Annotated in this window: 113 protein-coding genes and 1 tRNA gene (2 of these 114 cut by a window edge); 79 read left to right on the top strand and 35 right to left on the bottom strand. The window is 64.0% G+C overall.

Annotation, left to right across the window (positions count from 1 at the left end; all coding sequences use genetic code 11):
* Positions 1-339 carry the 3' end of a LysR substrate-binding domain-containing protein gene (locus DW352_RS15445; RefSeq protein WP_115692171.1) on the top strand. It extends 576 nt beyond the left edge of the window, so the window shows 339 of its 915 coding nt (coding positions 577-915); its start codon lies off the left edge, out of view; the stop codon is at positions 337-339.
* Positions 340-343: 4 nt separating this feature from the next.
* Here the strand turns inward: DW352_RS15445 and DW352_RS15440 are convergent, their stop codons facing one another.
* From DW352_RS15440 to DW352_RS15430, 3 genes are read right to left on the bottom strand one after another with little or no spacing between them, the layout of a single operon-like run.
* On the bottom strand, positions 344-1,114 hold the full coding sequence (locus DW352_RS15440; RefSeq protein WP_115692170.1) for an ABC transporter permease: 771 nt from the start codon (positions 1,112-1,114) through the stop codon (positions 344-346).
* Positions 1,111-1,890, bottom strand: a complete 780-nt coding sequence (locus DW352_RS15435) for an ABC transporter ATP-binding protein (RefSeq protein ID WP_115692169.1) — start codon at positions 1,888-1,890, stop codon at positions 1,111-1,113. The genes DW352_RS15440 and DW352_RS15435 overlap by 4 nt, the downstream gene beginning before the upstream one ends.
* A 10-nt stretch (positions 1,891-1,900) precedes the next feature.
* Positions 1,901-2,926: an ABC transporter substrate-binding protein gene (locus tag DW352_RS15430; protein ID WP_115694432.1), complete on the bottom strand. Its 1,026-nt coding sequence runs from the start codon at positions 2,924-2,926 to the stop codon at positions 1,901-1,903.
* A 467-nt stretch (positions 2,927-3,393) separates the two neighbouring features.
* Here DW352_RS15430 and DW352_RS15425 point away from each other — a divergent pair, with 467 nt between their 5' ends.
* From DW352_RS15425 to DW352_RS15320, 22 genes are all read left to right on the top strand, one after another.
* Positions 3,394-4,449, top strand: a complete 1,056-nt coding sequence (locus DW352_RS15425; RefSeq protein ID WP_115692168.1) for an aromatic ring-hydroxylating dioxygenase subunit alpha — start codon at positions 3,394-3,396, stop codon at positions 4,447-4,449.
* Positions 4,450-4,495: 46 nt separating this feature from the next.
* Positions 4,496-7,594, top strand: coding sequence for a bifunctional proline dehydrogenase/L-glutamate gamma-semialdehyde dehydrogenase PutA (putA, locus tag DW352_RS15420; protein WP_115692167.1), 3,099 nt, complete (start codon positions 4,496-4,498; stop codon positions 7,592-7,594).
* Positions 7,595-7,681: 87 nt separating this feature from the next.
* Positions 7,682-8,026 carry a hypothetical protein gene (locus DW352_RS15415; protein WP_115692166.1) on the top strand — a complete coding sequence of 115 codons (345 nt, stop codon included), beginning with the start codon at positions 7,682-7,684 and terminating at the stop codon, positions 8,024-8,026.
* Positions 8,027-8,128: 102 nt separating this feature from the next.
* Positions 8,129-8,512, top strand: a complete 384-nt coding sequence (hisE, locus tag DW352_RS15410; RefSeq protein ID WP_115692165.1) for a phosphoribosyl-ATP diphosphatase — start codon at positions 8,129-8,131, stop codon at positions 8,510-8,512.
* Positions 8,513-8,566: 54 nt separating this feature from the next.
* Positions 8,567-9,148 (top strand): YqaA family protein, encoded by a 582-nt coding sequence (locus DW352_RS15405; protein ID WP_115694431.1) that lies wholly within the window; start codon positions 8,567-8,569, stop codon positions 9,146-9,148.
* A 109-nt stretch (positions 9,149-9,257) separates the two neighbouring features.
* The gene (locus DW352_RS15400) at positions 9,258-9,788 is read left to right on the top strand and encodes a hypothetical protein (RefSeq protein ID WP_162826990.1); all 531 of its coding nucleotides are present in this window, start codon (positions 9,258-9,260) and stop codon (positions 9,786-9,788) included.
* A gap of 129 nt (positions 9,789-9,917) precedes the next feature.
* Complete coding sequence (locus DW352_RS15395; RefSeq protein WP_115692163.1) at positions 9,918-11,285, top strand: NAD(P)H-dependent oxidoreductase; 1,368 nt, start codon at positions 9,918-9,920, stop codon at positions 11,283-11,285.
* Positions 11,286-11,295: 10 nt separating this feature from the next.
* Positions 11,296-11,808, top strand: coding sequence for a DUF1697 domain-containing protein (locus tag DW352_RS15390; protein ID WP_115692162.1), 513 nt, complete (start codon positions 11,296-11,298; stop codon positions 11,806-11,808).
* A 126-nt stretch (positions 11,809-11,934) separates the two neighbouring features.
* Positions 11,935-12,021, top strand: a tRNA-Leu gene (locus tag DW352_RS15385).
* Positions 12,022-12,333: 312 nt separating this feature from the next.
* Positions 12,334-13,296, top strand: a complete 963-nt coding sequence (locus tag DW352_RS15380; RefSeq protein ID WP_115692161.1) for a LysR family transcriptional regulator — start codon at positions 12,334-12,336, stop codon at positions 13,294-13,296.
* A gap of 90 nt (positions 13,297-13,386) precedes the next feature.
* Positions 13,387-14,556, top strand: coding sequence for an acyl-CoA dehydrogenase family protein (locus tag DW352_RS15375; protein ID WP_115692160.1), 1,170 nt, complete (start codon positions 13,387-13,389; stop codon positions 14,554-14,556).
* Between the two features lie 5 nt (positions 14,557-14,561).
* A complete protein-coding gene (locus DW352_RS15370) occupies positions 14,562-15,872 on the top strand; it encodes an amidase (protein WP_115692159.1) in 1,311 nt (436 codons plus the stop codon).
* Positions 15,869-17,059, top strand: a complete 1,191-nt coding sequence (locus tag DW352_RS15365; RefSeq protein WP_115692158.1) for a CaiB/BaiF CoA transferase family protein — start codon at positions 15,869-15,871, stop codon at positions 17,057-17,059. The genes DW352_RS15370 and DW352_RS15365 overlap by 4 nt, the downstream gene beginning before the upstream one ends.
* A gap of 74 nt (positions 17,060-17,133) precedes the next feature.
* Positions 17,134-18,132 carry an ABC transporter substrate-binding protein gene (locus DW352_RS15360; protein ID WP_210209841.1) on the top strand — a complete coding sequence of 333 codons (999 nt, stop codon included), beginning with the start codon at positions 17,134-17,136 and terminating at the stop codon, positions 18,130-18,132.
* A gap of 52 nt (positions 18,133-18,184) precedes the next feature.
* Positions 18,185-19,069: an ABC transporter permease gene (locus tag DW352_RS15355; protein ID WP_115692157.1), complete on the top strand. Its 885-nt coding sequence runs from the start codon at positions 18,185-18,187 to the stop codon at positions 19,067-19,069.
* 7 nt (positions 19,070-19,076) lie between these two features.
* Positions 19,077-19,838: an ABC transporter ATP-binding protein gene (locus DW352_RS15350; protein WP_115692156.1), complete on the top strand. Its 762-nt coding sequence runs from the start codon at positions 19,077-19,079 to the stop codon at positions 19,836-19,838.
* Between the two features lie 12 nt (positions 19,839-19,850).
* Positions 19,851-20,735 (top strand): polysaccharide deacetylase family protein, encoded by an 885-nt coding sequence (locus tag DW352_RS15345; RefSeq protein WP_115692155.1) that lies wholly within the window; start codon positions 19,851-19,853, stop codon positions 20,733-20,735.
* 1 nt (position 20,736) lies between these two features.
* Positions 20,737-21,504 (top strand): short-chain dehydrogenase/reductase, encoded by a 768-nt coding sequence (locus DW352_RS15340; RefSeq protein ID WP_115692154.1) that lies wholly within the window; start codon positions 20,737-20,739, stop codon positions 21,502-21,504.
* Entirely contained in the window at positions 21,501-22,031 is a 531-nt protein-coding gene (locus DW352_RS15335) for a MaoC family dehydratase (RefSeq protein ID WP_210209840.1), read from the top strand. The genes DW352_RS15340 and DW352_RS15335 overlap by 4 nt, the downstream gene beginning before the upstream one ends.
* A 110-nt stretch (positions 22,032-22,141) precedes the next feature.
* Positions 22,142-22,885, top strand: a complete 744-nt coding sequence (locus DW352_RS15330; protein WP_115692153.1) for a maleate cis-trans isomerase family protein — start codon at positions 22,142-22,144, stop codon at positions 22,883-22,885.
* Positions 22,886-22,892: 7 nt separating this feature from the next.
* Complete coding sequence (locus DW352_RS15325) at positions 22,893-24,086, top strand: FAD-dependent oxidoreductase (protein WP_115692152.1); 1,194 nt, start codon at positions 22,893-22,895, stop codon at positions 24,084-24,086.
* Positions 24,087-24,194: 108 nt separating this feature from the next.
* Positions 24,195-25,166 (top strand): Bug family tripartite tricarboxylate transporter substrate binding protein, encoded by a 972-nt coding sequence (locus DW352_RS15320; protein WP_115692151.1) that lies wholly within the window; start codon positions 24,195-24,197, stop codon positions 25,164-25,166.
* A gap of 380 nt (positions 25,167-25,546) precedes the next feature.
* On the opposite strand, the gene DW352_RS26845 is transcribed toward DW352_RS15320, so the two are convergent.
* Entirely contained in the window at positions 25,547-25,918 is a 372-nt protein-coding gene (locus DW352_RS26845; RefSeq protein ID WP_162826989.1) for a hypothetical protein, read from the bottom strand.
* Positions 25,919-26,091: 173 nt separating this feature from the next.
* Between DW352_RS26845 and DW352_RS15310 the strand changes: the two genes are divergently transcribed.
* Entirely contained in the window at positions 26,092-26,856 is a 765-nt protein-coding gene (locus tag DW352_RS15310; protein ID WP_115692149.1) for a glycosyltransferase family 2 protein, read from the top strand.
* A 187-nt stretch (positions 26,857-27,043) separates the two neighbouring features.
* Here the strand turns inward: DW352_RS15310 and DW352_RS15305 are convergent, their stop codons facing one another.
* Positions 27,044-27,736 (bottom strand): FkbM family methyltransferase, encoded by a 693-nt coding sequence (locus tag DW352_RS15305; protein ID WP_115692148.1) that lies wholly within the window; start codon positions 27,734-27,736, stop codon positions 27,044-27,046.
* A 458-nt stretch (positions 27,737-28,194) separates the two neighbouring features.
* Here DW352_RS15305 and DW352_RS15295 point away from each other — a divergent pair, with 458 nt between their 5' ends.
* The 3 genes from DW352_RS15295 to DW352_RS15285 are packed head-to-tail and all read left to right on the top strand — an operon-like array spanning position 28,195 to position 30,082.
* Positions 28,195-29,001: a shikimate dehydrogenase family protein gene (locus tag DW352_RS15295; RefSeq protein ID WP_115692146.1), complete on the top strand. Its 807-nt coding sequence runs from the start codon at positions 28,195-28,197 to the stop codon at positions 28,999-29,001.
* On the top strand, positions 28,998-29,330 hold the full coding sequence (gene fdxA, locus DW352_RS15290) for a ferredoxin FdxA (RefSeq protein ID WP_115692145.1): 333 nt from the start codon (positions 28,998-29,000) through the stop codon (positions 29,328-29,330). The genes DW352_RS15295 and fdxA overlap by 4 nt, the downstream gene beginning before the upstream one ends.
* Positions 29,327-30,082, top strand: coding sequence for a 2-keto-4-pentenoate hydratase (locus DW352_RS15285; RefSeq protein WP_162826988.1), 756 nt, complete (start codon positions 29,327-29,329; stop codon positions 30,080-30,082). Before fdxA ends, DW352_RS15285 begins: the two co-directional genes overlap by 4 nt.
* A 125-nt stretch (positions 30,083-30,207) precedes the next feature.
* Here the strand turns inward: DW352_RS15285 and DW352_RS15280 are convergent, their stop codons facing one another.
* The 6 genes from DW352_RS15280 to DW352_RS15255 are packed head-to-tail and all read right to left on the bottom strand — an operon-like array spanning position 30,208 to position 36,858.
* Positions 30,208-30,969 (bottom strand): enoyl-CoA hydratase/isomerase family protein, encoded by a 762-nt coding sequence (locus DW352_RS15280; protein ID WP_115692143.1) that lies wholly within the window; start codon positions 30,967-30,969, stop codon positions 30,208-30,210.
* Positions 30,966-31,871, bottom strand: a complete 906-nt coding sequence (locus tag DW352_RS15275; protein ID WP_115692142.1) for an NAD(P)-dependent oxidoreductase — start codon at positions 31,869-31,871, stop codon at positions 30,966-30,968. Before DW352_RS15275 ends, DW352_RS15280 begins: the two co-directional genes overlap by 4 nt.
* Positions 31,872-31,875: 4 nt before the next feature.
* Positions 31,876-33,345: an oxidoreductase gene (locus DW352_RS15270; protein ID WP_115692141.1), complete on the bottom strand. Its 1,470-nt coding sequence runs from the start codon at positions 33,343-33,345 to the stop codon at positions 31,876-31,878.
* Between the two features lie 41 nt (positions 33,346-33,386).
* Positions 33,387-34,070, bottom strand: coding sequence for a TetR/AcrR family transcriptional regulator (locus tag DW352_RS15265; protein ID WP_115692140.1), 684 nt, complete (start codon positions 34,068-34,070; stop codon positions 33,387-33,389).
* Positions 34,070-35,689, bottom strand: coding sequence for an acyl CoA:acetate/3-ketoacid CoA transferase (locus tag DW352_RS15260; protein ID WP_115692139.1), 1,620 nt, complete (start codon positions 35,687-35,689; stop codon positions 34,070-34,072). The genes DW352_RS15265 and DW352_RS15260 overlap by 1 nt, the downstream gene beginning before the upstream one ends.
* 2 nt (positions 35,690-35,691) lie before the next feature.
* A complete protein-coding gene (locus tag DW352_RS15255) occupies positions 35,692-36,858 on the bottom strand; it encodes a dihydrodipicolinate synthase family protein (RefSeq protein ID WP_115692138.1) in 1,167 nt (388 codons plus the stop codon).
* Between the two features lie 99 nt (positions 36,859-36,957).
* Between DW352_RS15255 and DW352_RS15250 the strand changes: the two genes are divergently transcribed.
* Positions 36,958-37,731 (top strand): ferredoxin--NADP reductase, encoded by a 774-nt coding sequence (locus DW352_RS15250; protein ID WP_115692137.1) that lies wholly within the window; start codon positions 36,958-36,960, stop codon positions 37,729-37,731.
* Positions 37,732-37,897: 166 nt separating this feature from the next.
* Here the strand turns inward: DW352_RS15250 and DW352_RS15245 are convergent, their stop codons facing one another.
* From DW352_RS15245 to DW352_RS15230, 4 genes are all read right to left on the bottom strand, one after another.
* Positions 37,898-38,674 carry an ABC transporter ATP-binding protein gene (locus DW352_RS15245; protein ID WP_115692136.1) on the bottom strand — a complete coding sequence of 259 codons (777 nt, stop codon included), beginning with the start codon at positions 38,672-38,674 and terminating at the stop codon, positions 37,898-37,900.
* Between the two features lie 65 nt (positions 38,675-38,739).
* On the bottom strand, positions 38,740-39,765 hold the full coding sequence (locus tag DW352_RS15240; protein ID WP_115692135.1) for an ABC transporter substrate-binding protein: 1,026 nt from the start codon (positions 39,763-39,765) through the stop codon (positions 38,740-38,742).
* A gap of 79 nt (positions 39,766-39,844) precedes the next feature.
* A complete protein-coding gene (locus tag DW352_RS15235; protein WP_162826987.1) occupies positions 39,845-40,666 on the bottom strand; it encodes an ABC transporter permease in 822 nt (273 codons plus the stop codon).
* Between the two features lie 67 nt (positions 40,667-40,733).
* Positions 40,734-41,876 (bottom strand): mandelate racemase/muconate lactonizing enzyme family protein, encoded by a 1,143-nt coding sequence (locus DW352_RS15230; protein WP_115692133.1) that lies wholly within the window; start codon positions 41,874-41,876, stop codon positions 40,734-40,736.
* Positions 41,877-42,048: 172 nt separating this feature from the next.
* On the opposite strand from DW352_RS15230, the gene DW352_RS15225 reads away from it, so the two are divergent.
* A complete protein-coding gene (locus DW352_RS15225) occupies positions 42,049-43,506 on the top strand; it encodes an enolase-like domain-containing protein (RefSeq protein ID WP_210209839.1) in 1,458 nt (485 codons plus the stop codon).
* On the opposite strand, the gene DW352_RS15220 is transcribed toward DW352_RS15225, so the two are convergent.
* The 5 genes from DW352_RS15220 to DW352_RS15200 all read right to left on the bottom strand — a co-directional run bounded on the left by DW352_RS15220 (position 43,488) and on the right by DW352_RS15200 (position 48,821).
* Positions 43,488-44,495, bottom strand: a complete 1,008-nt coding sequence (locus tag DW352_RS15220; RefSeq protein ID WP_115692132.1) for a cobalamin-independent methionine synthase II family protein — start codon at positions 44,493-44,495, stop codon at positions 43,488-43,490. The two genes, DW352_RS15225 and DW352_RS15220, sit on opposite strands and share 19 nt — an antisense overlap.
* Before the next feature lie 32 nt (positions 44,496-44,527).
* Positions 44,528-45,691 (bottom strand): cobalamin-independent methionine synthase II family protein, encoded by a 1,164-nt coding sequence (locus DW352_RS15215; RefSeq protein WP_162826986.1) that lies wholly within the window; start codon positions 45,689-45,691, stop codon positions 44,528-44,530.
* A 258-nt stretch (positions 45,692-45,949) separates the two neighbouring features.
* Entirely contained in the window at positions 45,950-47,281 is a 1,332-nt protein-coding gene (gene fliI, locus DW352_RS15210; protein ID WP_115692130.1) for a flagellar protein export ATPase FliI, read from the bottom strand.
* A 25-nt stretch (positions 47,282-47,306) separates the two neighbouring features.
* Positions 47,307-48,038: a flagellar basal-body rod protein FlgF gene (gene flgF, locus DW352_RS15205; protein ID WP_115692129.1), complete on the bottom strand. Its 732-nt coding sequence runs from the start codon at positions 48,036-48,038 to the stop codon at positions 47,307-47,309.
* Positions 48,039-48,041: 3 nt separating this feature from the next.
* Positions 48,042-48,821 carry a DUF1217 domain-containing protein gene (locus tag DW352_RS15200; RefSeq protein WP_115692128.1) on the bottom strand — a complete coding sequence of 260 codons (780 nt, stop codon included), beginning with the start codon at positions 48,819-48,821 and terminating at the stop codon, positions 48,042-48,044.
* Positions 48,822-48,976: 155 nt separating this feature from the next.
* Between DW352_RS15200 and motA the strand changes: the two genes are divergently transcribed.
* From motA to DW352_RS15020, 36 genes are all read left to right on the top strand, one after another.
* Positions 48,977-49,882 (top strand): flagellar motor stator protein MotA, encoded by a 906-nt coding sequence (gene motA / locus DW352_RS15195; RefSeq protein ID WP_115692127.1) that lies wholly within the window; start codon positions 48,977-48,979, stop codon positions 49,880-49,882.
* Positions 49,882-50,814 carry a flagellar motor switch protein FliM gene (locus DW352_RS15190; RefSeq protein ID WP_115692126.1) on the top strand — a complete coding sequence of 311 codons (933 nt, stop codon included), beginning with the start codon at positions 49,882-49,884 and terminating at the stop codon, positions 50,812-50,814. The genes motA and DW352_RS15190 overlap by 1 nt, the downstream gene beginning before the upstream one ends.
* A gap of 13 nt (positions 50,815-50,827) precedes the next feature.
* Positions 50,828-51,151 carry a hypothetical protein gene (locus DW352_RS15185; RefSeq protein WP_210209838.1) on the top strand — a complete coding sequence of 108 codons (324 nt, stop codon included), beginning with the start codon at positions 50,828-50,830 and terminating at the stop codon, positions 51,149-51,151.
* Positions 51,152-51,232: 81 nt separating this feature from the next.
* Positions 51,233-51,631: a flagellar motor switch protein FliN gene (fliN, locus tag DW352_RS15180; protein WP_115694427.1), complete on the top strand. Its 399-nt coding sequence runs from the start codon at positions 51,233-51,235 to the stop codon at positions 51,629-51,631.
* A gap of 12 nt (positions 51,632-51,643) precedes the next feature.
* Complete coding sequence (locus tag DW352_RS15175; protein WP_115692125.1) at positions 51,644-52,678, top strand: flagellar motor switch protein FliG; 1,035 nt, start codon at positions 51,644-51,646, stop codon at positions 52,676-52,678.
* Between the two features lie 12 nt (positions 52,679-52,690).
* Entirely contained in the window at positions 52,691-53,770 is a 1,080-nt protein-coding gene (gene flhB, locus DW352_RS15170) for a flagellar biosynthesis protein FlhB (RefSeq protein ID WP_115692124.1), read from the top strand.
* A gap of 69 nt (positions 53,771-53,839) precedes the next feature.
* Positions 53,840-54,220 (top strand): flagellar basal body rod protein FlgB, encoded by a 381-nt coding sequence (flgB, locus tag DW352_RS15165; protein ID WP_115692123.1) that lies wholly within the window; start codon positions 53,840-53,842, stop codon positions 54,218-54,220.
* Between the two features lie 11 nt (positions 54,221-54,231).
* Positions 54,232-54,651, top strand: coding sequence for a flagellar basal body rod protein FlgC (gene flgC, locus DW352_RS15160; RefSeq protein WP_115692122.1), 420 nt, complete (start codon positions 54,232-54,234; stop codon positions 54,649-54,651).
* Complete coding sequence (gene fliE / locus DW352_RS15155; RefSeq protein ID WP_115692121.1) at positions 54,651-54,971, top strand: flagellar hook-basal body complex protein FliE; 321 nt, start codon at positions 54,651-54,653, stop codon at positions 54,969-54,971. The genes flgC and fliE overlap by 1 nt, the downstream gene beginning before the upstream one ends.
* Positions 54,972-54,979: 8 nt before the next feature.
* Positions 54,980-55,768 (top strand): flagellar basal-body rod protein FlgG, encoded by a 789-nt coding sequence (gene flgG / locus DW352_RS15150; protein WP_115692120.1) that lies wholly within the window; start codon positions 54,980-54,982, stop codon positions 55,766-55,768.
* A 23-nt stretch (positions 55,769-55,791) separates the two neighbouring features.
* A complete protein-coding gene (gene flgA, locus DW352_RS15145; RefSeq protein ID WP_115692119.1) occupies positions 55,792-56,268 on the top strand; it encodes a flagellar basal body P-ring formation chaperone FlgA in 477 nt (158 codons plus the stop codon).
* Positions 56,268-57,365 (top strand): flagellar basal body P-ring protein FlgI, encoded by a 1,098-nt coding sequence (gene flgI, locus DW352_RS15140; protein ID WP_115694426.1) that lies wholly within the window; start codon positions 56,268-56,270, stop codon positions 57,363-57,365. Before flgA ends, flgI begins: the two co-directional genes overlap by 1 nt.
* A 70-nt stretch (positions 57,366-57,435) precedes the next feature.
* Entirely contained in the window at positions 57,436-58,080 is a 645-nt protein-coding gene (locus tag DW352_RS15135; RefSeq protein WP_115692118.1) for a MotE family protein, read from the top strand.
* Entirely contained in the window at positions 58,077-58,772 is a 696-nt protein-coding gene (gene flgH / locus DW352_RS15130; RefSeq protein WP_115692117.1) for a flagellar basal body L-ring protein FlgH, read from the top strand. The genes DW352_RS15135 and flgH overlap by 4 nt, the downstream gene beginning before the upstream one ends.
* Positions 58,773-58,838: 66 nt before the next feature.
* On the top strand, positions 58,839-59,282 hold the full coding sequence (locus DW352_RS15125; protein ID WP_162827235.1) for a flagellar basal body-associated FliL family protein: 444 nt from the start codon (positions 58,839-58,841) through the stop codon (positions 59,280-59,282).
* Positions 59,279-60,013: a flagellar type III secretion system pore protein FliP gene (gene fliP, locus DW352_RS15120; protein ID WP_425374611.1), complete on the top strand. Its 735-nt coding sequence runs from the start codon at positions 59,279-59,281 to the stop codon at positions 60,011-60,013. Before DW352_RS15125 ends, fliP begins: the two co-directional genes overlap by 4 nt.
* 228 nt (positions 60,014-60,241) lie before the next feature.
* Entirely contained in the window at positions 60,242-61,483 is a 1,242-nt protein-coding gene (locus DW352_RS15115; RefSeq protein WP_115692115.1) for a flagellin N-terminal helical domain-containing protein, read from the top strand.
* Between the two features lie 137 nt (positions 61,484-61,620).
* The gene (gene fliF / locus DW352_RS15110) at positions 61,621-63,258 is read left to right on the top strand and encodes a flagellar basal-body MS-ring/collar protein FliF (RefSeq protein ID WP_115692114.1); all 1,638 of its coding nucleotides are present in this window, start codon (positions 61,621-61,623) and stop codon (positions 63,256-63,258) included.
* Positions 63,255-63,890, top strand: a complete 636-nt coding sequence (locus tag DW352_RS15105; protein WP_115692113.1) for a hypothetical protein — start codon at positions 63,255-63,257, stop codon at positions 63,888-63,890. The genes fliF and DW352_RS15105 overlap by 4 nt, the downstream gene beginning before the upstream one ends.
* Before the next feature lies 1 nt (position 63,891).
* Positions 63,892-65,163: a MotB family protein gene (locus DW352_RS15100; protein WP_115692112.1), complete on the top strand. Its 1,272-nt coding sequence runs from the start codon at positions 63,892-63,894 to the stop codon at positions 65,161-65,163.
* Positions 65,160-66,344, top strand: coding sequence for a chemotaxis protein (locus DW352_RS15095; RefSeq protein WP_115692111.1), 1,185 nt, complete (start codon positions 65,160-65,162; stop codon positions 66,342-66,344). The genes DW352_RS15100 and DW352_RS15095 overlap by 4 nt, the downstream gene beginning before the upstream one ends.
* The gene (gene fliK / locus DW352_RS15090) at positions 66,341-67,528 is read left to right on the top strand and encodes a flagellar hook-length control protein FliK (protein ID WP_115692110.1); all 1,188 of its coding nucleotides are present in this window, start codon (positions 66,341-66,343) and stop codon (positions 67,526-67,528) included. Before DW352_RS15095 ends, fliK begins: the two co-directional genes overlap by 4 nt.
* Before the next feature lie 43 nt (positions 67,529-67,571).
* A complete protein-coding gene (locus DW352_RS15085; RefSeq protein WP_115692109.1) occupies positions 67,572-68,057 on the top strand; it encodes a transglycosylase SLT domain-containing protein in 486 nt (161 codons plus the stop codon).
* A 68-nt stretch (positions 68,058-68,125) separates the two neighbouring features.
* Entirely contained in the window at positions 68,126-69,364 is a 1,239-nt protein-coding gene (locus tag DW352_RS15080) for a flagellar hook protein FlgE (protein ID WP_115692108.1), read from the top strand.
* 29 nt (positions 69,365-69,393) lie between these two features.
* Positions 69,394-70,866, top strand: coding sequence for a flagellar hook-associated protein FlgK (flgK, locus tag DW352_RS15075; RefSeq protein WP_115692107.1), 1,473 nt, complete (start codon positions 69,394-69,396; stop codon positions 70,864-70,866).
* A 5-nt stretch (positions 70,867-70,871) separates the two neighbouring features.
* Entirely contained in the window at positions 70,872-71,915 is a 1,044-nt protein-coding gene (locus DW352_RS15070; protein WP_115692106.1) for a flagellar hook-associated family protein, read from the top strand.
* 39 nt (positions 71,916-71,954) lie between these two features.
* Entirely contained in the window at positions 71,955-72,299 is a 345-nt protein-coding gene (gene flaF, locus DW352_RS15065; RefSeq protein WP_115692105.1) for a flagellar biosynthesis regulator FlaF, read from the top strand.
* An 8-nt stretch (positions 72,300-72,307) separates the two neighbouring features.
* Positions 72,308-72,718: a flagellar biosynthesis repressor FlbT gene (flbT, locus tag DW352_RS15060; protein ID WP_115694424.1), complete on the top strand. Its 411-nt coding sequence runs from the start codon at positions 72,308-72,310 to the stop codon at positions 72,716-72,718.
* 17 nt (positions 72,719-72,735) lie between these two features.
* Positions 72,736-73,146, top strand: coding sequence for a flagellar hook assembly protein FlgD (flgD, locus tag DW352_RS15055; RefSeq protein WP_115692104.1), 411 nt, complete (start codon positions 72,736-72,738; stop codon positions 73,144-73,146).
* Positions 73,147-73,149: 3 nt separating this feature from the next.
* Entirely contained in the window at positions 73,150-73,416 is a 267-nt protein-coding gene (gene fliQ, locus DW352_RS15050; protein ID WP_115692103.1) for a flagellar biosynthesis protein FliQ, read from the top strand.
* 78 nt (positions 73,417-73,494) lie between these two features.
* The gene (gene flhA, locus DW352_RS15045) at positions 73,495-75,582 is read left to right on the top strand and encodes a flagellar biosynthesis protein FlhA (protein ID WP_115692102.1); all 2,088 of its coding nucleotides are present in this window, start codon (positions 73,495-73,497) and stop codon (positions 75,580-75,582) included.
* Positions 75,579-76,328 carry a flagellar biosynthesis protein FliR gene (gene fliR / locus DW352_RS15040; protein WP_115692101.1) on the top strand — a complete coding sequence of 250 codons (750 nt, stop codon included), beginning with the start codon at positions 75,579-75,581 and terminating at the stop codon, positions 76,326-76,328. The genes flhA and fliR overlap by 4 nt, the downstream gene beginning before the upstream one ends.
* 7 nt (positions 76,329-76,335) lie before the next feature.
* Positions 76,336-76,761: a hypothetical protein gene (locus DW352_RS15035; protein WP_115692100.1), complete on the top strand. Its 426-nt coding sequence runs from the start codon at positions 76,336-76,338 to the stop codon at positions 76,759-76,761.
* Positions 76,762-76,769: 8 nt separating this feature from the next.
* Positions 76,770-77,243, top strand: a complete 474-nt coding sequence (locus tag DW352_RS15030; RefSeq protein ID WP_115692099.1) for a rod-binding protein — start codon at positions 76,770-76,772, stop codon at positions 77,241-77,243.
* A gap of 34 nt (positions 77,244-77,277) precedes the next feature.
* The gene (locus DW352_RS15025; RefSeq protein ID WP_115692098.1) at positions 77,278-77,742 is read left to right on the top strand and encodes a hypothetical protein; all 465 of its coding nucleotides are present in this window, start codon (positions 77,278-77,280) and stop codon (positions 77,740-77,742) included.
* Positions 77,739-78,191, top strand: coding sequence for a hypothetical protein (locus DW352_RS15020; protein ID WP_115692097.1), 453 nt, complete (start codon positions 77,739-77,741; stop codon positions 78,189-78,191). Before DW352_RS15025 ends, DW352_RS15020 begins: the two co-directional genes overlap by 4 nt.
* Here the strand turns inward: DW352_RS15020 and DW352_RS15015 are convergent.
* On the bottom strand, positions 78,157-78,870 hold the full coding sequence (locus tag DW352_RS15015; protein ID WP_115692096.1) for a response regulator transcription factor: 714 nt from the start codon (positions 78,868-78,870) through the stop codon (positions 78,157-78,159). The two genes, DW352_RS15020 and DW352_RS15015, sit on opposite strands and share 35 nt — an antisense overlap.
* Positions 78,871-79,590: 720 nt before the next feature.
* On the opposite strand from DW352_RS15015, the gene DW352_RS15010 reads away from it, so the two are divergent.
* Entirely contained in the window at positions 79,591-80,226 is a 636-nt protein-coding gene (locus DW352_RS15010; protein WP_115692095.1) for a recombinase family protein, read from the top strand.
* 294 nt (positions 80,227-80,520) lie between these two features.
* Positions 80,521-81,039 carry a MarR family winged helix-turn-helix transcriptional regulator gene (locus tag DW352_RS15005; RefSeq protein ID WP_425374661.1) on the top strand — a complete coding sequence of 173 codons (519 nt, stop codon included), beginning with the start codon at positions 80,521-80,523 and terminating at the stop codon, positions 81,037-81,039.
* Positions 81,040-81,065: 26 nt separating this feature from the next.
* Here DW352_RS15005 and DW352_RS15000 read toward each other — a convergent pair whose 3' ends face one another.
* Positions 81,066-81,959, bottom strand: coding sequence for a hypothetical protein (locus tag DW352_RS15000; protein ID WP_115692093.1), 894 nt, complete (start codon positions 81,957-81,959; stop codon positions 81,066-81,068).
* 268 nt (positions 81,960-82,227) lie between these two features.
* Between DW352_RS15000 and DW352_RS14995 the strand changes: the two genes are divergently transcribed.
* Entirely contained in the window at positions 82,228-82,761 is a 534-nt protein-coding gene (locus DW352_RS14995; RefSeq protein WP_115692092.1) for a disulfide bond formation protein B, read from the top strand.
* Positions 82,762-82,932: 171 nt separating this feature from the next.
* On the top strand, positions 82,933-83,463 hold the full coding sequence (locus DW352_RS14990) for a cytochrome b (protein WP_115692091.1): 531 nt from the start codon (positions 82,933-82,935) through the stop codon (positions 83,461-83,463).
* A gap of 18 nt (positions 83,464-83,481) precedes the next feature.
* Here DW352_RS14990 and DW352_RS14985 read toward each other — a convergent pair whose 3' ends face one another.
* Positions 83,482-85,581 (bottom strand): ABC transporter permease, encoded by a 2,100-nt coding sequence (locus DW352_RS14985; RefSeq protein ID WP_115692090.1) that lies wholly within the window; start codon positions 85,579-85,581, stop codon positions 83,482-83,484.
* Positions 85,582-85,589: 8 nt separating this feature from the next.
* Positions 85,590-86,849 (bottom strand): efflux RND transporter periplasmic adaptor subunit, encoded by a 1,260-nt coding sequence (locus tag DW352_RS14980; RefSeq protein ID WP_245434125.1) that lies wholly within the window; start codon positions 86,847-86,849, stop codon positions 85,590-85,592.
* 234 nt (positions 86,850-87,083) lie between these two features.
* Between DW352_RS14980 and DW352_RS14975 the strand changes: the two genes are divergently transcribed.
* Positions 87,084-88,112: a hypothetical protein gene (locus DW352_RS14975; protein WP_162826985.1), complete on the top strand. Its 1,029-nt coding sequence runs from the start codon at positions 87,084-87,086 to the stop codon at positions 88,110-88,112.
* A gap of 20 nt (positions 88,113-88,132) precedes the next feature.
* Here DW352_RS14975 and DW352_RS14970 read toward each other — a convergent pair whose 3' ends face one another.
* The 3 genes from DW352_RS14970 to DW352_RS14960 form a co-directional block, all read right to left on the bottom strand.
* A complete protein-coding gene (locus DW352_RS14970; protein ID WP_115692087.1) occupies positions 88,133-88,690 on the bottom strand; it encodes an HNH endonuclease in 558 nt (185 codons plus the stop codon).
* Between the two features lie 166 nt (positions 88,691-88,856).
* A complete protein-coding gene (locus DW352_RS14965) occupies positions 88,857-89,537 on the bottom strand; it encodes an alpha/beta hydrolase (protein ID WP_115692086.1) in 681 nt (226 codons plus the stop codon).
* Complete coding sequence (locus DW352_RS14960; RefSeq protein WP_115692085.1) at positions 89,530-90,300, bottom strand: DNA-3-methyladenine glycosylase family protein; 771 nt, start codon at positions 90,298-90,300, stop codon at positions 89,530-89,532. The genes DW352_RS14965 and DW352_RS14960 overlap by 8 nt, the downstream gene beginning before the upstream one ends.
* A gap of 184 nt (positions 90,301-90,484) precedes the next feature.
* Between DW352_RS14960 and gluQRS the strand changes: the two genes are divergently transcribed.
* Together gluQRS and DW352_RS14950 are read left to right on the top strand one after the other, a co-directional pair.
* Positions 90,485-91,357 carry a tRNA glutamyl-Q(34) synthetase GluQRS gene (gene gluQRS / locus DW352_RS14955; RefSeq protein ID WP_115692084.1) on the top strand — a complete coding sequence of 291 codons (873 nt, stop codon included), beginning with the start codon at positions 90,485-90,487 and terminating at the stop codon, positions 91,355-91,357.
* A gap of 39 nt (positions 91,358-91,396) precedes the next feature.
* On the top strand, positions 91,397-92,584 hold the full coding sequence (locus DW352_RS14950; RefSeq protein ID WP_115692083.1) for an ATP-binding protein: 1,188 nt from the start codon (positions 91,397-91,399) through the stop codon (positions 92,582-92,584).
* 12 nt (positions 92,585-92,596) lie between these two features.
* On the opposite strand, the gene DW352_RS14945 is transcribed toward DW352_RS14950, so the two are convergent.
* Positions 92,597-94,582 (bottom strand): protein meaA, encoded by a 1,986-nt coding sequence (locus DW352_RS14945; protein ID WP_115692082.1) that lies wholly within the window; start codon positions 94,580-94,582, stop codon positions 92,597-92,599.
* Between the two features lie 267 nt (positions 94,583-94,849).
* Here DW352_RS14945 and ccrA point away from each other — a divergent pair, with 267 nt between their 5' ends.
* Entirely contained in the window at positions 94,850-96,127 is a 1,278-nt protein-coding gene (gene ccrA / locus DW352_RS14940; protein WP_115692081.1) for a crotonyl-CoA carboxylase/reductase, read from the top strand.
* 54 nt (positions 96,128-96,181) lie between these two features.
* On the opposite strand, the gene DW352_RS14935 is transcribed toward ccrA, so the two are convergent.
* From DW352_RS14935 to DW352_RS14925, 3 genes are all read right to left on the bottom strand, one after another.
* Positions 96,182-97,159, bottom strand: a complete 978-nt coding sequence (locus DW352_RS14935) for a Bug family tripartite tricarboxylate transporter substrate binding protein (RefSeq protein WP_115692080.1) — start codon at positions 97,157-97,159, stop codon at positions 96,182-96,184.
* Positions 97,160-97,221: 62 nt separating this feature from the next.
* The gene (locus tag DW352_RS14930; protein ID WP_115692079.1) at positions 97,222-97,779 is read right to left on the bottom strand and encodes a cupin domain-containing protein; all 558 of its coding nucleotides are present in this window, start codon (positions 97,777-97,779) and stop codon (positions 97,222-97,224) included.
* Between the two features lie 33 nt (positions 97,780-97,812).
* Positions 97,813-99,603 (bottom strand): CocE/NonD family hydrolase, encoded by a 1,791-nt coding sequence (locus DW352_RS14925; protein ID WP_162826983.1) that lies wholly within the window; start codon positions 99,601-99,603, stop codon positions 97,813-97,815.
* Between the two features lie 296 nt (positions 99,604-99,899).
* Between DW352_RS14925 and DW352_RS14920 the strand changes: the two genes are divergently transcribed.
* The gene (locus DW352_RS14920; protein ID WP_115692077.1) at positions 99,900-100,574 is read left to right on the top strand and encodes a TetR/AcrR family transcriptional regulator; all 675 of its coding nucleotides are present in this window, start codon (positions 99,900-99,902) and stop codon (positions 100,572-100,574) included.
* Positions 100,575-100,878: 304 nt separating this feature from the next.
* The gene (locus tag DW352_RS26840; protein ID WP_210209836.1) at positions 100,879-101,172 is read left to right on the top strand and encodes a hypothetical protein; all 294 of its coding nucleotides are present in this window, start codon (positions 100,879-100,881) and stop codon (positions 101,170-101,172) included.
* A 632-nt stretch (positions 101,173-101,804) separates the two neighbouring features.
* Here the strand turns inward: DW352_RS26840 and DW352_RS14910 are convergent.
* On the bottom strand, positions 101,805-102,653 hold the full coding sequence (locus DW352_RS14910) for a YihY/virulence factor BrkB family protein (protein ID WP_115692075.1): 849 nt from the start codon (positions 102,651-102,653) through the stop codon (positions 101,805-101,807).
* A gap of 199 nt (positions 102,654-102,852) precedes the next feature.
* A complete protein-coding gene (locus DW352_RS14905) occupies positions 102,853-104,835 on the bottom strand; it encodes a methyl-accepting chemotaxis protein (protein ID WP_162826981.1) in 1,983 nt (660 codons plus the stop codon).
* Between the two features lie 237 nt (positions 104,836-105,072).
* Here DW352_RS14905 and DW352_RS14900 point away from each other — a divergent pair, with 237 nt between their 5' ends.
* The 3 genes from DW352_RS14900 (at position 105,073) to DW352_RS14890 (ending at position 108,339) form a co-directional block, all read left to right on the top strand.
* Positions 105,073-106,749 (top strand): acyl-CoA dehydrogenase family protein, encoded by a 1,677-nt coding sequence (locus DW352_RS14900; protein WP_115692073.1) that lies wholly within the window; start codon positions 105,073-105,075, stop codon positions 106,747-106,749.
* Positions 106,750-106,851: 102 nt separating this feature from the next.
* Positions 106,852-107,301: a host attachment protein gene (locus DW352_RS14895; protein WP_115692072.1), complete on the top strand. Its 450-nt coding sequence runs from the start codon at positions 106,852-106,854 to the stop codon at positions 107,299-107,301.
* A 99-nt stretch (positions 107,302-107,400) separates the two neighbouring features.
* Positions 107,401-108,339: an ABC transporter substrate-binding protein gene (locus DW352_RS14890; protein ID WP_115692071.1), complete on the top strand. Its 939-nt coding sequence runs from the start codon at positions 107,401-107,403 to the stop codon at positions 108,337-108,339.
* 66 nt (positions 108,340-108,405) lie between these two features.
* On the opposite strand, the gene DW352_RS14885 is transcribed toward DW352_RS14890, so the two are convergent.
* Together DW352_RS14885 and DW352_RS14880 are read right to left on the bottom strand one after the other, a co-directional pair.
* Positions 108,406-111,288 (bottom strand): outer membrane protein, encoded by a 2,883-nt coding sequence (locus DW352_RS14885; protein WP_162826980.1) that lies wholly within the window; start codon positions 111,286-111,288, stop codon positions 108,406-108,408.
* A 146-nt stretch (positions 111,289-111,434) separates the two neighbouring features.
* Positions 111,435-112,610, bottom strand: coding sequence for a TIGR03862 family flavoprotein (locus DW352_RS14880; RefSeq protein ID WP_115694423.1), 1,176 nt, complete (start codon positions 112,608-112,610; stop codon positions 111,435-111,437).
* Positions 112,611-112,962: 352 nt separating this feature from the next.
* Between DW352_RS14880 and DW352_RS14875 the strand changes: the two genes are divergently transcribed.
* Positions 112,963-113,874 carry the 5' portion of a lysine--tRNA ligase gene (locus DW352_RS14875; RefSeq protein ID WP_210209835.1) on the top strand. 720 nt of this gene lie beyond the right edge of the window, so 912 of the gene's 1,632 nt are visible here — the first part of the coding sequence; it begins with the start codon at positions 112,963-112,965; its stop codon lies off the right edge, out of view.

The following is a 113,874-nucleotide window of genomic DNA, read 5'->3' as shown; positions in this document are numbered from 1 at the left end:
ACCTACCGCCGGTTGGCGGTTCAGATGCTGCGCGAAGCGGGATTGCACTGGGAGGATGTGTTCACGAGTCCGAGCATGTACAGCCTGAGCAACGCGGTGGCCGCCGGTCTTGGCGTGATGCCGATTTCGCGCCGCCGTGCGAGGGCGGTGGGCTTGCCGGTCTGGGAGGACACGCCGCTGCCCATCCTGCCGCCGCTCTACAGTGGCATCTATGTGCGCGAGGGCGGTGCCCGCGCCAGCTATGAGCAGCTGGCCGACGAGATCGCGAACATGCTCTTTGGCCCGGCCAGCGCTCAGTTATCCAACGGGTTTGCCCGGGCCCACGAATCCGCAGCCTGACGCATCAGTTCTGGCCGAAGCCGGAACGCTGCGCCCAGCCGGTCATCCGCTTTTCGAGGAAGGCCATCGCCGCATACATCGCGATGCCCTCGATCGCGAGCACGACGAGCCCTGCGAAGATCAGCGGCACTTGAAATTGCGCCTGCGCCTGCAGCATCAGGTTGCCGATGCCGTAGTTCGAGGCAACGCTTTCCGAGATCACCGAACCGACAAACGCGAGCGTGATCGCGATCTTCAGCGAGCCGAAGAAGTAAGGCAGCGTACGCGGGATGCCGACCTTGCGCATGATGTCGAGCTTGCTCGCGCCGAGTGCCTTCAGCACGTCTTCAAGTTCGGGCTCGATGGTCGCCAACCCCGTCGCGACGTTCACCACGATCGGAAAGAACGAGATCAGGAAGGCCGTGAGCACGGCCGGGATGAAGCCGATGCCGAACCAGAGCACCAGGATCGGAACCACCGCGACCTTCGGGATGGCATTGAAGCCGATCATTAGCGGGTAGAGGCCCGCGTAAATCGCGCGGGACCAGCCGACCAGAAGTCCGAGCAGCATGCCGAAGCCCACCGCCAGACCGAAGCCGATCATCGTGGTTTCGAGCGTGATCCAGGAGTTGCGGATGATCGGCCCGGAATAGTCGACGAAGGCCTGCGCGATTGCGGTCGGCGGCGGCAGGAAGAAGACGGGAATCTTGAGGATGTAAACAGCCGCTTCCCACACGACGAAGAGGCCGACGGTGAACAGCCAGGGCGAAAGGCGGATGAGCAGGGACTGCTTCATTGGCGCGCCTTCACGATGTGCGCGCGCAGTTCATGCACGATGTCCTGGAATTCCGGTGTGTACGTGACTTCGAGATCGCGCGGTCGTGGCATGTCGATTTTGCGTTCCACCACGACGCGGCCCGGCCGCGCCGACATCACGAACACGCGGTCAGCCAAGAACACGGCCTCGCGCAGGTCATGCGTGACGAGAATGACGGTGATTTTACGCGACGCATGCAGATCGCGGATGACGCACCACAGCTCCTCGCGCGTGAAAGCGTCGAGCGCGCCGAACGGCTCGTCCAGCATCAGGAGCTGCGGCTCGTGGATCAATGCCCGGCACAAAGATGCGCGCTGCTGCATGCCGCCCGAGAGCTCCCAGGGATATTTCTCGCCCTGGTCGCGCAGGCCGACCGAGGTCAGCAGGTTCTTCGCGCGGGCAACGTATTCAGCGCGTTTGCGGTGCAGTTCGCGCCGGTGCGGCTGTACGATTTCGAGCGGCAGCAGCAGATTTTCGAGCGTGGTGCGCCACGGCAGCAGGGTCGGCGCCTGGAAAGCCATGCCGGCGATCTTGACCGGGGCGGTTACACGTTCGCCGGCGACCGTCACCGTGCCAGCCCGCGGAAACTGCAGGCCGGTCGCGAGCTTCATCAAGGTCGACTTGCCGCAGCCGGACGGGCCGACGACTGCGGCAAACTCGCCCGCCTCCACTTCGATCGACAGCCCCTCAACCGCAAGCTGATTACTGGCACCGTAAGCGTGGTCCACGCCTTCGAGCGCGACGAAACCGGTCATGAGCGCGCCGCTATTCGAATTTGCGGTCGGCCGCGGCCGGAAGATACGACGCGTCGAAGATGTCGTCTGCTTTCGGTGGCGCGTTCTTCCACTTGTAGGTCAGGCCGATCTGCTCGATCGCCTTGGTGAAGCGGGCTTCCTCGATGCCGCCATAGCCGTTCTTCTTGACCTCGGGCGTGACGATGTTGTCGCGGATCGCCATGTTGAGCCGCTCGAGCTCGACCGATTTCTTGGCCACGTCGTTGCGCTTGATGACCGAGTCGACAGCGGTCGATGGCGACTTCACCGTCTCCTTGATGCCCTTCACCAGGGCGCGCAGGAAAGCCTTCACCACCTCGGGATTGTCCGCGGCGTACTTCGGATTAACGATCACGGCGTTGCCGTAAAGGTTCACGCCATAATCGGACATCAGCAGCACCGTGATGTCGTCGACCGGTACGCCCTTGTCCTTGAGGTTGATGAACGACGAGAATGAGAAGCCGGTGATGGCGTCGACCTGGCCGGCGGCCAACATCGGCTCGCGCACCGGGAAGCCGACGTTCTCGATCGTCACCTTGGAGGCATCGATGCCGTTGGCCTGCACGAAGATCGGCCATTGCGCATACGCGCCGTCCGGCGCGGGCGCACCGAGCTTCTTGCCCTCCAGGCTCTTCGGCGTGGTCACGCCACGGCTCTTGCGGCCGACGATAGAGAAGGGTGGGTTGTTGTAGAACATGAACACCGCTTTGAGCGCCACGTTCGGATTGGCGTCGCGGAATTTGATGAGCGAATTGATGTCGCCGATGCCAATACCGTAGGTGCCCGAGGCGACGCGGTTGATTGGTTCGAGCGAGCCGCCGGCGGTATCGATGGTAACGTCGAGGCCCTCGGCTTTGAAATAACCGTTGTCGATCGCGACGGTGAACGGTGCCGCGGGGCCTTCGAACTTCCAGTCCAGCGAGAATTTGACCGGTGTTTGGGCCTGCGTGGTCCCGCTGACCAATGCGGCGGCGACTGCCAACCCGGCCAAGCCGGCGATACGCGTCACGATGCTCATCTTCATAACCTTCTTTTCCCGGCCCGCCGCCGACCCGATGTCGCCCGCAAGCAGCCCCGCAGATCCTACTCAGCCGGATGAATATGTTAGCAAGGAGTGTGCCGTCCAAAACGGCAGAGCTCCTTGAGCGTCTACGATGATCCTGCTCAAAAACTGGGCGCTATGCCAGCTTTCTAGTCGTTCGCCCGAAGGGCGGATACCGAAATTCGCCCAGCGCCAACCGCATCCTAGCACGAGCCTTGCTTCGACCGCAGGCGGAAGCGGATAGTAAGTCATTAAGAAAACAGGACAGAAGCGGCGATGATCGTGATGGACGCTGGGGACGGCCCTGTACAAGCGCCTGCGCTGCGTGTGGGAAGGGCGTGCCGGTGGTCCCGGCCTGAGGCCGGTCGGCAGTGCGTGCGGCAAAACGGCGCGTGTCCCCAGGGTACTCGCATGGCTTTGGTGGCGGGCGGTAGGTGAGGGCGATGAGCGAGACCGGACAATTCGTGCGCAACGCCTGGTACGTCGCGGCCTGGAGCAAGGAGGTCGGCCGGGCGTTGCTCCCGCGCACCCTGCTCGGCCAAAACCTCGTCCTCTATCGCAAGCAGGATGGCACGCCGGTCGCGCTGACCGACCGTTGCCCGCACAAATTGGCGCCGCTGTCACGAGGCGAACTGATCGGCGATCTCGTCCAGTGCGGCTATCACGGCATGCAATACGACGGTGCCGGGCGTTGCGTGCACGTTCCCGGCCAGCCGCCGATTCCCCCGGCGGCAAGGGTGCAAAGCTATCCGCTGGTCGAGAAGTATAATCTCTTATGGATATGGATGGGCGACGTCGCTCTCGCCGATCCGGCACGCATTCTCGACATCACGCATTACGGCCGTCCCGGCTGGGGGCTGGTCGATGGTCAGTACCTGCACATCCGCACCAACTATCTCAACCTGACCGATAATCTCGTCGATCCGGCGCATACGTCCTACGTGCACAAACGCACCATCGGCAATGCCGGCGGTGCGGATGTGCCGGTCGAGCTTGAGCACAACGACACGCGCGTCAGCGCCTTCCGCTGGGTCGAGGACAGCGAACCGGTGCCGATCATGCGGACGTTCGGCAACTTCACCGGCAATGTCGACCGCTGGCAGTACTATCACCTCCTGCTGCCGACCAATTCCTACGTCGACTTCGGCGCAATTTCGGCAGGGGGGCCGCGCGATGAAGCCGGCAAGGACAGCGGCTTCCGCTCCTTCACCTTCAGCCTGCTGACGCCGGAAACGGCGGCGAGCACGCATTACTTCTGGCTGCACCTGCGCAACTACGCTATCGGCGCCGCCGAGGTGGATGCCGATATCGCGCGCCTTTACCAACTCACCTTCGAAGAGGACCGCGACATCCTCGAAGCGATCCAGATCGAGCAGGACAAGACCGGCGTGATCGAGTTCGTGCGGTTGGCGATCGACCGAGCGCCGCAGCGCGCGCGCATGCTGATCCAGCGCATGATCGACAGCGAGCATCCGGCGCCGAAAGTCTCCGCTGGCTGAAGTAACGCGCTAAACTGACGGCGGCCGAATCCCGGGAGCCGCCGTCATGCCGTCTAACCGGCCCGATCCATTTTTTCGCGCGCCTTACGCGCCGCCGGACGAGACCATTGCCGCTGCCCTGATGGCGGAGGCCCAAAGGTCCGCCGAGGCCGAGGCACGCATCGACAACCGCACCAAACGGTTGGTGGGCGCAATCCGCGCGCGCACCGCCGGCGGTCTCGGCGGGGTCGAGGATTTCCTGCACGCTTACTCGCTCTCCACCAAGGAGGGCTTGGCGCTGATGGTCCTCGCCGAGTCGCTGCTGCGCGTGCCTGACGTCGAGACAGCGGATCGCCTGATTGAAGACAAGCTCAAGGCCGGCGACTGGTCGCATCACGATGCCCGGTCGCGGTCCCTCCTGGTCTCGGCGTCAGCCTGGACGCTTGGGGTCACCGCCAAGGTCATCCATCCGGGCGAGACGCCTGAAGGCATCCTCGGCACGTTGGTCAAGCGCCTTGGCCTGCCGGCGGTGCGTGCGGCGACGCGGCAGGCGGTGCGGCTGCTCGGCTCGCATTTCGTGCTCGGCGAAACCATCGGCGATGCGCTTCATCGTGCACAGCGCCATCCCGAGTTTCTCTACTCGTTCGACATGCTGGGAGAGGGCGCGCGGACCGCGGACGACGCCGCGCGTTACTTCGACGCTTACGCGCGGGCAATCGATGCGATCGGGGCGGCAGCCGATGACACCGCTGGATTGCCGAAGCGACCGGGTATCTCGGTCAAGCTGTCGGCGCTGCATCCGCGCTATGAGGCGCTGTCGCGCGAGCGTGTGCTCGGCGAATTGCCGCCGCTGCTGCTGTCGCTGGCGCAACGCGCCAAGCATCACGAGCTCAATCTCACCGTCGACGCGGAAGAGGCCGACCGGCTCGAATTGTCGCTTGATGTGTTCGCGGCCGTGCTCGCCGATTCGAGCCTTGCCGGCTGGCACGGCTTCGGCCTCGCTGTGCAGGCCTATCAGAAGCGCGCCGGCGACGTGATTCATTGGCTCACGGCAATGGCGAAATCGCTCGACCGTCGCCTGATGGTGCGTCTGGTCAAGGGCGCCTATTGGGACGCCGAGATCAAGCGCGCGCAGGAGCGCGGGCTGCCCGACTATCCGGTGTTCACGCGCAAGGCGATGACCGACCTCAGCTATACGGCCTGCGCGCGCAAGCTGCTCGCGGCGCGACCGTGGCTTTATCCGCAGTTCGCCACCCACAACGCACTCACCGTCGCCAGTGTGATCGAGGACGCCGGCGGCATCGAGGGCTACGAATTTCAGCGCCTGCACGGCATGGGCGAGGCGCTCTACGAGGCGCTGCTCAAGGAAATGCCCTCGCTCACCTGCCGCGTCTACGCGCCGGTCGGCGGCTATTCGGATCTGCTCGCTTATCTCGTCCGGCGTCTGCTCGAGAACGGCGCCAACTCGTCCTTCGTGTCGGTCGCCGCCGATTCCAAGGTGCCGGTGGAGACCATCTTACGCCGGCCGCAGAGCTGGATCGGCCAGCCCTCGCGGGCGCGACATTCGCATATTCCGCTGCCGCGCGATCTGTTTGTGCCGGTGCGCGGCAATTCGACGGGCGTCGAGTTCGGCGACAGTGCGGCGCTCGCCGATCTGTTGGCCGAGATCGCGGCCGCGCCAACGCACGTCGATGCCGCACCCTTGATCGACGGCGTCGCCGTACCGGACCGCCAACGTGATGTGATCTCACCCATCGATGGCGCCGTGATCGGCACCGTGCAGGAAGGCGACGAAGCAATCGTCACATCGGCCATGGCGGCGGCACGGGCGGGCTATCCGGCCTGGAGCGCGACCCCTGTCGAGACACGCGCCGCGGCGCTCGAACGCGTCGGCGATCTGATCGAAGAGAATCGCGGCCGCTTGATCGCGCTGCTGCAAAGCGAAGGCGGCAAGACGTTGGACGATTGCGTCTCGGAAGTGCGCGAGGCCGCCGACTTCTGCCGCTACTATGCCGCCGAGGCGCGGCGGACGCTGAAGCCATGCATGCTGCAGGGCCCGACCGGCGAGAGCAACGAATTGCGCTATCGCGGGCGCGGCGTCTTCGTCTGCATCAGCCCGTGGAATTTCCCGCTGGCGATCTTCACCGGTCAGGTGGCGGCGGCGCTCGCCGCCGGCAACGCCGTGGTGGCCAAGCCCGCAGAGCAGACGCCGCTTGTCGCATTCGAAGCCGTGAAGCTGATACATGCCGCCGGGGTGCCGGCAAGCGCTCTGCATCTGGTGCCGGGCGACGGCAAAGTTGGCGGCCTGCTGACAGCCGACCCGCATGTCGCAGGCGTCGCCTTTACCGGCTCGACGGAAGTCGCGCGTCTCATCAACCGCGCGCTCGCCGCCAAGGATGGACCGATCGCCGCTTTGATCGCCGAAACCGGCGGCATCAACGCGATGATCGTCGACGCCACCGCCTTGCCCGAACAGGTCGCCGACGACGTCATCACCTCCGCGTTCCGGTCGGCCGGCCAGCGCTGCTCGGCGTTACGGCTGCTCTGTGTGCAGGAGGAGATTGCCGACAAGGTGATCGAAATGGTCACCGGCGCGGCGCGCGAACTGACCTTGGGCGATCCGCGCGACCCGGCGACGCATGTCGGGCCGGTGATCGACGCGGAAGCAAAGGCAAAGCTGGGCGATTGGATCGCCGCGATGGACAGCCACGGCGCTCTGCGCTTCCGTTGGGACGAGGACCGCGCCTTGCCGCAAGCCGGCACGTATGTGCCGCCGGCCGTCATCGCGCTCGATCGCGCCCGCGACCTGAAGCATGAGGTGTTCGGGCCGGTGCTGCACGTGGTGCGCTGGCATGCCGACGAATTGGAGCAACTGCTCGACGATGTCGCCGGAAGCGGTTACGCGCTCACGCTCGGTATTCATTCGCGCATCGATGCGACCGTTGCTCACATCGCCACCCGCCTGCCGAACGGCAATGTCTATGTGAACCGCAACATGATCGGCGCCGTTGTCGCCGCGCAGCCTTTCGGTGGCAGCGGCTTGTCGGGAACGGGGCCGAAAGCGGGCGGGCCGAACTATCTGCATCGCTTCGCGCTTGAGCAGGTGGTGACGGTCAACACCGCGGCAGCCGGCGGCAATGCATCGCTGTTGGCTGAGGAAGAGTAGCGACCTTTCGCCGCGCCAGGAGGCATACGGGCGGGCAAAGGATTGGGCGCTCCTGGGCGTTGAATTTACAGAGCCAGGAGGCATCACATGAAAATTCTTCGAAGTTCCATTGCCTTTGCGGTTGCCGGTGCCATCGCGCTGACCGCGATCAATATCGCGCCGGCGCAGGCCGCGTCGGCCAAGCAGCCACAAGCAAAGCCGGCGGCGACATTCGATCTCAGCGCACGCAAGCGTCACTATCATCGCCATTATCGCAATGACCGGGCGGCGTTGCAGATGTTCGGCATGGTTGCCGGTACCATCGCCGGTATCGCCGCCGCCGAGGAGTCGCGCCGCTACTATCGCCGCGGCTACGGCTACTACGGCGACTACGGCTATCCGCCGCGTCCGCCGCGCTATTACGGTGGCTACGGCCCTTATTACCGCTATTAGGACGTCACGGCCGGCCGGACGGTAAGCCTAATCGCGCTTTCGGGGCCGGTCCGGCTGGCCCGTTAACCGGTTTGCGCGCGCCTGTGGCGTATTCTCGTGCGCATGACTGATTCGGTCGCTCGCCTGTACGACGCCGTCATCGCGATCCGGGATACCAATCCGGAAAAATCGCGCACCGCGCGGCTTTTGCGCGCAGGCCCCGCCAAAATGGCCAAAAAGCTTGCCGAAGAGGCCGTCGAGGTGGTGATCGATGCCCTGCACGGTCAGCCTGAGGCGGTGGTCAGGGAAAGCGCCGATCTCCTCTACAATCTCGTGGTGCTCTGGGTGCACGCCGGGGTTCACCCGGACGACGTCTGGGCTGAAATGCAACGGCGCGAGCAGATGTTCGGCGGAATTGCCGAAAAACTGCCAAAGGATTTGGTACAAGGCGCCTCGCGTCGTAAGGTCGTGGCCCTGGAAAGCAGGCGCGTCCGCAAGCGCCGCTGAACCGGGTTTTCCACGAGAGTTCCAATGACCGTTGACGCGACCGCGCCGCGCTCCCTGCTACGGCGCTTGTACGACTGGGCGATCGACGCGGCCCACAAGCCGCACGCGATGTGGACCTTGGGCGCCATCTCGTTCGCCGAAAGTTCGTTCTTTCCCCTGCCGCCGGACGTGATGCTGATCCCGATGTCGCTGGCCCGTCCGCAGCGCGCCTATGTCATGGCGCTGTGGTGCACGGTCGCTTCGGTGCTCGGCGGCTTGGTCGGCTACGCCATCGGCGCGTTGCTTTACGACTCGGTCGGGCTCTGGCTGATCCACCTCTATGGGTACGCCAATAAGGTCGAGGCCTTCCGGACGGCTTATGCCGAGTGGGGTGCGTGGATCATCCTGCTCAAGGGCCTGACGCCGATCCCCTACAAGGTGGTGACCATCACCTCCGGCTTCGCCGCCTACAATATCTGGCTGTTCCTGCTGTTCTCGATCATCACGCGCGGCGCGCGGTTTTTCATCCTCGCCTTCCTGCTGCATCGATACGGGGAGCAGGCGCGCGAAATCATCGAGAAGCGGCTGGGTTTCTGGGTCACGATCGGCGCCGCGGTTCTTATCGCCGGCATCGTGGCTGCGGTATACTTGATCTAACCGAATCGCCTCCTCATTTTCGCCACCCGAGCGACGTAATTCGGGAGCGCTGATGCAAAGGCGATGGGCGGCTAATCGGTCAGCTTCTCCGGCCAAGAGTCTTCCGGCCATGAGCGACAAAGGGCGATTGATCGCAAGCACCCGACAGGCGGCGGCGATGGCCGTGGTCGCCGGATTTTTTGCGGCGTCGGCCGCCGTGATCGCCGGCGCTCAGGAGAGGGCTCCGCCCGCGCACGAGGATGGGTTTCTCGCAGCTGCCGGCCGCTGGTTCGACGAACAGTTCGGCAAAGTCGGCTCCGGCTTCCAGGATGCGCAGAAGAACGTCGAGACCTTCGGCCGCGAGGCGGGCGTCGCCGCGACGACCACGGCTAACGGCGCCAAGGAGGCGGCCGATGCGGTTGCCCGCATTCCCAACACGAGGACGGTGAGCGGGCGCGAGACCTGCCGCGTCGCCCTCAATGGCGCGCCGGATTGCATGGCCGCGGCCAATGCACTCTGCCGCAACAAGGGCTTCGGCTCAGGCAAGAGCCTCGACATGACCACGGCCGAGGTCTGTCCACCGCAGGTCTATGCCAGCGGTCGATCGAGCGGCCCTGGATGTAAGACCGAGACCTTCGTTTCCAGCGCGCTGTGCCAATAAAGCTTGGCGCTCGCCGCTAAGCCTACCTGCTTCATCTTGTGCTTCGCCTTCGTTCACCGCGGCGCTTGTTAGACTTGCGTTGCTGTGTTTCGCTTCCCTCAACAATCAAAAGCTGAGGGAGCGAAACCAATGAATCTCCACGCCAAGCTTTTGGAACGGGAGGCGGCCGGCAGGCCGGTGACCGTCGGCGTGATCGGCGCCGGCAAGTTCGGCACGATGTTTTTGTCGCAGGCGCGGCTGACACAGGGACTGCACGTCGTCGGGGTCGCGGATCTCGACGTCGCGCGCGCCAGAAGCCAATTGGCGACGGCCGGCTGGCCGGCCACGCTCTATAGCGCATCGTCCGTCGCCGATGCGCATGCCAAGCGGACCACATGGGTGACCGACGATGCGCTCGCGTTGATCACCGATCCGCGCATCGAAGTGATCGTGGAAGCGACCGGCGTTCCCGGTGCCGGCATCGCGCATTGCCTGAAGGCAATCGAGAACGGCAAGCATATCGTCATGGTCAACGTGGAAGCCGATGCGGTCGCGGGCCCGTTGCTCGCCCGCCATGCGAGGCAGGCGGGCGTCGTCTACTCGCTCGCCTGGGGCGACCAGCCGGCCTTGATCTGTGAACACGTGGATTGGGCGCGCGCCGCCGGTTTCAAGGTGATCGCGGCCGGCAAGGGCACACGCTACGAGCCGCATTATTACCAGTCCAATCCCGACAACGTCTGGGACATTCTCGACAAGTATCTGAACATATCCGACCGCAAGTCGATCAATCCGAAGATGTTCAACTCCTTCGTCGACGGCACCAAGTCCGGCATCGAGATGACCGCCGTGTGCAACGCCACCGGGCTCGTGCCGCAGTCGCACGGCTTAAGCTTCCCGCCGGCGACGCGCTTTGAACTCGCGGATGTTTGCAAGCCGAAGTTCGCCGGCGGCATGCTCGAAATGGCGGGCGTCACCGAAGTGACGTCCTCCGTCTATCGCGATGGCCGCGACGTGCCGCACCATCTCGCGCTGGGCACGTATGTCGTGTTCGAGGGCGAGACCGACTACGCGCGGCGTTGCTTCAAGGAATACGCGATGCTGCCCGATCGGAGCGGCCACTACGCCGCGCTCTACCGGCCGATCCACATGATCGGCCTCGAGCTCGGCATCTCGGTCGCAAGCTGTGCGCTCAGACACGAGCCAACCGGCGCGCCCACCGGATTCCGCTCCGATGTGGTGGCGACGGCCAAGCGGGCGTTGAAAGCCGGCGAGATTCTGGACGGCGAGGGCGGCTTCTGCGTCTGGGGCAGGCAGACGCCCGCGGACGTGTCGCTCGACAACGGCCTGCTGCCCTTGGGCCTCGCGCACAACGTCAAGCTCAAGCGCGATATCCCCGAAGGCGGCGCGTTGAAATGGTCCGATGTCGAGGTTGACGCAGCCGATACCGCAGTGAAAGTCCGTCGCGAGATGGAGGCGGCGTTCGCACGGCGCAACATCGCCGTCGAGGCCGCGGTGTGAGACGACGGCAATGACCGCCTATGTTGCTCTTCTGCGCGCCGTGAATGTCGGCGGCACCGGCAAGCTGCCGATGACCGAGCTGAAGGCGATGTGCGAGGCCGAAGGCTTCGCGCAAGTGCGCACCTATATCGCCAGCGGGAATGTCGTGTTCACGGCCGCTGCGTCCGAAAGCAAGGTCAAGGCCGCGCTCGAGGCCCGGCTGCATCGGTACGCCGGCAGCCCGGTTCCGGTGGCGATCCGCACGGCGCGGGAAATGACTGCGGTGTTGGAGGGAAACCCATTTCCGCATCAGCCGGCGAACAAGACGGTGGCGATCTTCCTGGACGGCAAGCCGCCCAAGAACGTGTTGGCGGGCGTCAAAGGCCAGGCCGACGAGGAGATCGAGCTCGGTGCGCGCGAGCTCTACGTTTATTTCCCGAGCGGCCAAGGTCGGTCGAAGCTGAAAATACCGGCGGCGCAGGCGGGAACCGCGCGCAACATGAACACCGTCGCCGCCCTGGCCAAACTCGTTCTCGGCCTCTGACCGGGGACTGGGACGGCCATTTTCCCGAGGCCGAGCGCCGATTTTTCGCTGCCAGGGCGCCGGGAGCCCCTTCCAGGCGTTGACCCCGCGCGTTCCCTGGCTATGATCCGCGCCCGCGCTCAGATTGCCCCTGTGGCGGAATTGGTAGACGCGCCTGACTCAAAATCAGGTGGTGGAAACATCGTGCTGGTTCGAGTCCGGCCAGGGGCACCATTCCTGAACAGATTGACGAACAGGGGCAGCCGAGTCCCGCCCGGTCCCAAGGCGGACCGGATGTTGTCGTTCGGCCTCATGATCCGGATGGTGCGGTCGGAGACGATGATCTTGTCGACCACCGGCTTTCGGCAACGTGCCGGTTGGCTCTTAGAGACGGTCAAATCGTCAATGTCGCCGGTAAAAGCCGAGAGCGGAGCGCATCGACAAAGGCTGTATCCGTTGCCCGATGAAGAGTCAGTTGCCGTTCAGCGATTGTCGAAAAGGACGTCCATTTCGGTATGATCGGTCGGAAGGTGACGGGATAGAAGAATGCTGTATCACGACCTGCAGAGCCTGCGCATATTCCTGACAGCGTGCGAGATGCGCAGCATGAGTAAGGCGGCCGAACGCTTGAATGTCGCGCTGTCCGCGGCCAGCCGGCGTCTGAGCCTCCTCGAGCAGGAAATCGGCGCCCCGCTGATCGTCAGACGTCCGCACGGTATCGAGCCGACGGCCGCCGGCATCACCGTGATGAACTACGCGCGCGACGTCTTGCGCCTCGGCGACAAGCTCCAGGTGAGCATCGACGAACATCGCTCAGGCATTCGCGGCTATGTGCGTGTGTGTGCGTCCAGCTCCGTGTTGGTCCAGCGCTTGGCGCGCGATCTGTCGAACTTCGTGCGCGAGAATCCGCAGATCAAGCTCGATCTCGAAGAGCGACCGAGCGATTCGACGATATCGGCGGTGCTCAACAAGGAAGCGGACATCGGCGTCATCGTCGGCGACAGCCCTGTCGACGGTCTCAAGATCATCGACTACTCCGGCGACCGCCTCGCTGTTGCGCTGCCGAAGGACCATAAACTGAGCCGCCGAAATGCACTGCGGTTCGCCGACATTCTCAATGAAGACCTTGTGGCGCTCGAGAGCGGGACGGCGACCCACCGCCTGTTGTCGTCGCGCGCGAACGCCACCGGTCGGCCCATGAAAGTGCGCGTTCAAGTGCGCAGTTTCGAAGTCATGTGCCTCTTGATCAAGCAGGGGCTCGGCATCGGCATTCTGCCGGAGCTCGCCGCGCGGCCCTTGTCGCAAGCGCTCAATATCCGGTTGGTGCGGCTCGCCGAGCCCTGGGCGCGGCGGGACTATGCCATCTGCGTGCGGGCTTTCGAGAACTTGGAAGCGCCGACCAGCCGCTTGATCGACTTCCTGACGGCGTCGGTGGCCGAAGAAGTTGCGGATGATGAAAAATCCGCCAGGCGGACGCCGCGTCGTGCGGCCGCGCGCCGCCGGAAGTGATTTCGCTATTCTCGAAATCAGTATCACGGAAATTGACATTCCGCGCCCGCCTGACGCCGCTTATCGTTTCCGCGGTGGAACGGGCACTCTATGGCATTTGAAATCCCCCTTGCCGACGACCATCGCGACTTGCGCGATGCGGTGCGTAGCCTTTGCGCGGACTTTCCGGCCGAGTACTGGCGCCGTGTCGATGACGCGCGCGCCTACCCCGAAGCGTTCGTCACGGCGCTGACCGCCGCCGGCTGGCTCAGCGCGCTTATCCCCGAAGAGTACGGCGGTTCGGGCCTCGGCTTCACGGAAGCGTCGATCATCCTCGAAGAGATCAACCGGGCCGGCGGCAACTCAGGCGCCTGCCATGGCCAAATGTACAATATGTCGACACTGCTGCGCGCGGGATCCGCGGAGCAGAAGAAAGAGTATCTGCCGAAGATCGCGAGCGGCGAGCTGCGCATTCAGTCGATGGCGGTCACCGAGCCGACTACAGGCTCCGATACCACGAAGCTGAAGACCACGGCCGTGCGCAAGGGCGACCGCTACGTCGTCAACGGCCAGAAGGTGTGGACGTCGCGGCTGCAGCACTCCGACTATATGATCCTGCTGGCGCGTACGACGCCGGTCGATCAGGTGCGCAAGAAGTCCGAAGGCTTGTCGGTCTTCCTGGTCGATGTGAAAGCGGCGCTTGCCGGCGGCATGACCGTGCAGCCGATCCGCAACATGGTGAACCACGAAACCAACGAGGTGTTCTTCGACGATGTCGAGGTTCCCGTGGAGAACCTGATCGGCGAGGAAGGGCAGGGCTTCAGATACATCCTGCAAGGGCTCAACGCCGAGCGCACGCTGATTGCCGCCGAGTGCATCGGCGACGGCTATTGGTTCGTCGACAAGGCTGTCGCCTACGGCAATGAACGCAAGGTGTTCGGCCGGCCCATCGGACAGAACCAGGGCATCCAGTTCCCGATCGCCCAAGCCTACGCGAATATCGAGGCGGCAAGCCTGATGCGCTACAAGGCGGCCTGGTTGCACGACAACGGCAAGCCCTGCGGCGCCGAGGCGAATATGGCGAAGCTGTTGGCCGCTGATGCATCCTGGCAGGCGGCCAATGCGTGCCTGCAGACGCATGGCGGCTTCGGCTTTGCGGCCGAATTCGATGTCGAGCGCAAGTTCCGCGAAACGCGGCTCTACCAAGTGGCGCCGATTTCGAGCAACCTTATCCTGGCCTATCTCGGCGAACATACGCTCGGATTACCGAGGTCTTACTGACGATCATGGTCGCAAGCGCACGCTTTCCCGATTGGTCGTCGCTCCCGGCGGGCGAGCGGGAGGCTGCCATCGGGCGGGCGCGACTGCGGCTGAAGACCATCGGCCGCAAGCTGAATGCAACGGCGCAAGAGATCGATAACGGCTTCGACCCCGCCGGGCCGCTCGCGGGTCTGCCCTATGTTGCGAAGGATATGATCGCGACCGGCGTGACGCCGCCGAGCTGCGGTTGCGCCGCGCCGCTCGAGCCGCTCGGCAAGCCGGCGGCCATCATCGAGCGCCTCCGCCGCGCCGGTGGCTGCCTCATCGGCACGGCTGAGATGACCGAGCTTGCCTATGAGCCTTCGGGCATCAACAGCGTGCGCGGCAACGTGCTCAATCCCTGGAACAAGGACTTCGTGCCCGGCGGGTCGTCCAGTGGCTCGGCTGCGCTGGTGGCGAGCGGTTGCGCTTTTGCGGCGCTCGGTTCGGACACCGGCGGCTCCGTCCGCATTCCGGCGCATTGCTGCGGCGTGACCGGCCTGAAGCCGACATGGGGCGTGCTGCCGCTTGATGGCGCAATGCCGCTGTCGCCCAGTCTCGACACCATCGGCATTTTCGCGCGCGGCGCGGCCGATCTCGCGATGGTTTGGACCGCGCTTTTCGGTGAGGCCGCCGCACCATCGGCGCATTCGGCCATCGTATTGGAAGATGCGTTCGGCGAAAGCGATGCGGAGGTGACGCAGCTTTGCCGCGACGCCATCGCGCGGTTCGGCCTACCCGTCGCCGGACGTGGCGGCTTCCCGAAAGAGGCCGACGAGCGCGTGCTGCTGGTGATGCAGGGCGAGGCTGCGCGGGCACACCGCAACCGGCTCGACGACGTGCGTGTCGACGCGACCTTGCGCAAACGGTTGGCCAAGGGGCTTTCGATCGACGACGATGCGTTGGCGCAATTGGTCGCTGGCCGCGAAGCGGCGCGACAGCATTTCCTTGAAACGTTTCTGGGCGAGGCGGCTGTCGCCTTCATGCCGGTGATGCCCATCAGGACGCCGCGCGTCGCGGAGACCGATCCGACATCGCCGGACTTCAAGGCGCGGACGCTGTACGCCATGAGCCGGTTCACGCGCTTCGTGAACTATCTCGGCCTGCCCGCGCTCGCGCTTCCGGTCGGCTTCGATAGCAGGGGAATGCCTGTCGGCCTGCAAATCGTCGGCCGGCCGGACAGTGAGCCATTGCTGATCGCGCTCGCCACGTCGTTCCAGATGAAGACCGATTGGCACGGCCGCATCCCGGCCGCCATCGCTTCCGATATCGCTGCCGAGAAAGGTCTTGCCGCGTGAGTTCGCATGTGTCCCCGGCCTTGGCCAATCTGCGCATTCTCGATCTGACGCGTGTGCGCGCCGGTCCGACGTGCTGCCGCGTCTTCGCGGATTTCGGCGCGGATGTGATCAAGATCGAAGCGCCGCCGGGCGTAGACCCCAACGAAGGCATGAGCGGTGCGCGCGACGGCTCGGATATGCTCAATCTGCACCGCAACAAGCGGTCGATCACACTCAATCTGAAGACGCCGGCGGGCCTCGAGGTCTTCAAGCGCTTGGTCGCGACGGCCGACGTTGTCGTCGAGAATTTTCGTCCGGACGTCAAAGAGCGCCTCGGCATCGCTTACGAGGACCTCAAGGCCGTCAATCCGCGCATAATCCTGGCGTCGATATCGGGCTTCGGCCAGAGCGGTCCCTATCGCACGCGGGCCGGCTTCGATCAGATCGCCCAGGGCATGGGCGGTCTGATGTGGGTAACCGGCTTGCCGGGCCAGGGACCGGTGCGTGCGGGGATTGCGGTTGCGGATACATCCGCCGGTCTTTACGCCGCCATCGGTATTCTCGTCGCGCTCGCCGAACGTGAGCGCTCGGGCGAAGGACAGTGGGTGCAATCCTCGCTGTTGCAGGCGCAGATCGCCATGATGGATTTCCAGGCGGCGCGGTATCTTGTGGAAGGCGTCGTGCCGCAGCAAGCCGGCAACGACCATCCCTACTCGACGCCGATGGGCGTTGTGCGCACGGCCGATGGCTTCATCAACATCGCCGTCGGCGGGCAGGGACAGTGGAAAGCGTTCTGCGTCGCCATCGGCCGGCCGGAGCTCACGGACGATCCACGATACGCCACCTTAGACTTGCGCTTCAAAAATCGTCCGTCGTTGAACACGCTTCTCGCCGATATCTTCGCGACACGAGCATCGCAGGCGTGGCTGGAGGCGCTTGAGAAAGCGGGCGTGCCAGCTGGGCCGATCTACAAGATGGACGATGTGTTCGCCGACCCTCAGGTGCAGCACCTCGGCATCGCGACGTCGGTGCAAGGTGACGATGGCAAAGAGGTTACGCTGGTTGGACAGCCGATCGGGCTGTCGCGCACGCCGGCACAATTCAAAGCCCTGCTGCCCGAGGCCGGCGCCGACAATGATGCTGTCCTCGGAGAACTTGGATTCGACGCGTCAGCGATCGAAGGTCTGCGCAAGGAGCATGTCATCTAGACGACGCTTCCACGCGGGTCGGTTTGGTACTGAAATTGCTTGCAAGTCTCGCATTCGTTTGACGGAGGGTGACCATGCAATTCTCTAAGAAGCTTGTGACGATGTTTAGTCTCGTGGTGGCGGCAGTGGGAATGCTGCCGCTACGTGCCAACGCGGTCGGTCCGGAACCGGCGCCGCTCTCGCCGCCGGTCGAGCTGACCGTGGGTTATCAGAAGGTTGGCCATCTCGCGCCGATGATTTTGATCGCCGACGACCTCAAGAAGCTCGGTGTCAATCTCAAGCTTGTTGAATTCGTCCGCTATGCCGATGCGCGAACCGCGCTGCTCGCCGGTTCTCTCGACGTTGCCTCCGTCGGCCCCGCGGACCTCGCGATCGCGCTTGCGCAGGGCTCGACGAACGTCGTCGGGCTGATGGGTGTCGGCTCGTCGCTCAAGTACGTGATCGGCCGCAACGGTGTGAAGTTCGATTCGTGGGACGATCTGAAGGGTAAGAAGATCGCCATTGCGCCGGGTTCTGCCGTTTGGTTCCAGTTCGCCGCGACGCTCGTCGAAAAGAACATCCCTTATAACAGCTTTCAGGCGATCAACATTCAGGGCGGCGGCGCGAACTTCGATCAAGCGCTCAAGAAGGGTGAGGTCGACGGCATCGTCACTTGGGAGCCGTTCGAGTCGATCCCGGTGATGGACGGTTACGGCTATTTCGCCAAGAACCTCGAATACGGTTCTTCGAAGGCGGTCGGCGCAGAGCTCGGTCTGTTGGTCGCCTCCAAACAGGCCGTCGAGAGCAAACGTGCCGCGGTGGAGCGCTTCGTGTGGACCTATCTCAAGACCCAGGAAGCGCTAAAGAAGGATCCGAAGAAGTTCGCCGAAGCTTATGCGCAACTGTCCGGGATGGCGCCGGACATCGCGGCGAAAGCCTCCGCCGTGATCACGCTCGGCGAGGTCGTTTCGCCGGACCAGATCAAGCGTCAGGCAAAAGCCTTCGCCGATCTGGGCGTGATCCAGAAGGACGTCTCGGGCCAAGTGGACTCCGCCTGGGATGCATCTTTCGTCGAGAAGGCGCTGGGCAAGTGAGGGCGGATCGCGCCACTTGCCCTTCAGGGGCCGGCGGAGGAGCATAAGGCCCATGTCGAGCCCGAGCGAGCCGGCACGCGCCAGCACCCCGGCGAGTCGCGAGATACCCGCGCCTCGCCTCGGGCTTTCGCTCGCGGTCGCACGGAGCATCCAGCAAGGCGTGCTCGCCGTCATCCTGCCGGTCGCGGTGATCGCGATCTGGCAGATGGCCGGGCATGGCGGCTCGCTGTTCGGCGGCGTCCTGCCGACGCCGGATCGCGTCTGGAAAGCCTGGGTTGTATGGGCCTTCGGTCCGAGCGGCGGCTTCAATGCGTATAGCGGTACTTGGCTTGCCAATTTGCTGTTCTCGGCCGAGCGCGTCGGCAAGGGCTTCATCAGCGCTATCGTCGTCGGCGTGCCGGTCGGTATCGCCATCGGCTGGAACAGGCTTGCGTCGGGCGCGCTCGATCCCACGATTCAGTTGTTGCGGCCGATTCCGATTACGGCGTGGCTGCCTTTCTCGATTGCCATCTTCGGCATTCAGGATGTCGGCGCGATCTTCCTCATATCGCTCGGCGCTTTTTATCCGATCGTAGTCAACACCGCCCAGGGCGCGCGCGACGTCGAGCGCAATCTCATCCGCGCTGCGCTGATGATGGGCGCGAGCCGGTGGACCGTGTTGCGCCGTGTCGTGCTGCCGGCCTCGCTACCCTCGATCTTCACCGGTCTGCGCATCGGGCTCGGCATCGCCTGGACGGCGGTCATCGTCGCGGAAATGGTCGCGGTGAAGTCGGGCCTCGGTTACGTGCTGTGGGACGCCTATTACGTCGGCCGCATGGACGTGGTGATCGCCGATATGGTCTCCATCGGCCTGCTCGGTTTCCTCAGTGACTACATCATCGTGCAGATCGAGCGCTGGGTCCTGACGTGGCGCCGCCTGCAATCCTTCCAGGCGTGAGCGGCGCATGAGCACGATCACCTTCGATCACGTCTCCAAGGTTTACTACGGACAGAAGATCGTCCACGCGCTCGACGACGTCAGTTTGACGGTCAACGAGGGCGAGTTCGTCGCGCTGCTCGGGCCGTCCGGCTGCGGCAAGTCCACCCTGCTCAATTTGCTCGCCGGCTTTGAGACAGTCAGTTCGGGCAGCCTGCTTTTCGACGGCAAGGCGGTCACGCGTCCCGGGCCGGATCGCGGCGTCGTTTTCCAAGAGGCCGCGCTGTTTCCCTGGCTGAGCGTTTGGGAAAACGTGATCTTCGGTCCGCGCGTGCAAGGCCTGCCGCGCGCCGAATATGAGGAGCGCGCCCGCAAGCTGTTGAAGGTCGTCGGCCTCGAAGGCTTCGCCGATGCGCTGCCGGTGCAGCTTTCCGGCGGCATGCGCCAGCGCGTCGGCATTGCCCGCGTGTTGACCATGAATCCGCGGGCGCTGCTGATGGACGAACCGTTCGGCGCGCTCGACGCGCAGACACGGCTGTCGATGCAGCAGCTTCTACTCGACGTCTGGCAGTCGCTCGGGACGACCGTGTTGTTCGTCACCCACGATATCGACGAAGCCATCCTGTTGTCGGATCGGGTCTGCGTCATGTCGGCCCGTCCCGGCCGCATCGCGCGCACCATCCCGATCAAGCTTGCGCGCCCGCGCTCCATCGCCAGTCTCACCGGCGCGGATTTCACCGCGTACAAAGCCGAGATCATGGCGGACATCAAAGTCGCCGAGCATCACTGAAAGCGAGAAGTCATGGCCAATCCGCGTATCCCGTATCAGCTGTCGTCCAGGCGCGCGCCGCTGCCGCCGCTCAAAGGCAAACGCATCCTCGTGCACCTCGTGGTCAATGTTGAGAACTGGCAGTTCGACCAGCCGATGCCGCGCACCATCGTCACCCCGCCGCACGGCCGCGAGACGGTGCCGGACGTGCCGAACTTCTCGTGGGCGGACTACGGCATGCGCGCCGGGCTGCCGCGAATCCTCGAGGCCTTTGCGTCGCGCAGCCTGCCGGCGTCGACCAGTTTCAATGCCGGCGTGATCGATGCCTACCCGCAGGCGGCGATTGCCATGCGCGACGCGGGCTGGGAATTCATCGGCCACGGCATGCACCAGAAGGCGATCAATCACGTCGAGGGCGGCGAGGAGGGGCTCATTCGCGCGTGCCTCGACAAGCTCAAGGACTTCACGGGCAAGCCGACGCGCGGCTGGCTGTCGCCGGGCCTGCGCGAAACGGTCGATACCGCCGACATCCTCAAGCGAAACGGCGTCGATTACGTGTGCGACTGGGTCGTGGACGACCGCCCGTCCTGGATGCGCACGACGACGCAGCCGCTCATCGCCATGCCGTACAATCTCGAGATCAACGACTCGATCATTTACGCGATCGAGCGCCATGCGACGGGCGAGATGGCCAAACGCGTCGAGTTCACCTTCCGCCGCTTCGAGCGCGAATGCCGCGACAGTGCAATCGTCTTCGCCATCGGTCTGCATCCGCATCTCATCTCGGTGCCGCATCGCATCCACGAACTCGAGTCCATGCTCGATCTCCTGACGGCGTCCTCCGACGTCGGCTTCTTCACCGGGTCGGAGCTCGCCGACTGGTACATGGCGGCAGTGCCCGCGCCCGCAAAGGTGTGACATGAACCTCGATTTTAAGGGTCGCACGGTGCTCGTCACCGGCGCGTCGAAAGGCATCGGTCTTGCCTGCGCCGAGAGTTTCGCCGCCGAAGGCGCCAAGGTGATCGTCACCGGGCGCGACGAGGCCCGGTTGAAGGCGGCCGCCGACAAGCTCACAGCCGGCGGAGTCGACGCGGATTTGTTTGCGGGTGATCTAGGCGCCGCTGCCGATCGCGAACGGCTGTTCGCGGCCTTTCCGAACGTCGATGTGCTCGTCAACAATGCCGGCGCCATTCCGGGCGGCAACCTGCTCGATCTCAGCCTGTCGACCTGGACGGACAGCTGGCAGCTCAAGGTGTTCGGCTACATCCACCTGACGCAGCTCTACCTTCGCGCCATGAAAGAGCGGCGCAGCGGCGTCGTCGTCAATATCATCGGCATGGCCGGTCAGCAGCCGCGCTGGGACTATGTCTGCGGCTCGGCCGGCAACGCCGCGCTGATCGCTTTCACCCGCGCGGTCGGCGCGAAGAGCGTCGATTGGAATGTGCGTGTGCTCGGGATCAATCCCTCGGCGACACGCACCGACCGTATCGAGAGCCTCATGCGCAAGAAGGCGAAAGACAACACCGGTGACGAGGAGCGATGGCAGGAGGGGCTTTCGGGCTTGCCCTTCGGCCGTTTGGCGGAGGCCGCGGAAGTCGCGGAGCTGGCCGTCATGCTGGCTTCGCCGCAGGCATCCTATCTCAGCGGAACGGTGATCGACCTCGACGGCGGGCAGAGCAACCGATGACGAGCGCCATGCCCGACACGCATGTGAAGCCCGGCTGGACCGGCCGTTTCTTCGAGGATTTCGCCGTCGGCGATATCTACAAGCACGTTCTCGGCCGGACCGTGACGGCGACCGACAACGCCTGGTTCACGCTACTGACGCAGAACACGGCGCCGCTCCACTTCGATGTAAATTACGCGAGCCAGACGCAATTCGGTCGGCCGTTGGTGAATTCGTGTTTCACCATCGCCTTGGTCACGGGGCAGACCGTCTCCGACATTTCGCAGAACGTCTTCGCCAATCTCGGTTGGGACGAGGTGCGCATGCCGCATCCCTTGTTCGAAGGCGACACGGTCTACAGCGAAAGCGAAGTCGTCGACAAACGCGAGTCCAAATCACGGCCCGATGTCGGCGTCCTGACGGTCAAAACGATCGGCTACAATCAGAACGGCGACATCATCATCTCCTTCCGCCGCACGCTATTGGTCTATCGCCGCGGGCAAGGGCCATCCGGCCGCTACCGGCCGGAGCCGAAAAATGCCGCCTGAACCGGTTTCGCAAAGCACGGAATCTGGATTTCCAAAATTGAGATTTCGCGGATCGGCAAGGGCTTCTAACATCGTCGGCAGCCGTCGACGTTCATTGAGGGGGTAGATCAGTGGATGCGCTTGGTTATCGTAAGAAGATTGGCATCGTCGTTCCGTCGACCAACACGATCGTCGGCCCGGAATGCGAGGATCTGCGGCCGCGCGGCGTCACCAACCATGTCGCGCGGTTAACGCTCAAGGAGCGGCCGATCCAGGCGAGCGACGAGGGCTTCCTGGCGCACGTGCAGGCGATGCGCGAAGGCATCGGCCCGGCGATCGATCAGGTGATGACCTGCGCGCCGGATCACGTGATCATGGGCGTCGCCATCGAAGCTTTCACCGGCGGCGTCGCCGGCGCGGAGGCGCTGCAAAAAAGCTTGGCCGAGCGCGCCGGCGTCGGCGTTTCCATCGGCTCGACATCGGCGGCCGCGGCGCTGCGCAAGTTCGGCGCGAAGCGTATCGCTGTGCTCACGCCGCATCAGCCGAAGGGCGACGAGACGGTCCGTGCCTATCTGGTCGAGGCCGGATTCGAAATCGTTCGTCTGGTCGGCATGAGGTGCGCTTCGCCTTTCGCCATCGCCCAGGTGCAGCCGCCGCAGCTGCGTCAACTCCTCACCGAGATCAACGGCAACGACATCGATGCGATCCTGCAGGTCGGCACGAACCTCGCGAACGCGGCGGTGGCCGCCGACGCCGAGCGCTGGCTGGAAAAGCCCGTCCTGTCGATGAACGTTGTCACCTATTGGGACGCGTTGCGCCGTTGCGGCATCGAGGATCGCGTCTACGGACGCGGCCGCATCCTCGAGGAGTTCTAGTCCGCCAATGGAAAGTTCGCGCGTCATCATCGTTGGAGCCGGTCCTTCCGGTCTGACAGCCGCATTGTTCCTCACGCGCGCCGGCGTGCCGGTCACCGTGCTCGAGAGCCGCACGGGACTTTACGACGACCCGCGCGCGGCGACATTTCATCCGCCGACCATGGAGATGTTCGCGGAGAGCGGCGTCACGAAACGCCTTCACGAACTCGGCATCCTCTGCCCGCGCTGGCAGTTTCGCGGACGCGACGAGGGAGTGATCGCGGAGTTCGATCTCGGCATCCTCAGCGACATCACGCCGTATCCGTACCGGCTGCAATGCGAGCAGCACAAGCTGGTGGCGGTGCTGGCCGAGATGCTGTCGACCTCGAACATTTTTGCGATCGAGTACGGGGCCAACGTCGAAACCGTCAACCAGACGGCGGATGGTGTCACCGTCACCACCTCCGAAGGCCGCACGTATCGAGGCAGCTATGTCGTCGGTGCCGATGGCGGCCGCAGTGTCGTGCGGAAATCGCAGGATATCGATTTCGCAGGGTTCACCTATCAGGAACGCTTTCTCGTCGTCACGACCACAACCGACTTCGAGCAGTTGGGCTTTGCTTACAGCTGCTACGTATCGGACCCGCGCGAATGGTGCGCGCTGTTCAAGGTCCCAGGTAAAGGGCCGCCCGGCGTATGGCGCGTTGTCTTTCCAACCGAGCCGGAAGCCGCGGCGGAAGATCTGTTGGACTACACCAATGCGGAACGGCGGCTACGGGCCTTTGTCCCGAGCGCGGAGCCTCACCCGATCGTCCACACCAACCTTTACACCGTCCACCAGCGCGTCGCGGCGACCTACCGCGTCGGCCGAGCGCTGCTCGCGGGCGACGCCGCGCATGTGAACAATCCGCTCGGCGGCATGGGCATGAATTTCGGCATCCACGACGCCGTCAGCCTCGCGAACAAGCTCGCGCGGGTGCTCAAGGGTGAAAGCGAGGACCTGCTCGACCTCTATGATCGCCAACGCCGCTATGTGGCCAACGCCTTCCTGCAGGCGATGACGATCCAGAACAAGCGAATTCTGGAAGAGAAAGACCCGCAGAAGCGCGACGAGCGGATGCAGGAGATGCGCGAGACGGTGGCCGATCCGGCCAAAGCGCGCGCTTTCTTGATGCGCACGGCCATGTTCGAGGGGCTGCGTGCCGCCGAACAGGTCGCCTGAGGACCGAGAGGAAGACGAAAACAAACTATCCATTCGCAAAGACAGGTTCTTTCCGGGTTTCAGCCTGTCGTGCGCCAATGTGCTCGAAAACAACGAGGAGAACGAGACATGACGACACGACGTGAATTCACAACGCTCGCGGCCGCAGCGCTGGCGTTTGGCGCCAGCAGTTGGCGCGCATCCGCTGCGGCTTGGCCGGAAAGGCCGGTGAAGCTGATCGTGCCCTTCGCGCCCGGCGGCAATACCGATGGCATTGGCCGGCTTGTCGGCCAGTATCTCAGCACGAAGCTCGGCCAGCCGTTCGTCGTCGAGAACCGTCTCGGCGGCGGCGGCATTGTCGCGTCCGAAGCGGTCGCTCGGTCGGCGCCCGATGGCTACACGTTGATGGTTGCGGCGCTGCCGCAGATTGCCATTTTGCCGGTGCTGCAGCAGACGAACTACAATCCGGAGAGGGATTTCGCGCCGATCAGCAACATCGCGAGCAATCCGTTCTGCTTGGTCGCGAATCCTCAGTTCGAGCCGAAGACGATCAAGGAATTCGTCGAGTACGTGAAGGCGCGCCCTGGCAAAGTGGCCTACGCCTCGGGCGGCACCGGTAGCGTCAGTCATCTGACGATGGTGTTGTTCCTGCAGAAGGCCGGCCTCGATATGATCCATGTGCCGTATAAAGGCGGAGCGCCGGCGATATCGGATGTCCTCGCCAATCAGGTGCCGGTGTACTTCGGAAACCTGTCGGAGGGCCTGCCGCACGCTGGCAAGGGCCTGAGGCCACTCGCGGTGTCCGGGCTAAAGCGCGCTGCAAAGTTGCCGGACGTGCCGACGATCGCGGAATCGGGCTATCCCGGCTTCCGTTCCGAGACGTGGAACGGCCTGATTGCGCCGGCCGGCACGCCGGAACCGATCATCATGCTGCTGGCGCGCGAGGCGCAGAACGCCGTCAAGGAGAAGACGATTCTGGAGCGGTTTGACACCTATGGCGTCGATCCGATCGGGTCGGATGCCGCCGAGTTCAAACGCACCATGGCGGAAGACATCGCGCAGTGGCGGATGGCTATCCAGGTTGCGAACATAAAGATCTGACCGATCCGTTGTGAGCGGTGCCGTTGCGCGGTGGTCAGCTTGGCGGGCCCAGCGCCTTGGGGATGCCGGCAATCGGCTGCGGTCGCCACGGCGCATGTACCGACAGCGTCTGCGACCATGTCTTCGGTACAGCGGATTCGCCGCGTAACCTCCTTTCAGAGCGGCCGGGGCACTGCCCCGGCCGGCCAGCGCGAAGGGGCGGGATCTTCGGCCGCTTGCCCACTCAGCTTGACGTTCTCAACCTTCGGCAGTTCTGCGGTCTGGCAAGCGATACGGCGGAGTAATGGATTTGGGGACCGTAGTCGGCCTCTGCGTGTCTTAAGGACCGAGAGGCGACGTTCTGCTTTCGGACTTGAGAGGCTTAGCTCGATATGACGTTCTTAGTGCCGTAAAAGCTCGGCGCCGAGAATGACGACGGCGAAGAAGAGCAACAACAGGCCAATTAAGTTCTTTGCCCGCGGCGACAGATCGAAAATCGATATGCGATTGATGTCACGCTCCATCTTGCCGCTGCGGTGAGCAATGACCATCATGATCGCGCCGGCAACGAAGAGTGTTCCGGGAATAAGGGATTGTGCAGACGTAAGCATGGCTCGTTCCTGCCGATCTCTATAATGCGTCCTTAGTGCCCACAAGCTTCCTTCGGCGAGCGCGACGCGTGGCCTGTACCAGCGGCCATTTCGAATTGTTTGGGGCCGTCGAACGGGCGCCAATTCCATTGCGGCGACGTAAGTAAGAACCAGGTTGCCCATTGACTGTTTCGCAATTTTTAGTTTCATACGGCCCGCCGGCATGGTGGCGGCAACTTGGAAATGCGCGAGTGCGCGGAGTTTCGACGCGGTAGCGTTAGCGGCACGGCGTTTTGCCTGTCCGCAACCTGCTTCGCGGGACCTCGCACACGAAGGTCTGCTGAAGTCGTGGAATTATGTTCTCCATTGTGACGCCCAATCGCAATCGGCTGGAGCATCTCAAACAGGCGCTGCCTAGCTGGCAGCGGGCCCATCTTATTTCTGAAATCGTCATTGTTGATTACGGCAGCGATCACCCGATCAAACTCGAGGAATTTTCCGCCGCCGATAAGGTGAAACTCGTTCGGGTTGAGGGCGCGGTCGATTGGCGGATAGGTCATGCCACCAACATTGGCATCGATTTCGCCACGAACGAACGGATCCTCAAGCTCGACTCGGACATCGTCCTCGACGATGAGCGTTGCCTAGAAAAGATCGATCTCACCGGTTGCTTCTATCGCGGTCACTTTCAGACGTCGGTACCCAACGGCGAGGCGATCTTCCTCAAAGATCATTGGCGGACGATCGGCGGCTATCACGAATGGCTCAGCGGGTACGGTTTCGACGACAGCGACTTTTATATTCGCCTGCGCGCAAACGCCCTCGCCGAAGTCTATCTTCCGACCGCGCTCCTGCACACGATCCCCCATTCGCAAGAGCTTCGGGGAAGCTACCGGTCGATCTATCGGTTCGGCAGCATCGACCATGCCGAGACAAGGGCGGACTTCGATCTGCGCAAGAATACGCTCTTGTCCTTCATGCAGAAGTGGCAGCAGTCGTTGCGCACGCCCTACGCAGTCCTGTCGGAAGAATCGCAATACATTACGGTAAGATCGGAGCATGTTCGGGACCGATCCACTCCGCAAGACGCCATCGCCGAACGATCAGCGCGCTTTATCTGACGAGCAATGATCAAAGTGTGCGACAGCAACTCGGCGGCCTGTTGGCGTGGCTGATCGGGCAGGCGGGCGGCCTCGGTCGCAAACCCGAAGGGCCGGATTTTGCCGGAGCGACAGCCGCACCATCAAGTCCGAACGTCAAGTCAGCGATGCCTTTTCCGGCGGCGCGTGGACCGAGCGAACGCACAAGTTAGTTCGAATTCATCGTCGTGTTTTCGAACAAAACGTCCCATTGGTAGCGGCGAAAAATAGAGAAACTCGGCAGCATGTCGACGAGCTGCGCCAAGCTCGGCTGCCCCTCATACATTTCATCATTGCTGTATTCAGTATAGAAATATCGTGTTTGCGCGAGGGTTTCGCTGCCGCCGGCGATAAGATCGCCCTCAGCGCCTTGCACGTCCGCCCAGATGAGATCGACCGTGCCAATGCCGTGCTCGCGCGCCCAGGCATCCAGACTCCTCGTCGGAATCTTGATGGTGTTTTCAAATTTTACCCATGGAAATGCAGCTATGTGGTTTCTCGGAGCCTTTAGCGAACCGGATTGATCCCAGCCTTGTGGGTATCTCTCGGCGATTTTCTCCGGCGGGCCTTCCGGCGCTCCGCTGCTGACATGGAAGTCAGCTTCACCGTCTATCCGGCCGAGGGCCACTTCAAACAGATGGACTCCAGGGTGCTGACCACGGGCCTTGAATTTCGCCAAAGCACGAGGGTCGGGCTCGAAAGCGTAGACCGTCGCTTTCGGAAACAAGTCGACGAACTGCACCGTGTGACTGCCATCGTTTGCGCCGATCTCCAGAATCACCGGCGTATCGGTCCCAAGCAAATGTTTCAGAAGGGCATCGCCGAGTTGCCCAACATTGATGGGCGGCAGTGCTTCGATCATATTCTTTTTCCCCCGTCGATGGCGTTTATCGTTCTAGTCTAGCCCTCACCGTCACCATCTTGCCTGCGGCAGTTGTTCGCACGAGGCAGCTGTTTGCTTGGCTGTGACGCCATAGAACGATTTACGTGCGGGCGATGAAGCGCGATCAGAACGAGCGGCGTGACAGAAACCGCGTCGAGCTCTTGTGGATCAAAGATCGTGATGGTCTCGGGGCCCGCGTTGATTGCGAACGGATTCATGCCTTCGGCGGATGAATGAGTCCGATGAGGGCGCAGAAGGAGGTCGAACCGGATCGGGTCGTAGCGGGAGAACCTGCGCATCCTGATCACGTCCGCCGGCTCGCGGCCGCCCAAACGAAAGCGGGCAACCACTTCCTACCTGCGCCACCGCGCCACGATCCGATTGACAGCGGGCGCCCGCGCCGTATGCTATCTAACTAGATAGTTAAAGAAACGGCCATGATCACCGGGACGACACGCCTCTACGCCATCATCGGCGATCCGATCGCGCATGTGCGCACGCCAATGGCTTTCAACGACTGGTTCGCCTCGCGCAAAATCGATGCTGTCTGCCTGCCGATTCACATCGGCCGGGACGACCTGCCGCGCGGCTGGGCCGGGCTCAAATCGATGGTCAATCTCGACGGTTTCATCGTCACCGCGCCGCACAAGGGCGAAGCCAGGCAGTTGTGCGATGCGGTCGAAGGCGACGGCGTGCATACCGGCGTCGTCAACACGGTGCGGCGCGAGAAGAATGGCCGCTTCGTCGGTACCTTGCTCGACGGACGCGGCTTTGTCCGGGGGCTGCAAAACGAAGGCCACAAAGTCGAAGGCCGCCGCTTCTATCTCGCCGGAGCCGGAGGGGCTGGTACGGCGCTCGCTTACGCGCTCGCCGGCAGCGGCGCGGCCGCCCTCACGCTGCACAACCGCACGCGCGCCAAGGCGGAAAAGCTGGCGGCGGGCGTCAAGGCCGCGTTTCCGGCCTGTGACGTGCGCCTCGGCAGCGCCAATGCCTCCGGCCATGACGTCGCCGTCAACGCCACCTCACTCGGGCTGGAGCCGACGGACGGGCATTCGTTCGATCTTGGCAGCGTCGACCGCGACGCGCTGGTGGCAGAGGTCGTCATGAAGCCGGACATGACGCCTTTGCTGATCGCCGCGAAGGCGCGCGGCCACAAAATCCACTTCGGCATTCATATGCTCAACAGCCAGCTTGCGCTGATGATGCAGTTCCTGGGGCTCGAGCCAACGCGGGAGGGGGCATGACCTACGTCGTCACCGAAAATTGCATCAAGTGCAAATATATGGACTGCGTCGAGGTCTGCCCCGTCGATTGCTTCTACGAAGGCGAGAACATGCTCGTCATCCATCCCGACGAATGCATCGACTGCGGCGTGTGCGAGCCGGAATGTCCGGCCGAGGCCATCAAGGCGGACACCGAGCCGGGCCTGGAAAAGTGGCTCGAGGTGAACGCCGAATATGCGCCGAAATGGCCGAACATCACCGACAAGAAAGAACCGCCGGCCGACGCCAAGGAATTCGATGGCGTGCCCGACAAGTTCGCGAAGTTCTTCAGCCCCAATTCCGGGCAATGAGCGGGATCGCCGCCAAGCTTGCCCGGGCACGCGCGACGTCTCAGCCGCTGGCGCTGTCGGACGACGACGGCACGGTGCATGAGGTCGTCGACGCCTATCGCGTGCATGATGCGCTGGCCGCGACGCAAGGTGCGGTTCAGGGGTGGAAAGTGTCGGCGCTGGTGCCGGAACAGCAGCGGCTTTACGCAACGGACCGCCCGGTTGCGGGGCCGCTGTTCGCGCCGTTCTTTCATCACACGCTGGCGCGCATGGCGCTGAACGCATTCATCGTGCCGCTGCTCGAATGCGAAATCGCGTTTCTGCTCGGACGCGATCTGCCGCCGCGCGCTGTGCTCTATGCGCGGGCCGAGATCGAGGCCGCGATCGAGGCGATCGTCCCCGCCATGGAAATCGCGGACGGCCGCTGGCCGGCGGAGGCGCGGGACCTGCTCAAGCTCGCCGACGACATGGGCAACGGCGCCTTCGTGGCCGGTGCGCCCGTCTACGGTTGGCGCGACATCGATCTGCGCGGCCGCGACGTCGTGCTGCGGCTGAACGGGCTCGAAATCGGGCGCGGTCCTTGCGCGAAGGTGCTGGGCGATCCGCTTCGGGGCGTCGTGGCGCTCGCCAATGCGCAGCCGTTGCCGGCCGGCGGATTGAGGCGCGGCCAGATCGTCACCACGGGCACCTGCACGGTGCCGCTGCCGTTGAAGGCGGGGGACTACGTCGCGGATTTCGGCGATCTCGGACGCGTGGCGCTGACGGTCGGCTAGACGACCTCTCCCCTCATCCTGAGGTGCGCGCCGAAGGCGAGCCTCGAAGGATCTCTGATTCACAGATCCTTCGAGGCTCGCCGCGCTCGCGCCTCAGGCTGAGGTGAGATTTTGACGGCAAGCCGTCAAAACTTCCCTTCGCGCTTTTCCTGGAAGGCCTTGATGCCTTCGATCCGTGCCTTATCCGACATGCAGATCGTGTGCAGCTCGTTCTCGTAACGCAACCCTTGCTCCAGCGACATCGATTGCGCCGCGCGCACGCCGGCCTTCACCGCCTGCGTCGCGACCGGACTGAACGAAGCGATCTTCTTCGCCATCTCCGTCACACGCGCCTCGACCGCGGCATCCTCGACCACGTCCTCGACGAGGCCGATGCGCCATGCGGTTTCCGCATCGATCGGGTCGCCGGTGAGCAGCATGCGCATGGAGCGTCCGATGCCGATGATGCGCGGCAGCATCTGCGACGCGCCGCCGCCGCCGATCCAGCCGCGCGTCACCTCCGGCCCGCCGATCTTGGCGCTGCGGCCGGCGATCCGGATATCGGCGGCGATGGCGATCTCCATGCCGCCGCCGAGCACCCAGCCTTTCAAGCCCGCGATCACGGGTTTGCGGATGTCGCGCACAAGCGCCGCATATTCGATGCGGTCGCGGAAGGCGAGGACGTCGGTCAAATCGGCGAGCACGTTGAGGTCGCTGCCGGCCGAGAAGGCGCGCTCGCCCGCTCCCATGATCGTCGCAACGCGAACGTCGCGATTGTCGTCGACTTCGCGGCAGACGCGCAGCAACTCAAGCGTCATCTCCGGCGTGATCGCATTCATCTTGTCGGGGCGATCGATGAGGATGCGGGCAATGCCATCCGCCACGCTGAGCGCGATACGGCCACTCATGGCTTCTCCTTGCCGTCGGCGCGATGCTCGACCTCGCGCAGGATGCCGGACACGTCGAGCCCCGTGCCGAAGCGGTCGACCATGCTGCCGAACATGCCGACGAGACAGTCGAGCAGCGTGAAACGGAGGCCGTTCTTGGCCGCCAGCGTCTGTGCGGTGCGCATATCCTTCAACTGATATTCGGCCGGGCCGCCGGGCACGAAATCGCGCGCCACCATGCGCGCGCCATGAATGTTGAGGATCTTCGAGTCCGCGAAGCCGCCCATCAGCGCCTGACGCACGGCGGCGGGATCGGCGCCGCCTTTGGTGGCGAAGTGCAAGGCTTCGGCCACCGCCGCCATGGTGCCGCCGACGATGATCTGGTTGGCGAGCTTGGTCATCTGGCCCGTGCCGACCGGACCGATGCGGGTGACACGGCCCATCGGCGCGAAGACGTCGGCAAGGCCTTCCACCAGCGTGGCGTCACCGCCCGCCATGATCGCCAAGGTGCCGTCGTGCGCGCCCGGCTCGCCGCCGGACACAGGCGCATCGATATAGCCGACATTGCGCGCCGCAAAGCGCGGCGCTTGCGCCTGGCAGGTCTCGACCGGGATCGAGCTCATCACGATCACGGTCGCGCCGGGCTTCATTACGTCCGCTGGCACGCGCCCGCCGGCGTCCGCCGAGAACAGCACCTCTTCGACCACCGGGCCGTTGCTCAGCATGACGATGACGACGTCGGCTTCTTCGCACGCGGCCGAGGGCGCGTCGGCAACGCTTACGCCAAAGGGTGTGAGCTTCTCGGCCTTGGCGCGATCACGGTTCCATGCCGTGGTGACAAAGCCGGCTTGCGCCAGCCGGCGCGCCATATGCGCGCCCATGATGCCGGTGCCGAGAAGCGCAAGGTTGCGCGGCGCGGCCATGGCGTCAGCTCGCAACCGCCTTCTTCACCGTTGCGAGCTGCTTGAACTCCGGGGACTTCTTGTAGTGCGCGTCGAGCGGATAGCAGCCGGAGACGATGCCGTTGCGCGGCGCCGTCGTGCAGTCGCTGAAGGTGCGGCAGTAGCGCTTCTTCTGCAGCGGCTTGCCCTGCAGAATATCGAGCGGCAATTCCGGATAGGCCAGCACCATGCGGCCGAGACCGACCAGGTCGACCCAGCCGCGGCTCACCACGGCCTGCGCAACGTTCGGGAAGAACTCCTGCAGGTAGGTGTAGCCGCTGCCCATGAAGCAGAAGTCCGGGAACGCCTTCTTGAGGTCGCGCACCACTTCGAGCTGGCGCATGACGCCGACGAACGGATCCTCCGGCGGATGATAGCCGTCGGACGGCGGATAGAGCGCCGGCCGGATGATGTGCGGGTTATAGTAAGGGCTGGCGGCCGTGACGTTGAGGAAACGGATGCCGAGCCCGCGCATGATTTCGAGCAGCGCCTTGGTCTCGGTGAGATCGTATTCGAGCGGGTTGTCGGGATTGGCGCCGAAAGCATAGCGATAGGGCAGCGCGTGTTCTTCGGGAATGCCCGGGCCGAGTGCGCCCGGCGCCGAGCGTGCCGGATCCGGCTTGAACGGCACCGAGTCGATGGCGGAGAGGCGCACGCCCATCTTCAAGCCGGGCGCCTCGGCGCGGATGCCTTCCACGACCTCACGCAGGAAGCGCGTGCGGTTCTCGAGACTGCCGCCGTAAGGGCCGGGGCGGTCGACCGCGCTCAGGAACTCGTGCGCCAGATAGCCATGGCAATGCTTGATGTCGACGAAGTCGAAGCCGCATTGTTGCGCGCGCTTGGCCGCGATGACGAAATCCCCGACCAGTCTCTTGATCTCGTCGTCGCTGATCGGCGCGCGGTCAGCCGGTACGCCGAACTTGCGGTCGAGCAGGGGATGCCGATAGGCGATGATCGACTCGAACTTGGTGTTGTCGTTCGGCTTGCAGAAGCGCCCCGAATGCGTGAGCTGGAGACCGATGACGACATCGCTGCCGTCGCCGCCCGTCGCTTCCTTGTGCGCGTCGATGACGCTCTCGCGCATCTTCGCGATATCGCCGATCGATTGCTCGGTCATCACGAGCTGCTTCGGATTGGCGCGCCCGTCCGGCCGCACGGCGCAGGCTTCGCCGCCCCACAACAGCTTGGCCCCCGACAGGCCGAAGCGGCGCCAGCGGCGTTTGGTATTCTCGGAGGGGCGGCCGTCGCGCTCGCAGTCCCAGCCTTCCATCGGCTGGATGGCAAGGCGATGGCCGATCTTCATGCCGTCGATTTCGACTGGCGCGTTCAAGGGCGCCTGCGGCCCATGCGCCACGATATCGTCGCAGGGCATGTCGAGACCGAGCGAGGAGACGTAATTGCGAAATCCGGCGACGCCATCGAGCGAGCCAGCCTTGGGATAATCGCCGAACTTCATACGTTCCTCCCTTACTTTTTATGCGCAACGCGCCCGGCGGTTCACCGCGCCGTGACGTATGACATGATGACATCCACGCAGTGCTGGCGCCGCTCGTTGCGCTCCGGTGCGCTCAAGAGCTGCCGGCCGAAGGCGACAGAAAGCGTGGCGGCGTTCGAGAAATAGAAATAGCCCAGCGCCGAGATCGACAGATAAAGATGCAGCGGATCGAGGCCCTTCCGGATCACGCCTTTCGCTTCGCCCGCGGCCAGCACGCGCTGAATGACGCCGACCAGCGACGTCTGCATGTCGCGCAGCTTGCGCGACCGCTTGAGGAACGTGGCGCCCGACAGGTTTTCGCCGGCGAGCAGAGAAATGATGCTCTGATGCTCGACGTAATAATCGAATTTGAAATGGACGAGGGTCTTGATCGCTTCGAGCGGATCGAGGTCGGCGAGATTGAGGTCGCGTTCCTTCTCGCGCATGGCGCCGTAGGCGCGCTCGAGCACGGCCAGATAGAGATCGTCCTTCGAGCCGAAGTAGTAATACATCATGCGCTTGTTCGCGCCCGCCTGCTCGGCGATTACGTCGACGCGCGCGCCCGCGAGGCCCTTGCTCGCGAATTCAGCCTCGGCCGCGGCCAGAATGGCCTGCTGCGTGCGCTCGGCGTCACGCACCGGTTCGAGTCGTGCCTTGGATTTGGCCGCGCCCGCGCGCTTCGCCTTTGGAGTAGCCGCTACCGCCATCAATGAGCCTCCGTACTTGCAAGCTTGGCCAGCCGTTCGGACCGAATCGGCCGCCGGTTGGCGGCGATTATATCGGCTAGGCCCATGCGCTCGGGGCTGAAAATGCGGGCATCCATCTCCTTCAAATCAGGCGATATATCCGGCTTGAACTGCATCTGGGCGATCACGTCACGCGCCACATCCACGGCCGGCGCGATCTCGATCAACTCGAGGCGGCCGGCCGCATTGCGGGTGAACACGGCACGTTCGGTGACATAGAGCGCGCGCTGGCCGTTCTTGGCGGCGAGCGCCCCCGAATACGTCACCTGCTCGACGGCGCGCACGAATTTCTTCTCGGCGCCTTCCTTGCGGATGTCGGTCACGCCATTCGGCCAGCCGATGTCGAGACCGCCGGCGGTAAAGGTGCCGGAGAAGATCATCGTCTTGGCGTTCTGGCTGATGTTGATGAAGCCGCCGGGTCCGACGATGCGGTCGCCGAAGCGGCTGACATTCACGTTGCAGTGCTCGTCGACTTCGGCGAAGGACAGGAACGCCAGATCGAGTCCGCCGCCATCATAGAAGTCGAACTGGTAGGGCTGGTCGACCATCGCCTGGTAGTTGCGTCCGGCGCCAGGCTCATTGCCGGTCGCCGGCGCGCCGCCGATCAGGCCCTGCTCGTTGGTGAGCACGACGGCGTCGAGCGCGTTCTCTTCCGCGGCGATCGAGGCGATGCCGGTGGAAATGCCGGAGCCGAGATTGCAGATGGCGCCGGGGAATAATTCGAATGCCGCGCGCCGCGCCACCACCTTGCGCATCGCGAAGGGCAGCGCGGCGATGCTGGTGAGCGGCACCTTCATCTCGCCGGCGTAAGCGGGGTCGTGCACGGTGAAGAAGGTCTGCGTCTGGCCGGGATCGACCACGATCAGGTCGACCAGCATGCCCGGCACCTTCACCTGCTTCGGCGGCAGCGTGCCGCGCAGCGCCATGCGCTTGACCTGCGCGACGACGAGGCCGCCGCAACGGCGCGCCGCTTGCGCCATGGAGATCATCTCGCCGAAGACGGCCTCGTGCTCCATGGTGATGTTGCCGTCTTCATCCGCGGTGGTGCCGCGGATGAGCGCGATGTCGACCTTGAACGGCTTGAAGAACAAATACTCCTGGCCGCCGACCTTGATCAGTTCGACGAGGTCTTCCTGCGCCTTGGCGCTCTGCTTGCCGCCGCCGTGACGCGGATCGACGAAGGTGTCGAGCCCGACATGCGTGACGAGGCCGGGCCGGCCCGACGCCATCTCGCGCGTCAACTGCGACAGGCAACCTTGCGGCAGGGTGTAGGCTTCGATTTCGTTCGCGGCCGCCATGCGCTCGACCGGCGGCGAGTCGACCAACGTGCCGCACACCACGCGCTTCAACAGACCGGGATGCGCGAGATGGCCGATGCCGCGCTCGGCCCGGTCGCCGAGGCCGACCGGATGCACGGTGGTGAGATTGCGCGGCTCGCCGTCGCTCTTGAAGCGCTTGGCGATGGCGCCGATCAACGTATCCGGCACCGAATGGCCCGCGCCGGAACCGCCGATCAGCAGCGTGTCGTTGCTGGCCACCAGTTTGGCAAACTCGTCCGCGGTGACGACGCGCGGGGCCATGGCTATGCAGCGATGCCGTAAGTGCGCATGAGATCGTTCAGGCGCGACGCGGCGAGATCGGGATCGCGGATCAGGCCGGCGGCGTCGGCCAGCTTGAACGCCTCGACCAGGTGCATGAGCGAGCGGGCGCTCTGCTGCCCGCCGACCATGACGAAATGCGACTGGTGTCCGTTGAGATAAGCGAGGAAAACGACGCCGGTTTTGTAGAACTGCGTCGGCGCCTTGAAGAGATGGCGCGACAGCGGCACCGTCGGTTCGAAGATTTTCCAGTATTGATCGAGATCGCCGCGAGCATGGGCCGCGAGCGCGGCGGAGGCCGCCGGGGCGATGACGTCGAAGATGCCGAGGAGGGCATCGGAATAGCCCTGCGCGTCGCCGGCGATCAGCTCCGCGAAATTGAAGTCGTCGCCGGTGTAGCAGCGCACGCCTTGCGGCAGCTTGCGGCGCAGGCGGATTTCCTTGTCCTTGTCGAGCAGCGACAGCTTGATGCCGTCGACCTTCGACGCGTTGTCGCCGATGATGTCGACGCAGACATCCATCGCCGCGTGGTGGTCGGCGTGGCCCCAATAGCCCTTGAGCGCCGGGTCGAACATCTCGCCGAGCCAGTGGATGATGACCGGCTCGCGCACCTGCCGCAGAATGCGATCGTAGACCTTGGTGTAATCGTCGGGCGACTTCGCAGCGACGACCAGCGCGCGCGAGGCCATCAAGATGATGCGGCCGCCGGCGGCTTCGACGGCCTCGATCTGCTGCTCGTAGGCGCGGATGACGTCGTCGAGCGCAACTTGTGACGAGGGGGCCAGTTGATCGGTGCCGACGCCGGAGAACACGGCAGCGCCGGGAATATCGCGGGCGGCTTCAACCGAGAGCTGGATGAGCTTGAGCGCGTTCGGCCAATCCAGTCCACCACCGCGTTGCGCGGTGTCCATGGCTTCGGCGACGCCGAGACCGAGGCGCCAGAGATGGCGGCGGTAGTCGATGGTGGCGTCCCAGTCGATCGCCGCCGTCAGCCAGGGATCAACGTCGGCGCGCGGGTTGGCAACGACGTGAGCGGCGGCGAGCGCGATACGATCGAAGGCCGGACGGCCATGGCCGTTCCACGCCTGCGGGCCCTTTAACCGGTAGGCCTCCGTTCCCCCCGCCTGTGTAGGCAAGTTCACAACCGGCATTGTTCGACCATGTCGGTGTTGAATAATTATCTAGTTAGTTATATCTGGTCGAGAGCCGGACTGTCAACGCAATCCGCTATTTAAACGGGACGATTGCACATGAGCGCGATCAGCCACGAAGAGGTCACCAGCGTCCATCACTGGACCGAAAGCCTGTTCACCTTCACCACCACCCGGAACGCGGGCTTCCGTTTCCAGAACGGCCAGTTCGCGATGATCGGGCTCGAGGTCGACGGACGCCCGCTGTTGCGCGCCTATAGCCTGGCGAGCGCCAATTACGAAGAGCAGCTCGAGTTCTTCTCGATCAAGGTGCCGGACGGACCGCTCACATCGCGCCTGCAACATGTGAAAGTCGGCGACCGCATCCTGGTCAACGGTAAGCCGACCGGCACGCTCGTGCTCGCCAATCTGACGCCGGGTCGCAATCTCTATCTGATGGCGACGGGCACCGGCCTCGCGCCGTTCCTGAGCATCATCAAGGATCCGGAGACCTACGAGCGCTACGACAAGGTCGTGCTGGTGCACGGCTGCCGTACCATCGCTGAGCTCGCCTACGACAAGCTGATCACGCAGGACCTGCCGGGCCATGAATTCCTCGGTGAACTGGTGGCCGAGAAGCTGGTTTACCATCCGACCGTAACACGTGAGCCGTTCCGCAACCACGGCCGACTGACCGACATCATCATCACCCGTCGGCTGTTTGAGGAAACCGGCCTCGACACGCTCGATCCGGCACACGATCGCATGATGATCTGCGGCAGCCCGGCCATGCTGAAGGACCTCGTCGGCATCGTGCGCGACATGGGCTTCACGGAAGGCAACAGCAACCATCCCGGTCAGTATGTGATCGAGAAGGCGTTCGTGGAGAAGTGATTAAGGCCTCATGGTGAGGAGCGCTCCGAAGGAGCGCGTCTCGAACCATGAGGCCGCCCCATCCTTCGAGACGCATCGCTGCGCGATGCTCCTCAGGATGAGGCGGAGAGAGGCTGCGGCGTATGGGTCTCGGGCCTCACTTCGCTCGCCCGGGACGACAGCTAATCTAGTCCATCGCCAGCACGCCTTTCGACTTGAAGATGTCGCGGATGCGCGACGAGTACTCGTGAAAGCGTTCGGGCAGCCGATCCAGTCGGCGCGGCCGCGGCAGATCGATGTCGATGATCTCGACGATGCGGCCGGGCCGCGGCCCCATCACCACCACCCGATCGGCAAGCAGCACCGCTTCCGGGATGCTGTGCGTGATGTGCAGCGCCGTCTTGCGCGTCTCCATCCAGAGATGCTGGATGTCCATCGAGATCTGCTCGCGCGTGAGCGCGTCGAGCGCGCCGAACGGCTCGTCCATCATCAGCATGTTGGGCCCATGCACGAGCGCCCGGCAGATCGACACGCGCTGACGCATGCCGCCGGACAACTCGTAGGGCTTTTTGTTCTCGAAGCCGGCGAGGCCCGTCGCCTTGAGCAGGTCGCGCGCGACCGGTTCGTACTTCTTCCGGTCCATCTTGCGGATATCGATCTGCAGCATGACGTTGGCGAGCACGTCGCGCCAGTCGAGCATGATGGCTTCCTGGAACACGATGCCGACGTCGGTCTGGGGCTTGTCGACGCGCTGGCCGCCGATGGTGATCGACCCGGCGGTGTAGGGCTGCAGGCCCGCCACCATCTTCATGATCGTCGTCTTGCCGCAGCCGCTGGGGCCGACAATGGCCACGAACTCCGACTGGCGGATGTCGAGATTGATGTCGGAGCAGGCTTCGACGACGCCGTTCTTGGTCTGGTACGACTTGCCGACGTTCGACAGGCGGATATAGGGCTCGCTCATCGCTGACCTTTCTTACCGAACTCATTCCGACCGCCCCGTGCGGGGCGGTCGTTCTCTCGCGATGCCTACTTCTTCAGATAGGGCGGCGCCGACAGATACTCGTTGGTGTAGTACTTCGCCATGTCGGGCTGTTCCGGCATCTTGGCGAACTTCTGCAGCAGGTCCTGGCTTTCCTGCCAATCTTCCTTCGCCGTCCAGAACAGCGGCTTTCCTTCCGAGTGCTTGGTGCGCAGGATGGTCATCGTGCCGTTGATCTCCAGCAGCGCGATTTCCATGTTGAAGGCCTTGGCGTGCTTGAGGAAGATTTCGGCCGCTTCCTCGCGGTGCTTGTCGGTGTATTCCCAGCCCCGCTGCGAGGCGCGCAGGAAGCGCCGCAGGACGTCCTGGTTCTTGGCGTCCTTCAGCCAGTCGTTGTTGACGATGATGGCGCTGCTCAAAGTGGTCACGCCGCCGAGGTCGTAGAGCCGCGTCCAGCCCATCTTAATGCCCGACTGCAGCTGCATGCGCGGGCCCTGGTCCATGAAGTAGCCGAGCAGCGCGTCGGCTTGGTTGTTGAGCACGGCCTGCTCCTTCGCGGCCGGGTTGGCGACCGTAATCAACTTGACGTCGCTCACCTGCATGTTGAGCTTGCCCATGAAGGCCGTGAAGATCGCAAGGCTGGCGTCGCCGGCGGTGATGGCGATGCGGCTGCCCTTGATCTCGTCGATCTTGGTCGGCCGCGCCGCGTCGGCGCGATAGATGAACGCCATCGGGCTCTGCTGCAGCGTCACGCCCACCGCCTTGACCGGCATGCCGGCATTGATGCCGCGCATCATGGTGGCGGCGTCGACATAGGCCACCGGATTGGTCCCGTTCGCGGCCAGCTGTGCCACCGTGGTCGAGCCGCTGCCCTCCAGGATTTCGACGTCGAGCCCTTCCTCCTTATAGAAGCCCTTGTCGCGGGCCACGAAGAAGGGCGCGTGCTCGCCGTATAAGGTCCAGTTCAGACGGAACGGAAACTTGTCGAGTGCTTGCGCGTGCGCCGACGTGGCAAATGCCGAAAGCGTCGCGAAAGCTGCAACAAGCGGCAGTACGAGACTTGCACGTTTCATCGCCTTCTCCTCCCCGGATTGGCCCCGTCGATGACGAGGCTCTGTTGTTCTCGGCGTCGCGCTTTCCGCTGCGACGGTCTCACATAGTCGCCGTCTCCTGGACGCGGTGCGTCACGTGCCATGGGATCAGGAAGCTCTCGAGCAGCTCCACGATGTAGTAGAAGACAAAGCCGATGATCGTCAGCGCCAAAATCGTCGCGAACATCAGCGCCGTCTGCATGTTCGAGTTCGTCACCAGCAAGAGATAGCCGAGGCCCTTATCGGCGCCGACGAACTCGCCGACGACCGTGCCGGCGATGGCGAGCGTCGCCGCCACCTTCAAGCCGCTGAACAGATAGGGCAGGCTGGTCGGCAGTCGGAACTGGGTGAATATCTGCAGGCGGCTCGCGCCCATGGACCGTGCAAGATCGCCCATCTCGGGGGACATCGAGCGCAGACCGACGGCGGCATCGATCACGATGGGAAAGAACGAGATCAGAAAGGCCACGAGGATCTTCGGCGTCGCGCCGACGCCGAACCACACGAGGAACAAGGGTGCGATCGCGACCTTCGGCACAATCTGAAAGAACAGCATCGTCGGCATGACGAACTCGTTGAAGCGCCGCGACGATGTGATGGCGATGGCGAGCGGAATGGCGACGGCGACGGCCAAGGCATAGCCGGCGATCATCTCATAGACGGTAACCCAGCCGTGACGCAGCAGCTCCGGAAATTCATCGATGAAGACCTGTCCGATCTGTGTCGGTGTGGGGAGCAGATAGGCCGGCACCTGCCAGAACACGACGAAGAATTGCCATGCCAGAAGAAATGCCAGGATGCCGGCAAGAGGCGTGAGCTTCCTGAGAAGATGGAAGCCGCTTTGAATGCCCGTCGCGCTTGCAGATTTTGCAGTCTCACTCACGAGCGTCATCGTCCCTACCTAATCCCACCTTGTTGATCGTGTGGTTGTGGTCAGCGTAACAGAGCCCTCATGCGGGTAAAGGAGCCGGCGCGCGGGCGGCCGGCTTCATCTTGACGCGGATATCGTCGGCGATGGCGATGCCGAGCCCCGGCTTCGTCGGCACGCGCAACGTATCGCCGCGCGGCCGGAAGTTGGGATCGCTGGTACCGCGCTCCGCAATGTATTGCGGTCCGTTCAGCGCCGCCGGCAATTCGAGGCCGGCGTGATTGAAGAAATGCGCCGACGCGGCCATCGACAATTCCGGATCCGTCAGGCCGGATGCGAACAGCAGCAGATTGTTGTCGCGCAGCAGCGAAGCGATGCGCGTCGCGTTCCAAAGGCCACCGCAGCGCGCCACTTTCATCGCGATGCCGTCGAACATTTCGAGGGCGATGAATTCAGCGGTTTCGACCGGCGAGATAATGCCTTCGTCCATCAAGATCGGCAGGGCATGCTGACGTCGCAGTGTGCGGTAGTCGCGTAGCCGGTTCGGGGGCAGCGGCGATTCAAGTGCCCGCAGGCCGAAATCGGCGAATTTCGGCGCCATCGTCAGTGCGGTGTCGAGATCGTAGCTCGTATTGGCGTCGCACCAATGGAAACCGTCGGGTGCGGCCGTTGTAACCATGCGCACCAGATCTATGTCGTAAGCCGGCTTTTGCGGATAGCCGACCTTGATGTTGAAGCTGGAATAGCCGAGCGCGCGGCCTTCTTCGATTTGTTGCGCTGCGCCATCGAGCGTCGGCGCGTTAATGGTCCAGCTCAGGGTGATGGCGTGGCGTTTGCCGCCGCCCAGCAGATCGCTGACCGGACGTCCGGCTTGCCGGCCCCACAGATCGTAGCAGGCGAGATCGATTGCTGCTTTGCACACCGGCTGACCGACGGAGAAAGACGGCCGGATCGCCCGCTCCATGCGCGCGTGGATATCTTCGATATCGCTCGGATCGCCGCCGATCACCGCCGATGCGAGATAATGGCGCAGCGTCGTCTCGACCGACTCGACCGTTTCATAGGTCCAGGTCTCGACCGGGACGGACTGACCCCAGCCTTCGACGCCGTTCTCGTCCGTGAGGCGCACGAAGACAGTCGGACGCACGCCCGTCCGGAAAAACTTGAACTGGCCGACCAGTGGATAGTCGACGCGCGCAATGTCGACGCTGACAATACGACCCATTCGCCGCAGCCTTGTTAGCGCTTCCTCGCACCTCCCTGTTTTTGTGTGTTCGGGAGGTTGCCAGCGAGTTTAACTATCTGGTTAGATCGGTCGAGAGAAAAATTCAGGCAGCCTTATTTGTGGCCTCCGCGTCGCGCGGGTGAAGCCAAAAACATCGTGGTTGAACAATGGCATGCGCGAGATCGACATGACGGGTTCGAACGCGCCCATCTTCCGCCTTCGCGAAGTGAGGCTTTACGAGCGCGACGTGCAATTGCGCATGCCGTTCCGCTTCGGTGTCGTCACGTTGCGCGAAGCGCCGCAGTGTTTCGTGCGCGCGCGGGTCGAATATCCCGATGGTAGAACGGCTTGGGGCGGGGCGGCGGAGTTGCTGGCGCCGAAATGGTTCGACAAGGATCTATCGCTGACCAATGAGCAGAACTTCGACCAGCTCAGAGTGTCTCTCAACCTCGCGGCCGCGGCCTATGTCGACGATCCGACACCGCGTACCGCGTTCGGCCACTTTGCAGCGCACTATGAACAGCACATTATCGCCGGCGCGCGCCAGGGATTGAATGCGCTGACCGCGAATTTTGGCCCCGCGCAGATCGATCGCGCCGTGCTCGATGCGCTGGGCCGGATCGAAGGCTGCTCGTTCTATGACGCTGTCGGCTCCAATATCGCTGGAATCGATCCTGCTTTGCTGCCGAACCAGCTCGGCGATCTCGCGGGCTTCGACATCTCGGGCTTCCTCGCGCGATTGCGTCCGGCAGACAGCATCGCGGCGCGGCACACCGTTGGCCTGGTAGATGTCATCACCGGGCATCCCGGTCGGGTCGGCGATGGCCTGCCTGAATCGCTGGAGGAGGTCGTCGACACCTACGGTCACACCTATTTCAAGCTCAAGGTCGGCGGCAATGCCGCGGCCGACCTCGACCGGCTCATCGACATCGCCAGCGTCCTCGATCGTCTCGACCGGCCTTACGTCGCCTCGCTCGACGGCAACGAGCAGTACAACGACCTCGGCGCGCTCGAGATGCTGTGGCGCAGGATGACAGAGACGCCGGCGCTGCGGCGGCTGGTCGCCAGCATTGCCTTCATCGAGCAGCCGATCACGCGGTCGCACGCGCTGGACAGCGACGTATCAGCGTTGTCTGCGATCAAGCCGGTGATCGTCGACGAATCGGACGATGGCCTCGACGCCTTCGTCCGTGCGCGGGCGCGCGGCTATCAAGGCGTGTCGAGCAAATGCTGCAAGGGCCTCTACAAATCGATCCTGAACGCGGCGCGTTGCGCGCACTGGAATGCCGGCGGCGGGCGCTATTTCATGACCGGTGAGGATCTGACCACCCAGGCCGGCCTTGCCGTGCAGCAGGATCTCGCGCTCGTCAATCTGATCGGCCTGACGCATGTCGAGCGCAACGGCCATCATTATGTGAATGGCATGGCGAGCCTGCCCGAGACGGAGCAGGCGGCGTTTCTGGCCGCGCATCCCGATCTTTACGTGCATAGCCATGGAGCCGTGCGCGTGAAGATCGAGAGCGGGCGCCTGCGGATCGGCTCGCTGGCTGGCGCCGGTTTTGCCACCGGCGCCTATCCCGATTGGGAAAAGCTTACGCTGCTCAAGACGCCTCAGTGGCGTCCCTCGTAGAGGTCGCGGCCGCGCGCCAGCGCGCGAATTTTGCCGTCGGCGATGCCCCGCTTGAGCATCCAGAAGCCGCAGTCCGGATGGATGTATTTGATGCGGCCGGGGCCTAGCACCTTGTCCGCGCGCTCGATGGCGCGGGCGATCTCGTCCGCCGACTCGACCACGGTCTGCTTGATGTCGACGACGCCGAGGCCGAAGCCGATCTCCGGCCGCAGGCCCTTGAACACCTCGAGTTCCTCGACCGGCCGGTGCGCGTTCTCCATGACGATGTGATCGACATGCAGGGCATTGAGATAGTCGAGGAGGTTGCCCCAGCCGCCTTTCTGAATCGTCTGGCCGCCGTAATTGCCGAAGCACAGATGCACCGCCGGCGTCGTCGGGATCGCGCGCAGTACGCGGTTCATCGCTTCCGCGGCCCATTTCCATTCGTCGGGTGCGCCGGGAAGATTGGCTTCGTCGACCTGGATCACGGCGGCATCGATATGCTTGACCTGTTCGGCCAGCACGTCGGCGATCGCCAAAGCCAGCTCCGACACGTGCTTGTAGTGCGAGTCGAGCAGCATCTTGGCCAGCATATGCGGGCCGGTGAGGGTGAACTTGAGCGGCTTGGTCGCCAGCGCCTTCGCCCGCGCGCAGGCCGTGGGCAGATCGAGCGCGCCGGGGCCGACCGGGCCGACCACAACGGCCGGCGGCCGCGAACGGAAATGATGCGGCTTCGACTGCTTGAAGGCGAGCCATTCGGCGAGACCGATCTCGCGCCGCACGCCCGACATCGGGCGCACGAAAAACTCGATCATGCCGTTCGTCTCGGGATGGTTGACGTCGAAGCGATACAGTTCGCCGTCGCAGACGAGGTCGATGCCGGCCATTTCCTGCGTGTGGATGACCGTACGCGTGGCGTCGATCAGCGCCTGCTCGGACGGAAGCGCCACGAGCCAGTCGGGCACCGGATAAGAGCCCACCGTGGTCGTCTGGATGCGCGATGCCGGCATTCGTCTTCTCCCCGATTTTGTTTTGTGTGCATTCAAGCGGCGCGTTTTGTCTGCCGTGAGGCGATGCGCGCGCCTTCGGCCAAGGCCTCGAACTTCGCCCAGACGATGCTTTCGTGGATTTCGTCATTGCCGGCGAAGCTCGCGAAGCCGCAATCGGTCCCGGCGATCACCCGTTCGCGGCCTAAGGCATCGACCCAGCGCCCAAGCCTTTGCGCGATCAATTCGGGATGCTCCACCATCACGTTGGATTGGGTGATCATCCCTGGGATCATGATGACGTCGTCGGGCAGCTTGGCGTCGCGCCAGACCGTCCATTCGTGCTCATGTCGCGGATTGGCCGCCTCGAACGAGAAAGCGCCGGCATTGAGGCGGCCGAGGATGTCGATGATGTATTTGACCTCGATATCGTGCACACGCGGGCCAAAATTGATGCCGTAGCAGGTGTGAAAGCGCACGCGGTCCTTCGGAATGCCGCGTAGCGCGTGGTTGATCGCGTCGACGCGCAGCGCGATCCACTTGCGGCACTCGTCCATGCTCTTGTCGGGATGGCAGACGTAGTAGGTCACGAGATGCGGGTCGTCGACCTGGACGAGGAAGCCGGCGTCGACGATCGCGCGATATTCCTCGTGCATGGCGTCGGCGAGGGCATAGAGGTATTCCTCGTCGGACCTATAGTAAGTGTTGCGGTTCCAGTCCTCGATGCTCGACACCGAGGTCGCGGGAACGAAGGCGTCGACCACGTCGGCGCCGTTCAACGCCGCTTTCAGGTTCGCGAGGTCGGTCGCCAGCTGTTGCTGGCCGCGATATTTGACCGGGCCGGTGCAGAGGAAATGTGTGTGCCGCGTGTGCACATTGGCAAGCTGAGGCCGGTAGAAGTCGGGGAACGACCGGACTTCGCGCGAGCCGACCCACGGACTCTGGTTGCGGTCGGCCGTGTCGATCTCGAAACCGCCCAGGCGATCGTTGATATAGGTGATAAAGCTCGGCTTGCTCAGCTCGCCGTCATCGACAATGTCGATGCCGACATCCGTCTGTTTTTTCACGATGTCGACAACCGCGTCGCGCAAGCTGCCGGCGTATCGAGTTGGATCGATCGGTTCGCCTTTCCCCAAGGCGATGCTCAATTCATGCAGCGCTGGCGGGCGCGGCAGGCTGCCGACGTGGGTGGTGAGAATGCGTTCGGTGCTGCTTCGCATCGCGTTCGGCCCCGGTGTCATTCATAACTAACTGGATTGTTACTCTCCTAAGAGGCAATTTCAAGTGCGTGCCTGCAAACCGCGTTGACGGTTGCTGAGGCAAACTCACTTGTGCGATGCGAAAGCTGAACGAACGGCGCGTGGCCTGTTGGGCGGGTGGGACGCTCGGGAGTGGGCGACGCCACGTGCACTGCAATGTCCGGCGGCCACCGTCGTGCGTGCGTATTGGCGCAGTGAACCGGCAAGTATCGGATCGGCTCAGCCGACGGTGCTTTTGATCACGTTCAACAGGTCGTGAAACGGCTCAGTGCACATGGGGTCGGCTGCCGTCTGCCGCATTGCATCATAGATCTTCGGCACGAGCTGCACGGCTTGATCGAGTTCGTTGTCGCGGCCGGGTTGGTAGCCGCCCATCAAGCGCAAGTCGCGCGTATCCTCGAAGCGGGCAATCATGGCGCGCAGCCGGCGCAAAAGATTGTGCTCCTCGGCCGACCAGACGTGTTGCGCAAGACGGGACACGGACGTCAGCACGTTCACGGCGGGATAGCGCCCTTGGTCGGCCAAGTCGCGATCGAGCACGATATGGCCGTCCAATGTACCGCGCACCGTGTCCGCGACCGGCTCGTTATGGTCGTCGCCGTCGACCAGGACCGAGAAGATGCCGGTGACGGATCCCTGGCCCTCGGCACCGGGGCCGGCGCGCTCCAGAAGGCGGGGCAGATCGGTGAAAACACTCGGCGCGTAGCCGCGGGCAACGGCCGGCTCCCCGGCCGCAAGCGCGATCTCGCGCGCGGCGTGAGCAAACCGCGTGATCGAATCGACGATCAACAGCACCGACTCGCCTCGATCACGAAAATATTCGGCGATGGTCATGGCGGTCTTCGGCGCGAGGCGCCGCATCATCGGACTTTCATCGCCCGTCGACACGACGGTAATCGCGCGCGAACGATGATGCGTCAGCGCTTCTTCCAGAAATTCGCGCACTTCGCGGCCGCGCTCGCCGACCAATGCCGTGACGACCGTGTCAAAGCCCGCGCTCCGCGCGAGCATGGACAGCAAGGTCGTCTTGCCGACGCCGGATCCGGCGAAAACGCCGATCCGCTGACCGCGGCATAGCGGTGTGAAAAGGTCGACCACGCGAACGCCTGTCCGCAGAGGCGCGCGCACGCGCGTGCGGCTCACCGCGGCTGGCGGGTCGGCGTCGGTCGACATGACGCGCTCTCCGGGATGCAACGGGCCGGAATCATCGAGCGGTTCGCCAAGCGCATTCACCACCCGGCCTTTCCAGCTCGGATGCGGCGAAATCGCCAGCGGTGGCATGCGATAGGCCACGAGGCCGAGGCCGGCCGCGATGCGCGAGTCGAACGGCTTGGCCGTAACGCCGTTGCCGTCGATCCGCACGACTTCGCCCAATTGCATGCGGTTGTCGATCTCGAGCCCGACCATCTCGCCCAGCCGCACATGACGCGAGAGGCCGGAGACACGGTAGTGGGTCGCGGCCACCTCGGAGACGACACCGCCGACGCGCACCATCGGCACGTCCTTGCGGAGGGACGCGAGCGTGGACTCCAGGCGCTCCAGCGCGTTCATGTCGCTCCTGCCCCGCTTTTATGCGTCAGACTTTGGTCGGTTCGCCGAGCGTACGAATCGCGTTCTGCATCGTGCCCTCGGAATTCTCGATGAGAGAGCTGACGCCCTGGAAAGCGCGAGAGACGGTGATCATTTGCGTCAGTTCCGTCAGCGCGTCGACGTTCGAGCTCTCGACATAGCCTTGCTCCACGCCCGTATTCACAAAGTCGAGGACGGGCACGGCGGGACGATCGGGAATGACGCCGGAGTTGCCGAAGCGCTGCAATTTGGCGTCCGTTGGAATATCGAACAGGCCGAGCACGCCGACCTGGTTGCCTCGCTGCGTGATCGTTCCGTCGCGGCTGATGGTCAGCGGCCCGGCATCGGGATCGACGATAATCGGGGCGCCGCCGGCATCGGCGATCGGAAAGCCATTGACGTTCTGCAGTTCGCCGTTGAGGTTGATTTTCATGCGGCCGTCGCGGGTATAGACCTGCCCCGCGGGGCCCATGAAGGCGAGCCAAGATCTCCCTGCAACGGCGACGTCTAGCATGTTGCCGGTCGGCGTCGCGGCGCCCGGCTTGCGCGAGATGTAGTTTTCACCGGACGTCGCAAAGGCAACCGGACTTTCTGCCGCGCGCGACATCGCCGTCTCGAACTTCACGGCATCCGCGCGGAAGGCGGCGGTCTTCATGTTCGCCATGTTGTTGGCGATGGTTTCGAGCCGTTTCTCGAGCGCGACCTGTGCCGAGAGGCTGACGTAAAGAGCCGATTGCATGAATTACCGTCCGATTCGCAGGTTCAGCAGCGTCGTAAGAATGCTGCTGCTGATTCCTGTCTGAGCAGGCTGGGTGATGAGGATTGAAGCGGCCGATGGGGTGTTCTGGCCGTTATTTATGTCCCACATCACCGAGAAGCGTTGCAGGAACTTCTTCAGTTTCGCCGGGTCCTGAAAGTCCGCGAAGTCGATTTGCTTGTTCAGCATGTCAGCCTGTTTGTCGACGTCGGCCATGGACGTCAGGGTCGAAATGCCGAGCGCGGTCTGGACGACCTGGACCAACGCTTTGTCGGCGAGTATCTGGTAGGCGTTCTTGATGGTCGGCGCCTTGCGTTCGAAATAAAGAGCAAGCCGTACCCCTTCATTCTGGTCGCCCGCATTCTCTTCGAGGGCCTGCCGCACGAATCTGGTGACCGTGCTAGTCTGAGCGTCGGGGATCGAAGTGGCGTATTCGCCGTAATCCGCGAAATTGAAGGTTGCCGCGAACTCGCGGTAGCGCGTGTCGACGAGCTTATTGGCAAAGCTGTTCGTTTGCGACACGCCCTCAGTCAAGACCTTGCGCATGAACGCCTTTGCATACGTCATGTCGGACAGGCCGAACGCCTTCATGGCATATGAGTAAAGCCGATAATCGCCGAGAAAATCGTCGATCGTCTTGGCGTCGCCGATATGGGCGAGAAAATAGTTCGTCTCGCGGTCCACATCGGCTTTCTTCGCCGTCTGCTCTAACGAGCGGCCGAGGTTGTTCGAGATGATCTGATAGCTGGTGATTGTCGAGACCATCGTGCGGCGCTGCCTTGTATGGGAGATGCAGGGGGCGAAGCCGATGTGAAAATCAACGCCCAGGCTTGTGTGAAGCTGACGGGCTTGCCGGATGTCAGCTTCGCGAAAGCGTCGATTCCTAAATGAATCGTGAACCTCTTTGCGGAGCGTCGCGCTTGAGCATACTTATCGGCTTCATCATTACCATTGCCAGCCTGGTCGGTGGCTTCACGGCGCTCGGCGGTCATCTCAGCGTGATTTGGCAGCCCTGGGAGTTCGTGATCATCGCCGGTATGGCGCTCGGTACGTATGTGATCGCCAATCCGTGGAAGGTGGTGCTCGACAGCGGCGTGGCGACGATGCAGGCCGTGACCGGAACGGTGCCGACGCAGCGGAACTACCTGGACCTCCTCGGCCTCATGCATGCGCTGATGCGCGAAGTGCGCAACAAGGGCCGCAACGAGGTCGAGGCTCATATCGACGATCCCGAGTCCTCGGAGATCTTCAAGAACTTCCCGACGATGCTCGCCAACGACGCGCTGATGCATTTCGTCTGCGATTACTTCCGCCTTATCATCATGGGTAGCGCCCGGCCTCACGAGATCGAGGCGCTGATGGACGAAGAGATCGAGACCATCATCCGAAACAAGCTCAAGCCCTACAACTCGTTGATGGTCGTCGCCGAGGCGCTGCCGGCGCTCGGCATCGTCGCCGCCGTGCTCGGGGTGATCAAGGCCATGGGCGCCCTCGATCAGTCGCCGAAGCTGCTCGGCAGCCTGATCGGCGCCGCGCTCGTCGGCACCTTCGCAGGGATATTCCTGTCCTACGGGTTGATCACGCCGCTGGCGCTCAAGATCAAGCAGGTCCGCGAAAAGCAATGCAGCATGTACGTGATCATCAAGCAGACCTTGCTGGCCTTCATGAACGGCGCGCTGCCGCAGATCGCCGTTGAGCATGGGCGCAAGATGATCAGCGCCGGCGAACGGCCGTCGATCGATGTCGTCGAGAACGAGACGATCGCGGGCCCGGCGGCGAAAACCGGCAATGTCGAACCGATGGCGCGAGCAGGAGCGAGGTCCTAATGTCGGAAGCAAGGCGCGGACGCTCGGACCAAGGCTCCGATCAGTTGCTCGGAGCCGCCGGGCTGTCGGTCGAACGCATGCCGATGTTGCATGTGATCTTCGACCAGATGGCGAATCTCTGCGCGGAGAGCCTGCGGTCGCTCTCGCCGTCGCAGTCCTATTTCTGGCTGAGTACGGTCGGCAGCAGCCGGCTTGCCGATGTTCTCGACCGCTACGAAGACGCGGTCGCGGCCGTCTATCACGCGCAAGCCTGGGATTCTCGTATCCTGATCGGCTTCGACCGCGAGTTCGTTTTTACGATGATCGAGCTCATGTTCGGAGCGGACGGAGCCGAGCCGCCGCTCGACTCGACGCGAGTCTTTTCCAACGTCGAGCTGCGTCTTGCGCAGGCTTTGTTCGAGCGCTTCGGCAAAGCGCTGCAGTCGTCGTTCTCGCGGGCCACGGACGTCACCTTTGCGCTGGAGCGCATCGAGACCCGCATGGACTTCCTGGCGATCGGCCGCCCGAACAACATGGTCGTCTACGCCAAGGTATTGCTCCAAGGCCTCGATCGTGGCGGCGAGATGTTCATCGTCATCCCGCATTCCGCGCTCAATCCGCTGCGGCAGGCGCTGGCACAGATCGTCTCGGGCGAATCGGCGTCCGCCGATCCGAACTGGAGCAAGCAACTGCATAGCGAGATCCAGCGCGCGGAAGTGGTCCTCAAGGCGGTGCTGGAAGAGAAGATGTTGACGCTGGGCGAAGTGGCGGAGTTCCGCGTCGGCCAGGTGATCAAGCTGAACGCGAATCCGGACACGCTGGTGCGCCTCGAGTGCAACAACCAACGCTTGTTCTGGTGCCGGATGGGTCAGCTCAACGGCGCCTATTCGCTCCAGGTCAAAGAGTCGGCCGATCAAAAGCGGGAATTCATCGATGGTATCCTATCTCGTTGATCTCATTCTTCTGGTGGCGCTGCTGTTCACCAGCATCCGGGTCACCAAGATGCATCGCGAACTGGTGAAACTGCGCGCATGCCAGGGCGACTTCACATTCGTCCTCGGCAAGACGAACGACGCGGTGGACGACATGGCGACCCTGGTGCGTGAGTTCAGCGCCGACGGACGGCAGCTGGTGCATGCCTTGGGTGACAAAATCGACGAGGCGCGTCAGGCGATCATGGAAATCGAGGCGCGCGGCCTCGCGGCGGAGCCCGGCCGGAACGTTGTTCCCTGCACGGACGACGAAAGCGCAGAGCCGCTTCGGAGCAAACCGAAGCTGCATTCGCACTGATGGACGCAGACCGCCCACGACGCCTCCCACGCGCAGACAATTAGGCCGCGGAATAACATGACGACCGAGAAAGCAAGCGACATGACGGACCCATTCGATTTCGATGATTTCGGCGAAGCGCCGCAGAAGGCGTCGGCGCCGTTTCAGCCGGAGGAGACGCCGTTCGGCAAGCTCGCGGACCTCGCCGCGCGCGCAGCCGAGGAAACCAACCGGCTATCGAATCTCGAACCCATCCTGCGCATTCCGGTGACGGTCCAGGTGCTGCTCGGTTCGGCGACCATGCCGGTCGCCGACCTCATGAAGCTTGGGCGCGGCGCCGTCATCCCGCTCGATCATCGCGTCGGCGAGCCGGTCGAGGTCGTCGTGAACGGCCGCATCGTGGCGCGCGGCGCGGTGGTTGTTGTCGAAGACGACAACTCGCGCTTCGGCGTGTCGCTGACGGAGATCGTCGGAGGGGCGACGGGGGACGCCGAAGCGTAACGGGCGATTCCCATGTCATTCAGCGCTCCCATCAAGCACGGCTCGGCAGTCAAGCCGTTGCGGGCGACCGAGAAGGTCGCCGCGCTTCTTCTGGCTATGGGCCGGGAGCTCTCCGGCGGCGTGCTGCGGGAGTTCGATCCCGAAGAAATCAAGATCGTCACGCGGGCGGCTGCCGATCTGCGGCCCATCTCCGCGCCCGAGCTCGAAGCGGTCATCGAGGAGTTCGCCCAGCATTTCTCGATGGGTCCGAATATCCTCGGCACCGTCGGCGAACTCGAGAAGCTCCTGGCCGGCGTGCTGCCGCCGGAGCAGGTCAACGACATCATCTCGGAGGTGTTGGGCAACACCAACAAATCGATCTGGGAGCGCATTTCGTCGGTGTCCGAGAGCATGCTGGCGAACTACCTGCTCAAGGAGCATCCGCAAACGGCGGCGCTGATCCTGTCGCGGGTCAAGCCGGCTTGCGCCGCCAAGGTCATGAGCCAGCTGCCGGCGGACATGCGTCACGATCTCATGCGCCGCATGCTGAGTCTCAAGCCCATCGTCGAAGAGGCGATGCGGATCGTCGAGAAGACGATGCATGAAGACTTCATGATCAACTTCGCGCGCAATCTGGCCTCCGACACGTATCCACGAATGGCCGACATCATCAACAAGATGGAGCGCGGTCAAATGGAGGATTCGCTGAAGAACCTCTCGGAATCGCGCCCGAAATCGGCCGAGATCCTCAAGGGAATGCTGTTCACCTTCGACGACATCGTCAATCTCACGGCGAAGGCGCGGATGCTCATCTTCGATCAGATTCCGACCGATCGCATCGTCACGGCCCTCAAGGGCACCGATGCGAGCTTCCGCGAGCTCATCCTTTCCTCGCTTGCTTCGCGCACGCGCCGCCTGGTCGAGCACGAACTCGCTACCGGCGTGCCGACACAGCAGCGCGAGATTACGGACGCGCGGCGCGCGATCACGGATCTGGCGCTGGATATGGCGGGCCGGGGAGAGATCGAGCTCAATCCCGATCAGGACGATCAACCGGTATTCACCTAAAAATCGTCCCCAATGGCCGAGGGTCCAGACAAGGAGAGTAAGACCGAGGAACCGACGGAAAAGAAGATCCGTGATTCCGTCGAAAAGGGCAAAGTCCCGGTCTCTCGCGAGGCATCGATCTTCGCAACCATGATCGCGTTGCTGATCGTCCTCGGCTTTCTCGCAGCGGATGGCGTGCGCTCTCTCGCCACGATGCTCAGCCGGCTGATCGACGATCCTTCGGGGTTTCGGCTGCGGAACGGTGCCGATGCGGTCGAGTTCATCGCCGTCATTGGTATGGGATCGGCGCGATTTCTGGCGCCGATCTTCATCGTGCTCGCGGTCGCGGGATTGGCGGCTTCATTTCTCCAGAATGCGCCGCGCCTCGTGCCCGAGCGGCTCAAGCCCGAACTGTCGCGCATTTCCATCGCCCAGGGATGGGGGCGGATATTCGGTGCGCAGGGGCGCGTGGAGTTTGGGAAATCCGCATTTAAGTTCTGTGCAATCAGTATCGTGGTGATGATCGTCCTGCGTGCGGAGGAGGCCGGGGCCGTGAATGCGATGTTTGGCGATCCGGCCGCTGTCCCGGAACTGATTTTGACGGCAGCGATGCGGCTCGTCTCGACGATCTGCATCGCGACGATCGTCTTGGTGGCGCTGGACCTTGTCTGGGCCCGCTTCCATTGGCGCCGCGAGTTGCGCATGACGCGGCAGGAGCTCAAGGACGAGTTCAAGCAGGCCGAGGGCGATCCGCTCGTCAAATCGCGATTGCGTTCGCTTGCACGCGATCGGGCGCGCAAGTCGATGCTCGCGGCCGTGCCGCGCGCGACATTGGTCATTGCAAACCCGACTCACTACGCCATCGCGTTGAAATACAAGCACGGCGAGGACGCGGCGCCGACCGTGCTGGCGAAGGGACAGGATCTGGTCGCACTCAAGATCCGCGAAGTCGCCGAGAAGAACAGGGTGCCGGTCGTGGAGGACAAGGCGCTGGCGCGTTCGATGTACGACGCCGTGCATGTCGATCGCGTGATCCCGCAGGAGTTTTTTCGTCCGGTCGCCGAGATCATCTACTTCCTGCATTCGCGCAAGCCCGCGGCGCGAAGCGGTTAATATTTCGTCAGCCTGGGATAAGTTTGAGTTCGTATACCGCGTCTATTGGCTCGTTACGCTGAGGACGCCGTGGGACCGGTCTATCTTTTCGATCTCGCTTCATCGCAGGCCCGCTGGCTGTCGCTGCGGCAAGCGACGGTGTCGTCGAATGTCGCCAATGCGAACACGCCGGGTTACAGGGCTCAGGACATCGAGCCGTTCAGCAAGCTTCTCGACGAGAAAGTCGTCGCGCTCGCCGTCACATCGCCGCTGCATTTGACTTCGACCGAGACTTCGCTGCGGCCGCAGGGCACGCGCAAAGAGGATAGCTGGGAAATCGTTCACTCCGGCAACTCGGTCAGCCTCGAGCAGGAGATGCTGAAGGCGGGCGACATCAACAGGGACTATTCCCTGAGCACGGCGATCGTCAAATCGTTCCACCGCATGCTGATGACGAGCGCGAAGAGCTAGCGCGAGGGCCAATGATCGATCCGTTACAAGCATCCGTTCAGATCGCAAGCTCGGGCCTCGAGGCGCAATCGGACAGATTGCGAATCGTCTCCGAGAACCTCGCCAACGCCAACTCCACGGGACGCACGGCGGGCGCCGATCCGTATCGCCGCAAGACGGTGACGTTCGCCTCCGAGATGGACCGCGCCGCCGGTGTGCGGGTGGTGAAGATCAAAGATATCGGCATCGACCGGTCTCCGTTCCGCGTCGAGTACGAGCCGAACCACCCGGCCGCGGGCCAGGACGGATATGTGAAGCTGCCGAACGTGAACATGCTGATCGAAATGGCCGATATGCGCGAGACGAACCGCTCGTATGAGGCCAATCTGCAGGTCGTCAAACAGACACGGTCGATGGTCGCGATGACGATCGATCTGCTCAAGGGGGCATAATGCTTGAAGCCGTTTCGTCCATTCTGAAGGGTATTGGCAACGTCGTTCAGACGAACGACGTCGCCAAGGCGTCGCCGGCCGTTCTGCGCAGCGCCCAAGCGAGTGCAGGCTTCGACGGGGTGATGGAGCAGGTCGCCGCAGACGCGATCGGCACCCTGAAGGCCGGTGAGGCCGCGTCGATCTCGTCGATTCAAGGCAAGGTCTCGGCGCAGCGCGTCGTCGAAGCGGTGATGTCGGCCGAGCAGACGCTGCAAGTCGCCGTCGCCGTCCGCGATAAGGTCGTGCAGGCCTATCAAGAAGTCACGCGAATGGCGATCTGAGGTCGACAATGAGAGCCCTTGCCATCGCCGCCACCGGTATGAGCGCGCAGCAGCTCAACGTGGAAGTCATCGCCGACAATATCGCCAACATCAACACGACCTCGTTCAAGCGCGCGCGCGCCGAGTTCACCGATCTGTTCTACCAGATCGACCGCATGCAGGGTGTGCCGAACCGCAACGGCGAGAGCGAGGTGCCGGAAGGCGCCAAGCTCGGCCTCGGCGTCAAGTCGGTGGCGGTGCGCAAGCTGCATATTCAAGGCACGCTCGCCCAGACCGGCAACCCTTACGATCTCGCGATCAACGGCCGTGGCTGGTTTCAGATCGTCGGACCGAACGGCGAGACGCTCTATACCCGTGCCGGTTCGTTCAACACCAATGCCGACCGGCAGCTCGTTACGGCCGACGGCTACACGGTCGATCCGGCCATCATCGTTCCGCAGGGAACGGTGGAGGTGACGGTGAATGAATCCGGGCAGATCTACGCCAAGCTCGACAATCAGGTGAACCCGCAACTGTTGGGGCAGCTCTCGTTGGCGAACTTCGCCAACGAAGCGGGTCTTGAGCCGCTCGGCAGCAACCTTTACCGCCAGACGCTGGCGTCGGGCGTGGCGGTTGTCGGCGTCCCCGGCGATCCCGGCTACGGCAAGATCCATCAACATTATCTCGAGAGCTCGAACGTCGATCCGGTCAAGGAGATCACCGAGCTGATATCGGCGCAGCGCTCTTACGAGATGAACGCCAAGGTGATCCAGGCGGCAGATGAGATGGCATCGACCGTGTCCAAGGGCATTCGCTGAGCTGCAAACGGAGGGCTAGCCTCATGCGCGCCATCTCTCTCGTGCCGCAATGGATCGCGACGCTGGCGATCGTCGCGACGATCGGATGCACCGGTGCGACGGCCGATGAGGCGAAGCGTCTGCCGGTGCCGGCGACGACGATCTACCCGGGCGACATGATCCGGGAGGAGCTGCTCACGGACCGCCTCTTCGCCCCGAACATGCCCGGTGCGGCGGCTTTCGTCGCCGACAAAGCCGCGGTCGTCGGCCGCGTGGCACGGCGCACCTTACTGCCGAGCCAGCCCATTCCGATCAATGCGGTCGAAGACCAGAAAGCGGTGATGCGCGGCAGTGTCGTCAAGGTCGTCATCGAAGACGGCGGGCTGTCGATCGTGACCTATGGCTCGTCGCTCCAGGCCGGCGGCCCTGGCGCGACGATCCAGCTTCGCAATCTCGACACCGGCGTGATCATCAGGGGCGTGGTCCAGCCGGACGGAACAGTGCGGATTCAAAACGGATGATAGTGCGTCTGGCCTTGGCTGTCGCTCTGGCGCTGACGGTGACCGCCGCCGAGGCGGCTGTCCGGATCAAGGACATCGCCAACCTGAAAGGTGTCCGCGACAACCAGATCATCGGTTACGGCCTGGTGATCGGGCTCAAGGGCACCGGCGATACGCTGCGCAACGCGCCGTTTACCGAGCAATCGCTGCAGTCGATGCTCGATAACATGGGCATCAACGTCCGCGGTACGGCGCTGCGAACGCGAAATGTCGCGGCCGTCGTCGTGACGGCGGACCTGCCACCGTTTGCCTCGCGCGGCTCACGCATCGACGTCGCCATTTCGTCGATGGGCGATGCATCCTCCCTCACGGGCGGCACGCTGGTCATGACGCCGCTGCGCGGCGCCGATGGCGAGGTCTATGCCGTTGCCCAGGGCGCGATCGCGGTCGGCGGCTACGCGATCGAGGGCCAGGCGCAGACGGTGAGCCAGGGCACGCCGACAGCCGGCCGTATTCCGAGCGGCGGTTTGATCGAGCGTGAAGTGCAGGGCCGCTTCTACGAGATGGAATCCCTCGTTCTCGAGCTGAAGAATCCAGACTTTGTGACGGCGACGCGTATCCTCGACGCAATCAACCAATTCGGAAACGGCCGCTATCGCGCGCGCGTCGCGTTCGAACGCGACTATCGCACGATCATCCTGTCGCGGCCACGTTCGGTGGCGCCGGTTCGCTTCATCGCCGAGATAGGCGAACTGATGGTGGAGCCCGACACGCCGGCGCGGGTCGTCGTCGACGAACGGACGGGCACCGTCGTGATCGGCCGCAATGTGCAGATCTCGACCGTTGCCGTCACACATGGAAACTTGTCGGTGCGGATCACCGAGGTGCCGCAGGTTTCTCAACCCGGGCCGTTCTCGCGCGGCCAGACGGTCGTCACGCCCCAGACCTTCATCGAGGCCAACGAGCCGGGCGCGCAAGTCGCAATCCTCCGCGGCACCGATTTACAGCGCCTGGTGCGCGGTCTGAATCAGATCGGCCTCAAGCCGTCCGGCATCATTGCGATCCTGCAAGCGATCAAATCCGCCGGCGCCCTGCAGGCCGATCTCGTGATCCAATAACGTCGCGCGCGTCAGCGTGAGGCAAGCTTGCGCGTGCAACGCTCTGCCGAGACGACGCACGAGAGGGCAAATGGCGGGCTTCGCGACGGTTTCGAGAAACGCGCTGCTGCTGGGGTGTCTCGCGCTCGGCAGTCAAGCCTTGGCGCAATCGCCGCAAAAGCCGGCGGCGCCGCTCAATCTCACCGAGATGACCAAGCCCGGCACGGAAAAGCCGCGGCCGCCTGCAAGGCCCGAGGCGGCGCGGGCGCAGGCCGCGGCCAAGCAAAGCGCCAAGCCGGCGGCGAGCGAGCCGGCATCCGCCGATCAGCCAAGCTCGGACGTCGCGCGCTTCTGCTCGAACATCACCGATGCGGCGCTGGACGCGCGCGTCGCCTGGCAGCTCAAGGAGCTGCAGGCGGCTGAGGCGAAGCTGAAGCAACGCATCGCCGAACTCGAAGCCAAGCGGTCCGAATACGAGCAATGGCTGAAGCTGCGCGACGACTTCCTGAAGAAAGCGGAAGAGAGCGTGGTCGAGATCTATTCAGGCATGGATCCCGAGGCGGCCGCGCTGCAAATCGCGAGCATGGCCGACGACACGGCGGCGGCGGTCCTGGCGAAACTTCGCGTGCGCAACGCGAGCGCGATCTTGAACGAAATGGAGCCTGCGCGCGCCGCCCATCTCGCGAATACGCTCGCGGGCATGCGGCGCGTCGACGAAGAAAAGGCGAAGAAATGAAAACCCTGCGGTTGGCATTCTTGTTGCTCACCTTGAGCGGCTGTGGTCGCACCCTGGCCGAGCTCAACCAAGCACCGGCGATGTCGCCGATCGGCGAAGGGCTGCAGGCGGAGGCGCGGGCTGTGCCCGGCGAAGTGCGCGGTCGCACGCCGATGAGCTATCAGTCGCTCTGGGACGATCGTAAAGATTTGTTCCGCGATCCGCGCGCGGCGCGTGTCGGCGACGTCCTCACCGTCATGATCTCTATGGACGACAAGGCCAAGCTCGACAACAAGACCGACCGTTCGCGCGACTCGCAAACGAAGTTCAATGCCGACTACCTCGCCGATCTCTTCAATTGGACGTCGACCGGGCAGGTCGATCTAAACACCAATTCGCAGACGTCCACCAAGGGCGCCGGCAAGATCGACAGGACCGAGGAGGTCAAGTTCTCGGTCGCGGCTGTCGTCGTCGACGTGCTGCCGAACGGCAATCTTCTGGTCAGTGGCTCGCAGGAAATGCGGGTGAACTACGAGATGCGGGTCGTCAACGTCGCCGGCATCGTGCGGCCGCGCGATATCGCGCGCAACAATACGATTCCCTACGAGAAGGTTGCGGAGGCGCGGATCTCCTACGGCGGACGCGGTCGCCTGATGGAGGTGCAGCAACCGGCCTGGGGCCATCAGATTTACGATCAACTCATGCCGTTCTGACGATGAGGCGCATGAGAGTGACGCAAGAGGCGCTGGCAGAACGGCGGGCAAGGCATGGGTAATAGTTTGCAATGGCTTGCCGCTTTGCTGCTGCTCACCGTGGTGTCGGCTGGAGCGGGCGTGCTGTCGAGCCTGCATCTCTTGTCGACGGCGGAGCGTATCGCCGACAGCCAGAAGGATGCGCCGGCGCCGCCGGTCGCGTCGGCTTTCAATGCCAGCGCGCGTCTGCGCAAGCTGTCGCCGGTCGTGACCAACCTTGCCGCGCCGCCGGGCGCCTGGGTCCGCGTCGAGGCCGCCGTCGTAACCGATCAACTGAGCGAAGAGGAAGCGAACGTGCTCGTCGCGCAGCTGGGCGAGGACGTCGTCTCCTATCTGCGGTCGGTGTCGCTGCCGCAGATCGAAGGCGCGCGCGGACTGCAGTATTTGCGCGAAGACCTCAACGAGCGGGCAAGCGTCCGCTCGCGCGGCAAGGTGCGAGAGCTGATATTGGAAACGGTAGTCGTGCAATGATGCGCGTTCTCGTCGCGTTGTTTGTCGTGCTGCTGCCGACGGCGGCCATCGCTCAGGTGCCGGATCTCAGCACGCTGCTGCCGCCGGGCGGCGGCAGCGTCAGCGGCCGCATCATCCAGATGGTCGCGCTGCTCACCGTCCTGTCGGTCGCGCCCGGCATTTTGATCATGGTGACGAGCTTCACCCGGTTCGTGGTGGCGCTTTCCTTTCTCCGCGCCGGCCTCGGCATGCAGACGACCCCCGCGAACATCGTGTTGATCAGTCTGGCGCTGTTCATGACACTTTACGTCATGGCGCCGACGTTCGATCGCGCCTGGCGGGACGGCGTGCAGCCTTTGATGCAGAACGAAATCACCGAGCAGGAGGCCTATACGCGCGTCAGCGATCCGTTCCGCGAGTTCATGCTGGCGCATGTCCGCGAGAAGGACCTGCAAACCTTCGAGAGCCTCGCGGCGGAGAACTTGCGCGTTCGATCCGAAGGGCAACGGATCGACCTTCGCATCATCATCCCGGCCTTCATGATATCGGAGCTGCGAAGAGCTTTCGAGATCGGCTTTCTGGTGATCATGCCGTTCCTGGTCATCGACATGATCGTGGCGACACTCACGATGTCTATGGGCATGATGATGATGCCGCCGACGGTGTTCGCGCTGCCGTTCAAAGTGCTGTTCTTCGTCCTGATCGACGGCTGGAATATGCTCGCGGCCGGTCTCGTGCGATCATTTCTGTAAAATTGTTGCTGCTGGACGACGCTGCTTTCAGGCATGTTTCCCGCTTTGGCGCCCGCCCGGGCCTTCTTATGTTCAGCTTTGAGTAAGGTTTGGGCGGTAACACACCATGACGGCAGGTTGGGTGGATCCTCAGGACCGGCAACCCCAAAGGCATGATGCCGCCCTGCCGTACCGGTGAAAGCCCGGTATGTCCCGACTTCGAAACAATCACCCCGAAGGGACATAGACATGTCTAGCTTGATGACGAACTCGTCTGCCATGACCGCGCTGCAGACCCTGCGCACGGTCAGCTCGAACCTCGCCACCACCCAGAACCGCATCTCCACCGGCTATCGCGTCGCGACGGCGTCCGACAACTCGGCCTATTGGTCGATCGCCACGACGATGCGTTCGGACAACGAAGCCCTCTCGGCCGTGTCCGACGCGCTCGGCCTCGGTGCGGCGACCGTCGACACCATGTACACCGCGCTGACCTCGGTCGTCGGCGACAGCAAGGGCGGCCTCACGGCCCTCAAGGCGAAGCTCGTCGCAGCGCGCGAACCGGGCGTCGACCGCAACAAGATTCAGGCCGAAATCGGCGCCATCCTCGACGACCTGAAGAACACCGCCGACCTCGCCGTGTTCAACGGCGAAAACTGGCTGGCAGTCGACTCGAGCTCGACGGGCTACAACGCGACGAAGTCCGTCGTGTCGTCGTTCTCGCGCGTTGCCGGCAACGTCACGATCAACACGATCGACGTCGACGTCAACGGCATCAAGCTGTACGACAAGACCGGTGTCGTCGGTGCGTCCACCACCGGCGCGACCACCGGTACCTTCGACTCGACGACGGCCGGCGCGATCACCATCGACGTCACCGATACCGCCGGCACGACGACGACGACGACGATCAACTACGCCATCGGCGCCACGCTCGATGACATCAACAAGAGCATCAAGGCTGCGGGCATCGAAGGCCTGTCGGCTGCGACAGACGGCGATCAGCTCTACTTCGCGAACCGCAGCGAGAACACCATCGACGTCGACGCCACGGCCGCCGGCCTCACCGCCGTGAACCTCGCCGCCGGTACGGCGTCGGACAAGGCCATTCTCGACAAGGACTACGACTACTTCGATGGCACCGCGTTCCAGACGATCAGCATCGACACGATCGATATCTCCAAGCTGACCGACTCCGCGGCTGACCTGAAGGTCCTCGAGCAGTACGCTGAGATCGTCGATAAGGCGCTGGGCGACGTGACCCAGTCCTCCGCCGACCTCGGTGCGACCAAGACGCGCATCGACTCGAACTCCAACTTCGTCAAGTCGCTGCGCGACGCGATCGATCGTGGTGTCGGTCAGCTCGTCGACGCCGACATGAATGCTGAATCGACGCGTCTCCAGGCGCTCCAGGTTCAGCAGCAGCTCGGCATTCAGGCGCTGTCGATCGCCAACTCGAGCAGCCAGAGCATCCTCTCGCTCTTCCAGTAAGAGCGGGTCTCGATCCCTGACATGACTACGGGCGGCCGCGACCGATAACGTCGCGGCCGCCCTTTTCATTCGTAGGCCGCAACCCTCGGACAAGCTTCGCAATCGAAAGTCGATTCGGACGTCTTGCAGAGGGTTCTATGGTCAATCGCGAACATGCGCAGAAACTCTGGAACAATCTGCTCGAGCTCGGACCGCGGCGGCTCGCGGCATTAGCGATCATCGGCCTGGCTGTGTTCCTGGGCGTCGGCGGCGGTGCCTATTACCTCAGCCGGCCGGAGTTCGAAGTCCTCTACATGGGGCTCACCCGGGAGGATATCACGCGCGTCAGCTCCGCGCTGCGTGACGCCAGCATTGCCTTCGATGTGAACAGCGCCGGCGACACCGTCTACGTGCGTCCGGGACAGACGGCTCAGGCCCGCGCCTTGCTCGCCGACAAGGGCCTGCCGAGCAATGCGAGCGGCGGCTATGAGCTTTTCGACAAGATCGGCTCGCTCGGTCTCACCTCCTTCATGCAGGAGATCACGCGGGTTCGCGCTCTCGAGGGCGAAATCGCGCGCACGATTCAGGTGATGAAGGGCGTCAAGGCGGCGCGTGTTCACATTGTCATGCCCGCGCGTGGCTCGTTCCGTCGCGAGGAGCTCAAGCCATCGGCTTCCGTCGTCATCCGGACCGACGGCCCTGCCGAGTCAAAGACCGCACGATCCATCCGCCATCTGGTTGCGGCGGCGGTTCCGGGCATGACGCCGGACAAAGTGACGGTCCTCGACAGCGACGGCACGTTGCTGGCGACGGAGGAGGATGGCGTCGGCAGCACGCCCACGACGATGACGAATCTGCAGCGCGTGGTCAGCCGGTCCATCCAGGAGAACGTCAGCAAGGCGCTGACGCCCTATCTGGGCCTCGACAACTTCCAGGTCAGCGTCGCGAGCCAGTTGAGCATCGACAAGAAGCAGACGAACGAGACCGTCTACGACCCCGATTCCCGGGTGCAGCGTTCGGTGCGGCAGATTCGCGAGAAGGAAACGTCGCAGAGCCTCGACCGGCAGACGCCGATGACCGTGCAGCAGAACCTGCCCGACCAACAGGTGAACGCCACCGGCGGCAAGAACTCGAACGAGGAAAAGCAGCGGCGCGAGGACGTCACGAATTACGAAGTGTCGTCCAAGACGACCACGACGATGAGTGACGGCTATGTCGTCAACAAGCTGTTTCTGGCCGTGCTGGTGAACCGGCCGCGCCTCGTGACGGCCCTGGGCGAGAAGGTCAGCGATGCCGCCATCGATGCGAAGGTTGCGGAAATCGCGCAACTCGCCGGCACGGCGGCCGGCCTCGATCGTCAACGCGGCGACCAGATCCAGGTGTCGGCCGTGGACTTCCTCGAGGGCTCGCGCGATCTCACGCCGGTGCCGGGGCTGAGCTTCACGGAAGTGCTGACGCGTCAGCTCGGCAGCTTCGTGAATGCGGCGACGATCCTCGCCGTCGCGGTCATGCTCATCTGGTTCGGCCTGCGGCCGGCGATGAACACGATTCTCGTCAGCACCAAGTCGTCAGAGACGCCGGAGCTTCAGACGGCGGCCGACGGAACGCCGCTGCTCGACGGCGACGGCAATGCATTCGCCCAGATTCCGAACGATCAGGCGCCCAACCTGGTGCAGGACGTGTCGAAACGGGTGCAGCACGCGCCGCAGCGGCGGCTCGAACAGATTGTTCAACTCGACGAGAAGCAGGCGGCGGCCATTCTTAAACAATGGATCCGGCTGGAGGAGCCCGTATGAGCTCGGAAAAGATCGCGCGGCTCCTGACCGATTTCGATCAGAGGGAGCCGCAGAAAGGGGCGAGCCGGGTGGTGCCCTTCGATCATACGCGGCATTCGGCGGCCAAGGCCGCGCCGCCACCGAAACCGGCACCGCCGCAGGAAGACCCTTACCAGCGCGGCAGGCTGGAGGGCTACGCCGCGGCGCTCACCGAATATGAGCAGAAGCTGGCGGATGAGCGCAGCAAGTTCGGTGCTCAACTTGCCGAAGAACGGCAGAAATGGCTCGACGAGACCGCGGCGAGGATCGCCGATGGCATCAAGGATGCCGGCAGCCAACTCGAAAGCAAGATCGCCCAGGTCGTCGGTCGCATCCTCGAGCCGCTCATCACCAATGTGGTGCAGAAGCAGGCGGTCGCGACCTTTGTCGAGCAGCTTGCGTCGATCACGTCGGATAGTCGCCGTCCGACGCTCCGCATCTCCGGGCCGGCCGAGCTGCTCGACGCCGTACGGGGCAAGATCGGCGTACGCGCCATGGCCATGGAGTTCCGCACCGCGCAAACGGCGGACGTATCGGTCGTCGTCGATCAGGTCGTGCTGGAGACCCAGGTCAGGCTCTGGGCCGAACGGCTGAAATATGCGGTGACGAGCTGAGATGGCCGAGCAGGAAAAGTCCGAGCTGATCATTGTTCGGCGCCGCGGCGTATTCGAACAGGCCGAAGGCAAGAACAGCGTCTGGAAGATCGCCTATGCCGACTTCATGACGGCGATGATGGCGTTCTTCCTGGTGATGTGGCTGATTAGCGCGACCAATCAGGAAACGCGCGAGAGCGTCGCCAGCTACTTCAATCCGATCAAGCTGGCGGACTCGACGCCGGACCGCAAAGGTTTGAACGACGCACGGCGCGTCGATCCCGGCAAGGCCGAGGAGGACGACAGCCTGCGGCCGCTGCCGGAGCCGGGCAAGTCGCCGCAATCCACGCCGCGTCCGCAGACCCAGCAGCCGCGCTCCGGGGAGGCGGCTCTGTTCCGCGATCCTTACGCGGTTCTGTCCGAGATCGCGGGTCCGCCGCCGCGCATCGCGCAGGTTGGCACATCGCTCGACTCCAACCGTCAGGATGGGTTGAAGGGCGGCGAGGCCTACCGAGATCCCTTTGATCCGATCTACTGGCAGATGTCGGCCGCCGCCTCCCTCGAGAAGAAGGCGCTCGGCACCAAGGAAATCGGCAGCCTGCCGTTCGACGAAGACATGGCCGCGCTCAGCGAAGGCAAAGGTCCGCGTCCCTCCGAAGGCAAGCCTGACGCCACGGCGACGCCGCTCAAGTCGTCGGGTGCCGACACGGCCAATCCGGCGCAGCCGGACCAGCAGAACCCGGCGAAGACCGTCGGCGCGGCCACCGCGGACCCACCCAAGGACAATGTCGCGAACGGAGCGGGCGTCGCGCGTGTCGAGGCGACACAGAAACAGGGCGAAGCCGAAAAGCTTCAGGCTGCCGTTTCGGCGGCGCTGTCCGCGTTGGGGCCGGCGCGGCCCGTCGCCGAGGTACGGGAGACCAATGAAGGCCTGCTGATCAATCTGACGGACGACGTCAATTACGGCATGTTCGCCATTGGCTCGGCCGAGCCGACGCCCGGTCTCGTCCGAGCCCTCGATAAGATCACGCCGCTGATAACGCAGCGGCCGGGGCAGGTCGTCGTGCGCGGCCACACCGACAACCGGCCGTTCCGATCGCTCGACTACGATAACTGGCGGCTGTCCACCGCCCGCGCGCACATGGCCTATCACATGCTGCTGCGCGGCGGCCTCGACGCGCGCCGCGTCGAGCGGATCGAGGGCTATGCCGATCGGCGTCCTAAGATCCCGGATGATCCCGCCGCGGCGCCGAACCGCCGCATCGAAATCCTGATCCGCGCGCCGTCGCAATGAACACCTTCGGCGCCATCATTGTCGCGATGCTGCTTTCGCTCGCAGCGGCGAGGGCCGAAGATGCGCATGCGGCCCCGGAACCCCATCAGCTTGTGCGCCGGCTGCAGTCGCTCCAGGACGAGATCGCGCGCGGAAATCTGGACGCGCACAATGCTCAGCCGGCATTGCTCAAGCGCCTGGGAGAGAAATTTCACGAAGCCGACCCCGCGGTCTGGAACGAGGCAAGAAACGGCCGCGCGGTCGTTACTTTCCTGTTGAGCGGCGGCGCGCCACAGGTCGTTCGCGATCTGCGCGCCCGCGTCAAATTGAACATCGACGAGGCGATCCTCGACGGCGCCTTGGCCTATGTCGAAGGCCGGTCCGACGAGGCCAAGGCCCGCCTAGCGGACGTCAACGTTCGGACCCTGCCGCCCACATTCGGTGCGCAGATCGCACTCGTCCAATCGGCCCTTGTCGCGCAGAGCGACCCGAAGCAGACCATCGAACGGCTCGATGAAGCAAGGCTCCTGCTGCCGGGCACTTTGGTCGAGGAGGCGGCGCTGCGGCGGGAGATCTTCGTCACCGGGCAAGTGGACGACTTCGACAAGTTCGAGTCGCTCGCCATCCAGTACTTCCGGCGCTATCGGCATTCGATCTATTCGGGAAACTTTCGTCAGCGCTTCGCCCTTGCGGTCGCGCGCTTCAGCTTTGCCCAGCAGACGCACCGCTTCGCGCGCCTTGTCGCGATTCTCGAGCATCTCGATCGCGCGAGCCAGCGCACGCTGTACCTGCTCATCGCCCGCACGGCGCTCGTTCACGGCAAGATCGACATGGCCGATCTCTCGGCCGAGCGCGCCGAGACGCTGGCCGAAGCCGGCAGCACGGAGCAGGAGCGGGCGCGCCTTTATCGCGCCTCCGTGCGCGCGCTTCGAAAGTCGAACGAAGAAGCCGTTTCCGATCTGAAGAAGATCGACAAGGGTCGGCTGCCGCAGCGCGACGCGGAGTTGCTGGCGGCCGCGCTCACTGTCGGGGGCAACGTCCGCAGGGCGCTGCCGTCGGTGTCCGCGCCGCCGGACACCGCGGCCGACGACCAAACCGCGGTGCGCCCGCGCATCGATTTCGGCACGTCGCTCGCGACGCTCGATCAGGCGGAACAACTGCTCAAGGAATCCGACGCCCAACTGAAGGAGACGAATCGATGAACAAGGCCGATTTCTTGATGGCCTCGCTTCGTCAACTCGCGGCCACCGCCGTCGGCGGCGCTTCGCGCGGCGGGCCTCACAACGCGCCCGCCAAGGAGGGCAAGGACAAGGCCGCGCAGTTCCTTGAACAGCTGCGCCTGGTGTCGCAAGGCGCCAAACATGGGGCCAAGCCGGCTGCCGAAGCTGCTGAGGCCGTCTCGATAGAGTCGACAGAGGACGCAGTCGCCATCGCCGATACCGCGGCGGCGCCAATTCCGACGCGCGCGAAGAACAAGCTCAAGCAGCCGCACGACAGCCCTCGTCGCGCGACCGAAGCCGATACGGCGTCCTCGCCACACGATTGGCGAGGACCGGAAGCGGCTCTGAGCGCTGCGATGTCGAAGCTCGAGCATATGCCGAAGCCCGTAAACGACGCGAACACGGCGCGCGTGGATGCCGTGCAGGCCCATGGGAGCCGTCGCGCGTCACAGCCAATGCCGGGCGAACCGGCAGACGCGCCGTCCGCGCCTTCCGACCAGAACGTGAAGCTGTCGGTCGGCGCCGCCGAGCCCCGCGGCGTCGCCGCTGTGAAGGTCGTGGTGCGTCAGCAGGAGACGCATTTCGAGCCCGTCCCGCAGCTCACGCAACTGCAGAAGATCGTCGACCGCGTAGCGACCGATCTGCCGGCGGCAGCCGCGCCGGCTGACTCGGAGGCGAATGCCGCTCTTCCCAATGCGCCGCGCGTGGCCGACAAGCCGGTCAAGATCCTTACCGTTCAACTGGACCCGCCGAGCCTCGGCACGGTCACCGTTAAAGTGCGTCTGACCGGCGATGCCGTCGATGTGCAAGTGTCGGCCGAACGATATGAGACGACGCAAATGCTTCGTCACGAGCGCGACGCGCTGACGGAGCGTATGCACAGCGCCGGTTACAAATTCGAGATCTCCTCCATCGATCACGGCCGCGTCGGCGATGCCGCCGCGGCGGGCCAGACGCCGTCGCGGTCGGATCACCAGCAATCGTCGCAGCAACAGGCGCAGGGCGGCGCGCAAATCGGCGGCAACAACGCGGATAGGCAGTCCGGCGATGCGCAGGCCGGCGCGCGTCAAAACAGGCAGGGACATGAACAGTTCGCGGAGCGGGTGGCGCGGAGCGGGGATCAGGAGTCTGCGCCGGATAGGACTGGCGGCGCTCTTTATCTGTAGCGTCAGCATCGCAGCGAACGCGAACGGACCGTGCGAGCGGGAGATGGCGCGCGCGGCGCGCGCGCATGGCGTGCCGCTCGGCGTGCTCTACGCCGTCGGTCTCAGCGAGACCGGACACAAAGGATTTCTGCATCCCTACTCCTTGAATATCGACGGGCGGTCGGTGCGTGCCGGCAATCTGCGCGAAGCGATCGCGCAGTTCCGGGAAGCCAAGAGCAAAGGCGCCAAGTTCATCGATATTGGCTGCATGCAGGTCAACCACCACTTCCACGGCGAGCACTTTGCCGGCGTCGAGGCGATGTTCGATCCGGCGCGGAACGTCGATTACGCCGCCCGGTTCCTGAAGGAACTGCGGGCGCGCGAGGGAAGCTGGACGATGGCCATTGCCCGCTACAACGCGGGGCCGAACAACACCGTCGCGCAGCGGCGCTACATCTGCAGCGTGATCGGCAGCCTCGCCGCGAGCGGCTTCGGCGCGTGGACCGACCGCGCTCGCGCCTACTGCGGCGAGCGCACCAGCATGCGGTAGGAGGCGGATCAGCCTCACGTAAGGCAACTCGACTCTAATGGCCGCGCACTGGAAAGGGAGACTGATCGATGGGTCTGTACGGGGTTATGCGCACTGGCGTCTCCGGCATGTCGGCACAATCGAACAAGCTGTCGACGGTCGCCGACAACATCGCCAACGTGAACACCACGGGCTACAAGCGCGCCTCGACCGAGTTCTCATCGCTCATTCTCAGAAGCGGATCGGGTAGCTACAACTCCGGCGGCGTCGACACTCAGGTCCGCTACGCCATCACGGACGCTGGGCCTCTGCAGTACACGACATCGGCCACCGACCTCGCGGTGCAGGGAAACGGCTTCTTCATCGTCAGCAGCCCGCAGGGCACGCCATATCTCACGCGCGCCGGCTCCTTCGTGCCGGACGGTGAGGGCAACCTGGTCAACGCCGCCGGATACTACCTGATGGGATACAATCTTGCGAATGGCGCCCCCAGCGTCGTCGCAAACGGCGTGGCGGGTCTCGAAGTCGTCAACATCGCGCAGACGGCGCTGCAAGGTAACCCCTCGACCCTGGCGACCCTCGTCAACGCCAATCTCGATTCCAACGCGCCCATCTCAGCCGGCCCGCCGAACTTCACCTCGAAGACGTCGCTCATCACCTACGACAACATCGGCAACAAGGTGACGCTCGACATCTACATGTACAAGACGGCCGCCAATACCTGGGACATCGAAGTTTACAACAACGCCGATTCGACCGCCGGCGGCTTTCCGTATTCGAGCGCGCCGCTCGCCAACGACACATTCACGTTCGACGTGAGCGCGACCGGAAAGGGCGCGCTCGACGCGGCGAGCCCGACGTCGCTGGCCATGACCATTCCAGGCGGTTCGGCCTTCACCCTCGATCTGTCGGTCATGACGCAGGTCGCCACCGACTTCGAGTTCAAGGCCAATGTCGATGGCAACGCGCCGTCGTCCATCGACAGCGTCGAGGTCAGCTCAGACGGTACGATGTACGCGATCTACGGCGACGGCACGCGCAAGGCGACCTACCGCATTCCGCTGGCCACGGTGGCCAGCCCTGACAATCTCTCGCCGGAAGTCGGCAACGTTTATTCGGTCAGTACGAACTCCGGCAACATGCAGGTCGACTTCGCCGGCAGCAGCGGCCTCGGCACCGTCAAGTCCGAGGCGCTCGAACAGTCCAACGTCGACCTCGCAAACGAACTGACGTCGATGATCGAATCGCAGCGCGGCTACACCGCCAACTCCAAAGTATTCCAGACCGGCGCCGATTTGCTCGACGTTCTGGTCAATCTGAAACGCTAAGCGGCAGCACTACGGACGAGAGGCACTCCATGTCACTGACGGTCGCTCTCAGTTCCGCGCGCTCGTCGCTCATGGCGACCGGCATGCAGACCGCCGTGATCGCGCGCAATACCGCAGGCGCGCAGCTCGAGGGGTATTCGCGCAAGAACGTCCTGGTGGCGACCTTGCCGGGAAACGGCGTCTACGTCGCCGGCGTTCAGCGCGCCGCCAGCGCCGGACTGTTCAATAACGTGCTGATCGCGGCGTCGGCCACGGCCAAGCAGGACGCGCTTTATAACGGTCTGCAAAAGATCGCGGCGACTACGCTCGACGACCCCGAGCTCGACCAGTCGCCGGCCGCGCAACTGGCCAAGTTGAAGAGCGCGCTGCAGCAATACGCGACGTCTCCCGACAACGCGACGCTGGCGCAGGCGGCTGTGACGACCGCCAAAGGCGTGGCGACGGCGCTCAACGATGCATCGAAGACGGTGCAGTCGGTCAGGGCGGATGCCGACGCCGACATGGCGACGTCGGTGACGAACATCAACCAGCTTCTGGCGCAGTTCGAGACGGTCAACACGTCGATCGTCAAGGGAACGATCGCCGGCAGCGATATTTCCGACTATCTCGACATGCGCGACAACATTCTGTCGAAGCTGTCGCAAGAGATCGGCATCTCCGTCGCCACGCGCACCAATAACGACATGGTCATTTACACCGATTCCGGTGTGACCATGTTCGAAACATCGGCGCGCTCCGTTTCCTATACGCCGACCAATGCCTACACCCCAGCGACGACCGGCAACGCCGTCTATATCGACGGCGTGCCGGTCACAGGCGCCAATGCCGTGATGCCTGTGCACACCGGCAAGCTCGTCGGCTTGGCGACTTTGCGAGACGACGCGGCGGTCACCTATCAGAACCAGCTCGACGAGGTCGCGCGCGGCTTGATCGAGGCATTCGCCGAGGTCGATCAGAGCGGCGCGGCGCTGCCCGATGTGCCGGGTCTCTTCACTTATGCCGGCGCTCCGGCGATGCCGGCTGCGGGTGTCATCAATGTCGGTTTGGCGGCGGCGATCACGGTCAATCCGTCGGTCGACCAGAATGCCGGCGGCAATCCCAGCCTGCTCAGGGATGGCGGCATCTCCGGCAACCCCGCTTACACCTACAATACGACGGGCGAGGCGGGCTTCTCGGACCGTCTGCAAGCGCTCGTCGACGGCCTCGCCACCAGCCGTCCATTCGATCCGTCGGCGCTGGGCAAGCCAAACGCGAGTCTGGTGGACTTCGCCGGCTCGTCGGCCAGCTGGCTCGAATCGCAGCGCAAGAGCGCCAGCGACGAGGCGAGCTACAACCAGACCCTGCTGGAGCGCAGCGCCGACGCGCTGTCGAACGTCAACGGCGTCAACATGGACGATGAGATGTCGTTCATGTTGCAGGTCGAGCGCACGTTCTCGGCCACGTCCAAGCTGATCTCGACCATCGACGGCATGCTCAAAGATCTTCTCGACGCGGTGAGGTGACCGATATGAGTGCAACTTTCATTTCCACCAATTCCATATCGACGACTTTGCGCATCTCCGCCATGAAGAGCCAGGCGTCGCTTTCGCGGGCGACCGAGGAGGCGACCAACGGCCGCCTCGCCGACGTCGGCCTCAGTCTCGGCGCGCTCACCGGCCGTAATTTGACCCTGCGGGCGCAACTGGTCGACATCGACAAGCTGGTGGATACGAACGCGCTGGTCTCGGGCCGTCTCGATGTGACGCAGGAACGTGTGTCGGAGCTGATCGGTATTGCCCAGTCCTTCCAAAAGGACCTGCTCGCGGCGCGCAACTCGGCCGATGGCGGCAATGTCATCGCGACATCGTCGAAATCGAACCTGGAGAGCCTGCTCTCCACGTTGAACATCACGATGGACGGTCAGTACCTGTTCGGCGGCATCAATACCGCGGTTCCCCCGATGGGCGACTATGCGCCCGGCTCGACCAGCAAGACGGCGATCGATGCCGCGTTCTTCGCGACTTTTGGCTTCTCGCAGACCTCGCCCGCGGTCTCGGGCATCAGCCCTGCGGCGATGCAGAACTTCCTCGATACAACCTTCGCCGCGGAGTTCGACGATCCGGCCTGGGGCACGAACTGGTCGACAGCATCCGATCAGGTCATGCGCAGCCGCATCTCGACGACCCAGACGGTCGACTCGTCGGTCAGTGCCAATGACACGGCCTTTCGCAAGCTGGCGATGGCCTACACCATGCTGAGCGATCTTGGAACGCAGAACCTGAGCGAGGGCGCGTTCCAGACGCTCGTGGATACGGCCACGGTCACGATCGGCGCGGCGATCAACGATCTTGCCAATGTCGGCGCGCGATTGGGCTCCGTTCAAGAGCAGACCACCAACGCCACCAGCCGGCTCAAAGTGCAGTCCGACGTCATCACCAAGCAGGTGACGGCGATGGAGGAGGTCGACCCGACCGAAGCGTCGGTGCGGGTGACCAGTCTGCAAAATCAGCTGGAAATGTCCCTGGCGCTGTCCGCGCGGATCTCGCAGCTCAGCATCCTCAACTTTCTCTGAGCGCTTTTACGCGCCGCAAGCAAGTGACCGTTGATTGCAATGACATTCGGCTATGACGCAGTAATTGAAGATAGCGGCAACGCGGCACGGGCCCGCGAACGTCAGGCACTCACGCTCGGCATCGACCTGCTGAAGCAGGTACAGAGCGGCGGTCTGCCGCCGACGGAGGAAACCGAGGCGCTGCTCTATATGCGTCGGCTTTGGACGTTTTTCGTGCAGGATCTCGCGAGTCCGCAGAACGGCCTGCCCGAGAAGCTGCGTGCTGAACTGATCTCGATCGGCCTTTGGATCATCAAGGAGGCGGACCGTATCCGGGAGGAGAAATCCACGGAGGTGACAGACCTCGTGCTGATCAACACCGTCATCCGGGACTCGCTCACATGAAGAAGCCGATGCGCATTTCTCTCCGCGCTGGCGAGCAGATCTACGTCAACGGTGCCGTGCTGCGAGTCGATCGCAAGGTCGGGCTCGATCTGATCAACGATGTGGCGTTCCTTCTGGAAAGTCAGGTCATGCAAGTCGGCGACGCCACCACGCCGCTGCGGCAGCTCTATTTCATCGTCCAGCTCATGCTCATGAGCCCGCACGACGTCGCCGATTCCAAGTCACTCTATCGCGATCATCGCGCCGCCATCCTGCTGGTGACGGAAAATGCCGACGTGCGGCTGGGGCTGGAAGCGGTCGAGGAACTCGTCGAGGCGAGGCGTTACTACGACGCTTTGCGCAAGATTCGCGCGCTGTTCGATGTCGAACATGCGATTCTGAACGGCACGCCGGTGCTCGACGCCGCGCAGGTGGCCTGAAAACGGAGGAGAGCATAATGGAAGTCGGCGGCGTACAGACGACAAATTCGAAGACGAATCAGGGCACGGACACGAGCTCCGCATCGTCGACGATCGACTACAATGCCTTCCTGCAACTTCTCATCGCTCAGATGAAGAACCAGGATCCGACCAGCCCGACGGACATGTCGCAGTACATGAGCCAGTTCGCGCAATTGTCACAGGTCGAGCAGTCCATCCAGACCAACACGAAGCTCGATTCTCTCCTGTCGTCCAACGCGTTGCTGCAGGCCGACGGCCTGATCGGCCACACCGCGACGTTCACGACCTCCGATGGCGTCGAGACCACCGGCAAGATCACGTCGGTGAACATCATCCAGGGCGGCGCGGTCGCGACCTTGGAGGACGGGTCCAAGGTGCTGCTGGGACCGGGCATCACCATCAGCTAGACCATGAACGAGCGCGACGCCCTCGACATCCTTCAGCAGGCGATCTGGACGATCATCATCGCCGCAGGTCCGGCTGTCGGCTCGGCCATGCTGGTCGGCATCATTATTGCGCTCCTGCAGGCGCTAACCCAAGTGCAGGAGATGACGCTGACGTTTATCCCCAAGATCGTCGTCATGCTGATCGTCGTGGCCGTGTCCGGCACGTTCATCGGCGCGCACATCTACGCCTTCACCGAAGTCGTCTACTCCCGGGTCGAGCACGGCTTCTGAGCCAAGCGGCGGCGTTCGCCACCTTCACGCAAGGTCCGCCCGGCAAGGTGCGGACATGACCTTGTTGCGGGAATTGCCATGGCCGATGTGCTGACACCAGCTCTCCCCAGCGAGCGCCGGATCGGCACCGACGTGTTCTTCGCCATGGGCATCGTCGTCATGGTGACGATCCTTGTCCTGCCGATGCCGGCTGTCTTGATCGACGTCGGCCTGGCATTCTCGATCGCGCTGTCGGCTCTCATTCTCATGGTCTCGCTGTGGATCCAGCGGCCGCTCGACTTTTCGGCGTTCCCGACCGTACTGCTGATCGCGACGGTCTTGCGTCTGGCGCTGAACGTCGCCACCACGCGCGTGATCCTGTCGCATGGCGGCGAGGGCGAGCACGCGGCGGGTTACGTGGTCGCGGGCTTCTCGAAGTTCGTCATGGGCGGCGACTTCGTGATCGGCTTGATCATCGTCGCCATCCTCGTCACCGTCAATTTCGTGGTCATCACCAAGGGTGCGACGCGCATCGCGGAGGTCGGCGCGCGCTTCACGCTCGACGCCATCCCCGGCAAGCAGATGTCGATCGACGCCGACCTGGCGGCGGGCCTGATCGACGACAAGGAAGCGCAACGGCGGCGTCGCGAGCTCGAGGAGGAAAGCGCCTTCTTCGGTGCCATGGACGGCGCCTCGAAGTTCGTGCGCGGCGATGCCATCGCCGGCCTCATCATCACGGCGATCAACATTTTCGGCGGCATCGTCATCGGCGTGACCCATCACGGGTTGCCGCTCGCCCGCGCGGCCGACGTCTTCACCAAGCTTTCGGTCGGCGACGGCCTCGTCTCCCAAATTCCGGCGCTGATCGTCTCGCTCGCCGCCGGCCTGCTCGTTTCGAAAGGCGGCACGCGCGGCTCGGCCGAGCAGACGGTGCTCCGCCAGCTCGGCAGCTATCCGCGCGCTTTGTCGGTCGCGGCGCTCATGATGTTCGTGCTGGCGCTGATGCCCGGACTGCCGCTGCTGCCGTTCGCCTTCCTCGGCGGCGTCATGGCCTTCGTAAGCTATGCCCTGCCGCGGCGCCAGGCGGCGCGGGCGCGGCTTGAAGAGGCGCGTGCCATCCAGGCGCGCGAGCAGGCCAAGGCCGACTCGAAGGATTCGATCAAGGAATACCTTAAGACCGCCGAGATCGAACTCTGCGTCGGCAGCCAGTTGGCGGTTCAGATGCTGAACGCGCATAGCGAGCTGGCGCACCGCGTCACCAAGATGCGCCGTCGCTTTGCCACGCAATACGGGTTTGTCATTCCCGAGATCAAGCTGAGCGACGACCTGTCGGCTGGCCCGAAAACCTACCGGATCAAGATCCACAGCACCATCGTCGCGCAGAACGAACTGCGCATCGGCGAGGTGCTGGTGTTGTTCGACGGCGATCGCAAGCCGGATGTGCCGGGCGACGAGGTCGTCGAGCCGGCCTTCGGCCTGCGGGCGATGTGGGTGCCGGAAACCTTCGCCGAGGAAGTCAAGCGCGAGGGCTTCAAGACCGCCGACAACATCTCCGTGTTGTTGACGCATCTGAGCGAAGTCATACGCGGCAACCTGGCGCAACTTCTGTCCTACAAGGACATGCGCACCTTGTTCGAGAGGCTGGATCCCGAGTACAAGCGCCTGATCGACGACATTTGTCCGTCGCAGATTTCATACTCCGGGCTGCAGGCCGTGCTCAAGCTGCTGCTCGCCGAGCGAGTCTCGATCCGGAACCTGCACCTCATTCTCGAGGCGATCGCGGAGATTGCGCCGCATGTGCGTCGCTCCGAACAGGTGGCGGAACATGTGCGCATGCGGATCGCGCAACAGATCTGCGGCGATTTCTCGGACAACGGCGTGTTGAAGGTGATGCGGCTGGGCAACCGCTGGGATCTCGCCTTCCACCAGAGCCTCAAGCGCGACAGCAAGGGCGACATCGTCGAATTCGACGTCGAGCCGCGCCTGGTGGAACAGTTCGCGCAGGATGTGTCGGCGGCGGCGCGCAAGGCCGCGGCGCAAGGCGAGCAGATCGTGCTCGTGGCGCCGCCGGAGGTGCGCTCCTATGTGCGCATGATCACCGAGCGGGTGCTGCCGACGATGCCCGTCCTGTCGCACGTCGAAATCGCGCGCGGTGTCGAGATCAAGTCGATGGGGGCGCTGTCTTGACGGCAGGTCTTTCCACCGCTGTCCTCGCGACCTTCCTCGTATTCTGCCGCGTCGGCACGTGTCTGATGGTCGCGCCCGGCTATTCGCGCGCGAACATCCCGGTGCAGGTCCGGCTGTTTCTCGCTGTGGCCGTGACGCTGATGCTGTTTCCCCTGCTCGACGGCACGGTGCGGCCGTTGGTCGAAGATGCGGCGCCGGCGGCGGTCATTCGCCTCATCTGGTCGGAGCTGATGATCGGTCTGCTGATTGGCTTCACGGCGCGTGTTTTCTTTCTGGCGCTGCAGACCATGGCGACGTTGATCGCCAATGCGATCGGCCTTTCCGGCGTCGGCGGCACGGTCGACGACAACGAACAGGCGCCGGCCCTTGTGCCGCTGATCACGATCACGGCGACGGTCCTGTTTTTCCTGACCGATCAGCATTGGGAATTACTGCGCGGCTTGATCGGCTCCTATCGGATCTGGCTGCCGTCCGTCGGCATCACCGGAGAAACCGGCTTCGTCCAACTCGTCGAGAACCTGTCGCAGGCATTCACGCTGGCGTTCCGTATCGCGAGCCCCTTCGTCATCTACGCGGCCATCGTCAATTTGGCGATCGGCCTCGCCAACAAGCTCACGCCGACGATCCCCATCTACTTCATCTCCATCCCCTTCGTTCTTTTCGGCGGCCTTCTGCTGGTCTACCTCACCAGCCGCGAACTGGTACTCCAGTTCATGCTCGGCTTCTCCTCATGGCTCGCGGGCTGATTTCACGATGAAGACGAGAGACCGCAAGATCAGGCGCATCGTTGCCGTCCAGGAGCAGCTCCATCGCATGGCCGAGTGGCAGCTGATGGAGTCGCAGGCCAAGGAGCGCGAGTTGCACGATCGTCAGCTGCGCCTCATTGGCAGCTTCAGCGGCGAAGGCGGCTTGGCCGAGCTCGTGGCGCAAGTCGCGTCGCGCAGCCTGCGGGTCGCGAGCGTCGAACACAGCGTGCGCGCCGAAGAGACGGAGCGGCATGCGGCCGTGGCGTTGGACGAGATGCGCAAACTCAAGCACGCCCTCAAGATGGCGGAGGTTGCGCGCAAGCGCGCCGCTCACGCCCAGGAGAAGCGGGTGCTCGAGGATGTCATGGGGCGGATGGCGCTGCGGTCCGCCGGAACGGCGCCGGTCGAGGCCATTCTTCCGGTCAGCGAGTGAGGTGAGCGATGACGGTAGCGCCGGTTCCGGATCTTATCCTTGACGTGATGGCGGCCGCCGATCCGGCCGCGCGCAGTGCGGCGACCAGCAAGCTCGAGCGTCTGACGCCGGCAAGCGGCGACTTCGGTGCGACGATGGCCGAGTCGGCCCGGTCCGCTGCGGCCGACACGGCCGCGGCCAGCACCGGCACGATGGGCAGCCTGCTGCCGGGCGGCACCGGGCATGCGACCTTCGTGAAGAAGGACACCAGCGACAACGCCGTCTACCGCAAGTTCGAAGCCTTCGTCCTGCAGATGTTTGTCGAAACAATGCTGCCGCAGAACGCCAACGATGTCTTCGGCAAGGGCACGGCCGGCACGGTCTGGCGCTCGATGCTGGCTGAACAGCTCAGCAATGAAATGGCCAAGGGCAACGGCATCGGCATAGCGAAGCAACTCGCCAAGTCGCGTGCCGCGGCCGGCGGCGGACAAAGCGAAAGCTGACTTTTCCTAGACGCAGTTCTGAAGCGAGGAGCCGATGGAGCAAAAACAGTCGCAACTTGTCGTCGCATCCGACGCGCCGGTCGTGCCGGCGTTGCCGCACGCGATCGCCGCCGAGTCCGAACCGGAGCGCGCGCCGGGCCAATGGCTCGGCACCCATGCCAGCATCTTGCACGTCATCGAGCGGCTGAAGGTTACGATCGACGAGGAAACGGCGGGCCTCGAGCTGCGCGCGCCCGTCGACCTCGACGGGTTCGGCCAGCGCAAGAACCGTGGTTTGCTGGAGCTGACGCGGGCGATGCGCCTGACACAGGACGTCGCGAGCGATCCGCGCGTCGTGGCTTGCCTGACGGGCCTGCGGGCCAGTCTGGTGCGGAATCAAGCCGCGTTGCAGATCCAATTGGACGCAGTCCGCGAGGTCTCGGCCATCATCGCGCGGTCCATCCAGGAAGTGGAGTCCGACGGCACTTATTCGTCGACGGGGCCGATGCCATGCAAATGATCCGGTTCATCTTGACCGGTGTCTGGGCTTGCATCGTCACGGCGGGCGCGGCCTTTGCCATCTCCTATTGGAAAGAGAGCAACGCCGCGCTGCCGCCGAAGCAGGAGTATCTCGATGGCCTCGCCTACGAGAAGACGAAGGTGATCAACGTCCCCATGATCGCTGAAGGAAGCATTCAGGGGTATATCGTTGCCCAATTCGTCTTCACGGCGGATTCCAAAGTGCTGCGTCAGTTGCCGGTACCGCCCGATGCTTTCGTCGTCGATGAAGCCTTCCGTAAGATTTACGGCGACGAGAAGTTCGATTTCAAAAACCTCGCGCGGTACGATCTCTCCCGCTTGACCCAGATGATCAAGGAGCGCGTCAACAAGCGGTTGCAAGCTGACGTGCTGCAGGATGTCCTCGTCGAGGACTTCAATTATGTCTCGAAGGACCAGATTCGGCGCTAGACTTCGTCGGCAGGTCGTCGAGCCGATAGCCCATGTAGCGCTTCGACTCGATCGGATCGTAGCCGAGATGCCCACGCAGTTTCTTGCGTAGCTTGCTCACATGGCTTTCGATGACGTTCTCGTCGAAGCTTGCGTCGAACAGCCCGTAGATCGCATTGAAGAGCTGGGTCTTCGTGAGCCACTTACCCTGGTGGCTGACGAGGTGCTCCAGAATCCGCAGTTCGCGGCGGGGCAGCGTCATGGTCCGGCCGGCGACCTCGGGATCGCGCCCGTCGAGGAATACGCGGATCACGTTGGTCGGCTCCTGAGCGGAGGCGCCGATCGTTCGGCGACGAATGACGGCGGTCCGAACCAGAATTTCGCGGACGTGAATTGGCGCATGCACGACGTCGTCGACGCCGGCCTCGAACAGCTCGATCGTGTGCTTGAGTAGCTTCAGATTGTTCAGCGCGATAATGGGAGCGCGGCAGCGATGACGGATGCTGCGCGGCAAGGTCGTGCGATCCGGGCAATCGCCCAATAGAAACGCGTTGATCGCGCTCAAATCATTGCCGACAGCGCCTTCCAGCCAGTCGCGGAAGTCCTTCGAAGTAAAGCCGATTGATGCCACACCCTCGCGCCCGAAGCCGGCCGCATAGCCGTGCGTGACGCTCTCCCGATCATCAATGACAACGAACATGTGATCGTCCCTGTGTTTTTGCCGTAGTTGTCTTTTTCTGACGTCGAAGCGCCCCGGCCGCCTCGATCGCCTCATCTGTTTGCACGCAACACAACAGGTACTAAGCGCCTCGGACGCGTGCTCGATCGTCGGAGCACGCGTTAACTTTGTCGGCGGCAGCCAATAGGGCAGCTCCCGCTCCGCGAACGGAGCGGCTGGGCCGTGATGGTCGAGACCGTGCGGTCGTCCCCCGACTATCCGCTGAGCGTCCCTACGCGACGCCTTACGCGAGCAAGTACTGGTATCTGCGCACTGCTTGATTGTTCGGAGCGTGAGCGCGGAGCGGACGGTTCGTCGCGCGCTCCCTCACGGTTAACGAACGACCAGAGTGCGGAGCGAGCCCGGCTTGGTGTGACCGTCGAGGTTAATCGACCGGTCGTCCCCCCAATTTACCGCCATCGTTAACGTGGCGGAGATTTTCAGAAAACGCAGCGAAATCACCGACAAATCAATCGGGAAGTTAAATAAAGCAAAGCGGCGTAGTAACTCGTAAATCCTATAGAATAAAAGGTTCCCTTTCGCCGTAATCGTAAGTAATCCGATTCGCGAGGCCGGAATTGACGGCGGTTATTACGTCTGAGAACTAGGCAATTATGTGCAAAACGCCGAGAAAAAAATGGAACCCTTTTGTCAAGCCGTTGAGCGAGGACGAGAAAAACAGAAAAAACAGGGAAGCTAGACGTGAAGTATAGAGTTGAGAGTACCGCTCCTTCAGCGACGCGGCAGAAGATCGGCTACGCACGGGTGTCGACGGGCGAGCAGACGCTTCAGCCGCAAACGCTCGCGCTCGAAGCCGCAGGCTGTAGCAGGATACTGACCGACCACGGCATCTCCGGCGCCAAGTTCATCCGGCCCGGCTTGAGCGAAGCGCTCGCGCAGCTGCAAGAAGGGGATATGTTGGTGGTCTGGCGGTTGGACCGGCTCGGCCGGTCGTTGCCGCACCTCATCGCCATCATCAACGACCTCGCCGATCGCGGTATCGAATTCAAGTCGCTGACCGAGAGCATCGATACGAGCTCGTCCGGCGGCAGGCTCGTGTTCCACATGATGGCGGCGCTGGCCGAGTTCGAGCGCTCGCTGATCAGCGAACGCACGCGCGCCGGCATGCTTGCCGCCCGCATCCGCGGCTCGCGCATGGGCCGGCCGCCGGCGTTAACCGCGGCGCAGAAGCAAGAGGCGGTGCACATCATTCAAGGCGGCCAGCCGCTCAGCGTCGTCGCCGCGCGCTACAACGTGCATATCCGCACGTTGCGCCGTGCGATCGCCCTCGAAGCGGTGGAAGCCGCGCCGGATGGCGATCTGAGGCAGGACAACTGAGCCGAACGACGCGCAAGTGAACCGGCGCGGTTCGTAAAATTCGACGAGAGTTGCGCGAAACGCGCTCTCGTTCGCGCTGCACGCGACCCGACATCGAAAATTTTAGTCGATAGGGATGGCTCGCATCAACGCGCGCTTAGCGATGTCGCGCGCGTTTCGTGATTGGAATTATGCATACACAGATAGATGCAATTTGCGCGCATCGTTTAAGCCGATTTTCAGACGCAGAAACCAAAAGTTCCGTTGCCGGTATTTAAGTCCGCCACCGACCCTTTCTAGGAAAGAAAGAGCATTATCATGAGCGCCGTTACGGCTACGATCGACTTTTCCGACTCACTTTCGTTTCACGCCTCGCAAATCCATAAGGCCTATGGCGAAAGTGTCATGCTCCTCGAGCGGATGCGGCGGCGGCTGCTCGACGTGATCGATGCGGAGCTGACCCGTCTCGGCCGCAACGACGTCAATGCCGCGCAGGCCTTTCTTCTTTACCATATCGGTCATAGCGAGCTCACGGTCGCGGAGCTGCGCACGCGTGGCTATTATGGCGGTTCCGACGTCTCGTATAATTTGAAGCGTCTCGTCGAGACGGGCTTTCTCGATCGGCAGCGCTCCGAGCGCGACCGTCGTTCGATCGTGATCAAGCTGACCGCGAAGGGCGGCGAAGTGCGTGACATCATCGATGTCGTCTATGACCACCAGATCGCTTCGGTCGAACGCGTTGCCGGGGTCTCGTCGGGAGATCTGAAGGCGCTGAACGGCCTCCTGCGTCGCCTTGAACGTTTCTGGGCCGACCAGATTTTATACCAGCTCTGACGTCGGTGCCCCGCCGCGAGGGCGGCTCAGCGTGAGCGGATGACGCCCTTGCTTGTCCAGACCGTCCAGCGGCCGCTGTCGAACCTGATATCTTGAATGCGGCCGAGATCGGGAACGTCCTGTCCGAGGACGACCTCGACGACGCCGGGGGCGCCTTCAAGAATGGCGACGCCTTCATAGGCGCGGCGCACCGACCATCCGGGAATGGCATTGCCGCGGCGCGCGCCGGCGGTTTGCGGCTTCTGCTGCGGCTTGATGCTGCCGGTGACGTCGGGAGCCGGAGCCAGGGCCGCTTGCTGCGTTTGAGTGGCCCGCGTCCGTTCGACCGACAGGCGCTCGATTTGGTTCGCCGTGGCCGACTGGGCGCGCTCGACACGATCGAGATTTTGCGCGACGCGGCCATAACGATCGCTCGCGGTTTTGCTGGCCGCGTCGAGGGCGCTGCTGGTCGACGCGATGTCGTTCGACAGGGCCGACACATTGCGCTGCAGCTGCGCGACGGTGTCACGGAGATGGCGCAGCTCCGCATTGGCCGCCGTCGAGATGGGAGCCGGTCGCATCAGCAGATAGGCGAGGGTGCCGGCGCAAACGATCGTGCAGATGCAGACCAGCATCGCCAGCGTAACGAAAGGGCCCTTCCAGGCCTGCGACGGCGCCGGTTTGACCACGATCGTCGTCGACGGCACCGGCATGCGCGGTTTGGGGCTGACGATTTCGGTGCGCGCCGCGGTCCGCGCGCTTTTCAGGCTGGCGAGCGCTTCACGGGCGAGTCGTTCGTCGAGCGTCGCCGCCGTGCTGGCCGCGTTCTTGACCGACGGCCGTGCTTGACGCGTGTCCGTCGGTTTCGAGGCATTCGCCTTCGCGGCGGCCGGTGCGGTCGCCGCCGGCGCAGGGACGTCGCTGGCTTGTGTGTCGGCCATGGCCTTCCCGGCAAAAGACAATATTGCGACGGGTAACAGCCAAACCTTGCCTGGAGCCGGTGTGGCGGCGGCAGGCACAAATTCGTGACCGCCCGCGAGGTCGCGACCGGGCCTATTGTGAAGCCGGTTCTATTGTGAAAGCCCGGTACGCGGGCTAAGGCTTGCCGCAAGGGCACGACGGCACAGGCAACGGACGCCAGTCCATGAAGCGGACGCATTTGCCCCCGACAAGAGTGCTTCTACCGACCCACATCGCGCATCCATCCCCATGACAGACACTTTAGCTATTGTCCGCGCCGATCCGCCGCGCGCCGCCGCCGCGGCGCTTCTCGTGATCGCGCTTGCCACCATCGCCGGCTTTTTCTTCTTTCAGTACGTGCTGGGATACCCGCCGTGCCCGCTCTGCCTCGAGCAGCGGATACCCTACTATTTCAGCGCGCCGCTCGCGGCGCTGCTCTGGCTCGGCGCCGGCTACGGCGCCGCGCGCAAGGTGCTCATGTTGGGCTTCCTGGCGATCGCCGCGGCCATGCTGTGGGACGCCGGCCTCGCCGCCTACCATGCCGGCGTCGAATGGAAGTTCTGGGCCGGTCCGACCGATTGCAGCGGCCCGATCAACGCGATCGGCTCGACCGGCGACCTCATGAAGAGCCTGCAGAGCATCCGCGTCGTCCGCTGCGACGAAGCGGCTTGGCGTCTCTTCGGCATTTCATTGCCGGGATACAACGTGCTCGTATCGCTGGTAATGGTGGCCGTCGCCGCCTGGGGCGCCAAAGCCGTCTACGCGCGCGCCGACGAGAAATGAGAACGACCACGACGCAAGGCGCGCGTACATCCGGCGACGCCTGCTCATCGTGGTCGTCAACGCCCGCCAGGCTCGGCCTAGCAGCGTGGGTCGAAGGAACGATTGCTCGCTCAACAACGACGATTGAACGCATATGGGGGCGGTGTCGTTCCACCGCAAGAGGGTAATCCAATGACGCGCGGCTACACCGGCACAGCGAAGTTCCTGCACTGGCTGATCGTGGCCCTGCTGATCGGCCAGTTCTATGCCGCGTGGTCGATGCCGCATATCGGCCGCAATACGGCGATGAGCAGCCTCATCAGCCTGCATTTCACCATCGGCGTCGTCATCCTCGCGGTCGCCGTCGTCAGGCTGGCCTGGCGGCTGACCCATCCGGAACCGGCGCCGATCGACGGCGTGCCGCCGTGGCAGACGGCGAGCGCGCGGATCGTGCACTGGCTGCTCTACGTGCTCTTGTTGGCGCTGCCGATCCTGGGCTGGATCAATGCCTCCTGGCGCAACATGCCGATCGTCATGTTTGGCCATCAACTGCCCCTGCTGGTCGCGCCACGCGATCCGGCGTGGGGCTGGACCGGCGACGTGCACGCGCTGCTGTCGAACTACTTGCTGCTCGCGCTGGTCGGCCTGCATGTCGCAGCGGCGCTCTACCACCAGTTCGTCCGGCGCGACGGAACGCTCGGCCGCATGCTGCCGGGCCGCTGATCAGGCGCGCGGGTCACGCTATTCGTATCTGAGCGCCTCGATCGGATCGAGGCCGGCCGCTTTGCGCGCGGGGTAATAGCCGAAGAAGATGCCGACCGCGGCCGAAAACAGGAAGCCGCCGGCGACCGCCATCAACGATATCGGTGCCGCCCAGCCCGCGAGCAATGAGATGGCGAGCGAGAAGGCGACACCCATCACGATGCCGGCGATGCCGCCGGTGATGCTGAGCAACACCGCCTCGGCCAGGAACTGCAACAGCACGTGAATGCGTCGCGCGCCGATGGCCATGCGTAAGCCGATCTCGCGCGTGCGCTCCGTGACCGAGACGAGCAGGATGTTCATGATGCCGATGCCGCCGACGACGAGCGAGATGGAGGCGACGGCGGCGAGCAGCAGCGCCATGATGCGGCTCGAGCTCTCGGCGGTCTCCGCGATCTGGCTCAGATTGCGGACGGAAAAGTCGTCATCGCTTCCGGCTTTGATACGGTGCCGGCGGCGCAGGATATCGGTCGCCTGCGCGACCGCCGGCTGCACGCTGGCGCCGCTCGCGGCCTGCAGGAAGATCTGGTTGACGTAACCGGTCAGGTGCGTGGTGAGTGCGTAGGGGTTCGGCGGGTCAGGATAGATCCAGTTGAGCTGGGCTTGCGTCTGCGTCGGCGCGGCGACGCCCAGCACCTTGCGCTCGGCGGTGTTGAACGGGATCATCACCACGTCGTCCTGGTCGGTGCCGAACGGCGTCTGCCCCTTGCTGGCGAGCACGCCGATCACCCGCATCGGCACGTTCTTGACTTGGATCAGCGCGCCGATCGGATCGGTGGTTTCGCCGAACAACTGCCGCTGCACCGACTTGCCGATGACGACGACCAGCGCCGCGCTAGCGTCATCGTCGTCGTCGATGCCGCGCCCGCTCTCGATGCGCCAGTTGGTCATCGGCGGGTAGTTCGGACTTACGCCCTGGATGCTCGTCGTCCAGTTCTGGTTGGCATATTGCGTCTGGCCGGACTGACGGATGAGATAGCTGACGCCGCTCACGGCGGTGGACTCGCGCCGGATCGCGATGGCGTCGTTGACCGTCAACGTCGAGGCGCTGCCGAAGCCGCCGCGCGCGCCGCCCATCGTACGGGCGCCGGGCAGCACGACCACCAGATTGGTGCCGAGACTTTCGATCTGCTTGCGCACCGCTTCGTTGGCGCCCTGGCCGACGGCGACCATGGCGATCAGCGCCGCGACGCCGATGAACACGCCGAGCATGGTCAGCGCCGACCGCATCATGTTGCGGTGAAGCGCCTGCAACGCGGCGGCGACGATCATCCGGCCGAAGGCCCACGCCGTATGCGTGTGCCGGGCGATGGCGCCGGCGGCGCGGTGCGCGGGCGCGATGGCGCCGGCCGCCGCCGTGAGCGGCACTTTGGTCGGCTTCGGGTTGCGCAGGTCGGAAACGATTTCCCCGTCACGCATCGTGATGGTGCGATCGGCGTAGGCGGCGATATCCGACTCATGCGTGACGACGATCACGGTGACGCCGTGCTCGCGGTTCAGCCGTGCCAGCGTCTCCATGATCTCGTGCGAGGTGCGGGTATCGAGATTGCCGGTGGGCTCGTCCGCGAGCAGGAGGCCGGGCTCGTTGATGAGCGCGCGGGCGATGGCGACGCGCTGCTGCTGACCGCCGGAGAGCTGCCCCGGCGTGTTGTTCTCGCGTTCGCCAAGGCCGAGGAGCTTCAGCGCGGCGCGGGCCCGCTCGGTCCGCGCCGTGGCGCTCTCGGGGCCGCTGGCGGCGTAGAACAGCGGCAGCGCGACATTCTCGATCGCGCTCGTGCGCGCCAGCAGATTGAAGCTCTGGAACACGAAGCCGAGCCGCTCGCTGCGCAGCCGCGCGCGTTCCGGCTCGCCGAGTTGCGCGACGTCGATGCCCTCGAAGAAGTAACGGCCGCCGCTCGGACGATCGAGGCAGCCGAGTACGGCCATTAAGGTGGATTTGCCGGAGCCCGACGCGCCCATGATGGCGACGAACTCGCCGGCATTGACCGTCAGGCTGACGTCGCGCAAGGCGTGCACGTCGATGTCGCCGACATGGTAGGTCCGCGACACGTGCTCCAGTCGGATGATGGGTTCGCTCATGGCGACGCTCAGAACCGCGGGACCGGCAATGACGATTTGGCCGTGCCGCGCTGCTCGGCGACGATCACCTTGTCGCCTTCCTTGATGTCGCCGCTGACGATCTCGGCAAAGGTGTCATCGTCGAGACCGGCCGTCACGGCGACAGCCGTGGGCGCGCCGTTGCGTAGAATAAAGACGCGGCCTTGATGTCCGCGGCCCTGTTCGAGGCGCGGCGCCCCAGGCGGGGCGTAGCGCAAGGCCTGGCTCGGCACACGCAGCACATTGGTGCGCGCGTCGATGATGACGCGGGTGTCGGCGGTCATGCCGGGCTTCAAAGACAAGTGCGAATTGTCGACGCCGACGACCACGTCGTAGGTGACGACATTCTGCACCGTTTGCGGCGACTGACGCACCTGGGTGACTGCGCCTTGGAATATCCGGCGCGGGAAAGCGTCGACGGTGAAGGTCGCCTTGTTGCCTTCCTTGATGCCGCCAATGTCGCTCTCGCTGACATTGGTATCGACCTGCATCTGGGTGAGATCGGTCGCAATCAGGAACAAGGTCGGCGTCTGGAAGCTCGCGGCCACCGTCTGGCCGACGGTGACGTTGCGCGACACGACCGTGCCATCCACCGGCGAGACGATGTTGGTGTAGTCGAGGTTGACCTGCGCGGCGGCGAGTTGCGCCTGACGCTGGGCGATGGTCGCCTGATCGACGCCGACCTGCGCGGTCGCCTGGTCGAGCGCGTTCTTGGAATTGTCGAGCGTGTCTTTCGACACCGCGCTTGTCAGCGCCAGCCTGGCATTGCGGTCGTAATTGAGCCGCGCGTAAGCCAGGTTGGCCTTGTCCTTTTCGAGTTGGGCTTGCGCGACGAGAAGGTTGGCTTTGTTCTGATCGACGACGGTCTGATACGGCGCGGGATCGATCTTGGCGCAGACCTGTCCGACTTTGACCTGCGTGTTGTAATCGCAGTGGATCTCCTTGATCACGCCGGACACGTAGCTGCCGACGATGATCGTCAGCACCGGGTTGACGGTGCCGGTCGCAGTCACCGTGCGGGTGACATCGCCGCGGCTGACGGCGGCTTCGGTGTATTGCACCGCCGGGCTGGCGGTCCACCAGCGCCATGCCGCGAAAGCAACGGCAGCCAAAACGATGGCGACGATCAGGCCAGCGAGCCATCGGCGTCGCCGTCTCGGCGGTTCGGGGGCAGCGGCTGGCTTTGGCACCAACGTGACCGGCGGAGCGGCATCGCTACGCGACACGGTCGATCCAGAAGGCATAGTCATCGCACCATCCCTGCGCCCCGGTAACTGGATAGCGCGAGTGCGAGGTGCGGCTTTTGATGCTGGTCAACTCATGCGACGGCCGGCCGAACGAAGGTTCGCTTTTTTGTCGCCCCGCGCCGCGCCGCGCAATGCGCGAGTGACGCTTGCGAAATATCAATGTCGATGAAACGGGAGTCCGTCTCGATATCTTAGAAGATCGACGTCGGTGTGCTGCACGGTCGGGTCGGAATGACCATGAGACGGATCGTCATTATGGTATTGGCATCGCTCGGGGCCGTGACGGCTGCCGCGCGTGCCGCCGAACCGGTGGCGGTCGTTCCCATCGTAAAGGATTGGGTGCGATTTACCGACCCGCAGGAGCGTGCTTTCACCATCGACGTGCCGCGGTACTGGCGGGTCGAGGGCGGCACCGCCCGCTGGAACGCGCTGCAATATCGGTTCTGGCTACGGGTCACGTCGCCTGACGGCAACACAATTCTCGCCATCAACGATCCGGCAGAGCCGTTCTTCATCTTGCCGACGCCGACGCTTGCCGGTGCCGGCTTCTACGAAGGACGTGACTACAGCCCGACCGGTATCACCTTCTATAAAGTGGCGCGTTATCGCGATGGCGCGCAATATTCGGGCGCATGGGGGCAGACCAAGCTCGCCTCGCTGTGCAGCGACATCCGGCAGGTCTCCGGTCGCGCGCTGCCAGAACTGACACAGACGACGAATTACTATGTTAGCGCGCTCGGCATGCATCGGGACGAAGGTGATGCAGTCTTCTCATGTCGCCGGAATGGCGTGGCGATGACGGCCTATGTGCAGACGGGCGTCAATCGTGTCGGCAGTCAGGCGGAAGGCCTTTGGTGGGCCGATCAGATCGTGGCCTTTCTCGCGCCGGCGCAGCTTTCGGGTCTGGCAGCCGGGCTGTTGGCGCGCATGGTCGGCACAGCGCGACTCGATCCCGGCTGGGTCGAGCGTCAGCACGGCACCAATGCCGCGGTGTCCCAGATCACCACGGCGACCAACGCGGCGATTTCAGACATCATCATGCGCGGTTGGGCCGAGCGCGGGGCGGCGATTGATCGTGTCATGGAAGAAGGCTCGCGCGCTCGTCTCGGCATCGACATCTATGCCGACCCGGTAACCGGCACCGAGTACACCGTCGCGCTCGGTAGCAAGTATTACTGGACGAACGCCGCAGGAGCGGTGGTTGGCACCGATACTGACACCGCGCCGGCGGGATGGCGGAAGCTGAACCGTGTGCCGCCACGATGATGATGTGGCCGCGGGGAGCCTCAAGGCTCCAGTTCGCTGTCCCAGTAGAGATAGTCGACCCAGCTTTCGTGCAGATAGTTCGGCGGGAAGAGCCGGCCGTTTTTGTGCAGCTGATGCACCGTCGGCTGGAACGGATAATGCGACGGAAACATCCGGGCTTCGTCGGGCGTCAGATTGGCCTTGCGCAAATTGCAGGGCGAGCAGGCGGTGATCACGTTATCCCAGGTGGTCAGGCCGCCGCGCGAACGCGGTATCAAATGATCGAAAGTAAGGTCGTCGCGGTCGCCGCAATATTGGCAGGAGAAGCGGTCGCGCAAAAAGACGTTGAAGCGGGTGAAGGCGGGGTGCGTCGAAGGTTTGACGAAGGTCTTTAAGGACACCACGCTGGGAAGCTTCATTTCGAAGCTTGGACTTCGAACCGCGTGGTCGTAATTGGCGACGATGTTCACGCGTTCGAGGAATACCGCTTTGATCGTGTCCTGCCAGGACCAAAGCGATAGAGGGTAGTAGCTCAACGGCCGGAAGTCCGCGTTGAGCACCAGCGCGGGAAACCCGCTGGACGAAACGTGCACGTTCAAAGTGACGCTCCTCGACCTCCTGAGGCTGCCGCCACGCAGCGAACACTCTACTAATAGAGCACCGTGACGAGATTGTGAAGTAGATGTGGGGGCGAGCGCAAGCCCCACTTTATCAGGTGTTTTTGAACTGCTGGCGCTCCATCTCGGGTCTGCCCGAAATCGATTCTCAGGGCGTGGCGCGCCGGTTGAAACGGCGCGCCAGGAATTCACCGCCTTGGCGCAGGCCTTCCTGGTCGATGCCGTGGCCGATCCCCGCGGAAATGTGGAATTCCACCGGTACATCGAGCGCGGCGAGGCCTTGCGCCGCGTGGAAGAGCGCCTGCACCGGAATGAGGTCGTCCGAATCGCCGTGCACCAGCAGCACCGGCGGACGCGCGCGGATGTCGGCGGCGAACCGTTCCATTTCCGCATCGCTCTCCGGCGTTACCAGCATGCCGGAGTAACCGACGATGGCGGCCGGCGCTTCGGCGCGGCGCAAGCCCACATGCAGCGACATCATGGTGCCCTGGCTGAAGCCGACCAGCGCCAGCGCCGATCCGGGCAGGTTGTGGCGCTGCAGTTCGGCGTCGAGGAAGGCGTTGAGCACCGGCGCCGCGGCGTTCACGCCGGTCCAGCGCTCGTTGAGATCGCGGAAGGTGAGGGGAAACCATTCCCGGCCCATCGGCGCTTGTCCGCAAGGACGTGGCGCATGCGGCGACACGAAAGCGGCGTCCGGCATGAGCGGCTGCCAGGCGCGGCCGATCTCGATGAGGTCGTTGCCGTCGGCGCCATAGCCATGCAGGAAGACGACGAGTTGGCGCGCCTGTCCAGAAAGCGGCTCCAGGCGCGGGCCGTTGAGTTCAACCATTCGTCTTCTTCCTTTTCGCTTTCTTCGCTATCGCTGGCTTCTTCGGTTTCTTCGGCGCCGACTTGGTCTTGGTCTTGGTCTTCGTCTTGCTCTTGGCTCTGGGCTTCGCTTTACCCGGTTCGAGCGAGATGCCCTCGCGCCGTTTGACGACGTGATAGTAGGCCCACAGCAAATGCGCGGCCACACCGCGCCAGGGACGCCAGGCTTCGGCCAGCTTGGTGAGGGCCTTCGCGTCCGGCCGCTTGGGCAGATCGAAGGCGATGCGCGCCGCTTCCTGCACGGCCAGATCGCCGGCGGGAAAGGCGTCGGCATGGCCGAGACAGAACAGCAGATAGATGTCCGCTGTCCACGGCCCGATGCCGTGCAAGGCGACGAGCGCCTGATGCGCGACGTCGGCATCCATCTCGCCGACCGCGTTGAGGTCGATCGCGCCGTCCGCCACGGCTTTGCCGATCTCACGGATGGCTTTGATCTTGGCCGTCGACAGACCGAGGCGTTTCAGCTTGTCGGTGCGCGCCTTGCGGACGGTGTCATGGTGGAAGGGCTGAAAGGCGGCGAGCAGGCGCGCGCGGATGGCCGCGGCGCTCGCGGTCGACAGCTGCTGGCCGCAGACGATCGCGCACAGGCCGGCATAGCCCGGCTCGCGCTGACGCAAATCGAAGGGACCGGCCTTCTCGGCGACCGGCTGCAGGCGCGGGTCGTGCCGGATGAGTTCGGCGAGCGCGGCTTCGAGATCGGCCTGGTTGCGGAGGAAGTGGGTCATGCTCTTCTGTCTTGCCCTCTCAATTTACCTGGCTGTCATCGCCCGCGAAAGCGGGCGATCCACGTGCCTCCGCTGTCATGCCCGCGAAAGCGGGCATCCAGTAATCAGCGGCACCGGTTGGACTCGCAAGCGCTTCGGAGTACTGGATCGTCCGCTTTCGCGGACGATGACGCCCTGAGGATTCATGTCGCCACCCGTTTTCCGCTTCGCCCCATCGCCAAACGGCTATCTGCACCTCGGCCACGCGCTGTCGGCGCTGCTGAACGCGGACATGGCCCGCCAGGCGGACGGCCGCGTCCTGCTGCGCATCGAGGACATCGATGCCAGCCGCTGCCGGCCGGAATACGAGCAGGCGGTCTACGAGGACCTCGCTTGGCTCGGCATAACGTGGGACGGGCCGGTGCGGCGGCAGTCCGAGCATTTCGACGACTACCGGGCGGCGCTCGCCAAACTGGAGGCGCAGGGCCTAGTTTATCCAAGCTTCGAGAGCCGGGCGGAGATTGCGGCCATGGTCGCCGCGCGCGAAGCGCAGGCGCCTTGGCTGCGCGACCCCGACGGCGCGCCGCTCTATCCTGGCGCGGCGAAGGACATGCCGTCAGACGAACGGGCGCGCCGGCTGGCGTCCGGGGCGCCCTACGCGCTGCGGCTCGACATGGCGGCAGCGTTGGCCCGCGTCGATGCGCTGACCTGGCAGGAGACGGGTACCGGCCCGGCCGGCGAGACGGGAACGATCGCCGCCGATCCGGCCGCCTGGGGCGATGTCGTTCTGGCCCGCAAGGACACGCCCACGAGCTATCATCTGGCGGTGGCGGCCGACGACGCCGCGCAGGGCATTACCGATGTGGTGCGTGGCCAGGACCTCTTCCACGCCACCGCGGTGCATCGTCTCCTGCAGGCCCTGCTCGGCCTGCCGGCGCCGCGCTATCACCATCACCGGCTGGTGCTCGACCCTGATGGCCGCAAGCTGTCGAAGTCCACCCAGGCGACCGGCCTGCGGGAACTGCGGGCGCGGGGATTAACCGCTGGGGACGTTCGGCGGTTAGTTGGTCTCGATTGAGACTGCCGGGCGTGCGAAAGTGCCCCTGCAGGTGGGGCGATGGCGAAACGTAAGCGAAAACTCAAGTCCGGGCGGCACCGTGCGCCCGCGCGCCGGCGCGCGCGCGCGACAGTGCCGGCCTCGCGGGCGGTCGAGGCGGCGCTCGCCGGCATTGCGCACGACATCCGCACGCCGCTGACCGGTCTCGTGGCGCTTGCCGAGTTGCTGGCGGCGTCCGACCTCGGCGACCGCGAGCGCGAATGGGCGCAGGCGATCAAGAGCGGCGCCGAGCACCTCGCGGGACTATCGACGCTGATCGTCGACGCTGTCAGGGGCGAAGCGGCATCCTTGGTGCTGCGGCCGGAGCCGTTCTCACCGCGCGCTTTGGCCGAGGCGGTGGGTGAAGCGATAGCGGCGCGCGCCGGCGGCAAGGGGCTGAGCGCCGAGGTCGCGATCGCGGAAGAGCTTCCGCCGCTCGTGGCTGGCGATGCGTTGCGGTTGCGCGCCGCGCTCGAGAATCTCGCCGACAACGCCGTGAAGTTCACGCATGACGGCGGTGTCCGCTTCACTGCCGCGGCGGAGAAAGCGGCGCGCGGCCGTCTGCGGCTGGTGTTCACTTTCGGCGACAGCGGCATTGGCATGACGGCGGCCGAACTGAAGCGGCTGTTCCGCCCGTTTGCGCAGGCGAGCGAAGACATCGCGCGGCGCTATGGCGGCGCGGGGCTTGGCCTCACCTTCGTCAAACGCATCGCCAAGGCGATGGGCGGCGATCTCACGGTCACCAGCAAGCCTGGCAAAGGCAGCACCTTTCGTCTCACCGCGCTGGTCGAGGCCGCCGCGCGCGAGCGCAACGCGCAGGGCAGTACGTCACAGACGCCGGCCCGTGCGCTCAAACTGTTGTGCGTCGAAGACAATCCGTATGGCCGAGTGGTGATGAACACGATCCTGCGCGAGTTTGGCCATCGCGTCGATTTCGTCGAGAGCGGCGATGCGGCGATCGAAGCCATCGGGCGCGGTGGTTACGACGCGGTGTTGATGGACGTCACCTTGTCCGGCATCGATGGCCTCGAGACGACGCGCCGCATCCGCGCATTGCCTGATGTGCGAGGGCAGGTGCCGGTGATCGGCATCTCCGGCCGCGATCGGGCGGACGACGAAGACGCGGCGCGTGCGGCGGGCATGAACTTCTATCTCACCAAGCCGGTGAGCCCGCGCAAGCTGGCCGAGGCGCTGGCCAGCTTCAGTTAAGGCGCGCAACGCTTACGCGTTGGTCTGGCCGTTCTTGGCTTCCACGATCCGCACCAGATCGCCCATGATGCGGTTGAGCTCGAAGTCCTTCGGCGTATAGACCGCGGCGACGCCGACCTTTTCCAGTTCGGCCGCGTCTTCCGGCGGGATGATGCCGCCGGCGACGACGGGCACATCGAGCCCCGCTTCCTTGATGCGGCCGACGACATCCTTCACCAGCGGCAGATGACTGCCCGACAGGATGGAGAGGCCGATGACATGCGCCTTCTCCTTGCGCGCCGCTTCGACGATCTCTTCCGGCGTCAGGCGGATGCCTTCATAGACGACTTGCATGCCGGCGTCGCGCGCGCGCACGGCGATCTGTTCGGCGCCGTTCGAATGCCCGTCGAGGCCGGGCTTGCCAACCAGGAAGGTCATGCGACGGCCGAGTTTCTTCGACACACGGTCGACGTCGGCGCGGAGGTCGTCCAGGCCTTCGACGTCGTTGCGCATCGCGCGGCCAACGCCGGTCGGCGCGCGATATTCGCCGAAGGCTTCGCGCAACGTCCAGCCCCATTCACCGGTGGTGACGCCGGCTTTGGCGCACTCGATCGATGGCGGCATGATGTTGGCGCCGCTCTGCGCCGCGCGCTTGAGCGCGGCCAACGCCGCCGCGACCGCTTTGTCGTCACGCGCGGCACGCCAGGCTTTCAGGCGTGCGATCTGATCGTGCTCGGCTTCTTCCGAGACGGTCATGATGGCTTCGACGCCGCCGGTCAGCGGCGACGGCTCGCTTTCGGTGAAGCGATTGACACCGACGACCGTATGCTCGCCGCGTTCGATCGCTTCCAGCCGCGCGGTGTTCGATTCGACGAGCTGCTGCTTCATGTAGCCGCTCTCGACCGCGGCGACCGCGCCGCCCATCTCCTCGATGCGGCGCAGCTCTTCCTTGGCTTCGCGTTTGAGTTCTTCGACCTTGCGATCGATCGCGGCGGAGCCGTCGAAGATGTCGCCGTATTCGAGCAGATCGGTTTCGTAGGCGAGGATCTGCTGCATGCGCAGCGACCACTGCTGATCCCAAGGCCGCGGCAGGCCGAGCGCCTCGTTCCAGGCCGGCAGCTGCACGGCGCGGGCGCGCGCTTTTTTCGACAGCGTGACGGCCAGCATCTCGATGAGGATGCGCGCGACGTTGTTCTCGGGCTGCGGCTCGGTGAGGCCGAGCGAGTTCACCTGCACGCCGTAGCGGAACAGACGCTGTTTCGGATCGGTAACGCCGTAGCGCTCGCGCGTGAGTTCGTCCCAGAGATCGACGAAGGCGCGCATCTTGCAGATTTCGGTGACGAAGCGCAGGCCCGCATTGACGAAGAACGAGATGCGGCCGACCACCTCGCCGAATTTCTCCTGATCGACCTCGCCCGACGCCTTGACCGTATCGAGCACGGCGATCGCGGTGGCGAGCGCGAAAGCGAGCTCCTGGACCGGCGTCGCGCCGGCCTCCTGCAGATGATAGCTGCAGATGTTCATCGGATTCCATTTCGGCAGCTCGGACGTGGTGAAGATCGCCACGTCCTTGATCAGCCGAAGCGACGGCTTGGGCGGAAACACATAGGTGCCGCGCGAGAGATATTCCTTGATGATGTCGTTCTGGATCGTGCCTTGCAGGCTCGTGCGCGGCGCGCCTTGCTCGTCCGCCACCGCGATGTAAAGCGCCATCAGCCACGCCGCGGTGGCGTTGATGGTCATCGACGTGTTCATCGAGGCGAGCGGTATCTCGTCGAATAGCGCGCGCATGTCGCCGAGGTGGCATATCGGGACACCGACCTTGCCGACCTCGCCACGCGCCAACACATGATCGCTGTCGTAACCGGTCTGCGTCGGCAGATCGAACGCGACCGAAAGGCCGGTCTGACCTTTGGCCAGGTTCTTGCGATAAAGCGCATTGGACGCCGTCGCCGTCGAATGACCGGCGTAGGTTCTGAAAATCCACGGCTTATCGCGCTTTATCGTCTCGCGGGTCATGTCGCGCTTTTTTTGGCGGTGTCCGTTGGACGACAGCGTGCCGCCTTTCCTATTGCAACGCAATATGTATCTAGGCCGATCGGCGGGGACCTGGGATAGGTTCCGACGCAACTAACCGCGCCACGGGAGGCCCGGATTCATCGACGATTTTGAATGCGCCGGTCGGACCGGCCGATGGAACGGCGGCTTTGTCGCGGAGTTCTATATTGCGTTGCAGCATGTCTTGGGTCACACTGCTTTAAAATGAGCACCTAGGGAGACTGCGGAATGCCGGCTGTCGCGCCCCGACGAAGTGTTACGTCCGTCAAGGATTTGTACGGCATCGGCGAAGTCCCGCCGCTCGGGCATGTCCCCGAGAAGATGCACGCCTGGGTGATCCGGCAGGACCGGCACGGACCGCCGGATAAATCTTTCCAACTCGAAGTCGTGCCGACCTGGAGCATTGGCGAGGACGAAGTCCTCATCATGGTGATGGCCGGTGGCGTCAACTACAACGGCATCTGGGCCGGTCTCGGTCAGCCCATCACGCCCTTCAACGTTCATAAGCAGCCTTTCCATATCGCCGGCTCCGACGCCTCCGGCGTGGTCTGGGCGGTCGGCTCAAAGGTCAAACGCTGGCAGGTCGGCGACGAAGTCATCGTTCATTGCAATCAGGACGACGGCGACGACGAGGACTGTAACGGCGGCGATCCGCTGCTCTCGCCCTCGCAACGCATCTGGGGCTACGAGACGCCGGACGGTTCGTTCGCGCAGTTCTGCCGCGTGCAGTCGCGTCAGCTGATGCACAAGCCGAAGCATCTCTCCTGGGAAGAGGCGGCCTGCTATACGCTGACGCTCGCCACCGCCTACCGCATGCTGTTCGGCCATTCGCCGCACACGCTAAAGCCCGGCGATAACGTGCTGGTGTGGGGCGCCTCCGGCGGGCTCGGCGTGTTCGGCATCCAGCTCGTCGCTGCTTCGGGCGCCAACGCGATTGCCGTCGTCTCCGACGATTCCAAGGCCGAGTACGTGCTCAATCTCGGTGCCAAGGGCGTGATCAACCGCAAGGACTTCAAGTGCTGGGGTCAGTTGCCGCAGGTCAACTCGGCCGAGTTCAACGATTGGGCGAAGGAAGCCCGCCGCTTCGGCAAGGCGATCTGGGACATCACCGGCAAGCGTGACGTCGACATCGTGTTCGAGCATCCGGGCGAGCAGACCTTCCCGGTCTCGTGCATGGTGGTCAAGCGCGGCGGCATGGTCGTGTTCTGCGCCGGCACCACCGGCTTCAACATCACCTTCGACGCGCGTTACGTCTGGATGCGGCAGAAGCGCATCCAGGGCTCGCACTTCGCGCACTTGAAGCAGGCGAGCCAAGCCAACCGCTTCGTGCTCGAACAGCGCATCGACCCGTGCATGAGCGAGGTCTTCCCCTGGGAGAACATCCCGCTCGCGCACATGAAGATGTGGAAGAACCAGCACCTGCCCGGCAACATGGCGGTGCTGGTCAACGCGCCGCGCGCCGGGCTCAAGACTTTCGAGGATACGCTCGAGGCGGTGGGCAGCTAAGCCGCTGCGCTACCGCCTATCGGTCTGAGGTGAGTGCGCCGGGCGGTGGGAGCGCTACTGGATCTTGATGCCCGCCGCTTTCACCACCTTGCCCCACTTGTCGGCATCGTCGGCGATGAACTTGGCGAACTCGGCCGGCGTGCTCGTAAACGGCTCGCTGCCGAACTCGGCCATCTTCGCCCTTATGGCGGGATCGGTCAGCACCGCATTGGTCTCCCTGTTGAGACGGTCGATAATCTCCGCGGGCGTGCCCTTTGGCGCGCCGAGACCGAGCCATCCGATGACGGTGTAGCCGGGGACCGTTTCGGCAATCGTCGGGACGTCGGGCAGCATGGGAACACGTGCGGTCGAGGACACGCCAAGCGCGCGTATCTTGCCTGCTTTGATCAGCGGCAGCGACACTCCGACCGAGTCGATGAGCGCCTGCACGTCGCCCGCCGTGACGGCGGCGAGCGCCGCCGGCGAACCGCGGTACGGCACGTGCAGTACGTCGATGCCGGTCGCCATCTTGAGCAATTCTCCGGCGAGGTGGGGCAGGTTGCCGGTGCCGTTCGACGACAGATTGATCTTGCCCGGGTTGGCTTTCGCGTAGGCGATAAATTCCGCCACGGTCTTGACCGGCATCGACGGGTTGACCGTCAGCACGAACGTATCGCGGTTGATCGTCGCGATCGGCGCGATGTCCTTGAGCACCGTGACGGGATTGTCGGGGTAGAGCGATACGTTGACGGCATGCGGCGACGCCAGCAGCAACAGCGTATGGCCGTCGGCCGGCGCGCGGGCCACCGTTTGTAGCGCCAAATTTCCGCCGGCGCCGAAGCGATTTTCGACGACGACGGGCTGCCCCAGACGCCGCGACAGCGCCTCTCCGATGAGACGCGCCATCACGTCGGGGATCGCGCCGGCCGGAAGAAACACGACCAGGGTGATCGGTCGCGAGGGATAAGTCTGGGCCCGCGTTGGGCCGGAAAGGATCGAAAGAGAGGCGGCGCTAGCGGCCAATTGGATGAACCTGCGACGTCCGGCGTCCATGTTTGTCTCCTCCAGTTGAATTGCCCCGGTTTTTTTGAGGGGCTTTTTGATTCACGACACGCTTACTTGGTCCAGCCTTGTTTCCACGCAGATGGTTCATTGGCATCGATGAGGATGAATGCGATGCGGCATGGCCTGCTACCGTTGTTCACCCAGGCATGATTGGTGCCTTGTTGCACCAGCACGTCGCCGGCTTTCATGTGCACCTCGGTGTCGTCCATCAGCATATCGATCTCGCCATCGAGAACGATGGCGTAGTCGACGCTGCGGGTGCGATGCGTGTTGGCGTGGCGCATGTAGCCCTGCGTCGCCGGGTCGATCCCCATGCCGATCAGGATCTTGTCATGGTCGACATGGCCTGTTCCCGGCCGAGTGGGTGGGAAGTCGACGATCCGGAAGATCGAGCCGTTCTGCGGTGGCGGTACGCCGACCTTGGTCGCTGTGCGATCGATGCTGCCATTGACGTCCGCCGGGGATTCGCTCGTGACCCAAAGCATGGTGATGGCGTTCCCGCCGGGCGTTCGCTGATGCGCTTCCACGGCGCCGTCGAACAGCGCTACGGCTTTGCCGTCCGCATCGTGGCCCGTAACGATCCGCCTTGTTGTCCGCTTAATTTCCATAATTGAACCTGTCTGTTGTTCTTGTGCCGCGCATCAGATCGGGATGACGGGGAGAAGCACGTGCGACGGCCGCTCCGCGTCGTGATAGATTTTATGCATCACGGTTTTGCTGCTGCAGATGTGGTAGGGCACGTATTCCGCGTTGGTCGCGCCCGCGACGCCGGTAGGCGAATCCATGCTCGCGATTTCGATGCAGATGCGGTGGCCCTTTCGGAACATGTTGGCCGTCGCCGTGATCTCGATTTGATATTCGTTGATCTCGCCCGGCACGATCGCTTTGCGGCTGTCGCGTGTCAGGACGTGCCATGGCTTCCACGGCTTCGAGCGCTTAGGATCGGTCTGCCGCAGCGATGCCTTCAGCCACCCGCGTGTCACTTCCCGCTCCGGAAGGTCGGACGGTGGCTCGCGTTCGCCCTCGCGCACGCTCATCACGGACGCGTCGGGCCCGACATCCTTCACGATGACGAACCAGTTGGTGTCCTCCTGATCAATTTCGGCAAAGAGCGTCAGCGACATCGGCCCTGCGACGAGGACGTCGTCGGGCAGCGGATCGGTCATGTACCTCAGTTTCTGGATGACCTTCGTCTGCGTGAGCGGCATCTGCACGAATGCGTCGGGCGGCACGTATTGGTCGACGCTGCTTGGGATGAATGGTTCGGCGCTCAGCCGCTCCCAGCTGTCAAGGTAGAGCTTGGTCCATTGCGTTTCCGGCAACGGCCAGTTCGTCGCCGTACGCCAGCGGTTTTCGCCCATCACCCAGAACTTGACGGGCGGTTCGCGCATCACATCGGTATCGATCCCTCGCAGCCAGTGGTCGAACCACCGGAGCATCTCGCGATGAAAAGAATGAAAGGGACGCTCGAGATGAGCGGGGCCGGTGAACATCAGTTTCTTGGGGGCATCGGCGGCGGCGAAGTAGTTCTGCGCGCCGTTGAGATGGGTCTTGTACGTGTATCCGTACCAGCCTGAGCCGGTATAGAAGGGGATCTTGATCTTCGCGAGGTCGGCCTCCGCCTGCTCGACCGTTCCCGGTTTCTCGTAAGGGTCGATGAACATGTCGAAGATGGGCGGCATGTGCTGCCCCTTCTGCGCGATCATGTTCAAAACGTTCGGGTACATGCGGTAGTCGGGATTGGCCATCGCCTCCCGCCAATAGCTCTCTTTCGGTTCCGGCAGTTGGCCCGGTGCGCCGCGATGCTGGTGCATCGCCGAAAAATGACCCACGAGATAACGGAAGAGGTGGAGAACGCCGCCCGGATATTCCTCGCGGAAGCTGCCGAGCGTGCCGTAGGCGCCGCGCGGGTCGAACGGGAAGATCGCCTTCAGATGCGGCGGCTGCTGTTTGGCGACATGAAACTGCTCGGCGCCGAAGCCCGAGATGCCCACCATGCCGACATTGCCGTCGCACCAGGGCTGTGCGGCAATCCATTCGATGAGGTCGTAGCTGTCCCATTGCCGCGAGCCGCCGCCCTCCGATTTGCCGACGGCGCGCGGCGATCCGATGATGTGAACGTAGCCCCGCGACACGAGGAAGTGGGTATCGCCGGCCTCCTGCGGGCCGGTCCACAGCGGTGTCCAGGCCGGCTGCGGCGGCAACGTCTCGGTAACGTCGGGGCCTTGAATATCCTTGTTGTAGATGGCGAAGGCGAGCAGCGCCGGAAGCTTCTCGGTCGTGTCGGGACGATAGATGTCGACGCAGATCTTCACCCCGTCACGCATAGGAACGTAGACATCTCTGTCGCGGATCATGCGCGAATAGGTGGGAGCGCGATCGTATTCGGTCGGAGGCGTGTCGCTCGAATTCAAAATTCGCGTGGTAGCCATCGTGCTCATTCTCTGATGTCCCATTGCGTCTAGGGCCGCGTGCGGATGCAGGGGCGCGTGAGATTGTTGCGCTGCGTTGCTGCGCGCCATTTGTCGGAAAAGCCGACCGTTTCCTCTCCCGCGCCGCGGCATTGCCCGCAGTCGCCATTGTCATTTTATTTGATCGCGCTCATAATTGAGCACGCTCAATTATGAGTCAAGGGCCTCCGAGCCGGCTGCGAAGGGCGCGTAGCCGCCGCCGCGCGTTGGGGGGAGGCGCCGTGTGTTATAGAGAAGCTGTGGATTCGCGAGGGTGAATGTCGCCGACCCGTCCTAAACAGAAGCCTCTGCGGCCGTCGAACGATGGTCTTCTTGGCTTGCGTGAAAAGAACAAGCTCGAGAAATTGCGCCGCATCAAGTCGGCGGCGCGAAAGCTGTTCATCCAAAGGGGATTCGACGACACCACGACGCGGGAGATTGCCCAGCTCGCGGGTGTCGGCATCGGCACGGTGTTCACTTATGCCGACAACAAACGTGATCTGCTATTCCTGATCGCCAACGAGGATCTCGCGGACGTGACGGAAAAGGCGGAGGCCGCTATCCGCGACGATGCGCCCTGTCTGCAGAACCTCATCACCGTGTTTCGGCATCATTACGAACTCTTCGGCCGGCAGCCGCTGCTGTCGCGCCTGATGCTTCGCGAGATGACGTTTTACGATTCGGGGCGGCAAGCCGCTGAGTTTCAGGCCATCCGCGAGCGCGTCATTCGCTTGGTCGGGCGAGTGATCAAAATGGCGATCGATCGGCAGACGGTTCATTCATCCGAGGACGCCGATTTCATCGGATGGGTTGCCTTCAGCATCTTTCAAGTCGAGCTGCGCCGCTGGCTCATGTCAAAAAAGCTGGACGTCGAGGCCGGGGTCGACGCATTGCAGCGGGCTCTTAAGCTGTTCATGCAGGGTGTGACACCGGCGAAGACGCGCCAGCGCTGATCTGTCGGAGATCCGAAGCGGTTTGAATTGTTCGTATGCTCGCTATTCCACGCGGGCGGGACGGTCCCGATGTATGCGCGCTTGCCCTCGCGGCGCAACGAACGGCCGCGCCATCGTGAGCTGTTCCGGGATCAGCGACGGTTGTTGTGTCGGCGCCGGCCGCAATGAATTGTCCTCGCGGCTCGGCGGCCTCGGTCTGCCGGGACTCTGACGATCGGGCCTCATGTCCGCGGCAGAGGAGCGTGCCGCCGGCGTTGGTGCAGCGGGCTTCCGCCGGCGGAGAGCCGCAAGTTTCGCAAGGGCCGTGTCGACCAACCCTGCCGCCCATTCGATGAAATTGCCGAGCGTGGCTGTGACGGGCTTTCGTCGGCGGATGACCGCGATCATGATCGACAGCGCGCCCGCCAGGCCCGCGGCCAATGCGATGATCAGCAGATCCTGGACCACGGAGTGGGGCGAAGGATTGGCCGGCGTTGACGTTGTGACCGGTACGCCATCGGGCCGGGCGACGGCGTCAGGCGTCGTTGCCGCGGATGTGTCGGTGGGAGTTGAAGCCGCATTTGCCGGGCTGTCGTCCGGTGTGGCGGGCCCGCGTTGAACGTCGGCCGGTGCCGGGGCTGACGGGGCGCCCCACGGCGTGGCGGCGCCCTGCGCGGCCATCGGTTCGCTCGCGGGTTGGAGGGGCGGGGCCGTGATTGTGTTGGCCGATGCTGGAGCGGTAATGGCGCCTGCGGCGGCGTCGCTGCGGGATGGATTGGGATTGCCGTTCGATGCGCCACCGGCCGGCTGTGCCGATGCATCACGCGGCGTTGGCGCCGAGGTTCGCTCTGCCGAAGGGCCTGTCTCGGCGGGGGCCGCCGGTCGAGCGGTGCCGTGGGACCGCGCGGCCTTCGCACTCGCCTCGTGCAGATACCAGCACTTGCGTTTGGTTGTCTTGTCGAGATGGTAATACCAATGCTGCCCGCTGGGGGCCGCGCCTTTCGGCGCGGCAAGACAATCGTCTGCGGCAGCGGGCGATGTTTGCGCGACAAAGACCGCGGCGAGCGCGGCCACTGATGCGGAAATCGCGGTCCGGCCTGGGTTGCGCAACGTTCATCCCCTCGTCTAGATGCGGCGCACCTTCCAAACAGATCAATGCGTCTCAAACGTGCGGGTGACGGGACGATTTTGGGGCAGCGCGCGTAGAGGTTGCCGGCCGTCGCGGACCGCGGCCGTTACGCGAGGCGCATCCTATGTGGTGGGCTCCACGCGCTGCTTGGCGATGACGGCGTTCATCTCCGCGCCGTAAACGAAGATCGAGGCGCAGACGTAAAGGAAGATGAGCGCGATCATCGCCGAGGCGAGCCCCGCATACATCGTCACATAGGCGAAGGCGTATTCGGCCAGATAGCGGCCGAAGGCGGCGCCGGCCCCCAGCCAGAGCAGCAAGGTCGCCACGATGCCGGGCGCGATGTCGGTGAGCGAGCGCCGGCCGGCCGGCAGCCAACTGTGCACGATGATAAGTGCGAGCACCAGCACCACGGCGGCGACGCCGTACCGGGCCAGCGTGATGATACCGCTGAACGGCGCCAGCCTCGGTACGAATTGCAAGAGCTTGGCCCAGATGAAGGGCGCCAGCACCACCAGAAACGAGAACGCCAGGATTGCGACGGCGCCGAGCAGCACGTAGACGATCGATTCCATCCGCAGCAGCCACCACGGCCGCAGCTCTTTCATGTTGTAGGCGCGGTTGAGCCCGATGCGCAGGCTCTCGACGCCGCTGGAGGCGAAGTACAGCGCGAACAGCACGCCGAAGGTGAGCACGTCGCCGCGCGCCGCGGTCAGGACGCCGCTGATGTCGAGCGCGATGGGGGCGGCCACCTCCTGCGGCCAGGCTTCGAGCAGGATGCGCGCCGCTTCGTCGGCGAGCTGCTTCGAGCCGAAGAAGAAACCGGCGAGCGCCGTCACCACGATCAGGAACGGGAACAGCGCCATGAGGCTGGAGAGCGCGATATGGCTTGCGATGGCCCAGCCGTCATCGGCGAGAAAGTGCCGGAAGCCGTCGATGACCGCACGGACCGCTAACTTGAGAAGGTGCAATGAATCGCCTCCGGAGCGTTCTGACCGTCAGATCGTCCATTGCCCGGCGCTTTGCAAGGGCGTGTTCTGTCGTCCCGGGCGACTGAGCGCTAGCGAAGGAGGCCCGGGCCCTTACGCCGCAGTCTATCGATAGGCTGAGGCGTATCGGTCCCCGCCTTCGCGGGGGCGACAAGACCATAACGGCACTGCCATCTTGCCTTCACGCCGCCTGCACGCCGGTCAGGAATCGACGCACTTCCGAATCCAGGCTCTCGGCCTCGATGGCGACCGCATCGGCAAGCTGTTTGACGTCGGCGGCCGTGCCACGCGCATTGGTCGACACGCCGGCCACGCGGCTCACGGCCTCGGCGCCGCTGCGCGCTTCGGTCGAGGCGCGGTGGACGCCTTGCGCGATCGCAGCCACCGCGGAGTTCTGCTGGTCCACCGTGGCGGCGACCGCGGTCGCGATCGCCGACATTTCGCGGATGATCGCATTTACCTGTTCGATCGCATCGGCGGAGTCGGCGGTGGCCGACTGGATGGCGCCGATCTGATCGGCGATTTCCTCGGTAGCCTTGGCGGTCTGCGCGGCGAGCGATTTCACCTCGGCGGCGACGACGGCAAAGCCGCGACCGGCCTCGCCCGCGCGCGCCGCCTCGATGGTCGCGTTGAGCGCGAGCAGGTTGGTCTGACCGGCAATGGATTGAATGAGCCCGACCACTTCGCCAATCCGCGTCGCCGCCTGTCCCAGCTCGGCCATGGTGTTGACCGTGCGTTGCGCTTCCGAAACGGCCCGGCCGGCGACTTCCGTCGACGCGGCGGCTTGCGTCGCGATCTCGCCGATCGATGCCGCCAGTTCCTCGACCGAGCTTGCGGCCGTGGCGACGTTCTCCGACGCCGCGGAGACGCGGCTGGTGGCCGTATCGGCCTCGGCCGAGACCTTGTCGGCCGTGGCGTTGAGATCGGACGAACTCATTTCGAGCTTCATCGCGGTGGCGCGCAGCTTGCCGAGCGCGCTTTCGACCGAATGCTTGAACGCGTCGATGGCCGTCGCGACCTGTGCGCCGCGCTGCTGCTGCATTTGGCTCGCCTCGGCCTGGGTCGAGGCCAGGCGTTCGCGCTCGAGCATTGAATCGCGGAAGACGATCACCGTGCGGGCCATCGCGCCGATTTCATCGCTCGCCGTGGTGGCGGGGATCGGCGCGCGTGTATCGCCGGACGCGAGCCTTGTCATCGCGCCGGCAAGCCCGTTGAGCGGACCCGTGATGCTGCGGCCGATGAGCCAACTGAGCGCCAGCCCCAGCACCGTGGTGGCCGTACCGAAGGCGATAATGCTGGTGCGGGTGCGCGTCTGGGAGGCGGCGAGGGCCGATGAGGCCTCCTCGGCGGTCGCGTTAGCACGTTCACTGATGAGATCGGCGCGCGGCAGCATTTGTTGGCTGTCACTGTCGATCACCACGCGCAACGGATTGACGCGGCCGTAGCCCTCGATCCATTGATTGAAGGTGTCGGCGTAAGTCCTTACCTGCCGCTCGAGCGCATTCTTCATCTCCGGCGTGCCGTCGATCTGCGCGAAAGTGTTGTTGAAAGACTTGTAGGCGGCGGCGAATTGCTGGCGTGCCAACTCGCTTTGGCTGAGCCGGTAGTCTGCCTCGTGGTGCCGCATGATCAGCAACGCCATCATCAGCTTCTTGGCGTCGGTATCCGCGAGCCAGCTCATGTTCTGATTGATGATCCGCTCGACGGCAATGCCGGCGTCGCGCAGGTTACGGCGAAGACCGGTATCGTCGTCGAAGCCGAGCGTATCCTGCTCGCGTACGAGCTCGCTGAAGTTCTCGCGCAACTCCATGACGTCTTTTCGCAGCATGGCCAGCGACGGCGCGTAGCTGGGATCGATCGACCTCGCCACGGCATCGAGACTTTGCAGCGCGTTCGTGTGCGCATGCTCGAACGTCGTGACAAGGCTCGTGCTTGGTTTGGCGGTGAAGTCCTTCACCGTGAGCCGCATGGACGACAGGGCCGCCTTGAAGTCGCGGCTGGCCTCGGCGAGTGCGTTCGATCGCTTGACGGTCTGAAAGGCGTTCGCGACCTCGCGTTCGCTGGAGAGGTAAGTGAGGCCGTTGGCGAGAAATCCGATCACCGGGATGAGCGCGACCGCGGCGATGCGGCTGCGCACCGAAACCGACTCCAAGCGACGGGCCATCCATCCGAGGAGCGAGGGCATTGGGAGGCGCATGCAGGCTCGCCTTGAGACGGGGCTTGGTCCGCGCAGCGGGGCTGCCGCCATCAAAGCCCGAAATGGTTAATTTTGCTGCAACTTGCGCGGGGTGACGCCGCTAAGGACACGCAGAATCGGCAGAATCCATGCCGCTTTGCTTTTGTGCACCGCACGCGTACTCTGGCCGCAGCACCCGCCGCCGAGCACATTCCGAGGGCCCCCATGCCGATCGCCGCGTCCCGTGTCAGCCCCGCCAACGAACTCGTTGATCTCGCCCGCGACGCCACCGCCGCGCTCGATGCGCTGTTGGCCGACGCTGTGGCGAAGGTGAGGGAGCGGGTGGCGGTCGAGGACCGTGTCGTCGGCCGTCTGTTCGACCGGGAACAGCGTGCCACGCACGGCCTGTCCTGGTTCGCGACTTATGTCGAAGCCGTGCGTCAGCTGACCGCCTATGCGGAGCGCATGGTTCGCGACGGCGCCTTCGGCGAGATCGAAGAGCATCTCGTGCGCATCGGGCTCGGCGAATACATTGCGCAGCTCATCGGCGGCATCCCGATGAGCCAGAGCGAGATGGTGCGTCCGAGCGATCTCGGCCTGTCGATGGCGCAGGTGATGGGGCGCATCACGCCGGCGGTCGAAAACCTCATCGCCACCGGCAATACGCCGGAGCGGCGCGCGCGCCTTGTCGCGCTGATGTGCGAAAGCCATGGCGCGACCGTGGGTTTCTGCGGCTTGGACGAGACGCTGGAATCCATCCGCGAGGAGATGCGTAAGTTTGCCGACAGCGAGGTGATCGGCCACGCGCAGGGTTGGCATCGCACCAACAGCTACATTCCGCTCGACATCATTTCGCACATGGCCGAGCTCGGCGTGTTCGGTCTCACCATTCCGGAGGAATTCGCCGGCATGGGGCTTGGCAAGGAGTCGATGTGCGTTGTCTCAGAGGAGCTGTCGCGCGGCTATATCGGTGTCGGTTCGCTCGGCACCCGTTCCGAGATTGCGGCCGAGCTGATCATGGGCGGCGGCACCGAGGACCAGAAAGGCAAATGGCTGCCGAAGATCGCGTCCGGCGCCATTCTGCCGACGGCGGTGTTCACCGAGCCGAACACGGGCTCGGACCTCGCTTCGCTCAAGACGCGCGCCGTGCGTGAGGGCGACGTCTACAAAGTCTACGGCAACAAGACCTGGATCACGCATCCGGTGCGCGCCGACCTGATGACGCTCTTGGTGCGCACCAATCCCAAGGAGCCCGGCCATCGCGGCCTGTCGATGCTGCTGGCGGAAAAGCCGCGCGGCGACGACGCCAATCCGTTCCCGGCCAAGGGCATGAGCGGCACCGAGATCGAAGTGCTCGGCTATCGCGGCATGAAGGAATACGAGATCGCCTTCGACGGCTTCGAGGTGAAGGCTGAGAACCTGCTCGGCGGCGTCGAGGGGCTTGGCTTCAAGCAGCTCATGCAGACTTTCGAATCCGCCCGCATCCAGACCGCGGCGCGCGCCATCGGCGTGGCGCAGGCGGCGATGGAGCAGGCGATGGAGTACGCGCAGAACCGCGTGCAGTTCGGCGGGCCGATCATCGGTTTCCCGCGCGTCGCCGACAAGATCGCGATGATGGCGGCCGAAATCATGATCGCACGGCAACTCACTTATTATGCCGCCCGCGAGAAGGATTCCGGCCGCCGCTGCGATCTGGAGGCCGGTATGGCCAAGCTGCTCGCGGCGCGTGTCGCCTGGGCCGCGGCGGACAACGCGGTGCAGATCCATGGCGGCAATGGGTTCGCGCTGGAATTCCCGGCCTCACGCATCCTGTGCGATGCGCGTATTCTCAGTATCTTCGAGGGCGCGGCTGAAATTCAGGCGCAGGTCATCGCCCGCCGCCTGCTCGACGGCACGAACTGATCTGTCCGCCGGGCAACAAAACCCGCGTCCCGACGTTTGATCCAAAGCAATACGCACCCGGAACCGTCCGGTAGGGTGCGCATAGTCGAAGGAGAAACGTTCATGACTGGTTTGTCGATCCGTACTGGCGAGTGGGTGGTGGTCTGCGACGGCGCGAAAGCGCTGGTGTTGGAAAACGTGGGTGACGCCAAGTTTCCCAACTTGAAGACGATTGAGGTCTTCGAGCAGAAGAACCCCGCAACGCACGAGCAAGGAACCGACAAGCCGGGCCGCACGAACGCCTCGGTTGGAGTCATCCGCAGTTCCGTCGGACAGACCGACTGGCACGACCAGGCGGAGCAGACATTCTTGACGCAGCTCGTCCAACATCTCGATGCCGCGGTCAACGCGGGCAAAACCAAATCGGTGGTGATGATCGCGCCGCCGCGTGCCCTCGGCATGCTGCGACCGGCCTACTCCAACGGTCTGAAAGGCGCGATCCGCGCCGAGGTCGACAAGGACCTCGTCAAGATGCCGGTGCACGAAATCGAGAAGCGGCTCTCGGCCGGCTGACATCCGCCTCTTGAGGCGTTGCTGCGGCGGGGCTATGGCTGGCTCACCGCCGCGGCGATGCTATGGTCGCGGCCCTGATCTGCGGATGAGAGCCGGCGCATGCATCGACAAAGCGGTCAAAGCGGATGGAGCGGGACGCTCCTGGCTGTCGCATTGATCGTGCTGCCGCTGGCGTCCGCGCGGGCGCAGCCGGCGCCGCCGCCGGTCAATCGCGTGTCGCCGCCCGCGACTTCGCCACCCGGGGTGCCCGCCACGCCCGCCCTCAAGGCCGATCCGCTGGCGGTGCCAGGCTTCTGGGATCCGCGCCGCCGTCCGGAGCGGCCGGACCTGTCGCGCATCAGCATCATTCGCTTCCTCACCGAGACCGACTATCCGCCGTTCAATTACGCGGGGCCCGATGGCACGCCGGCGGGCTTCAATGTCGATCTGGCGCGTCTGATCTGCGAAGAGATCAAAGTCGCCTGCACAATCCAGATGCGGCGCTTCGATACCCTGATCGACGCGCTGAATAGGAACGAAGGCGATGCGGTGATAGCCTCGTTCGCGGAAACACCGGAAATGCGGCTGAAGGTCGACTTCAGCGATCCCTATTACCGGATGCCGGCGCGGTTCGTCTCGCGCAAGGACGTCGACATCGACGTGGTCAAGCCCGAGGCGCTCGAAGGCAAGAAGATCGCGGTGGTCGCCGGTACGGCGCACGAAGCCTATCTCAAGGCATTGTTCACCGAGGCCGAGGTCAGGCCATATCCGAACCCCGATGCCGCGCGCGCGGCGCTCAAGAAGGGCGAGGTCGATCTCTTGTTCGGTGATGGCATCTCGCTTGCATTCTGGCTCAACGGCACCGACTCGGGCAACTGCTGCGCCTTCCGCGGCGGTCCTTACCTTGAAAGCCGGTTCTTCGGCGAAGGCGTCGGCATCGCCGTCCGGCGCGGCAATGAACTGTTCCGGCAGGCGTTCAACTGGGCGCTGTTTCGCCTGTGGGAGAAGGGCCGCTTCACCGATCTGTGGCTGCGGTATTTCCCGGTCAGCCCGTACTGAGCGGCAATGCATGAACAAAACGGCGGGACTTCGGTCCCGCCGTTTTTGTTTCTCGCGCGGCGGTCGCTACGGCTGGCCGAACTTATAGTTCAGGCCGAGCGTCACGATCTGTCGCTGACTGCGGACCGCCGTATCGGCGACCGCGTCGAGCGCGCCCGGTACATTGAAGTGCACGGTGCGTGAGCCGAAATCGAGATATTTGTACTCGGCATTCACCGACCAGCGGTCGGTCAAGGCCTGTTCGATGCCGCCGCCGACGGTCCAGCCGGCGTTCCAACGGCGCTGTGTGTCGATGCCGCCGTCGGCTGGGATCGCGTTGATGGTGTAGGTCTCGCGCGCCAGCGCGCCGCCCGCGCGCGCGTAAACGAGGCTGCGGCCGAAAGCATAACCGAGGCGCGCGGTCAGCAGGCCGATGCCGCTGGTGCGGTTCTCGCATTCCAGCGCCGCGAGCGCGGCGATCGGGTTGCCGCCGAAGCAGGTGTTCGAGCCTTCGAGCAGCGCCAGCGAGGCGGCGGCTTCCGCGCCGACGACCCAATGGCCGAACTGCTTGTTGATGCCGATCTGCAGGCCGCTGAGCGCCCCGCCCATGACCGTATAATCGCCGGTGACCGGCGTCGGGAAGGGATCGGCCCAGGTGCTGCGGCCGAAGCCGGCGCCCAGATGCGCACCGGCATAGACGCCGTTCCAATCCGCCGGCGGCAGGCTTTCCGGCAATGCGGTGCCGGTCGGACCGCCGAACTTGTACGATGTCTGGACGAAGGCGCCGTAGCGATGGCTGGTGAACTTCGTCGGCGAACTCTCTGCCGCGTCCGGGAACCGCGCGGATCCGTTGGTGGTGGTGAAGAACCAGTAGCGGCCGCCGACGCCGATGCTCCAGCGTGGCGTCAGCGCGTAATTGAGCACGCCCTCGAGCTGCGCGCCCCAGGCGCGGCCGTTCTCGGGTCCCGGATTGATGTCGGCGCGCCGCCAGTGATTGTCGACGCCGGCCCGGTCGGCAAGCGGCACCCATGCCGCGTCCACCTCGAGGCTCGTCCGGTTGTCGAGCGCAAGCTTGCTGTTGACGCCGAGCGCGAAGCCGCGCCATTGCTCGGTTTCCGTCAGCGCGAGATTGCTCGTCGGCACCGTGGGCACGCAGAACGTGCCGGGACCGACTTGCTGGCAGCCATAGGCGCGGCCGAGCTGATAGAAGTAGCGATAACCGATGAACGGACCGATCCGGCCGGCCGGCGTCGCGATCAGACTGTAGCCCACGTCGGCGCTGCCGAAGCGCAGGCTGCCGTCTCTCATGTCGTGGGACGTGTTCGAGTAGGGAACGGTGCCCGGCGGCGTATCCTCGTCGTGAAGCTGGCCGTCGACCAGCGAGCCCATGCCGAAATTCGCCTTCACGAACAGGCCGCTCCGGTGATCGAAGCGGGCGAAACCTTCGAGCGACGGTCCCGTCATGCCGCCGTAGATCAGACGTGAATTGAGAACCTGCGTGTTGATGCTGTCGTACAGATCCTGCTGCGACTTGCCGTTGCTGTACCAAAGGCGCGTGCCGACCTCCATCTCCCAATCGGAGAACACCGGCGGCGCCTTGACCGGAAAGTCGGCGGCCATTGCGCCCGTGCCCGCATCGGCACCGATGTGATAGTTCAGCGCGAACGTCGCCATATGATTGCGCTGGGCGAGGGAGACGTTCGAGACATTGCTGTTCGCGGCGAGCGCCACCGTGCTCGTGCCCAGGTCGATGTAGCGATATTCGAAGCGGCCGGACCAGGCGGGGCTGAACGCGTATTCAAGGCCGGAGCCCACGGCATAACCGGTGCGCATGGCGCTGCCGGAGATATAGGCCGCATCGCGTCGTGCGTCGTACATCTCGTGCGCCCAGGCAAAGCCGGCGCGGCCATAAATCAGCAGGTTGTCGTAAGTGACGCCGAGCCGGCCGGTGACGGTGCCGAACACGTTGATGCGACTGCGGCAGTTCACGCTCAGCGGTCGCACCGATTCGCTCGTGGCGCATTTCGCGTAGCCGTCGAGATTGCCCCAGCTCACATCGGACTCGATGCCGGCGACGATGGTGCCGAACTGCTTGTTGTAGCCGGCCTGCAGGCCGCCGAGCAGGCCGTCCATCGTGCCTGTGCCCGCGAAGGACGACGTCGATATCGCCCCGAGTCGACCGTCCGCGGATTTCCAGTCCGTTGTGCCCCACGATCCGCCCGCATGCGCGCCGACGAAGAGGCCGGTCCAGTCGTGACCCGCGGTGCCGCCGCCGCCAGACAACGGCCAGCCGGAGAGCGGCGAGGTCTCGCCGAGTTTATAGTTGAGGCCGAGCTTGATCAGGTGAAGTTGCTGGTGAACGCCGAAGTCGGTGGTCGCTCCGCTCTGGTCGGTTGCCGACAGCGAGCCCGAGTTGAAGTCGAGATAATTGTATTCGAGCCGGGCGGACAGATTGCGATAGAACGCATACTCCACACCGGCGCCGAGCATGAAGCCAAGGCGCGTCGCCTTACCTTGCGCGATATTCCGTCGACCGGCACCGGGGCTCGGCGTTGTGTCGTATTGTTCATGGAGCCAGGCGCCGCCGGCCTTGCCATACAGGAGCAGGCCGTTGACGGTGTAGCCGCCGCGCAAGCCGAACGTTCCCAGTGCGTCGACGTGCGTCGTGCAGACATAATTGCCTTTGCCGCAGCGCGCGCTGCCTTCGATGTCGGCGAAGCTCGCATCGGCTTCGGCGCCGAGGACCCAATTGCCGGCTTGATAGTTGTAGCCGAACTGGACGCCGCTCAGGGCGCCGCCGCTCGTGAAGCTGTCGGGGAAGGGCTGCAGATAGGGCGCGCCCGTGCTTTCGCTTTGCCAGCCGTTGTAGGCGGCGGCGGTGCCGAGATGCGTGCCAAAATAAAAGCCCGTCCAACTATCAACGGGCGCGTTTTGTGCGTGCGCGATGGTGATGACAGCCGCCGTAGACACGGCAATCGCGCTTACGATCGATGTTAAACCGCGCACAGGAGCCCCCCGATACGTGCTCCGCTATCGGTACCGGGGGAGTGGCGCGTGAACAACTTCAAAGAGAGTTGTCGACAGAATCGACGGCAAACGCGTGTGCAATGGAACTTCTATGCCGTGTGCAACCACGCGAGCGCGCCTTGCGCGGCGGCGCTCCCCGTCGCGAAACAGGCTTGCAGCAGGTAGCCGCCGGTCGGCGCTTCCCAGTCGAGCATCTCGCCGGCGACGAACACGCCAGGCATAGCCCGCACCATGAAATGCTTGTCGAGCGCATCGAAGCGCACGCCGCCGGCGCTCGAGATGGCGGTGGCGACCGGCTGCACGCCGGTGAGTGTTACCGGCACCGCTTTGATCAGCGCCGCGAGCGCTCGCGCGTCGAGCGTTGCGAGCTTGCCACCGCGCGCGGCCATCGCCTCGTGCAACAGACCGATGGCGGCAGGCGTGAGCTTTGCCGTCTTGCGCAACCGGTTCGATAGCGACTGCTTGGCCGGCGTCGCGGCAAATCGGGCGGCGAGCACATCGGCCGGCACGTCGGGGCGCAGATCGACCGTAAGCACGGCGGCGCCGTCGCGCGCGATCGCCGTGCGCAGCACGCGCGACAAGGCGTAGATCGCACCGCCCTCGAGCCCGTCGCGCGTGATCATCGCTTCACCGCGTTCGGTGTGTCCTTGCGCGCTCACCGCGATGCGCTTGAGCGGCGCGCCTTCGAAACGCCGAAAGGCTTCGCTCCAGGCGGTCCGGAAACCGCAATTGGCGGCTTGAAGCGGCGCGACAGCGACGCCCTTCGCCGCGACAAGATCTGTCCAGCCGCCGTCGGAGCCGAGCCGCGGCCAGCTCGCGCCCCCAAGCGCGAGCACGGTGATGTCCGCCGTGGCAGTCACCGTGTCCGCACCGTGCGTAAAGCGCAGCCGGCCTTGCGCGTCCCAGCCGGTCCATAGATGCCGCGTCGCGAAGCGCACCCCGAAATCGATCAGCCGGCGCAGCCAGGCGCGCAGCAGCGGCGAGGCTTTCATCGCCTTCGGGAATACGCGGCCGCTCGAGCCGACGAAGGTCGGTACATCGAGGCCCTCGCACCAGGCACGCAGAGCCTCCGGCGGAAAGGCTTCGATCGCGCGGAGAAGCCGCGGATCGGTTTCGCCATAGCGCGCGAGGAAGGCGGAGAGGTCCTCGCTATGCGTCAGGTTCAGTCCGCCGCGCCCGGCGAGCAGGAATTTACGGCCGACGGCGGGCATGCGGTCGTAGACCGTGACCGCCAGCCCCGCGCGCGCGAGTACCTCCGCCGCCATCAGGCCGGCAGGGCCGCCGCCGATCACGGCGGCCGTTTTCTGTGTCGTTGAGGAACCAGTGGTCACGGGACGGCATCTATCGGACTTTGTCTAAGCCCGCCACAAACTCCGTTCCTTGCCGCGTAAGCGGGAATCCAGCGGGACCTTTCCACAGCGCACGTCGGCACTGGGTCCCCATCGCAAGTCGGCTGTAGCCGACGTGCGCGCTTAGGTGGCGGACATCGGGTAAACCCGATGTCCGCGCGCGGGGACGAGGGAGATATTTCATGATTTACCCCGATTTTGGTTGCCTGATTTGACGGGTCGGCGCCCCTTGCCTATGTCTGCGCGCCGGAGTGATTGAAGAATGTCGATGACCGAAGCCGAATTCGCGCAAGACCTGAAGACCCTCGCCGAGCAGTCGAACGCCTGGCCGTTCGAGGAGGCGAAGAAGATCGTCGCGCGCTTGAAGAAACGGCCGAAGGACGAGGTCATCTTCGAGACCGGCTACGGTCCGTCGGGGCTGCCGCACATCGGCACCTTCGGCGAGGTCGCGCGCACGACGATGGTGCGCCATGCCTTTCGCGTCCTCACCGACGACAAGATCAAGACGCGGCTGATCGCCTTCTCGGACGATATGGACGGCCTGCGCAAGGTGCCGGACAACGTGCCGAACAAGGAACTGCTGGCAAAGGATCTCGGCAAGCCGCTGACCAAGGTGGTCGACCCGTTCGGCACGCATCCGTCGTTCGGCGAGCACAACAATGCGCGCTTGCGCTCGTTCCTCGACCATTTCGGCTTCGACTACGAGTTCGCCAGCTCGACCGAGTACTACAAGTCCGGCCGGTTCGACGAAACGCTGCTGAAGATGCTCGCCAACTACGACCGGGTGATGGAGATCATCCTGCCGACGCTCGGTCCCGACCGGCGCGCGACCTATTCGCCGTTCCTGCCGGTCTCACCGCGCACCGGCATCGTGCTGCAAGTGCCGATGGTCGCGCGCGACGAGAAGCGCGGCACCATCACCTATGAAGATCCCGACACCGGCGAGCGCATCACCACGCCGGTGACGCGCGGCATGGTCAAGTGCCAGTGGAAGGCCGACTGGGCGATGCGCTGGACCGCGCTCGGCGTCGACTACGAGATGGCCGGCAAGGACTTGATCGACTCGGTCAAGCTGTCGGGCGAGATTTGCCGCGCGCTCGGCGGCATGCCGCCGGAAGGCTTCAACTACGAGCTCTTCCTCGACGACAAGGGCCAGAAGATTTCCAAGTCGAAGGGCAAC

It is taken from the genome of Pseudolabrys taiwanensis, from assembly GCF_003367395.1.
Classification (GTDB): Bacteria; Pseudomonadota; Alphaproteobacteria; order Rhizobiales; family Xanthobacteraceae; genus Pseudolabrys; species Pseudolabrys taiwanensis.
This window is presented reverse-complemented; position numbering and strand designations above follow the sequence as displayed.

Coding starts and splice junctions, on each gene's coding strand:
- DW352_RS15200 (WP_115692128.1), bottom strand. CDS start 48,821: ATGGTCTCGACAATCACCAGCTATCAGATCATCTCGAACAACCTCGGC.
- flgK (WP_115692107.1), top strand. CDS start 69,394: ATGTCACTGACGGTCGCTCTCAGTTCCGCGCGCTCGTCGCTCATGGCG.
- flbT (WP_115694424.1), top strand. CDS start 72,308: ATGCGCATTTCTCTCCGCGCTGGCGAGCAGATCTACGTCAACGGTGCC.
- DW352_RS15135 (WP_115692118.1), top strand. CDS start 57,436: ATGGCGGGCTTCGCGACGGTTTCGAGAAACGCGCTGCTGCTGGGGTGT.
- DW352_RS14945 (WP_115692082.1), bottom strand. CDS start 94,582: ATGACCCGCGAGACGATAAAGCGCGATAAGCCGTGGATTTTCAGAACC.
- DW352_RS14950 (WP_115692083.1), top strand. CDS start 91,397: ATGGCGAAACGTAAGCGAAAACTCAAGTCCGGGCGGCACCGTGCGCCC.
- fliP (WP_425374611.1), top strand. CDS start 59,279: ATGATGCGCGTTCTCGTCGCGTTGTTTGTCGTGCTGCTGCCGACGGCG.
- DW352_RS15430 (WP_115694432.1), bottom strand. CDS start 2,926: ATGAGCATCGTGACGCGTATCGCCGGCTTGGCCGGGTTGGCAGTCGCC.
- DW352_RS15370 (WP_115692159.1), top strand. CDS start 14,562: ATGGTCGCAAGCGCACGCTTTCCCGATTGGTCGTCGCTCCCGGCGGGC.
- flgF (WP_115692129.1), bottom strand. CDS start 48,038: ATGCAATCGGCTCTTTACGTCAGCCTCTCGGCACAGGTCGCGCTCGAG.
- DW352_RS15435 (WP_115692169.1), bottom strand. CDS start 1,890: ATGACCGGTTTCGTCGCGCTCGAAGGCGTGGACCACGCTTACGGTGCC.
- fliK (WP_115692110.1), top strand. CDS start 66,341: ATGAACAAGGCCGATTTCTTGATGGCCTCGCTTCGTCAACTCGCGGCC.
- DW352_RS15190 (WP_115692126.1), top strand. CDS start 49,882: ATGTCGGAAGCAAGGCGCGGACGCTCGGACCAAGGCTCCGATCAGTTG.
- gluQRS (WP_115692084.1), top strand. CDS start 90,485: ATGTCGCCACCCGTTTTCCGCTTCGCCCCATCGCCAAACGGCTATCTG.
- DW352_RS15295 (WP_115692146.1), top strand. CDS start 28,195: ATGATCACCGGGACGACACGCCTCTACGCCATCATCGGCGATCCGATC.
- DW352_RS14930 (WP_115692079.1), bottom strand. CDS start 97,779: ATGGAAATTAAGCGGACAACAAGGCGGATCGTTACGGGCCACGATGCG.
- DW352_RS15390 (WP_115692162.1), top strand. CDS start 11,296: ATGACCGCCTATGTTGCTCTTCTGCGCGCCGTGAATGTCGGCGGCACC.
- DW352_RS15215 (WP_162826986.1), bottom strand. CDS start 45,691: ATGCGAAGCAGCACCGAACGCATTCTCACCACCCACGTCGGCAGCCTG.
- DW352_RS15400 (WP_162826990.1), top strand. CDS start 9,258: ATGAGCGACAAAGGGCGATTGATCGCAAGCACCCGACAGGCGGCGGCG.
- DW352_RS15325 (WP_115692152.1), top strand. CDS start 22,893: ATGGAAAGTTCGCGCGTCATCATCGTTGGAGCCGGTCCTTCCGGTCTG.
- fliE (WP_115692121.1), top strand. CDS start 54,651: ATGCTTGAAGCCGTTTCGTCCATTCTGAAGGGTATTGGCAACGTCGTT.
- fliI (WP_115692130.1), bottom strand. CDS start 47,281: ATGAACGCGCTGGAGCGCCTGGAGTCCACGCTCGCGTCCCTCCGCAAG.
- DW352_RS14920 (WP_115692077.1), top strand. CDS start 99,900: ATGTCGCCGACCCGTCCTAAACAGAAGCCTCTGCGGCCGTCGAACGAT.
- fliN (WP_115694427.1), top strand. CDS start 51,233: ATGACGGACCCATTCGATTTCGATGATTTCGGCGAAGCGCCGCAGAAG.
- DW352_RS15345 (WP_115692155.1), top strand. CDS start 19,851: ATGGCCAATCCGCGTATCCCGTATCAGCTGTCGTCCAGGCGCGCGCCG.
- fliQ (WP_115692103.1), top strand. CDS start 73,150: ATGAACGAGCGCGACGCCCTCGACATCCTTCAGCAGGCGATCTGGACG.
- DW352_RS15350 (WP_115692156.1), top strand. CDS start 19,077: ATGAGCACGATCACCTTCGATCACGTCTCCAAGGTTTACTACGGACAG.
- flgH (WP_115692117.1), top strand. CDS start 58,077: ATGAAAACCCTGCGGTTGGCATTCTTGTTGCTCACCTTGAGCGGCTGT.
- DW352_RS14880 (WP_115694423.1), bottom strand. CDS start 112,610: ATGGCGGCGGAGGTACTCGCGCGCGCGGGGCTGGCGGTCACGGTCTAC.
- DW352_RS14900 (WP_115692073.1), top strand. CDS start 105,073: ATGCCGATCGCCGCGTCCCGTGTCAGCCCCGCCAACGAACTCGTTGAT.
- DW352_RS14960 (WP_115692085.1), bottom strand. CDS start 90,300: ATGACCCACTTCCTCCGCAACCAGGCCGATCTCGAAGCCGCGCTCGCC.
- DW352_RS15340 (WP_115692154.1), top strand. CDS start 20,737: ATGAACCTCGATTTTAAGGGTCGCACGGTGCTCGTCACCGGCGCGTCG.
- DW352_RS14990 (WP_115692091.1), top strand. CDS start 82,933: ATGACGCGCGGCTACACCGGCACAGCGAAGTTCCTGCACTGGCTGATC.
- DW352_RS15020 (WP_115692097.1), top strand. CDS start 77,739: ATGATCCGGTTCATCTTGACCGGTGTCTGGGCTTGCATCGTCACGGCG.
- DW352_RS15305 (WP_115692148.1), bottom strand. CDS start 27,736: ATGATCGAAGCACTGCCGCCCATCAATGTTGGGCAACTCGGCGATGCC.
- DW352_RS15250 (WP_115692137.1), top strand. CDS start 36,958: ATGAGCGCGATCAGCCACGAAGAGGTCACCAGCGTCCATCACTGGACC.
- DW352_RS26845 (WP_162826989.1), bottom strand. CDS start 25,918: ATGGGCAACCTGGTTCTTACTTACGTCGCCGCAATGGAATTGGCGCCC.
- DW352_RS15355 (WP_115692157.1), top strand. CDS start 18,185: ATGTCGAGCCCGAGCGAGCCGGCACGCGCCAGCACCCCGGCGAGTCGC.
- DW352_RS15285 (WP_162826988.1), top strand. CDS start 29,327: ATGAGCGGGATCGCCGCCAAGCTTGCCCGGGCACGCGCGACGTCTCAG.
- DW352_RS14935 (WP_115692080.1), bottom strand. CDS start 97,159: ATGGACGCCGGACGTCGCAGGTTCATCCAATTGGCCGCTAGCGCCGCC.
- DW352_RS15275 (WP_115692142.1), bottom strand. CDS start 31,871: ATGGCCGCGCCGCGCAACCTTGCGCTTCTCGGCACCGGCATCATGGGC.
- DW352_RS15380 (WP_115692161.1), top strand. CDS start 12,334: ATGCTGTATCACGACCTGCAGAGCCTGCGCATATTCCTGACAGCGTGC.
- DW352_RS15225 (WP_210209839.1), top strand. CDS start 42,049: ATGCGCGAGATCGACATGACGGGTTCGAACGCGCCCATCTTCCGCCTT.
- fdxA (WP_115692145.1), top strand. CDS start 28,998: ATGACCTACGTCGTCACCGAAAATTGCATCAAGTGCAAATATATGGAC.
- DW352_RS14995 (WP_115692092.1), top strand. CDS start 82,228: ATGACAGACACTTTAGCTATTGTCCGCGCCGATCCGCCGCGCGCCGCC.
- DW352_RS15280 (WP_115692143.1), bottom strand. CDS start 30,969: ATGAGTGGCCGTATCGCGCTCAGCGTGGCGGATGGCATTGCCCGCATC.
- DW352_RS15035 (WP_115692100.1), top strand. CDS start 76,336: ATGAAGACGAGAGACCGCAAGATCAGGCGCATCGTTGCCGTCCAGGAG.
- DW352_RS15000 (WP_115692093.1), bottom strand. CDS start 81,959: ATGGCCGACACACAAGCCAGCGACGTCCCTGCGCCGGCGGCGACCGCA.
- DW352_RS15030 (WP_115692099.1), top strand. CDS start 76,770: ATGACGGTAGCGCCGGTTCCGGATCTTATCCTTGACGTGATGGCGGCC.
- DW352_RS15070 (WP_115692106.1), top strand. CDS start 70,872: ATGAGTGCAACTTTCATTTCCACCAATTCCATATCGACGACTTTGCGC.
- DW352_RS15115 (WP_115692115.1), top strand. CDS start 60,242: ATGTCTAGCTTGATGACGAACTCGTCTGCCATGACCGCGCTGCAGACC.
- DW352_RS15085 (WP_115692109.1), top strand. CDS start 67,572: ATGGCGCGCGCGGCGCGCGCGCATGGCGTGCCGCTCGGCGTGCTCTAC.
- putA (WP_115692167.1), top strand. CDS start 4,496: ATGCCGTCTAACCGGCCCGATCCATTTTTTCGCGCGCCTTACGCGCCG.
- DW352_RS15025 (WP_115692098.1), top strand. CDS start 77,278: ATGGAGCAAAAACAGTCGCAACTTGTCGTCGCATCCGACGCGCCGGTC.
- DW352_RS15080 (WP_115692108.1), top strand. CDS start 68,126: ATGGGTCTGTACGGGGTTATGCGCACTGGCGTCTCCGGCATGTCGGCA.
- DW352_RS14975 (WP_162826985.1), top strand. CDS start 87,084: ATGAGACGGATCGTCATTATGGTATTGGCATCGCTCGGGGCCGTGACG.
- flgA (WP_115692119.1), top strand. CDS start 55,792: ATGCGCGCCATCTCTCTCGTGCCGCAATGGATCGCGACGCTGGCGATC.
- DW352_RS15100 (WP_115692112.1), top strand. CDS start 63,892: ATGGCCGAGCAGGAAAAGTCCGAGCTGATCATTGTTCGGCGCCGCGGC.
- flaF (WP_115692105.1), top strand. CDS start 71,955: ATGACATTCGGCTATGACGCAGTAATTGAAGATAGCGGCAACGCGGCA.
- DW352_RS14965 (WP_115692086.1), bottom strand. CDS start 89,537: ATGGTTGAACTCAACGGCCCGCGCCTGGAGCCGCTTTCTGGACAGGCG.
- fliF (WP_115692114.1), top strand. CDS start 61,621: ATGGTCAATCGCGAACATGCGCAGAAACTCTGGAACAATCTGCTCGAG.
- DW352_RS15175 (WP_115692125.1), top strand. CDS start 51,644: ATGTCATTCAGCGCTCCCATCAAGCACGGCTCGGCAGTCAAGCCGTTG.
- DW352_RS14985 (WP_115692090.1), bottom strand. CDS start 85,581: ATGAGCGAACCCATCATCCGACTGGAGCACGTGTCGCGGACCTACCAT.
- DW352_RS15015 (WP_115692096.1), bottom strand. CDS start 78,870: ATGTTCGTTGTCATTGATGATCGGGAGAGCGTCACGCACGGCTATGCG.
- DW352_RS15425 (WP_115692168.1), top strand. CDS start 3,394: ATGAGCGAGACCGGACAATTCGTGCGCAACGCCTGGTACGTCGCGGCC.
- DW352_RS15375 (WP_115692160.1), top strand. CDS start 13,387: ATGGCATTTGAAATCCCCCTTGCCGACGACCATCGCGACTTGCGCGAT.
- DW352_RS15265 (WP_115692140.1), bottom strand. CDS start 34,070: ATGGCGGTAGCGGCTACTCCAAAGGCGAAGCGCGCGGGCGCGGCCAAA.
- DW352_RS14925 (WP_162826983.1), bottom strand. CDS start 99,603: ATGGCTACCACGCGAATTTTGAATTCGAGCGACACGCCTCCGACCGAA.
- DW352_RS15335 (WP_210209840.1), top strand. CDS start 21,501: ATGACGAGCGCCATGCCCGACACGCATGTGAAGCCCGGCTGGACCGGC.
- DW352_RS15310 (WP_115692149.1), top strand. CDS start 26,092: ATGTTCTCCATTGTGACGCCCAATCGCAATCGGCTGGAGCATCTCAAA.
- DW352_RS15220 (WP_115692132.1), bottom strand. CDS start 44,495: ATGCCGGCATCGCGCATCCAGACGACCACGGTGGGCTCTTATCCGGTG.
- flgC (WP_115692122.1), top strand. CDS start 54,232: ATGATCGATCCGTTACAAGCATCCGTTCAGATCGCAAGCTCGGGCCTC.
- DW352_RS15255 (WP_115692138.1), bottom strand. CDS start 36,858: ATGCCGGTTGTGAACTTGCCTACACAGGCGGGGGGAACGGAGGCCTAC.
- DW352_RS15240 (WP_115692135.1), bottom strand. CDS start 39,765: ATGAAACGTGCAAGTCTCGTACTGCCGCTTGTTGCAGCTTTCGCGACG.
- DW352_RS15415 (WP_115692166.1), top strand. CDS start 7,682: ATGAAAATTCTTCGAAGTTCCATTGCCTTTGCGGTTGCCGGTGCCATC.
- DW352_RS15440 (WP_115692170.1), bottom strand. CDS start 1,114: ATGAAGCAGTCCCTGCTCATCCGCCTTTCGCCCTGGCTGTTCACCGTC.
- flgG (WP_115692120.1), top strand. CDS start 54,980: ATGAGAGCCCTTGCCATCGCCGCCACCGGTATGAGCGCGCAGCAGCTC.
- flgD (WP_115692104.1), top strand. CDS start 72,736: ATGGAAGTCGGCGGCGTACAGACGACAAATTCGAAGACGAATCAGGGC.
- DW352_RS15360 (WP_210209841.1), top strand. CDS start 17,134: ATGCAATTCTCTAAGAAGCTTGTGACGATGTTTAGTCTCGTGGTGGCG.
- DW352_RS15270 (WP_115692141.1), bottom strand. CDS start 33,345: ATGAAGTTCGGCGATTATCCCAAGGCTGGCTCGCTCGATGGCGTCGCC.
- DW352_RS15105 (WP_115692113.1), top strand. CDS start 63,255: ATGAGCTCGGAAAAGATCGCGCGGCTCCTGACCGATTTCGATCAGAGG.
- flhA (WP_115692102.1), top strand. CDS start 73,495: ATGGCCGATGTGCTGACACCAGCTCTCCCCAGCGAGCGCCGGATCGGC.
- DW352_RS14905 (WP_162826981.1), bottom strand. CDS start 104,835: ATGGCCCGTCGCTTGGAGTCGGTTTCGGTGCGCAGCCGCATCGCCGCG.
- DW352_RS14890 (WP_115692071.1), top strand. CDS start 107,401: ATGCATCGACAAAGCGGTCAAAGCGGATGGAGCGGGACGCTCCTGGCT.
- DW352_RS14895 (WP_115692072.1), top strand. CDS start 106,852: ATGACTGGTTTGTCGATCCGTACTGGCGAGTGGGTGGTGGTCTGCGAC.
- DW352_RS14980 (WP_245434125.1), bottom strand. CDS start 86,849: ATGACTATGCCTTCTGGATCGACCGTGTCGCGTAGCGATGCCGCTCCG.
- DW352_RS15095 (WP_115692111.1), top strand. CDS start 65,160: ATGAACACCTTCGGCGCCATCATTGTCGCGATGCTGCTTTCGCTCGCA.
- flhB (WP_115692124.1), top strand. CDS start 52,691: ATGGCCGAGGGTCCAGACAAGGAGAGTAAGACCGAGGAACCGACGGAA.
- DW352_RS15320 (WP_115692151.1), top strand. CDS start 24,195: ATGACGACACGACGTGAATTCACAACGCTCGCGGCCGCAGCGCTGGCG.
- DW352_RS15260 (WP_115692139.1), bottom strand. CDS start 35,689: ATGGCCCCGCGCGTCGTCACCGCGGACGAGTTTGCCAAACTGGTGGCC.
- DW352_RS15230 (WP_115692133.1), bottom strand. CDS start 41,876: ATGGGTCGTATTGTCAGCGTCGACATTGCGCGCGTCGACTATCCACTG.
- ccrA (WP_115692081.1), top strand. CDS start 94,850: ATGCCGGCTGTCGCGCCCCGACGAAGTGTTACGTCCGTCAAGGATTTG.
- DW352_RS15395 (WP_115692163.1), top strand. CDS start 9,918: ATGAATCTCCACGCCAAGCTTTTGGAACGGGAGGCGGCCGGCAGGCCG.
- hisE (WP_115692165.1), top strand. CDS start 8,129: ATGACTGATTCGGTCGCTCGCCTGTACGACGCCGTCATCGCGATCCGG.
- DW352_RS15245 (WP_115692136.1), bottom strand. CDS start 38,674: ATGAGCGAGCCCTATATCCGCCTGTCGAACGTCGGCAAGTCGTACCAG.